Below are 109159 nucleotides of genomic sequence, written 5' to 3' on the forward strand. Positions count from 1 at the left end.
TCTAGAGGGCTAATGCATAACAAATCGCTCAAGTATGTTCCGGCCCTTCGGGCCTCCACCGGACGCGGCTAAAGCCGCGCCGCTTAGCTCAGACGTTAGAAGCTTATTGGAGAACTATGATGAAGTTGAGCAGTTATTTTGGTGCCTCAAGCGTGGTCGGTGCCGCCATTGTCCTGGCCCAGGCCGCTTTTGCTGGTGACGGGTTTCAGCCGAAAGGCTATATTCAGAATGATCGCGGCGATCAGTGCTGGTACACGCAAATCACTGACCCGGAAAGTACCTATTTCCACGGAACGCTCAAAGGAAAGATGGGTGTTATTACGTTTGACGATCCCGGATGCATGTCAGCAGCCGATGTAGGGTTGGACGTAAATAAGATGATGATTAATAACATCATTGCTAGATGGTACTCGCACAGTGATGCGGCGTTTCAGACAAGGGTCTCGGAACTCTTTCCCGGAAGCATGATGCAGAAAAAGGGATTGTGCATTCAATCTAGCACGTACCCGCTCATCGGCATCACCGTAGATTACGAGATAAGAAATAAGTCCATTATTCGGGTTCGGCATGGTAGTAGCGTCCAGGGATGCACAAAGTGACCGAGCGAGTGCCATTGGTATGAATCCAGGGCTTCTAACAAATAGCTCAAGCGGACGCGGGCTAACTTCCGGGCCGGCAAAGCCGGGCTGGTTCCTTGGCCGCGCCGCTTAGCAAATTGGTTAGGCTCCTCTAAGTTCCGCATGCGGTTTTAAAATACCAAGCCAACTTAGAAATTACACGGAGAAAATATCATGAAAAACATTCCCGCGCTTTTTATCCTAGGCTCAGTCGGCGTAGTAGTTACGGCGCTGATACATATCCTTGTGGCCAGCCTAACTGAAAATGCAAGTCTTGCTCTCTGGTTGCCGCTCTACGTCGTCTGGATGGTGTTTATGGCCATAGGGCTGGCGCAAATTAGAAGGGCTGCATATCCCAAGTAGGTAAAGGTCATAACGGTGCCTAACAAGTCGCTCAAGTACGTTCCGGGCGTGTCGGCCCTCCACCGGACGCGCTTACGGGCGCCGCTTAGCTAAACGTTAAATTACAAAAATAGCATGCGAGTAGGGAGCTTCATTTTCGTTGTAGTTGGGCTTTTAGGAGCTTTTTTCAGCTTCCTGGAATTATCTGGAGCCTCCCTTCCTTATCAGGATGCAACGCCAGAAATATTGGAGCAGCAATCCGCTAGCATTCAGTTTTGGAGAGCGTCACTACTGGCAAATCTTTTCCTTCTCATTGTTGGCGGGTGGGGGTTGTGGCGTACACGCCGCAGGAAATAATCGCATGGTCGTAGTCGGCGTGGCGCTGCAAATTACCAAAAACATTAAGTCTGTTCCAGGCCGATGGCCCTCCGCGGAACGCCCTTGTCAGGGCGCCCTTATGGCCGGCGTTAGGCCGATTGAGGACGTGGCGCAGGCACATAAGGACAAGAATGACTGAAGCAATAATCGCGCTGGTTTCGGCGACCGCTCTCTTGCTCGGCTCACCAGGCCCTGCCCCCCTCGCACTTGCTGGTACAAGTGCGGCGTTCGGGGTCCGGCGCGGCCTCCCTTTCCTCCTAGGTATCCTTGCCGGCCTGTCCGTCGCCATCATCGGCGCTACAGCCGGCTTGGCAGCCTTATTTCAAGCGTATCCAGCCGCCCGCCTGGTCGTGCAAGTGCTTGGGGGCGTATACATTTGTTACGTGGCCCTGAAGATCGCCACGGCTCCGGTGGTGCACACGGGTGCCAAAAGCGGGCAATCCGCGCCGCGTTTTCTAGATGGCTTCATCCTCAACCTGCTGAATCCCAAAGCGTACGCTGCGTTCGTGGCCTTGTTCTCGCAGTTTCTGCTGCCGTTCCCGCAGCAGGCCGCGGCTTTCGTTACCACGGCCATTATTTGCCTGCTAGTCGCAGCCGCAGTGGACTTCGCGTGGCTGTGCTTTGGTGGGGTAATCGGGCCTCTCTTTAAGCGGCCTCGCCAAGCGCGAATCATGCGTGTCACGTTCGCAGTCGCTATGGTCGGTGCTGTGCTCTGGGTGTTCATGCAGTGAGGCCGGTAGCATCACGGCCCAGCAATGTGCTGGATCTGACGGCTTCACCGCGGCTCAGCGCTTACGTTATGTTGCAGGAGACAGTTGCCAGTGACTAAGGAAGTCGATGGGACCGAAATTACAAATCCGCACCGGGCTTCCTGCCATTGTGGGGCAGTTGTGCTCGAGCTCGAGCTGCCGAACGGAATAGAGAATCCCCGTCGCTGTGACTGCTCGATCTGTCGGAGAAAAGGAGCTATCGTTGCCTCTGTTCCCTTGTCTGGACTAACAATCGTAGAGGGTGCGGAGTTTCTGCGCGAGTATCAATTCAACACCAAAGTAGCACGTCATTTCTTTTGCTCGGTCTGTGGAATCTACACGCATCATCTGCGACGATCTAATCCGGAGGAGTATGGGTTCAATGTTGGTTGCCTGGAGGGCGTTAACCCGTTCAAAATCCACAATGTCCAAGTACACGATGGAATCAACCATCCTGCCGATGTCACCCATGCAACATAGCAAGCCTCTCAAGTTCGTTCCGGCCTTCGGCCTCCACCAGACGCGCTAAAGTGCGCCGCTCAGCTAAATCGTAGCTCGACCCTGCACGACCGAAGTCGACCCTAAGCCGCCGAGTGCCTTGACAGGATGGCTGAACATCGAAATTTAGAAGTATGAGCGAACTGATCGTCTGGACATATGATTGGGTGCCTGAAGGTCCCCGCGGGTTTGTGCGCGATATACGACTGAGATGGGCGTGTGAGGAAGCGGGGCTTGCCTATTCCGTGCGAACAGTCCCTTTCAACGACCGTGGACCCTGTCATTTAGCGCATCAACCATTCAGGCAGGTCCCGTTTCTAAGCGATGGCGAGCTTGAAATATTCGAGAGTGGTGCAGGGGTGCTGCATCTGGCACGAAAAAGTGAAAGACTGATGCCGCGCGATCCTCTCGGGGAAGCTCAAACGTTGCAATGGACGATCGCCGCGCTCAACTCGATCGAGATGGTTACGGTACCTTGGTGGTTCTTGGAAGTGACCGGAGTAAAAGACAATCATCTTACCGACTGGCTGGAAAGCCGCCTCGATCGCATGGAGAGCATACTAAGAGAGCGGGAATGGCTGGTGGCAGACCGTTTTACGGCCGCAGACCTGCTAATGACCGATGTCCTTCGCGTCGCGAAACTTCGCTCATTCGGAGATCGGCCGGCGACAGAGTCCTATGTGACGCGGATTACAGAGCGTTCCTCATTTAAGAAGGCTCATGCAGACCAACTCGCGCATTTTGCAGCGGCAGACTGACCGCCCATACCCAAGAGTTGCTTTTTCACAGGGTTAATATTGGCGAAACACCACCGCTTCCCTATGCAGCTTTATTCCGGCAGTTAAGTGAAGCGTTATACCGCTTGAGATCACAGGCAAACAATGAGAATTATCACCAAATCTTTCTTTTTCGCACTCATCTTGGGGGTGGTGTGGATCGCTCCGGTATCGCTCACGCGGGCGGAGATCCCCGGTGAATCTGGTACTGAGCCGGTTACCGAGGCCGCCATAGAAATCAACCTGAAAAATGGCACACCGGAGGAAGCCCAGGCTAAAAAGCAGATCCGGCGGCTTCTGACCAAGTACGGCCTTGACGACTGGATCTTCACGCGCGAGATTTTGATCGATGCGACGGAGCTTCCACACAGCCACCCCGTGCTGACACTTAACACCAGCGATCTTAACCGTGACGACTGGCAACTTTCGGACTTTCTGCACGAACAGGCGCACTGGTTCATTGTTACCCGCGATTCGGCGGAGGAGGCGGCTATCGAGGAGCTTCGGCGGATGTACCCGAATCCGCCCCCCCACCGGGAGATCGGGACACGCTCCGAGGAAAGCACGTACCTGCACCTGATCGTAAACTGGCAGGAATTGGACGGACTGGCGGAGTTTCTGGGCGAAGAGCGAGGGCGCGAGTTGCTTGCAAAGAAGGACCATTATGAATGGGTGTACGAACGCATTCTGCAGGAGACCGACCGGATTGGGGCGGTTCTTGCCCGGCATGGCCTCGTTTTGACGCCGGAGAGAGGGCTGATTGTTCAGCCCGACGAGCAATGAGAAGTATAACAAGCCACTCAGGTACGTTCCGGCCCTGTCGGGCCCCCACCGGACGCGCCAGAGGCGCGCCGGGTAGCTAAGACCTTATATCGCATGCTCGGCAAACTGCTAAACAGAATATTGGGAGCTGGTAGCGAATTCAATCCGACTGGTCCCTGGCTAGATGAAATAACTGACCGTGGCTTTATACTGCGATCCAGGTTCACTACGCCTGAGATTCGGGACCCGAAATTGCTTCAAAGAATTACTATCGTGACCAACGATCAGGGACCCCTCAGAGAGGATGTCTTCTGGAAATTCGAACATCCTGATGGGAACTTCTACTTTCCCGCCGCAACGGACCACGGTGAGTCCATGCTCTGTTTTTTCCAAAATCTAAAGGGCTTTGATAATGACAAGGTAATTGAGGCAATGACCTGTGCGGAGAATAAAGCATTCGTTGTGTGGGATCGCAATGACATCTAACAAATCGTTAAAGTAGGTACTGGCCCTGTCGGGCCCTTGTCGGAAGCGCTCAAGGCGCGCTGCCTAGATGAATCGTTATAGGAGACGACAATCAGATATTTCGTCGCTCAAACCATGATGATATGCACCCTCGGACTTACTTGTGCTTCCCTGTCGGCCGGCGAGATTGATCTTGACTACTCCGAGGAGCGGCCCATGCCCAACTACCCGCGCCACGCCGCGATTGAGTGCCTGGAAGGGGAAGTCCTGGCTCAATTTACTGTTTCGGAGTCTCTCGAGGCCGAGAACGTGAAGATCCTACGCGCCACGCCCAGTGGCGTTTTCGAGCAGGTCGTTCTGGATGCCCTTGCTCGTTGGTCGATTGATACAGCGCCGGGAACCAAGCTCGAGAAGCTGTTCAAATTCGATCTTGGCAAAGGTGCATGCTCCGAATAGGTTCTTCCTTTAACAACTCGCTCAAGTCTGTTCCAGCACTGACGGGCCTCCATCGGACGCGCTTACGCGCGCCGCTTGGCTAAATCGTTGGGCGGTCTAGAATACGTAAATGAACCCGATGCCTACTTCGGCTTCGTAGTTGCTGCGAGTGATTGGGCTATCCTTGATGTCTCCAAAATAACGCTCATAGAGCGCTTCACCGAAAATCTGCCAATTCTCGCTGATGTAGTTACGATAACTGTAATTGGCCCCGAGCGAGCGGAATCCGCCACTCAGATCGGTTTGATTCAGTCCCGATGTAGCTGACTGCATTGCATTGATTCCGAAATCCCGATTGGCACGTTCGCTGTCGTGAAAAACCGCAACGACTCCGATTTCAGAACCGCTTCCGTCCCTGCGTTCGCCGAAGCGGCGCCCCACCCCGAAAATACCGAGGTTCCCGTTCTCGCCGGTTATGACTCGGCCATCCAGCCAGTAACGCCAATCAGCACTGAACGCGCGGCGCGCTTGCAGCACGACTTCGATGCCCTCATCCGAATCGCCGAGTCCATCCAGGCGACCGTCATCGGAATCGTTTTCTTCACGGCCCTCGTCGAAGGCCACGGCGGCGTCGAAGAACCACGTATCGGCACGAAGACCGCGCCAGCCCAGCGCCTCACCGGCGAAATAGAAAATGTTATCGCCTGTTCGCCATTGCACCGCACCAGCGGGCTGGACTTCGAAGCCGAATTCGTCCGACCCTTCGTAGGCTGATTCGTATTCAACACCAAGGCCAAGCCCGAAGGCCCAGCCATCCTCGCCCTTCGTGAAATCGTCGATCGAGGGCAAGGGCACCAAAGCTGTCTTTTCGTCCTGTGCTAATGCGGTTTGCAAGACGAACGCAAGCATGAACACTGACGAAAGTAAGCCTGTAAATGTTTTCACTTAGATTCCACACCAGTTTATATTGATCTATTATCATTCAGGATCTGTGAATTCTGAGTGAAGCTTCAATCAAATGATCGGGATACTTCATGTAGTCTTCGCGATAGCAGCCCTGGTCGTCGGTGCTACAGTTTTCTTTCGACGAAAAGGTGATACAAGGCATCGAATTCTCGGCTATTTTTACGCGGCATTCTTGATCGCGATGAATGTAACTGCGCTTTCTGTCTACGAAGACTCCGCCGGTGTCGGGCCGTTTCATATCCTTGCGGTCGTTAGTGTCACCACGCTGATCTGTGGATTCGTTCCAGCCTTCCTGCGCCGGCCAGCGCCCTCGTGGCTTCAACTTCATGCCTATTTCATGAGTTGGTCTTACGTAGGCCTGGTGGCAGCAGGTCTGGCCCAGATTGCAACAATGTCAACTAGCCTCCCAACATGGTTCGCGGTAGGGCTGCCATCAATTTTGATCGTACTGATCGGAGGCGCGCTCATCCACACTCGGGTTCCAAAGATCCTTGCTGCGCTTGTCCCGGGCAGGCGTAACCTTGGCGGGGGCTCGCAGCCCACACACTCCGCTCGCGGTTGAAGCCCAACTTCAAGGGGCCTTTCGAGTGCACTTGGCATTTTCAGGCACAGAATACGAGAGCAGCTTCCGGCAGTATATCCTCGAGCTCGGCGCTGAAAAGCGATACCTTTTTCCCTCTCGACTTTGATGCGTGTGAATTTACCGAGCGACTAGCCAAACTGGACAGATTCAAAAGAGGGATTGATCTTCAAAATCGCAAACACTTCGGTTGTGCGGGAGCGGCCCCCTTTGTGGTCGGCCGCTCTTGCGGTCATTAGCTCAACGTGCGAGCGAGAAATGAAGAAGTGTATGTTCGCCGTCAGCCGCCGATGACCGCTGCATTGGTAAGTGCTCCATCATGAAAACCGCCATTGCCTTAATGCTGTTAGTCGGCCCGCCGTTGTCTCTATTTGGCCTCTACATTCGCGAGTACGGCCTCACGATAAGTAAACCCGGTGGATGGAACGTATTTTCACTACTTGCGGTGCTTTTGCTATTGGCAAGCGTGGCTGTGATCCTGAGCGGGGAAGCGGGCCGGGTTCTGAATGCCCCATTCTTTCCGTTCAGGGGGATTCTGATCTTTTTTGTTTCGGGCGTAGCCTTCTCCGCAGCGATATTTCCGGGGGTTTTCGCACAATACACCGGCACATTGCCTAAGGCTGATGAACTCCGCCTCGAATGGCTGATTGCCGTTCCAGCCTGGATGTGGATCCTGGTTGTAATAGCCTTGGTGGTACTCGAGTATGCTTTCTGATAGTGCACTCGATTGGCGGGGCCCCGTTGAACTTCGGTGGTTAACAATTATCATCTTGAGACTTATCTGGAGGCTTGCCCTATGGATGAAGCAGCCTCCCGACAAGCAGGGATTTCCCAGTGATCAATAAGTATCAGCTTACGGCGTTGTTGCCCATCACGATTCTATGGGGATGGGTGTTGAGCTCAGCCGACAGTGCAGATGCCGGCGCGTGGCCACTCGTCCTGGTCGTGCTGGTTCCGTGGGGTGTGATCGACTGGATTGCTTCCGGTTCGGGTTTGTTGAAGGGAAACAATCGTCTGCCCACCGGCGCTGAGCGCATCCTCTGCTATGTATTCATGGGCGCTGGAGCAATGCCTTTACTTTCGGCCAGCGCCGGCATCATGGCGCTGAAGAGTTTCAAGCCGGAAATTTTGCCGACGCTATTTGGCGATGGAATGGACGTCGGGCTCATCTGTCTGTTTGGCCTGATTTCGACCAGCACGCTGCGCCTTTTGGGCTGGACCGACAACCTGTTCACCAACAGCACGGCGAGTCCGGGACCGGGCGGCGGCGGAGGCGCCTGATCGCCCGCCATTGACCACGGCTAACCATTACTGAAGAGTTCCTGGAGAACGGATGAGCGCATTGAACCTCCGCAAAGAAGCTGAGCATCTGGAAGACTACTGGACGCCGCGAGTCGTGGCCCGGCTCAACAAGCAGTTCGTGAAGGTTGCCAAGGTCAAGGGAGAGCTGGCCTGGCACAAGCATGACGACGAGGACGAGATGTTCCTGGTTCTGGCCGGCAGTCTTCGCATCGAATACGAAGACCGCCCGCACGTCGACCTGGCTGAGGGCGATTGCCATGTCGTTCCCAGGGGCGTGATGCACAACCCGGTGTGCGAGGATGAATGCCTGATCGCGCTGTTCGAGCCGGACAGTACCGAGCACACGGGAGACAGGGTGACCGAGAAGACGGTGCCCATCGAGCAGCAGCTGGACAGTTGTTCCGGTTAGCTGCCCCGCCACAAAATTGCTACAGGCCGGCCATCCGGCCGCCCGAATAGCCGGGTATATTTCCGATATGGTTTCGCTTTCGCCCGGGATGGTTTCCGGGCGAAAGCGATCGGTGAGGTCCACTTCGGAGACACGGCATGGCGCGCGCCACGGCTGCGGCCGCAGTGGCGCAGGGGCTGATCGCCATCGCGGCCATCCCGGGTGGCTGGGGCGGGCCGGCCGGTGGGCCCGCCGAGCTGCTGGGCATCAACGGCTTCTTTGTCGTTCTCTGGATTACGGCCATGCTGCCGTTTCGCCAAGCGGCAGCGCAAACGTCTTCCCGTGAACGCGGGTAGTCACAAAAGACTGGCGCTGGCCCTTGTCCTTCTCGGACTGGTGCTGGCGATCACCAAGATAATCGCCGACAGCGAGCCCGGCGCGATTCCCCTGGCACTGATGATCGCGGGTATTGGCTGGTTGATCTATGCTTCCCGGCTCAAAAAGTGATTCCATGTTGAACGAAACGGGTCTGGGCCATCTTCGTTGCGGCGCTATGTGCTGCCCGACCTCTTGGACGAAGGCAGCCGAAAGGATGCGCGGGCGCGGTCGGTCGTCCTGCGCTATCCTCGACAGGGTCTGACCGGAAATCGGGTAACGGAAAATCGAGTGACCATTCATGAACCCCATCGCGTTCACCGCACAGTGTGGCTGCGCGCCGCCGTCATGGGCGCCAACGACGGTATCGTGTCGACTTCCAGCCTGATCATCGGCGTGGCCGCCGCCAGCGCCTCGCACGAAAACATCCTGATTGCCGGCGTGGCCGGACTGATGGCCGGCGCCATGTCGATGGCGGCGGCGGAGTACGTCTCGGTCAGCTCGCAGTCGGATACGGAGAAAGCCGACCTGGAAGTCGAGCGCCGGTCGATCGAAGAAAACCCCCAGGCCGAACTGGAAGAGCTGGCCGAAATCTACCAATCGAGGGGGCTGGATCCGGACCTGGCCGAGAACGTGGCCCGTCAGCTGATGGATCACGACGCGCTGGGCGCCCACGCCCGCGACGAAATCGGCATCTCGGAAGCCACCAGCGCCCGACCCACACTGGCCGCGTTGTCTTCGGCGGCCACCTTCGCCATCGGGGCGGGATTGCCGCTGGCGGTGGCCTGGCTGTCTCCCCTGTCGCTGGTCATCCCCATGGTCGCCGGTGCCTGCCTGCCGCTGCTCGCGGCACTGGGCGCCCTGGCCGCCCGCACCGGCGGCGCGTCCATGCTGATCGGCGCGGTACGGGTTGCCTTCTGGGGGAGCCTGGCGATGGCGCTGACAGCGGGTGTGGGGCGCCTGTTCGGCGTTGAATCCTGAAAAACCGGTATCCGATCTACGCCCAAGGAGGAATGAAATGCTGACTGCAAGACTCTGGATTTCGCTGGTGACGCTGCTGGCCATCGGCGCGGTAATCGTGCCGGCCCGCGGTGCTGGTTCCGATACGACCGCAACCATCGCCGCTGTTTTCGACGGCGATGCAGGTGAGTGGATCGACCTGACCCACGCTTTCGATGAAAACTCGATCTACTGGCCGACCGATACCCGCGGATTCGAGATGGAGGAGCTGGCCCATGGTCATACCGAAGGGGGCTGGTTTTATTCCTCCTACCGTTTTTCCATGGCCGAGCATGGCGGGACGCACCTCGATGCGCCAATTCACTTTGCCGAAGACCGACAGACGTCCGACGAGATCCCGCTCGACCGCCTGATCGGGCCGGCGGCCGTGCTCGACGTATCTGAACAGGCCCATTCCGACTACCTGATATCGGTGGATGACTTCCAGGCCTGGGAGGCCGAACACGGCCGGCTACCCGAAGGCGCTATCGTGCTGGTGAACACCGGATGGGGTGAGCGTTACGACGACCGTGCCGCTTACCTGGGCACCGACAAGACCGGCCCGGAAGCCGTTGCCGAACTGCATTTTCCCGGCCTCGATCCGGAAGCGGCCCAGTGGCTGGTCGATCATCGCGACATCGCCGCCCTCGGGCTGGACACGCCCAGCATCGACTACGGCCAGTCGAAGGAATTCCGCTCGCACGTGATTCTCTACAAGCAGAACATCCCGGGCTTCGAGAATATTGCCAACCTGGCCGAGTTGCCGCCTGCGGGCAGCTTTGTTGTAGCGCTGCCGATGAAGATCGCCGGCGGCAGTGGCGGGCCGCTGCGCATCGTGGCGTTCATTCCTTCGGCAAGTTCGTGACGGCCTGAGCCTCAACCCAGCAGGAAGTAGGCGCCGTAGCCGACGATCAACGCGGGGATGCCGGTATACAGCGTGGCCACGATGGCGGCTTTTGGCGCCAGGGCGATGGCCGGGAACAGGGCATCGCCGTCGTTGCTGATGGCGTTGGCAAATAGCGCGGCCATCGGAATCGCGCCGGTGAGGTAGAGCGTGGTGACGATGATCTGCGGGCCGCATCCGGGCAGGAAACCGACCAGCGCGGCAATCAGCGGCGTCAGGGGCGCCCAAACGACGAACCAGCTGTTGAGATCCGCGCCGGTGAAATGTACGCCGAGCTCGAACAACAGGAAAGCGGCGATGACCCAGACGGTGACGAAATTGGTGTCGTTGATCACGCGCGAGGTGGGCGTGGGTTGCGGCTCGGCCAGGTCATTGGGGTTGGCCGCGGTGTACTGGTGCCCGGGGTCGGACGACAGATGAGCCGCCCACATCATCAGTGCGAGCACGCCCCCGGCAAATCCCAGCAGCGTGACCGGCTGGTAGACGGCCAGGTTGCCGAACCAGGTGTTCGGATCGATCTGCATGGCGATGGGCACGGCGAAGACCACGCCCGGCAGCATCAGTGCCACCCAGACCGGATGCAGGGCCTTGATCGTGAGCGGCCGATGGCGGCCCGCTGCCGCCCTTCGCTTTGCCTCCTCGGGCGAGGTCAGGGATTGCTGCCGCATGAACTCACGGCCGTGGATGCCTTCCAGCAGGTAGCCGCTGATGGTGCCGACCACCAGGCCGAGGCCGAATACCATCAGCCCGGTCATCGGCTCGCGCGCCAGCAGCAGGAACGCGGCGTCGCCCATGGTGGCGGTGAGCACCGCGATCAGCGCGCCGAAACCGACGTGACCGTTAACGTACTGGGTTACCACCACGATGGCGCCGCCGCAGCCCGGTAGCGCGCCGAGGAAAGCCGCCACGGGCACCTGGGCGCGCGGATGACCGGCCAGGAACCCGGCCATGTCGAAGTTGAACAGGCGTTCGGCGCCGTAGATCAGCGCCAGCGTGAAAGCGACAAAGACACTGACCTGAAGATACGCTTCGCTGATGGTGGCGACCATGATCTGGCCGGACTCCGGGAACAGCAGGCCCAGGCCGAGCAGGGTGAACGGGATCAGCACGCGCCACGACAGCGACTTCCGGCTCCACAGCTGGAGATCGTTGAGCCCGCGTTTGGCGGCCAGGATGAACGCGGTCATGGAATCGGTTCCGTTCAAATCACTAAATTCTAATCGTTTACGATCAAAAATAGGGCAACGGCAGCGCCGATGCAATTGCCTTTTTGCCGATGCGGGACCGAAGGCCCGTCGTCCGGAAACTTGCAGCGGTTGCGTCGGCACCGAACCGTCGATATTGATAAGGAGCAGGAATGATCCGCGACAACCATGAAACGTACGGCACCGTTAGTCGTTTTCTGCACTGGGGCATGGCCCTGCTGCTGGCCTGGCAGTTTCTGTCGGCCACCTCGCATGCCCTGTTCGACGACACGGCCATCGAGGCCTTCTTCTGGCCCTCGCACAAGCCGATCGGCCTGATTCTGCTGCTGCTGATGGTCGTTCGGGCCGTGTGGGCGCTGGCCCACCTGCGCATGCGACCGCCCTCGGTCAACCGCCTGGCCACTGCCGGGCATGTGCTGCTCTACCTGCTGGTGCTGGTGATCCCGTCCCTGGCATTGCTGCGCCAGTATGGATCGGGCCGTGCCTGGGAGCCCCTGGGTATCCCGCTGTTCCCGGGGTTCGAGGGCGAGAAGATCGAGTGGATGATGGCGCCCGCCAACCTGCTACACGGCTGGCTGGGCTGGACGTTGCTGGTTCTGATCGTCGGCCATATCATCGTCGCTGGCTGGCACCGGCGTCGTCCCGCCCAGCCCGACGTGCTCGAACGGATGTGGTAGTCAACGATGCAGAAAATCTACAAGTCGCACATCGATACCTGGTTGTTGGCCGCGCTCCTGGCGGCCATGGGCCTGGCGCTGCTGGCCGCCCTGGAAGTCATCGTGGTGGCGGACCGAAGTGCCTGGTGGATTGCGCCGATTGCCGCGGTGCTTGGTGTCGGACTGCCGTTCTGGTTGCTGGTGGATACGAAGTACCGGCTGGACGAGAAGGAGCTGCGAATCAGCAGCGGTCCGTTTCGGTGGCGTGTCCTGCTGTCGACCATTCAGTCGGTCGAGCCCAGCGCCAATCCCATCGCCAGCCCGGCCTTGTCGCTCAAGCGCATCCGCATCGATTACGGCGCCGGGCAGACCGTCTACATCTCACCCCGTGATCGCGAGGCGTTCATCAAGGAGCTCGACCGGCTGCGTGCCGACGCCGGCCGGCATGAATAAGGCCGGACTGATTGCCGGACTGGTGATCGTCTATATCCTGTTGCTCCTGCCATTGATGATCTGGCCCGACTACATCGATACACCGTTGGGCTTGATCGCGGTGCTGCCCATGTTTGCCGTCCACGTACTCGATCGCGCCGGTGTGCCAGGCCTGTTATCAACCTCTTCATGTAGCTGGGGATGGTGTGAGCCGTCCACGCTGGGTTGGGCCGTCATGCTGCTGGTCGCGGCAGTGATGATCGTGTTTCTGGCGGTGGCTTTAAGCGCCTTACGGCGGAAGCCCTGAAATGGCCGAAGGCGGGGCGTCCAGCGTGCCAGAGCGCCTGGAGTTGCCGCCGTATCTGGATTCCGCGCGTCTGGTTCAAGAGCTGGATGCATCACCAGTTCCGTTCGGGCCGTCGCTGGCCCTGGTGCGTCGTCGGCAAATCGCGGCGGAGCTGAGGCTTCGACAGTACTTTGACGACAGCGCGCGCTGTTCACAAGGCCGGATTCGCCTTCCCGATTCGGTTCAGCTGTTGTGGCGGCAACACAAGTACTCAGCCCTTGCGCGCGACGAACGCGGTTATCGGCAGACCGGTCCGGATGTGGCGCAGGGCCGGATCGGCTTCGAAGCCTTGGCCGCAAAGCTGAATGCCTGGCTATCTGAGCCGCCCGGGCCCGGTGGATTGCGCAACGCCGTCGAGCACATGTGGGGCCACGTCTCCGAGCGGGCCGAACGCATGCGTGCCGATGTCGGGGACGAGCCGCTTGTACTGCTGGCCGAGGTCGGCCACGAGGCCGTTCGCCAGGACAATCGCTACCTGCTCGAGCAGACGGCCCTCACCGAACTGTTCGGGTGGCATGATGAATAGGCAATTGTCTGCAGCAAACGGAGAACCACAATGCCCCACTGGCTGTACCTGTCGATCGCGATCGTCGCCGAAGTGGTCGGCACCTCGTTTTTGAAAAGCGCGGAAGGGTTCACGAAGCTGGCGCCTTCAGTTGTGGTGGTCGTGTCCTATACGATCGCTTTCTTCTTCCTGGGCCTGGCGCTCAAGACCCTGCCGGTCGGCATTGCCTACGCCATCTGGGCCGGGGTCGGCGTCGCATTGATCGCGCTGGTCGGCTACGCTGTATTCGGCCAGCCGCTGGATGCCCCGGCCATCGTCGGAATGGCGCTGATCATTGCCGGGGTGGTGGTGATCAACGTGTTTTCGCGCACGGTGGCAAACGGCTGAGTATTGGCTTGCCTGGCGCGTTTTCCCACAGCAGGATGACATCATGAACAGATACTGCATATTGATGATTGCCACGCTCGCGGCAGGCGCGGCCGTAGCCGATGATATGGCGCTGGTCGGTGCGACCGTCCATGACGGGACGCGCGGTCCGGCGCTGGAAGACGGCGTGATCCTCGTCGCCGACGGGCGAATTACCTGCGTGGGCTCACGGGTCGAGTGCGCGACCACCGAGCAGTTCGAGACGGTCGACCTGTCGGGACGCCACATCACGCCGGGTCTGGTCGACGGTCACGTGCACTACGCGCAGACCGGCTGGCTGGACGGACGACCCGACAGCCGTATCGGAACGGATCACTACGACTACGAGGCGCTGCAGCGATCGCTGCGCGATGATCCCGGCCGCTGGCATCGCGCGTACCTGTGTTCGGGTATCACGGCCGTCTACGACGTCGGGGGATTGCCCTGGACTGTGGAGCTCGCCCAGGCGGATGAAGCGCCCCCGCAGCGCCCGCATTACAAGGCCGCCGGCCCCCTGATCACCCACTACGAGCCGGTCTTCGGCGTAATGAGCGCGATGGGGACGGATACGTTCCTGCCGATGGATTCCGACGAGGCCGCCAGGGAGAGTGTGGAACAGCTGGTCGATATGGGTGCGCAGGCGATCAAGGTCTGGTATCTGGATTCGCCGGCCAATCAGCGCGAGGCGATGGACGAGCGTATCGGCCTGATCGGCGAAGCCGCCAGAGAAGCCGGCCTGCCGCTGATCGTTCACGCCACCGAGCTGCGCAACGCCAAGGCCGCGCTGCGTGCCGGTGCGCAGATGCTGGTGCACAGCGTGGAAGATCAGCCCGTTGACGAAGAGTTCCTGGAACTCATGCGCGCCAACGGCACTTTCTATGCGCCCACGCTGACCGTGTCGGGCAACTGGGCTCGCGCGGTGGCCAGCGTGCGGTTGGGTGTCGAAGCGCCCGAGATCGATGATCCCAATGGTTGCGTGGATGCCGAAACCCGGCGCGTCGTCGCCGAAGCCGATGAGTTTTTCGGCGAGCCGTCCCCTGCCGTGGTGGAAGGCGCCTTTTCCCGCCTGGAAGCAACCGCCGCCGGGGAAGCGCTCATGCAGCGCAATCTGTTGCGCGTGTTCGAGGCGGGCGTGCCGATCGTCACCAGCACCGACGCCGGCAACCCGCTGACGCTGCACGGCCCGTCGATCTACGCCGAAATGGAGGCCATGCAGTCGGCCGGCATTTCGCAGGGCGACATCATCAGGATGTCCACGCGAAACGGTGCGGCGGCCATGGGGCGCCTTGACGACTTCGGCACGCTCGAAGCCGGCAAGCTCGCCGACCTGATCGTGCTCGAAGACGACCCGTCCAAGTCGGCCGAGGCTTTCCGCAGTATCACGCATGTCATGCGCGCCGGAGCGTTGGCACCCATTACGGAGTACGCCGAAGAATGATCTGTGTATTGATTGAATTCATCTTGAAGCCAGGCCGGGAAGACGAGTTCGTCGAGGCCTGGCGCGATCTGACCCGCTACATCCGGCAGCATTTCGACAGTCGCGGCTCCCCGCTTCACCGCGCCGGCGACGGCCGCTATATCGGCTATGCCCAGTGGCCCGATGCAAAGACGCACGCCGTTGCCGGCGATGACAGCGACGAGTACCACCGCCTTCGCCAACGCATGAACGCGACGCTGGAAACGGGCGAGTCCCGCCTGCTCGAAAAGCTGGAAGTGGAAGTCGACCTGCTCGAACCGGTGAAGGCTTGATGCGTCGAGTGACTGCCGCGGCCTGAGGCAGGGTGAGCAGCCGGACGCTGAACGCCACCCGCTATGCCGCGCTGGGTGCGGCACTGATCGCCATGAGCTACGGCCTGGCGCGTTTCGCGTTCGGCCTTTACGTGCCCTCGATTCGCGCCGATCTTGGCCTGTCTCCGGAGATCATCGGCCGCGTCGGCGCCGTGCCCTACCTGAGTTTCTGCTTCGCCAGCGTCTTTGCCGCCGGCGTCGTGGACCGGCTCGGAGCCAGGGGTGCGGCGATGACGGCCTGCCTGTTAGGGGTGATTGGCCTGCTGGTCATGAGCCGGTCGCAAAATGCCTGGACGTTGGCCAGCGGCGTGTTCGCCTGCGGCATCTGCACGGGCCTGATGATGCCGGCGCTGTCGGGCGGCATGCGGGCGGCGGTTCCCCCCGCCGTTCACGGCCGCGTCGGCGCGATCATGAACGCCGGTACCAGCCTGGGCGTGGTCGTGTCGGTGCCGACCGCGCTGTGGCTGGCGAGCCAGTGGCGCGGTAGCTACGTCGGCTTTGCCCTGGTGGCGGTTTTCTGTGCGCTCCTGGCCTGGTGGTTCGTTCCGAGGTCGGCGGGCATCGAGTATGCCGCCGACAGTGGCGGTTCGCTGTCGACCGGGCGCATGGCGCTGCGCCGACTCGCCTTGTTCGCTTTCGGAATGGGCCTGACCAGTTCGGCCTTCTGGGTTTTCGCTCCCGATCTGATCCAGTCCGTCGGCGACCTGCCGGAAAGCACCAGCGCCTGGCTGTGGCTGGGCCTGGGCCTGTCGGGCCTGGCCGGCGGCGCGGCCAGCGACCTGGCCGACCGCATCGGCATCGCCCTGACCCAGGGTCTGGCGCTGGCCGTCATGAGTATGTCCCTGCTGCTCGTCGCCCTTTGGCCCGGGTCCCTGTTCCTCGTGCTGGCCTCGGCGGCATTGTTCGGGGCGATGTACATGATGCTGACCGGAATTCACCTGGTCACGGGCGTGCGCCTGCTGCGCCACCATCCGTCGCTTGGCCCGGTCATTCCCTTCCTGGCCATCGCGCTGGGTCAGGCGGCCGGTTCGCCGCTGCTGGGCATCCTCGAGACTCGCCTGGGCTACGTGGACGCCTTCTGCGTCATCGCGGCGGTCGGCGTGGTGCTGGCGCTGGCATCGCGCTGGTTTCCGACGACGTGTCCAGAGGACAGCGCATGAGGCAGGATTAACGACGGTGTTAAATCCCGGCTAGGGTGTGATCCGCAGCGCGTAGAGCTGCTCGTAGAGCGGTCGGCAGGAGTCGGCGACGGCTCTCGCGCGGCCTTCGAGTTGCGGCGGGTCTTCCGGCGGCGGGCCGAATCCGGTCGATTGCCACACCTTCTGGTACCAGTGCGGTGCCCAGACGCCGTCACTGTCTCTCGGGCCGGCCGGCCAGCTCAGCATTTCGGGAAGGAAGTTGAATCCCAGGCGTTCGCACAGGGCGCGCAGGTGGCCCTTCGGGTCGGTGAGGAATTCGCCGCTGTCGATGATCGGCGGTTCCTGCCCGACGCGGCCGACGATGAAGTCGTGAATCGCCTGCTGCTGCGGTACGCCGATGTCCTGCGGCGAGACCGTGTCGCGTTTGCCGAGATAGGAGGCGACGACGTGGCGCGGGTCGCGGATCAGGAACACGTGGGTCAGTTTCGCCAGCCAGTCGGCTTCCATCATCTCCGGCAGGATGTGGTGGGTCATGTGCTTCTGGTACCAGATGGGGGCACCGTCGGGCACCGGGCCGGTCAGGTTCTTGACGACCGAGCGCCAGTCGGTGTCCATGGCCGCGATGACTTTTTCGCGCATGGGGTGCGGCTCGCCGCTCATTTCCAGCCAGGCGCCGTAGAGTGGCTCGTCACTGACGCTGCAGTCGGGCCGGTTTTCGAAGGCGCGCATCATCGCCGTGGAGATGTTGCGCGGCCCGGACCACATGGCGATGCGCAGCGGCTCAGCCACGGGCCTCGCCGTTGATCAGGTCGGCGTAGAGCCGCTGCAGCCGCTCGGTTACCGGCCCTCGCTTGCCGGTCCCGATTATGCGTCCGTCGACTTCGCCGACCGGTCGAATGCCCGAAAGTGTGCCGGTGGTCAACGCCTCGTCGGCGGCGTAGACGTCGGTGAGGCTGAAGGTCTTCTCGCTGCAGGGGATGCCGTAGTCGCGGCAGAGTTTCAGCACGTGGCCGCGCGTAATGCCGCCCAGGCAGTAGCGTCCGTCAGAGGTCATCACCGTGCCGTCGCGCACGATGAAGAAATGCGTGGAGTTGCAGGTGGCGACGAAGCCGTCGGGGTCGAGCATCAGCGCCTCGTCGGCGCCGGCCACGCTGGCCTGGATACAGGCCATGATGCAGTTGAGCTTGCTGTGGCTGTTCAGGCGCGGGTCCTGGACGTCCGGAGCGCCGCGGTGGACGTGGACGGTGAACAGGCGCTGCGGCTTTTCCAGGATGTCCTCGGTGACTGGGTGGTGGCCGGGGATGATCACCAGGGTCGGCCCGCCTTCGACCAGGCGCGGATCCTGGTAGGGCTCGCGCCGAACGCCGCGGGTGAGCATGATGCGCAGGTGGGCGGCGTCGACCAGTTCGTTGGCCTCGATGACCCGCTCGACCGCGTCGAACAGTGCCTCGCGATCGGGCATGCCGTTGAGCATCAGCGCCTTCGCGCCCTCTTCGAGCCGATCGAGGTGGGCGGCGAGAAAGGCCGGCTTGCCGCCGACGACCCGCACGCCTTCCCACACCCCGTCGCCCAGCACGAAGCCGGAGTCGAAGACCGAAACGCTGGCTTCGGCTTCGGGTACGAGCTGGCCATTGATCCAGATCTGCATGGGCCGGACGACTCCTGTGGTGGACGCAGCGAGTCTAGCAAACCGTCAGCATGTCCTCCCCGGAATCCAATTGACCGCCGAGCGGTATGAGGGCATGCTCAAGTCGTCCGCAAAGCGGAGCGCAGACCGCTCAACGGCTTGGATCGAATCAGGTGATCCGGGGTCGCTGGTAGCGATCGATCACCCAGGGAGTGCGACATGACATCCGAATCTCACACGCATCACGCGATCGATTACATCGAGATTCCCGTCACCGACCTGGACCGGGCCAAGCGTTTCTATGGCGAGGCGTTCGGCTGGTCCTTCAACGATTACGGCGATCAGTACGTCGGTATCCGACGGCCGGGCGGGGGCGACGACGAGGAAATGGGCGGGTTTCTACCGGTGGACTCGGTCACCCCGGGCGGCGCACTGGTTGTGCTGTATTCCGACGATCTCGACGAATCGCTCGAGCGCGTGCGAAACGCCGGCGGACGCATCGTTGAGCCGCCTTTCGAATTCCCCGGTGGGCGACGCTTCGAGTTCGCCGATCCCGACGGCCATGTGCTGGCGGTCTGGGCTGTCGAATGAACACGTGGCGACACAGCCGCCGATCCAACACGCTGCTGTCGGTGGCGATCGGCCTGGTGATGATCGGGTTGCTGGCGGTGGGCGTGTACGCCTTCAACGTGCTCGCCGTCCTGGATCAGGCCGACCAGTCCATGGTCTTCTGGCTGCTGCCTTTCCTGTTGTTCGGCCTGGCTGCGGTCGGCAACGGTGTGGTGCTCGCCGTGCTGTGGCTGCTGCTGGTGAGCACGGAAGGACCAGGCAACAAGGGTGACGGACCCGGAGCGTCCGGGCCGAGAGAGGAGTGAAGCGGTCATGTCACGCCCAATCGATACCATGCATCGTCCGCTGATCCGTCACGGCTTCATCCTGATCCTGCTGGCGCTCGTCGGCGCCTTCTTCATTCCCGCCATGGCATTCCCGCGCCTCGGCCTGTCGGCTCACACCGTCGGCGTGCTCGGCGGCGTGTTGATGATTGCAGTCGGTGGCGTGTTTTCGGCGTTTTCGCTGCCTGCGCGGCTCCGGAGTCTGCTGGCGCTGAGCTGGGCGACCGCGGGCTACCTCAACTGGCTGGGCTGTCTGCTGGGTGCCAGTCTGGGCGCCGGTCGCGCCACGCCGATCTCGGCGCGAGGGGCCGTCGGGCCGGACTGGGCCGAATACCTGTCCGGCGGGATACTCGTGCTTGCCGCCCTCGCTTCCCTGCTGGCCGTCGGTCTGTCGATCTGGGGCCTGCGCAGCGGGTCGGCCGACGAAACTTGATAAGGTCCAGAGAAGCGTTCACCCAGTAAGGTGTTTTCATGCAAATGCTTATCCGCCACGCATTCGTATCCTGTGCGATTGTCGGCGCGCTCAGTGTCATGACGGATGCCAGTGCGGCGCAGCAGGGAGTTTCCTGGTCCCAGATCGAGGGGTTGCCGCAACCGCCGGCGGCGGAAGTGATTTCCTACGGCGATGAGCCTTCGCAGTACGCGGAACTGCGCCTGCCCGAAGGCGAGGGGCCGTTTCCGGTCGCCGTGCTGATCCACGGTGGTTGCTGGCAGTTCCAGTACGGCGTCGATCACATCGCCCCGCTGGCGGCCGACCTCAACGAACACGGCGTGGCGACCTGGGCCATCGAATATCGCCGCCTGGGCGAGACCGGCGGCGGCTGGCCGGGGACCTTCGACGACGTGGTCGCGGGTCTGGCGCGGCTGGAATCCGTGGCGAAGGATCGCCCGATGATCGATGCCGATCGCATGGTGCTGGTCGGCCACTCGGCGGGCGGCCACCTGGCGCTCTGGCTGGCCAGCCGTGAGCGCGTAATCACCGGTCACCGCTGGAATGGCGGCGTGCCCGACGGACTAAAGGGCGTCGTCGGCCTGTCGGCCATCACCGACCTGGCCGAGTACGCGGCCGGCACGGGCGACTGCAACGCCGCGGTACCGATGCTGCTCGGCGACGACGAGTCCCTGTATGCCGAGCGGCTCGCCCTGGCCAGCCCCGATCACCTGATGCCGCCGGCCGTCCCGGTCCACCTGGTGCACGGTCGTGAAGATGCCATCGTGCCGCTGTCGCAGACGGTGGTCTACGTCAACAACGTCAATCGTTCCGGCGGCAGCGCGAGCGAAACCCTGGTGAGCGGCGCCGGGCACTTCGATCCCATTGCGCCGTTTGCCGAAGCCTGGGCCGAAACGCGATCGGTGATCCTCGACATGCTCGAGGAAGAACAAGCGGAGTCGAACGAATGAAGCAGGGGCCGATCGAGACGGTTGCCGCGGTCATTGCCGATCGGGATGGCCGCGTGCTGCTGGTACGAAAGCGAGGCTCGGACACCTTTATCCAGCCCGGCGGGAAACGCGAGCCCGGCGAGGATTCCCTGGCCACGTTGGCGCGCGAACTGCGCGAGGAAATCGGCGTGGACTTCGATCCCGGCTTGGCGGTTCGCCTGGGCGAATTCGAGGAGCGCGCGATTCACGAGGCCGGACGACGCGTTCGCGCCGAGGCCTATTTCGTGCCGGTCGACGGGACACCCCGGGCGGCGGCCGAGATCGAGGAGTTGGTCTGGGTCGACCCGCGGAATCCCGGATCGGTCAATGTCGCGCCCCTGAGCCGGAGCCATATCCTGCAGGCATTCCTGGAACGCGGGGAGGATGTCGCATGAAAACCCTTGGCCTGCTCGGCGGCATGAGCTGGACCTCGACGATCAGCTACTACCGTCGGCTCAATCAGCTGGTCGCCGAGCGCCTGGGCGGGCTCCATTCCGCGCGGGTGCTGCTCTACAGCGTCGATTTTCACGAGGTCGAACAACTCCAGCACGCCGGGCGCTGGGACGAGGCCGGCGCGCTGCTCGCCGATGCCGCACGCTGCCTGGAAGCCGGCGGTGCCGAAGCCATCGTGTTGTGTACCAACACCATGCACAAGGTGGCCGGGCCGATCGCGGCGGCGGTCGAGATGCCCCTGTTGCATATTGCCGACCCCACGGGCGAGGCGATCAAGGCGGCGGGCTGTCGTCGCGTGGGGCTGCTGGGTACGCGCTTTACCATGGAGCAGCCTTTCTATCGGCAGCGCCTTGCCGAGCGCTTCGGGCTGGAGGTGCTGGTGCCCGGGGAGGTCGATCGGGAGATGGTCCATCGCGTGATTTTCGAGGAGCTCTGCGCCGAGCGCATCGAGCCCGGCTCCCGCCGCGCCTATCAGCGCGTCATCGCGGACCTTGCCGAACAGGGCGCCGAAGCCGTCATCCTGGGTTGTACGGAAATCGCCTTGCTGATCGGTGAGGATGACGTGGCCTTGTCCGTGTTCGATACCACTGAGCTGCATGTTCGTGCAGCAGTCGACTTCGCGCTCGGCAAGCATGAATCACCGCAAACATGAACTGGTACCGGCTCGAGCTGGGCGATGCGCTTCTCGCCGAAGCCGAGCTGGATGCCATTCGCCGCCGGTGCGAGCGCGCATTCGAGCATTCTGGCGCCCCGCCGGGTTGGGCCGTTTACCTGGCCCACGTGAGCGGAAACCTTCACTGCAAGGCACAGCTCTTTTTCTCACCGGCTGCCGCGGGACTGGCCCGTCGAATGGGGGCGCGGTGCTGCAGCATGCCGCCGAAGGGGATGCGTCTACTGGCAGGCGATGAGGCCGGCTTGTTTGACTAGAATGACCCCATGATTTCACTCATTGGGAGTATTAAGTGATGCATAAATCCCTGGCCGCTTGTTTCCTGCTGCTTTGCGGTACCGGTGTGGTCGCCCAGTCTCCCTACGCCGACGAGCAAGGTCGGCAGATCAAGGCGCTGTCCACGGAGCGTATCGCGGGTCTGAAGGCCGGTCGCGGTCTGGGCTATGCCAAGGCGGCCGAACTGAACGGCTATCCGGGGCCGAAGCATGTCCTGGAACTGGCCGATGATCTCGACCTGGACGCCGACCAGCTTCGTCGCACCGAGGCGCTGCATGAGACCATGCTTGAGAGCGCTGGTGCGCTTGGCCGGGATCTGGTCGCGGTGGAGGCCGAACTGGAAGAGACCTTCGCTGAAGCGTCGATGTCCCGCGAGCACCTGGTCGAACTGGTCTCGCGGAGTTCGCGCATCGAGGGACGGATTCGCCTGATTCACCTGCAGGCTCACCTGGAGCAGCTCGAACTGCTCGATGACGAACAGGTTACCGAGTACATGCGCCTGCGTGGCTATGGGCAGAAAGCGAGCGACGATCATCATCAGCACCGGCACTGATCCGCAAAGCGACAGGATTCTTCAATGACCTGGTCCGCTCTCAAAAACCGCGTCGCGACTGCCCCCTGGACGCTGATCATTTCGCTGGCGGTCATGTCCGGCTTCGTGATCCTGGGCGTGCGCATGCCCGAACAGCTCGCATCGGGTGCCGCCAGCGTGCTGGAATTCACTACTTCGCACTTCGGCTGGCTGTACCTGTTCGCCACCACCGGGTTTCTGATCTTCTGCATCGGGGTGGGCTTCAGTGCCTATGGCTCGATTCGCCTGGGCGCCGACGGCGAGGCACCGGAGTTTCCCTATCCCACCTGGCTGGGCATGATCTTTTCGGCCGGCATGGGCGTGGGGCTCGTGTTCTGGGGCGTGGCCGAGCCGATGAGCCACTTCGTTGAGTCGCCCCTGGGGCGGGCCGACCCACGTACGGCCGAGGCAGCCGGTCTGGCTATGCAGTACTCGTTCTTTCACTGGGGTTTTCACCAGTGGGCCAATTTCGGCGTCGTCGGCCTGGCCATCGCTTATGCGCGCTTCAGACAGGATCGGCCCGGGCTGATCAGCGAGACCTTTCGCGCCAGCCTGGGTGATCGGGTCGACGGACCGGTCGGCTACGGCATCAACACCCTGGCGGTACTCTCGACCGTGTTCGGCGTGGCCACGACCCTCGGCCTGGGCATCCTCCAGATCAACAGCGGCCTGGACCGGGTTGCGGGCATCTCCTTCGGGCTGGACAACCAGCTGGCCATCCTCGCCGGAATCGCCGTGGTTTTCCTGCTCGCCTCGCTGACCCCGCTGGAATCGGGGATCCGCTGGGTCAGCGACGCCAACATGCTGCTTGCCGGCCTGGTGCTGGTGTTTGTTTTCTTCGCCGGACCCACGGACTTCATCACGGCTGTATTGACCAATGCCTTGGGCGACTACTTTTCAAACCTGATCGGCATGAGCCTGGTGATGGAGCCCTATACGGGCGAGGACTGGGTCGAACGCTGGACCATTTTTTACTGGGCCTGGGGCCTTGCCTGGGCGCCCTTCGTCGGCAGCTTCATCGCTCGCATCTCGCGCGGTCGGACCGTGCGCGAGTTCGTGCTCGGCGTCATCGGCGTGCCGGTGCTGTTGAGCATGGTCTGGTTTGCCACCTTCGGTGGTTCGGCGCTCTACTTCGAGCTGTTCGAAAACGCCGGGCTGGGGGATGCCGTTCTCGACGAAATGAGTTCGGGGCTGTTCGCAATGCTCGAACTGCTGCCCGCCGCCGCCGTGCTCGGGCCGGCGGTGCTGGTGTTGATCGTGCTGTTCGTGATCACCTCGGCCAACTCGGCCACATTCGTGCTGGGCATGTTCACCAGCCGCGGGCGGCTCAACCCGGGGCGGCCGATCCGCCTGATCTGGGGCGTGGTGACGGTCCTGGTCACCGGCACGCTTCTGGTCAGCGGCGGCCTGGGCGCCTTGCAGACCATCTCGATCATTGCCGCCTTTCCCTTCATGCTGCTAATGATCTTCATGGCCACCTCACTGCTGCGCGCCTTCCGCGACGAGCAACGCCAGCAGGAACTGCACGAAGCCCTGCTGCGCGAGCGTATCCAGCGCCTGCTCGAGGAGCATGACACCGCGCGCGATGACGCCGAGTGATTCTTACTGGTCGCCCGTTGCGATCAGCCGGGCGTTTTCGAAATAGCACACCCGGCAATGATCGCCCCGGCTGTTGACGCCGACGAAGGCCAGGCCGGATGTCGGCCAAAGCGCCTCGTTGCGATGCTGCTTGAGGTAGGGATTCTCGATTTCCATGTACAGCCCGAGGCCGCGGGTATCGCGACCGGACGCGAATTGCTCGCGGTGGTAATTCACCGCCCCGATCAGCATTCGAAAGCCGATCTCGTGTCGGCGGAACTCGGGTGCCACGTAGGCCCGCATATGCCACAGGGGCAGGTTCAGGCGGCTGGCCGTCTCGAGGTAGGTGGTCGCCATACCCGCGACCACGCCTTCGTCACCATGCGTGGCGACCAGGAGCAGCTGATCGGCACGTTTCGTCGCTTCCGCGGCGGGAATCACGCCGTCGGCCAGCCAGCGTTCGACCGCCCTTTGCTTCAGTGAATCGTCACCCTCTTCGCGGACGTTGTCGATGCGGAATTCATCGTCCTCGTTCATGGCCGGCCTCCGTGTCGATTCGGGCATCCTCGAAATAGCGAAGGCGCAACGCGGCCCCGTTGCGCGCCACGCCGGCATGCAGGAAGCGCGTTTCCGGCCAGATGGCCTGCGGCCAGGCTTTCAGGATGGCCGGGTCGGCAACAGGAACGAGCACCCCGATGCAGTGAGGCTCTGCGGTGCGCTCGGATGCCTCGCTGAGGATATCCCAGCCGGTGGCCAGCATCTGCATCCATCGTTCGGGCGTGTCGAAGTCCGGCGCGATCAGGCAGCGATAGACCTGGAGCCACTGGTTCCCAATGGCCGGGATTCGGGCAGCGGTTGCCGAGCTGGAACCGACCGTCCGCCCCGCTTCGTCGATCAGTCGTGACAGCACGCGCGGCAGTCTCACTTCCGCCTGCCCCCCCTCGAGGACGTCCTGGGATTTCCAGAATGCCCTCAGGCCGGCTCGGGTGTTCTCATCGAGCCGCCCGCGAACGCGTTCAATCTGTACCGGTCGACCCGTATGGCGTGAAGAATCCATCGTCTACTCGTTGCTCCCTTGATTCGATGCCGCCTGGGGACGAATCACCTCGGCCAGGGCCGCATCGGGAAGTGCGTAGCATACCGGCACATGGGCGTCGTTGACGCCGAGCACATCAGGGTAGCGTTGTCCGGGAAGGACCGAGACGGCGAACACTTCCTGCACGGCGTCTTCAAATTTGAGGAAAGCGACAATCCGGCCCGAGCGCAGATCCACCACCCACACGCCGCAACATCGCTCATCCACGCGCTCGGTCAGGCGGATTCCGGAAAAGACGGCCGACTCTCTGACCTGGGACAGGCCGATGAAGGCGAAAGGACCGTAGAAATCCAGCCCCCGGGTGAATCCGGGCAGCTCCACGACGGTGTCGAGCTGGCCGGTTGCCGGGTCCACTGTCGCCAGTGAACCGTTACCGGATTCGAGAACCCAGAGTTTGCCGTCGTACCAGCGCGGTGAATGCGGCATGGACAGCCCGCGACAGATGAATTCACCGCTTTCGACGTCCATCAGCACGCCGCCGGCGGCCTTGTTGTCGCGCCAGCCGCCGGCCGCATCGGTCGTCCCCAGCGCGGTGACGTATTTCGGCTTGCCGTCCACCATTTCCAGGCCGTTGAGGTGGCAGCGATCCTCCGGCGCGTAGCCGGAGATGAAGGGCGGGCGCCAGCGGGGCACGAAGCTGTGTTCACCATCGAGCGTGCACAGACAGGAAAAACGCGTGTTGACGACCCACAGCCCGTCCTTGCCATAGGCCATCTCGTGGATGTCGATATTGCCAGTGATCTGTACATTGCGCGGCAGGTAGGCGGCATCGTGTCTTTCCGGTGGATCGAGCTTGACCGCAACATCCGCCATGTTGCGGTATTCCTCGACTGTCCAGGCGGTGCCGACGGCGAGCCGGCCATTGTCGGCCGCCAGGCCCATGGGGCGGTTGTAGACGTGGAAATGCGTGTTGATCACGCCCTGGTTCTCGCGCAGGATCGCCAGCTTGCCGGCCTGGTAGGTGGTGACCAGAAGCGAAGCGCCGATCTGGCGCAGCAGATCCGGAAAACTGCGGGTATGCACGCTGCGTAGCGGCGCGTGGGGATCGGGCGGTGGCTGGTCGGGATCCTGCAAAACCTTCGGGTCGGGGCTTTGTTGTCTCAATGATGTGGAAGCATGCTTGTCCGGATGCGGTTTTGCTTGTTCGGCGGCTTCCTTGCCGCTTCCCGCGTTGGCGTTGAGCCAGCCGAAACGCCGAAGTTGCTCGGCCGGGACGATTTCCAGCGGCCTGCCGCTTTCATCCCGTTCGGCATCGGCGAAGATCAGCCGGTAGAAGCGCTCCAAGGCCGGAACCCGGTTGGCCAGTGTCCAGGCTGATGCGAACTGGGCGATCTGCGACCAGGCTTGTTCCAGGGCCTGGCGTCGCGCCTCTCGACCGGCGGCTTGCTCGCCGTGCCGGGCCCGAACGGCCTGCCACTGTCGCTCGAAAGATTCGAGCACGGCCACAAGCCGCGCCAGCGCAGGCTCATCTTCCGTGGTGACTTCCTGGATTTCCTCGACAATGGTCCGAATGCGTTCCTTGAGTTCGGCCGCCGAGATCACCGTGTTGACCGGGACGGTTTCTGTTTCGAGCGTGTCGAGTTGCCCGGTGTCTGCGGAAAGCGCGATGTTGCGAGGCGAAAGTCCGGCGCCTTCACCGGATTCTTCGGGGCGGTCGGACGACTGCACCAGGGACCAGAAGGCGGCCGAACCAACGGTGTCGGCAACGATGAAACGGGCAATTCCGGTTTCGGCGGCGAGTCGCCAGCCCCGCCAACCGTCCAGGAGCCAGACCGACCCCGGTGGTGCTTCCAGCGTTTGCTCGCCCGACTCAAGTTGCAGCCCTTCGTCGATGACGAAAATGAGCCGGGCCCGGTGTTGCCAGTAGGCGTCCAGGTCATGCTTTAGTGGTGTCGCTGTTCCGCCCGACAGGCGCAGCAGCCGGGTCCGGCCAATCACCGCGCCCGTTTCGGCGAGCAGCGCTGACAGTTCCGGTACTTTCCCCAGGGCCGGGGTCGGTTGCATCGTGCCCTCGCGGCACTCGGGAAGGGGCTGGTCGAGGTTGCCGACCAGGACGGCGCAGTCCGGATCCCCCTTTTCCCAGTCCTGGTCAGCCAGGCGGTCAACCAGTTCCGCCGCGGTCGCGGCATCGAATCGGTGGGGCAGTCGTATCAGCGCGGCGTCGAGTCTCATTCCAGCCTGTCTTGGGTTGTCGGGGATTGGCGCTCAATCAAGCGACATTATGCACGGCTCACTAGAGGCGCCTGCACTCACCCAACGCGTTGCCGTCGACCCGGCCGGTTGCAAGATCGCCGTCGATCTCGAATTGCAGGTCAACCTGTTCGAATCGTCCCGGGCCCCGACGATCGAGCACGTGGATGAATGCATCCTTGTGCAGGGCCATGTGCTCCGGGCCGATACGGGCCTCGACCGTGCCGGTTTCGCATTTGAAGCGCTCGACTCGGTAGTCGGGCGCCTTCTCGCCGTTCAAATAGGGCAGAAAAGCGCCCAGTCGACCTTCGTTCTCGGCCGGCTCGAGATCGAGCAGGTGGGCCATGAGCGGATAGACGCTGACGCTGCGAACGGCCGGAGCGCGGCTCCCCGGCGTGAAGTCCGGTCCTCTCGCGACGAAAACGCCGTGCATCTCGGCCAGGGCCGGATCCCAGCCGTGCATGCCCTTTGGCGGATTCGGGTTGGCCATGTAGGGCTTGCTCGAAATCAGCCAGCCGGGATCGGCTTCGACCAGGACGTCGGGCACGCGGTAGTGGCTGCCGAAGTGGTAGCGCTCCGGGATGTCCTTGCGTTGCCAGGCGCTCAGGTGCTCGGCGTCCTCGAGGGCGGCGACGATCTCGTCGGCAGGCATTTCCCCGGCCCAGATCTGTGCGGCCGGCCCCCAGTCGGATACGCGGACCCTGGACAGGTCCAGGTATTCGTCCAGCGCCACGGTACGCTCGCGGCTGACCTCGGACATGCCGTGATCAGAGACGAGGAGGATGTTGACTGCGTCGAGTTGGTCCCTGGCTTCGAGTTCCGAGAACAAGCGGCTCAGTTCGTCGTCGATCCGGGCCGCGGCATCAAAGGCGGCGGCCGACGCGGGTCCGTCGCTGTGGCCGCGCGAGTCCACCCGGCTGAAGTAGAGGGTCAGGAAGTCCGGACGCTCTTCTTCTGGGAGTGCCAGCCACTCCAGCACCTGGTCGATGCGCTCGGCGTGCGGCACCCGGCCGTCGTAGGCCCGGTAGTGTGTCGGGCGGGTGCGCTGGATCATCGCCTCAGAGCCGGGCCAGAAATAGGTGGCCGCGGTCAGGCCCTGTTGTTCGGCAGTCACCCAGATCGGCTCGCCGCCCTGGTACCAGAAACCGTCGTTGACCGCCTCGCGGTCGCCGAGCGAAAAACGGGCGTCGCGCTTCGGATCCCACATGTTGTTGGCCACCACGCCGTGCGTGCCGGGGTGACGACCGGTCACCAGGGTGTAGTGCGTGGCGAAGGTCTTGGTGGGAAAGGCCTGGTGCAGGCTGTCGGCGTAGAAGCCCTCGCGGATCATGCGGTCGATGGCCGGGCTGTCGAACTGATCGATGTAGTCATGGCGGAAACCATCGATCGAAATCAGCAGCAGTGGTGCGGGTTTACCGCCCGCGGGGCCTGAAGGGTCCGCCTGGCAGCCCGAAAGGAGAGCGGTGAAGACCAGTATCGCGGGCAGGCACCAGGTAGTGAATAAACGTTTGAACATCGATAACGGAGCCGTGAAGAACCACACGAAGTCTAATCGCTCGCCAGCTGCGAATTGGTGAAATTTGGCCGGTCGTGACCGAATCCGGAAAGAAAAACCGTTTTTCTGGGCAATCGCAAAAACAGGATGATCGAAAATGCAGAAGTTTCTCGTGGGCTGCCTGATCGTTGTCGTCGTGCTGGTCGGGGCCGGCGGAACAGCCGGTTATTTCTTTGTCATCAAGCCGGCCTGGGAGTTTGCCGGTGGCGTGCAGGAATTCGTCCAGGAATACGCCGAGCTCAACGAGCAGGTGGAGCGCCAGGACGGATTCCAGCCGCCCGAGGATGGCGCTATCTCGACGGACCAGTTCCAGCGTTTTCTCGTTGCCCAGCGCGACATGCGGCAGGCGATGGAGGGCGAGCTCAAAGACCTCAAGCAGCGCTTCGAGTCCATGCAGCAGGAGATCGACGACGAGGAGCGCGACGCCAACATCGGCGAGCTTTTCACTGCCTATGAGGGCCTGGGCGGGCTGCTGATCAAGGCCAAGCGCGTCCAGGTCGAAGCGCTCAACCGCTACAACTTCTCGCTGCAGGAGTACCTCTACGTGCGTAACCAGACCTATCGCGCCCTGGGGCAGGAGGTCGCGGTGGCCTCGTTCGGCGACCAGGCGCCGCAGACGCGCAGCCACCGGGTGCCGGATGAGGTCGTCGAGATGGTCTCCTCGCATCGGGAAGAGTTGATGGAGGGGTATGCGTTCGCGTGGTTCGGGATCTAGAAATTCGAATGTTCTGAACGTCAGGGGTAGCTCGGGGTAGTGAGGCTGAGAGAAGCTGCTTGCGGTTGAAAGTCCGTAGGCGGGGCATTTGGTAAGCTGCCGGGTATTGAATTCGCCCGGAGGCGTTTGCCATGTTGCGCAAGATCATCCTGCTCGTCTTTATCCTGATCGCCTTGCTGGTGGTGGCGGTCGTGACGGCCGCCCTGTTGATCGATCCGGACGACTATCGCGACGAGATTGCCACCCGCGCCAGCGAGCAGTTGGGCCGCGAAGTGAGGCTCGAGGGTCCGATGGAATTGACCTTCTTCCCCTGGCTGGCGCTCGATATTCGCGACGTGACGGTGGATAACCAATCCAGTTTCGAGCAGGCGCCGTCCCTGGCGAGCATCGAGCGCGCGACGGCGGCAGTGCGCGTTTTGCCGCTGCTGCGCGGTGAGATCGAGATCGGAACCGTGACCCTCGAGCGGGCCGACCTCAACGTGGTGACCGGCCGTGACGGCTCGAGCAATCTCGACGGCCTGTTCGCCGGTTCGGATACGGCGCCCGATTCGGATGAACCGACGGATCTTTCGCAGATCCGAACCGGCGGGGTCCAGTTCCGCAATGTGGCGTTGAATCTGATCGACCTCGCTGCCGACTCCCGGACGGAACTGCACCTCGACCGCCTTGATCTCGATTCCTTCGCGGTCGGACAAGACTTGCCGCTTTCGCTCGGCGGCCGCCTGGTCGAGGGGGGCGAGACCCTGGTGACCCTGGCGTTCGACGGCACCATACGGGTTGCGGCGGATCTTGGCGAAGTGGCCCTTTCGGACTGGTCGCTGCGCTACACGTTGCCTGGTGCCGGCGCCGAAGGCGAGGCGAAAGGCAGCCTGGTAGTCGAGCCCATGGCCGATCCACTTCGCATCGAGCTGACATCCTTCGCCAATCGCACCGAAATAGGCGAGTTGAATGTCGAGCTTTCGGCCGAACAGGCCATTGCGGCCACCATCGGCGAGACGGTGCGCGCCACTCTTCCGGCGGCGCGCCTGACGCTGAATGGCCAGGCCCTGAATCTCGACGGAGAGGCCACCATCGGCGAACGCATCGGCGGTCGCCTGGCCGTGACCGGTGAACGGCTCGATCTGACAAGCCTCGTTCCCGAAGGCGCCCAGGACGACGGTGGTGCCGGTGATGGCCAGGGTAGTGAGCCTGACCAGGACTTCAGCGCGCTCGACATGTTCGACCTGGACTTCTCCCTGGAGCTCGGCGAACTGGTGCTGACCGAGGGTGCACGACTGACGGAAGTGACCGCCCGCAGCCGCCTCAGCGGGGGCGAGCTGATCCTCGACCCGCTTTCGGCCCGGCTGTTCGGCGGCCAGTTCAAGGGCAGCGCCCGGGTGGACTTCAACCAGCAGCCTCCCGAGGTCGTGCTCAGCCCCAGGCTCTCCGGCATTCGGGTCGCGGAACTGGCTTCGTTGTTCACCGGCCAGTCGCCGGTCGACGGCCAGGGCGAGTTCACCATGGATCTGCGATTCAGTGGCTTCAGCCCCGAGCAGATGCTGGCTTCGCTCGACGGCAGCGGCGATTTCGCCATTGCCGATGGCGTTCTTCAGGGCGTGGACCTGCAGGCCCTGATCGAGCAGGAGCTGACGACCGACAATCTGGGCAATATCGCCCGGACTTTCGGCGGCGAGACCCGCTTCCGCACGCTTGACGGGGGGCTGACGATCGAAGACGGCGTCGTCGAGCTGCCCAACCTGAACCTGGCCGCGGCCGGCTATGCGGCGACCGGCCAGGGTCGCATCGACCTGGGTGCCAACCGTGTCGACTATGTGCTGGCGTTGGACCTGGGCGAGGAGCTCACGCAGCAGCTTCCCCGAGCCCTGCGCCGCGCTACCAACGGCCGGATCCCGCTGGGCATTTCCGGTGAACTGACCGCACCAACCGTCAGCGTCGACCTGGCCGCGCTGGCCGAGGGCGCCGTTCGCGAAGAGCTCGGCCGACGCCTGCTCGAGGTGTTCGAAGACGATGACGAAGGCGACCCGGAAGAAGAGTCAGCCGAAACGCAGGAAGAAGGCGAATCAACTAAGGAAGACGCCGAACCCGACGAGCGCGAGCGCCGCCGCGAAGCCGGCCGCAACCTCCTGCGCGGCCTGCTCGAAAAGCAGGAAAAAGACGAAGAACCCGAGGAAGACCCCGAGGCTGACGAACCGGAAGAAGAATCCGAAACCGACCCCCCTCCCGCAGGGGCATTCTAGGAAGCCTCTCGGAGTTGAGAGGGTTTTCAGAGTTTTGATTCAGGAAGGATCGCCAGGAGAACGTAGCGAGCGGGTGGCTGAGGGTAGCCGCCGGACCGGAGAAACCGGAGTGTATGTGTGAATACATGAGGATTTTGAGGACCGCCGGATGCCCTCAGCCGCCCGCGCAGTAGTTCTCCTGGCGATCCTTAGCCCGGTGCCATGCCGCCGTCCACCCCAATCACCTGCCCGTTGACGTAACCCGCGGCGTCCGAGCACAGGAAGGCCGCCAGTGCGCCGACATCTTCCGGCCGGCCGAAGCGGCCTGCCGGGATGGCCGACAGAAGGCCTTCGCGATCGAGCTCGCCGAGCATGCCGGTGTCGATCACGCCCGGGGCGATGGCGTTGGCGCTGATACCCCGGCTGGCCATCTCGCGCGCCAGCGAGGCGACCGCGCCGTGCAGCCCGGCCTTGGCCGCCGAATAGTTGACCTGGCCCCGATTGCCGAGGCGTGCGGCCACGCTCGAGACGGCCACCACCCGGCCCCAGCGCTGGCGCGCCATGCCCAGCAGCGCCGGCTGGACCACGTTGTAGAAGCCGTTGAGGTTGATCTCGATGACGCGCTGCCACTGTTCCGGTGACATGCCGGCCATCGGGGCGTCGTCATGGATGCCGGCGTTGTGCACCACCACGCCGAGCGGTGATGCCTCGACCAGCTCTGCCACCGCGGCGCGTGTCGCCGCGCCATCGGCCAGGTCGAACTGCACGGCATCGGCCCGGCCGCCTTCATTGCGGATGGTTTCTGCCACGGCTTCGGCGCGCTCGAGACCGCGTCCGGCGTGGACCAGGACGTGATGCCCGTCGGCCGCCAGCAATCGGCAGATAGCCCCGCCGATATCGCCCGAGCCGCCGGTGACCAGCGCGTGGCAGGGATCGGGCTGGCGACTGCTTCTCGCCCGGCTCATGCGGCCGTGCCCGGGTTCGGGAACATGACGGTTGCCCGGCCGCTGGCGAGCATCCTGTCGTCGCTGAGCACCCTGAACTCGTAGACTTCGCCCACCGGGCTGCCGCCGACGCGGTCGGCGTGGATGATCAGTTCGGCGGGCGTTTCGAGGGCGGCAACGGCGAGTTCGAGTTCGGGCAGGGCCACGAGCCGGCCTTCCCGCGGCGGCATGTCCTCGGCCGCAAGCAGGCTGCCGTGCACGGCCATGGCCTGGGCGCCGTACTCGGCCAGGGCGCTGGCCGGCAGCCGGCCCTTCCGGCCCAGCGGGTGATCCTCGAGCGGGCCGGTCTGCGCGCGGCAGGTGATACGCGAATCGTCGTGGCTGACGACTTCGTCGATCAGCACCATGTCGCCGGCGTGCGGCACGCGGACTGCGATATCCGTGATCCGCTGGGTCATCGGGGCAAGCCTATGCGCGAAAACAGCCAAGATAGCAAAATGCCCAGCGCCACGGTCAAGCCGAGCATCTGCAGCATGCCGATGGTCGATTGCCCCAGGACAAGGAAGACCCCGCCGGTCGACAGGGCACAGGTGTTGATGGCCCGGCGGCTGCGCGCCGCCGCGGGCGGGTCGGTTCGGAAACTGCGCGAGAACAGCGCAAAGTCCAGGCCGATACCGGCGGTCAGCAGCAGTCCGATGAGGTGCACGATGGTCAGCCCGCTGTCGAGGTAGCTCATGGTCGCGGCGGCCACGAGAACGGCCGCGGCCGGCGGCAGCAGCACCGCCAGGGTTTCGATTGGCCGACGCAGGCGCAGCCACAGCAACAGGACGATCAGGGCGGCGGCCAGGCCCAGGCTCAGCGACGCTTCCTGCCGCCAGGCGGCCACCATGGCCTGTGAGCCCTCGGTGAGATCGACAAGCTGTGCCGGCGCCTGGTTGTTTTCCAGAAAACGGGCCAGCGCATCGGCATCCGATAGCCCGACCGGCTGGATCAGCGCGTGCCAGCCCGTGCTCGTCTGAGTGAGTTGGGAATCGAGCCGGGCGGCCAGCGGGGTACCTTGCCAGAATTCGCGCGAAATCGGCCCCCGGGATCGGGCGCGGGTCAGGTCGACGAGAAAAGGCTCGAACGCGCCAGGACGAAAACCCGAGCCCGCGGCATCCAGACGACTGCGCATCTCCTCGGCTGCCGGCCAGGCCGCCAGGCGCTGGCGCTGGGTTGCCTCGGACGGCAGCAGATCGCTGGCGGCCTGCCAGCCTTCGATCAGGCCCTGTGCGCGAGCGGACGCCAGCAACCTTGCTGTCTGTTCGTTTGCCTCGAGCGCGGCATCCAGGGTTTCGCCGCGGGTCGCGATCAGGTGTCGGACCTCGCCGCCGCCGACTGCAGCCCGTAGTTCGCGGTCTGCGGCGATCTGGCTGCGATCGATCGGGCTCATTCGCGAGAGATCGTTGGACCAGCGCGCATCACCCTGCCAGACCAGGAAGCCCAGGGCGGCGAGAGCGAGAATCAGGGGCACGGCCGGCCAGTTGAACGGCGTCACGCGGGTCGGCTGGACCCGACGGGGCAAGGCCGGGTCGAGAACAGGCAGGAACAGTGTGGCCAGGGCCGCGCCAGCCAGGCCGGCGGCCGAAAAGGCGCCGAGCTGGGCCAGGCCCGGGCTGTCCGACAGCCAGATCGCGACATAGGCGATCAGCGTGCTGGTCACACCCAGCAACAGGGGAGCGCGGATGTTGCGGGCGGTGGCCGAAAGCGCGCGCCGGTCAGCGTGCCCGAACAGGTGGACGGGATAGTCTAGTGCGACGCCGAGGAGCGTGAAGCCGAAGGCCAGCGTCAGGCCGTGTACCTGGCCAAAGGCCAGCACGGTTACGGCCAGGCCGCAGACCACGCCGAAAGCCAGCGGTACGGCGCCGGCGATGATGGCGCTCACCGAGCGCCAGGCAAATGCAAGCACCGCCAGCAGGAGTGCGCTGCCCCAGAGACTCAGGCGCAGCGCGTCGGACCTGGAAGCCGTGGCGCTGGCCACGCCGATGACCGGGGCGCCTGCCAGTTCGAGGCCTTGTCCATCGGGGGCGATATCGGCAAAGCTCGAACGCAATGCCTCGAGCAGTCGCTGTTGCTGGTCGATGGCGTAGGGCGCGTGCGACGACTGAACGACCAGCAGGGCGCGTTCGCCGGCGGCATCGAACCACGCGCCGTCGATGCGGTTGGCCTGCCGGCCTTCGGCCAGGCCGGCGGCGAGTTCCTCGACCACGCCGAGCGGGTCGCGGGCGATCAGCGGCTCGACGCGCCGGCCGGCCACGGTCAGGTCGGACAGGCGATCGTCGAGTGCTTCGGCCACGGCGTCGGCCGCCACGCGCTCCGGGATATCGTCCGCCAGTACGAAGCGCGCCTGCATGAGTTGATCGAGGAGGGCCTCTTGCCGAGACCAGTCACCGTTGTCGACGCGCTCCACGCCCTCGATGTCGCGCCAGCGTTCGGCCAGGGCGCGGCTGGTTTCGGCCAGCGCCAGCGGGTCTTCACCGTCGACGGCGGCGAGAATCAGGCGGGCAGCGCTGCCGCCGGAGACCTGGTCGACGACGATCTGTTGCTGGGCCGTTTTCGGCGCGGGCAGGAAGGCGTCCAGGCGGTAGTCCAGCTCCAGGGCGGAAACGGCGAGGGCGCCGACGCCGGCCAGTAGCAACAGGGCCAGCAGTGGGCGCCAGATGTGTCTCACGGCTGGCGGCTCAACTCGGTTTCGATCTTCTCGCCGTCGGACAGCGTCAATACGAAGCGTTCAAGCCGGTCGTCCGTGCCGCTGAGCGAGAGCGACTCGACCTGCGCGGCCAGCGCTTCGTCGCGTGGCTCCAGGATGAGTCGCCAGCAGCTTTCTTCACTGCTATCGTCACTGCATTCTTCATGGGTCAGCTCGTGTTTGAAACGTTCGCGCAGGGCATCGGCGTCGCCGGCGAGCAGCGCGGACAGGCCGTGGTAGAGCACCGCCAGCTCCGGGATGTGGCTGAGGCTGTAGTTGCGGGGCGAGTGCCCGGGGCGCTCGATGATGACCATGTTCGAGCCCAGCGTATGTTTTGCTTCGCGGGGTTCGAGGGTCTGGCGCACGAGCTGGCCCTGGCGGTTGCGCCACAGTCGGCCGGTCACGACCAGGGGTTCGGAGAGCAGCGGCGAATTGCGCCGCTCGACGAAATGCAATTCGGCGCGATCGCCCTCCGGAGCCAGGGACGAGAGCAGTCGGTCGAGATCCTCGGGTGCGCCGGCCTCAGTCGTCGTGGCCGCGGCGATCAGGATCAGTGTCAGCAGTCCAGAAATCATAGAAGTTGAACCAATTGTAGGGGTATTCGCGTGCATAGTGCGCCAGGCGGTCGGCGTAGTGCTGAATACGCTCGTTGAGCAAACGGCGCCGCTCGCTTCGCGACTTCGAGCGCGTGGCCGGTCCCGGCAGCGGCTCGAACACCAGCCGATACCGTCGCCGGCCCTCGTAGAGCCCGAACACCATGACGGCCGGAACCTCGAGTGTATCGGCAATCGCCAGCGGAGAGGCCGGCAGGCGGGTCGGGCGCCCCAGAAAGGAAACCTCTACAGCGGCTTCACTGGCCCAGGTCCGGTCGGCCAGCATGGCAACCATACCGCCTTTCTCCATCACCCCGCCGGCTTCGAGCACGATGGCCGGCCCGGGCTGGCTTGCGTCGATGACGGTGTCGCGAATATCCGGCGAGATTTCCTCCATCATCTGCGTCATCAGCGAGTTCTGGTTGCGATCCATCACCACCTTGAGGTGGCGGTATTGCGGCGGTGCCTGTCGGTTGAAGACGCGAATCGCCTCGAAGCTGCCCAGGTGTGAGCCCAGCAGCATGCAGCCGCGCCCCTGGTCGAGCATCTCGTGCAGGTGTTCCACACCCTCGGGTCGCACGTCGAGTTCGTCACCGCGCCCGGCCAGCAGCAGCACGCGGTCGACAATCGTGATGGCGAAGGTGTAGATGTGGATCATCACGCCCCACCAGCCCTGCTGCGGTGCCTCGACTCGCCGGAGCCATTCCCTAGAAGCGCGCCGTTCGGCCCCGCGCACCAGGAAGAAGTAAAGCGTGGTCGGGAGCATGCAGAACTGGGCGAAGCTTCGCCCGACGTGCAGGATGCACCAGCGAATCAGGACGAGCCAGAAGCGGTTGCCGCCCTCCGGGCGCTCACGCCAATGCGCCATGACGGCACTGCCCACGCGCGACGGCCTGGCCGTCCTCGGATTTGATGACGAAGGAAAACTGGTCGGCGGTGCCCTCGATATGCAGGCGGATCGGTTCTTCGGGCCGGACCGGATGCAGGAACTTGATGCGCTGCCAGCGCGTGGGGCCGTCGCGAAAGCCGGCCAGCACGCGCGCCTGGCGCTGCACAAGCTCGAGCAACACGACCCCCGGCACGACCGGATTGTCGGGAAAGTGCCCGGGCAGGGCCGGATGATCGGCCGGAATGCGGCAGATGACGTCGATCGGATTCATCCCGCCTCCCTGCAGGTTTTGGCAAAGAACTGTAGCAGGGACTGGCGCGGTAGTTTGCCGGTCTCCGCCCGCGGCAGTCGGTCGACCAGTCGCAGTGGCCGCGGCATGAACGCCGCGTCGACCCGGCGACCGAGTGCACGGCGGATATCGGCCGTTTCCAGGTTCGGCGCCACGACCAGGGCGGCAAGGCGGGTGGCCGGGGCATCGTCGGTCTCCGGCGGCTGGAAAATGACGCCGTCGAGTACCCCGGGAATGTCGAGCAGGATGCCGGTCAGTTCCGCCAGCGAAGCACGCTTGCCGGCGATATTGACCAGGTCGCTCTGGCGCCCGAGCAGCCGGAAGCTGTCGCGGGTGCGAAATTCCAGGTGATCCATCAGGCGCACCGGCCCGGGCAGGTGCGGCGCCCGGGCCACGGTGCCGTCGCCGTCGGGTGTGAGTTCGAAGGCCTCGAACAGCTGCCAGTCCTCGACGCGGGCGGTCTGGCGCCGGGCCAGGCAGCCGGTTTCCGAGCAGCCGTAGATCTCGACGACTTTGGCGCCGTTGATTCGCTCGATGCGCCGCGCCAGGGAGCGGCTCAGGGGCGCTGTCGCCGAATAGACTCGTTCGATGGTCGGCAGATCGATGCCCGATTCCACCAGGGCCCGCAGGTGAACCGGCGTGGAGACCAGCACGCGCGGTTGCTCGATCCGTTCGAGCTGCCGACAGATGTCGGCGACGAAGAACGGATGCGCCGAGACGACCGTCACGGGCCCGAACCAGGGCATGAGCACGGACGTCTCCAGGCCCCACATGTGCTGCGGCGGCACCGTGGCCAGCACGCGGGCGCCGGGCGGCGGGTCGAGCTGGGCGAGATTGATCAGGCTGCTGTCGTGCAGCGTGCGCCAGGGCTTTTCGATGCGTGATGCGCGTCCGGTGCTGCCGGAAGTGAACACCGTGGCGGCCGGCTGGTCGGCGGGAATTCGGGGAACGCTGCGGGCGGTGTCCTGGGTTTCCAGGGCCCTGGAGGGATCGATGCAAGTGCCGTTGAAGCCTTCCAGTTCCCAGTCGGCGACGACCACGGCGCCGTCGAAACTGTCGACCAGGTCGTCGACCGTGGCCTTGAGCCGATTGGCCGGCAGCAGGTTGCAGCCGCCGCCCATGATGGCCGCCGCAAAAGTCACGCTGAAAGCGTGGCGGTCCTGACAGAGGTTGATGACCGGCCGGCCTTCGGGGAGTTGCCGGGCCAGCATGGCGGCGCGGGCGATGAAGCGACCGACGGTCACCGGTTCGTCCTCGTGCAGCATGACGAGTTCGTTGAGCGAGCGATTGGTCAGGGGAAGCGTAGTCATCGGGCGAAATGATGCGGTTGAATGCGTATCACGTCCAGCAGGAATCGGATCAGTCCGGGGTGCTCGTCCTCGGGGAAGACGCGCCGCCGCAGGAGCAGCTCCAGCCAGAGCGTGGTCAGCATGATCAGTGGGGCGGCGACCACGACCCAGATCAGCCAGATCTGGACACGATCACCGGCAGCCAGCCACAGCGCCACGCCGCCGATGGCCGCGAGCACGATCGCCCAGGCCAGCGTCCAGCCTTTCAGCCATCGGCGTGCATGGCCGGGCGCCTCGGTGCCATTGCTCGCATGGACCAGGTTGGCAAAGCGCTCGATGAACGGTGTGCGGCCTTCCCGGAGCGTGCCAGCGAACCAGATACCAATGCCGACGAAAATCACGCCCGGCGGCCACAGCGCCAGCGAGGGCGCGAACAGCGCCAGGCCCGCCAGCGCCAGGGCCGAGCCCATCAGCATCGTTCGCCCGACCATGCCCGGCAGAAGCGGCAGGAACAGCAGCGCCAGCAGCGGCAGGCACAGCGAGCGAAGCTCGGGCCGGCCCAGGTACAGCGAGACATAGACCAGCACGGGGTAGAGAGCCAGGGCAATCAGTCGCCAGCGTGGCATAAGGGGTTACCGGGCCGGCCGGCCCGTCATCCCTGCTCGCGCAGGGACTGCACGTGATCGTTGAGTGAGCGCAGGTTGGCGAAGGCGTCACGATTGCGTTCGTCATCGGCCTTGAGCTGAACGCCGTACTGCCTGGATATGGCCACGGCCAGTTCCAGGGCGTCGATGGAGTCGAGTCCATACTCGCCCCCGAACAACCGTTTTTCGGGCTCGATGTCCTCGGGAGAGAGATCCTCGAGGTTGAGCGCGCTGACGATCAGTTCGGCCAGTTCGTGTTCCTGCGGCGACTGTTGTGTGCTCATTTCTGCTCCTCCCGGCTGCGGCGACGACTCGTGCGTCGAACCCGCCCAGGATATGAATATGATCTTGCGGATTGGGGCGCTGGCCGTCGACGACGGCAGACAACTTTGTTAACGACATTATAATACGGAAGATGCCACCGACACCCGCCGCTTCCCGACTCCAGCCTGGCGATTGCCAGCTCGCTTTCCTGCCGTCGCGGGTTGATGTGGCCGTCATCGGCGGTGGTCCGGGCGGGTCGACGATGGCCAGCCTGCTGGCCCGTGACGGTCACTCGGTCGTGTTGCTCGAAAAGGACGAGCACCCGCGCTTTCACATCGGTGAGTCGCTGTTGCCGCACAACATGAAAATCATTCGCGAACTGGGACTCGAAGGTCGGCTGGCCGGTCACGGCGTGTTCAAGCCCGGCGCGGACTTCACCAGCGATGCCGCCGAAGAAAAGCGCCATGTAATTCGCTTCGACGAGGCGCTCGATGTGCCGGATGGCTGCGGTCATGCCTGGCAGGTTCGCCGATCGGAGTTCGACCGGATGCTGTTCGATCACGCCACCGAATGCGGCGCGAAATCTTTCCAGAAGACGCGCGTACTCAGCATCGATTTCGAAGCTGACGACCCCGAACTGACAGTCGCGCACGCCGGTACCGAGCGTCGTTTCCGAGCGCGCTTCGTGGTCGACGCCAGCGGTCGCGATGCGTTGCTGTCGAGGCGGTTCGGCCTGCAGCAGCGCAACCGCGAACACGGCACGGCCGCGCTTTACGGGCATTTTCGCAACGTGCCGCGTCGCAGCGGTGAGGCGGCCGGCAACATCAGCATCTACTGGTTCGAGCACGGCTGGATCTGGATGATTCCGCTCGCCGATGGCGTGATGAGTGTCGGCGCGGTGTGCAATCCCGATTACCTGCGCCGTCGTGGGCGCGACGTCGACGGCTTTTTCTTCGATACGCTGTCGCTCAACCCGCACGCGGCCGAGCGCATGGACGCCGCCGAACTCGTCTCGCCGATCACCGCAACCGGCAACTATTCCTACTTCTCGCGCCAATTGATGGGCGATAAATGGCTGCTCGTCGGCGATGCCGGCATGTTCGTCGACCCGGTGTTTTCCTCCGGGGTCTTCTTCGCCATGTACAGCGCCCGGCTGGGTGCGGACGTCGTGCGTGCCCAGTTGGCGGGGAATCCACGTGCAGCGGCCCGGGCCCGCAAGACCTACCGCCGCAAGGTGCGCCGCGGCGTGCGCGAGCTGTGCTGGTTCATCTACCGTTTTCCGGCGCCGGCCATGCGCCATCTGTTTCTCAATCCGAGCAACGTCTTCGGGCTGCGCCAGTCGGTCATTTCCGTGCTGGCCGGTGACCTGCACGACAATCCCCGCGTGCGGCGGCGCTTGCGCTTGTTCCGCCTGATCTATGCGTTGATGAGCCTGCGCTACCTGCCGGGGGCCGTGCGGGCCCGGCGACAGCGTTTGCGCAATGCCCGAATGGAGTTTGACCATGCTGCATGAGGCCGCATACATCGACCTGCCCGGGGGCCTGGCGGTCGAAGCCGGCGGTCTGCCGACGGAGGCCACCTTGCTGCATTTCGCCCTGGCCTCGCCGCGGGCCGGGACGGCCGGCTGTGGCCTGGATTGGCTGGGTGGCGACCTCGCCGCCGAGAACTGGCGCGTGGACGGGGCGGTGCAAGCCGGCGGCACCGGCGATCTCACGTGGCGCCGCGCCGGCGACCTGCTGTTCCTGGCACTCGAGCAGTCCGACGACCCCGCCGCGGATCCGCGGGAGGCAGTCGAGTCCGCTTACGAGCGTTTGCTGTCGGCGGCTGCCGAAGCCGGCTGCCGCCATTTGCTGCGTGCATGGAATTATCTGCCGGCGATCAACGCCGGTGACGGCGACGCCGAGCGCTATCGCCGGTTCTGCCTGGGGCGGGCCGCTGCGCTGGAAAAGGCCGGCTACGGCCACGGCGAGTTGTGTGCCGGCACCGCCATCGGGGGCGACGAACCGCTTCTGAGAATCTACCTGTTGTGTGCCCCGGCGCCCGGAATCAACATCGAGAACCCGCGACAGGTCAGTGCCTACCGGTATCCACGGCAATACGGGCCGCGCAGCCCGTCTTTCGCCCGTGCCACGGCGGTGGCCGGGCGTGATGATTCGATATTGCTGATGGTCTCCGGCACCGCCAGCGTGGTTGGCCACCGCAGCCAGCACGTCGACGATCTCGACGGCCAGATCGACGAGGTGATCCGCAACCTCGAGACGCTGTTGTCGGAATCGGCGCAAAAGCTGGGCCGGCCGGGGCTCGCCGAATTCGACGACACCGGCCTGCTGCGCGTGTACGTGCGTTACGCCGAAGACTGGCCGGTGATCGAGCGCCGGTTGCGTGAGCGCTGGCCGGAATCGCGCCTGGCCGGATTGCGCGGTGATGTTTGCCGTTCGGACCTGCTGGTCGAGATCGAGGCGGTCAGCCGGAGCTGACGGCGGCCTCGGCGACCCCTCGGGGACATTCGGTCAGGGCCCGCGGCAGTCCGTCGAGCAGGTCTTCTTCGACCTTGCGAGCGGCCTCCGCTGTTTGTAGTTCGGTACGCGCCCTGGTCGGGGCGATCGACTGCAGTCGGAGGGCCAGGGCGTGCAGCATGTCGGCATTATCCCGCAGCCGTTTCGCCAGCATCTCTTCATTATCCGCTGCGACTTCGGTGAGTTCGCGGTTGAGGCGCACCAGCAGCGGCGAGGCCGACTGGTCGACCAGGGCGCCGGGTGCTTCGCGATCGGGCTCCACTTCGGCCCATCGTCGGAACATGGCCTGAATCTCGATGTTGATGCGCCTGAGCCGGTCGAGCTCATCGCCGTGATGCGCGAAAAAGTTCATGTCGGTCAGGCGACGGGCGAAGAAAACCAGCGCCAGCACGCCCCAGTAGTACGCGTAGTCCCAGACGGTCTTGGCGCTCATCGCCCGGAAGTGGCCGAACAGCGGATACTGGCCGCGGTAGAGCGCCAGGGAAGATTCGTAGAAGGAAAAGTAGCAGCGTTCGTAAAGGCGCGCGCGGCGCGTGATGTTCTCGCCGGCCATCTCGCGCAGCACCAGGTCGGTGACGTAGGTGTTCGAGATCGCGATGAAGTCGCTGCCGGGTGAATAGAACGGGTCGAGGAATACGCCTGCTTCGCCGGTCATCGCCCACCGTTGTCCCGAATACACGGCGCGAGCGCCATGCGAGAAATGGCGCAGGAAGCGGAAGTCCTGCAGCTCGCCGCCGGCCTCGCGGACCGCCCGGTGGCAGCGCGGCTGGTGTTCGGCCAGCCAGGCCATGGCGCCGTCGAAGGACTTGAGCGAGTCGAAGTCATGCAGGGCGTTATCGAAGACGATGCCCACGCTGGTCGAGCCTGAAGCCAGCGGAATCAGCCAGACCCAGTAACCGGCCCCCATCAGGTGGTTGGTGGAGAGCCAGCGCGGCAACTCGCTGCAGCGCGCCTGCCATGCGGCGTCTTCGCTCCAGTCGTCGATATCGATGCGTCGGTCGATGCGGAACCACACGGCCGAGCAGTGGTGGCCGTTGTCTTCGACCAGGTCGAGCTTGCGGCGCAGGCGCGAGGCGCGGCTCATGGCGTCGATGACCCAGCGCGATTCGATCACGCGCGTCTCCTCGCCCCGCTCGACGTGCACGCGCTGCGGGGCGTCGCCATCGCCGGCCAGTTCGGTACCGGTCACGCGGGCGCCGTCGACGAAATCGACCCCGAGTTCGCGCGCTCGCTCCCCCAGGTGGTTTTCGAAGATGCCGCGGTCGAGTTGGTAACTGGGCACGGTCAGCAGGTGGGCAGCGCCCAGCTCGGCCGCCTGCGCCAGGTCGTCGTGCCCGCCGGCATGAAAGAAGAAGCGCAGGCCGTACTTGCGCAGCTGGTCGCGCTTGATGTGATCGGCCAGCCCGAGAACGTTGGTGAAGTAGTCGGCGGCGATCTCGACCGTCGACTCGCCGACCTTGTGGGCGGCTTCGGGCACCGGGTGGCGGTTGCGTTCGACGACCGTGACCCGGACGCCGGCATTTGCCTGCTTCAGCTGCAGGGCCAGCGTGAGCCCGGCGAGCCCGCCGCCAAGGATGGCGACGTCGGTTTCGGCGGGAATGGCATCGTGCGTATTCATGCCCGGATTATACGGCGCCGCGCGTTGATCGCCGTGTTCGCACAACGATCGGGGCAAAATTCCCACTGCGCCGGATCCGCCACGCTTGCTAGCTTGTGCCCCGTCCACACATGCTCAGACGGGGGACATATGAACAACCCGATTACCTTGATGTTGCTGCTGGCGACCTGCCTGGTCGCCGACGTCGATGCCCAGAAGGTCTATCGCTGTCAGCTTGCCGATGGCTCCACCACGTTTTCGGACCTGCCCTGCCGCTCCGACATCGGTGAGGCGGATCGTGTCGATGCCACGCCGCACCAGGGCCACCGGGCGTCGACGACTTCGGGGGCACCGGTTTATCGATTGTCCGCGAGTGCCGATGACGGCCAAGGCTCGCAGCGGTCCCGGCCCGGGCGCTCCCGCGATGGTCAAACGCTGTCGCGCAATGAGCGACTGTCGCTGGAGCGTAAGCGCAAGGAGCTGCTGTCGGGACTCAAGCGCAGGCACCTTGACCCGAAACAGCGCAAGGCGATGATCGGCGAACTGCGCGAGGTCGACGGGAGGCTCGGAATCGAGCCGGACGATATTGTCGACATGCCCTTCCATAACCGCGAAGTGTACGAAGACCACCCGGTTTTTGGCCGATAAGGGCCGGCGTGGCCCGGCCTGCTTCAGCCGAAGCGGGCCGGGCGCGTGATCATGCGCCACAGGCCCCGGGGATAGAAGCCGGCGAGGACGATTCGCCAGAACACGAACCAGAAGATTTCCCACACGTCGCGGCCGGGGCGAAAGTAGCTGGGGCGGGCGTCTTCGCGGTAGATGCTGTCGATTTCCACCGCCAGCGCCGGATAGCCGGCCCTGGCACCATCGATGAGCATCGCGGTCTCGAAGACGAAGCCGTGGCGCCTGGCGGTCGACGGCTTGACGCGTTCGAGCAGGCCGCGCGGATAGACGCGGTAGCCGCTCTGGCTATCGGGCAGGCGCTGGCCGCTGGCCCAGGATATCCAGAAATCGGCGAAACGGTTGGCGAAACGGCGGATCCCGGGCTGGCGATGACGCTCGCGCACGCGCGCGCCCACCACCACGTGCTCGGGATGGCGTTGCGCGGCTTGCAGCAGGCGGTCCAGTTCGGCGGGGTCGTGTTGCCCATCGCCGTCGAGGGTCGCGACCCAGGCTGCCTGCGTATCGAGCGCGGCGGCGAATCCGGCAGCCAGGGCAGCGGCCTTGCCGCCGGGAGTTTCGTGGCGCAGCAAGTGAATGTCGAGGTCTCGCACGGCCTCGCCGGTTCCGTCGCTCGAGCCATCGTCGACGACGATGACCGTTTCCACCCGGTCACGCACGGCCGCGACCAGGGGGCGGATCGTGCGCACTTCGTTGTGGGCGGGGATGACCGCGGCGGTATTCATGTCGCCGGCTCGATGCGCAGCCCGGGACCTTGCCGGGCGGCCAGGCGCACGGGCCCGCGATGGTGGCCCTGGGCCAGTGCGAGCAGGTGCAGCGCGCGCGCGGCCGGATTGTCGGTGGCCCGCTCGGCCAGGCCGGCCGGCAGCGACGGGCTGTCGTCCTGGTCCAACCCCGGCTCGGGGCCGAGAACGATGGCGTCGCTGTCGTCGTCCGCCACGCCCAGCAGGAAGGCGCTGGCAAAGGGATGTCGCGCCGACCAGACGGCGCGCATCGGCCCTTCGGCCGCCGAGTCGTACACGACCAGCAGCACCGGGCGGCCGTCGGCCTGGACGCGGCTGGCGGCTTCCACCAGGCCCGCGACCAGGCTGTCGATCGCGCCGCTGAGTGCGGTGACGTCCCCGCGCACGCCCGCGCCGATCGACCAGTAGCCGGCAGCGGCGTTGTGCACCGAGTTGTGGAAACGCATCGGAGAAAGCAGGTCGGGCGTGTCGGCCAGCGTGCGGCACATGTAGTCGCTGATGGCCAGATCGCCCATGCCCGAGGTGAATACGGCGTCGGGCTGGGACGGGTCGATATGGGCTGCACGGCAGGCCTGTTCGGCAGCCGCCATGGACAGGCGCACGGTCTCCGGACAGCGCCGGCGCTCGCGCGGCGACAGCAGGGAAATGCTCGTGGCGTCGGGTTTTTCATCGCCCAGCTCGCCACCGGCGAGCACCTGCGAGAGTGCGTCGATGTCGTGCAGGCCGGGGGCGCTCAGGCCGCAGCCGAGGATGCGGAGTCTCGTGATCATGCCGCCCCCATGACCAGCGTGCAGTTCGAGCCGCCGAAGCCGAAGGAATTGGACATGACTGCATCGACTTTCTCGCGCCGGTTCTCGCGCAGGATGAACGCCGCCGCGTCCGGCTCCGGTTCGGCGCAGTTCAGGCTGGCCGGCAGGAAGCCATCGCCCAGGGCGATCAGGCTGATGACCGTTTCGGTAATGCCGGCCGCACCCAGGGTATGGCCCGTCCAGGCCTTGGTCGAGCTCGCCGGCGGTGGTGTACCGAATACGGTCTTCAGCGCCATGGTTTCGATGCGGTCGTTCATGGGCGTGGCGGTGCCGTGGCAGTTGACGTAGCCGATGCGCTCCGGCGCCAGTCCGCCGCGCTCCAGGGCATGTCGCATGGCTGCGATGGCGCCGGCGCCCTCGGGGTGCGGCGAGGCCATATGGTGCGCGTCGGAGGTCTCGCCCCAGCCCAGCAGGCAGCCCAGTGACGCCTCGGGGTCGCGCTCGACGATGGCGAAACCGGCGGCCTCGCCCAGGTTGAGGCCATTGCGGTCGCGGTCGAATGGCCGGCAGGGCCCGGGGGAGACCAGCTCCAGCGAATGGAAGCCGTAGAGTACCGACAGGCACAGGCTGTCGACGCCGCCGACCACGGCCGCGTCGGCCCAGCCGGACTCGATCAGACGCGCGGCGGTCGCGAAGACCTTGGCCGAGGACGAGCAGGCGGTCGAGACTGTCTGCACCGGCCCGTTCAGGCCCAGTGCCGCGGCGACGAAGGCTGCCGATGTGTGCGGCGTGTGCACCCAGGGCATGACGTGCTCGGGGCGGAAGCGGCCGGCCTCGTCGAGGTCGCGGTAGGCGGCTTCGGTGCTGCTGATGCCTGCCGTCGAGGTGCCGATCACGCAAGCGATGCGTTCAGGCCGGTGGCGCTCGAGGAGGGCGGCGGCGCGTTCCCGGAACCCGTCCTGGTCCAGGGCCAGCGATGCCAGCTGGTTGTTGCGGCACTGAAAGCGCGACAGGTCGCCTTCGAGCGTCACCTCCTCGACGCCGTCAACGCGACCGATCCAGGTATCGAGCGAGCAATTCGGGTAGTCGTTGGCCCGCAGCCCGCTGCGACCGTCGATCAGGGCCGTGCGCAGCGCGTCGAGCCCGGTGCCGGCGGCACAGGTCAGGGTCATTGCAGCGATATGCAGGTTGTTCATGCGGATTCGGGATATTCCAGGCCGCCGCGCGGGCCGTGTCCAAGGGGTGCGCCAGTATAGGCAGGGTGGCGACCGGTCGCAATCACGATACGGCAAGGACTATGATGGCGCCTGTCCGAATCGTCCCTGAAGTTGCGATGAGTACCGTCTCCGGCCTGACACTGCGAGGTGTCCTGACCGACCCGGCCCTGCGCGAATCCCTCCTGGCCAGCACGCTGATGCTGTTGGCCAGCGCCGGCTTGTCGTTTCTCGGCGCCTGGGTCTGGGTTTTGTGCCAGGCCCTTCGTCGACCCGGCCCGTTGCCGGTCGACTGGTTGGTCGTGTGCGGGCACGTGCTGGAACAAGGCCGACCATCGCCCGTGTACCGGCAACGTTTGCGTCAAGCGGCCTGCCTGGCGGATGCGGACCCCGGTCTGCAACTGCTTCTGGCCGGTGGTGGCGAACCCTCTGAAGCAGCGGTGGGCCGTGACTGGCTGGTGTCAGAGGCGGGTATCGACGCCGGTCGCATTCACCTCGAGGAGCTTTCGACCGATACCTTCGCCAACCTGCGTCACGCGCGCGGACTGCTGCCCTCCGAAGCCAGGCTGGGCCTGGTCACGAGCCGTTTTCATCTGGGCCGCGTGCTGGTCTATGCCCGACAGCTCGGTCTCGATGCCGTGCCTTTGCCGGCCGAGCCGCGCTGGCGCTTTACATCCGGCAACCTCGCCGCCAGTTTCCGCGAGGCGGCCTTCCTTTGCTGGTTCGTCTGCGGCCGGGCCTGGGCGCGTCTGGCGCAGCGGGAGCCCCTTCTCGAGCGTCTCCGCTGACGTTTTTCGGTATGCCGCCGACGTAAAGGGACAGGGGGCGTTCGGGGCATCCTTTCGCGAAATGGCCCAGAACGTGAAGCTGTTCACTCTTCGAGTCGGGTGAAACCTTCCTTCGGGTGATGCCTTGCAGCGCTGGCACGCTAGTTGCATATTGATTCCCAGGCAATGTTTTGAACATCAATCCAAGGAAGGAGAACGAGCATGTGGGGATGGCAAAATATCGATAACAACGCGCGTCTCGATGATTATCTGGCCGTCCTGGATGTCGGTATTCGATTCGCCTTCCAGCCGCTGGTCGACGAAGGCAGCGGCGAAACCATCGGTCACGAAGCCCTGGTGCGGGGATGCAGGGGCGAGTCCCCGGCACAGATCATCGCTTCGGTACGGCCGGAAAATCTCTTCTACTTCGATCAGGCCTGCCGGCTGGGTGCCATCCGCGAGGCCAGCCGTCTCGGCCTGACAGGCGATCTCCATATCAATTGCACCGAGGTCGATCCGGAGAACCTGGAGGCCGCGCTGTCATCCACGGCGGACGCCGTCGAGGCCAGCCGCTTCAAACCGCAGCAGATCGTGCTGGAGTTCAACTCACTCGAGCGGCTGGGCAATCCGCGCCAACTCGCGCGCGTCCGGGCTCGGGCCAACGATTTCGGATTTCGCGTGGCCGCCGACAATTTCGGCACGGGCGAGGCCGGCCTCAAGCGCCTGGCCGTGCTGCGTCCGGAGTACGTCAAGCTCGATCGCGAGCTGATTGCCGGCATCGATGGCAGCCTGCGGCGCCAGGCGATGGTCTTGGGTGTGGTGGCCAGCTGCAAGGTGCTCGGCATCGTGCCGATCGCATCCGGCGTCGAGCGTGAGTCCGAACTGGCCTGGCTGCGTCGTGCGGGCGTGGAGCACTTCCAGGGTTATTATTTCGGTCACCCCGAGCTGGTCGAAGAGGACGAAGAGGAACACAACTTCCACCCGGCCGGCGAAGTCGGCCTGGACCTCAGTGCCTGTGCCGCTTGATCAGTTTGTCGATGACTGAATCCAGGTCGCTTCCCGCGGACTGAAGACACACAAGCAGGTGATAGAGAAGGTCCGCGGCTTCCGAATCCAGTTCCTCGCGCTCTCCGGCGGCCGCGGCGAGCGCGACTTCCACGCCCTCCTCCCCGACTTTCTGGGCACAGCGTTTGGTGCCCTCGGCCATTAGCCGCGCGGTGTAGCTCTGTTCCGGATCCGTTCCCGCCCGTGAGCGTATTGTCCGCTCGAGCCCGGCCAGGAAGCCGACGTGCGGGAAATGGATATCGCCGAAGCAGGTGTCGGTGCCGGTATGGCAGGTCGGGCCGTGCGGCCGGGCCAGCACCAGCAGGGTGTCGCCATCGCAATCGCCCAGCACATCGACCAGTTCGAGGTGATTGGCCGAGGTTTCGCCCTTTGTCCACAGGCGCTGTTTGCTGCGCGAGAAGAAGGTGACGCGGCCGCTCGCCCGGGTGGTCTCCAGCGCCTCGGCATTCATATAGCCGAGCATCAATACACGCCCGTCGTCGGCGTCTTGCACGATGGCAGGTAAAAGGCCGTCTCCTTTGCTCCAGTCGAGATCTTCGAGGTCGTGTTGATTGGTCATGTCTTTTGGGATCCGATAAATGTTTCAGGGTTCAGGGTTCAGGGTTCAGGGTTCAGGAGCGGGAGGCGATGGCTGCTGGCGCGCTGCTCATGGAAGTCTCCAGTTCCCGATAATCCATCCAAGCCTGATCGAAGCCTTCCGGAACCCCGAACCCCGAACCCGGAACCCCAATCCGTTCATTCAACTTCGCACCACCACTTGATGCTGGTGGAGCCAGGTCTTGAGCTCGGGGATGGCGATCTGGCCGGAGTGGAAGACGGTCGCGGCCAGGGCGCCGTCGACGTCGGCTTCGGCAAATGCCTGGAGGAAGTGCTCGGGCGCGCCGGCGCCGCCGGAGGCGATCAGTGGTACCCGGCAGATGCTTCGCACGGTCGAGAGTTGTTCGATGTCATAGCCTTCGCGCACGCCGTCGGAATCCATGCAGTTGAGCACGATCTCGCCGGCGCCCAGGCGCTGGACTTCGGTCACCCAGCTGAGCGTGTCGCGTCGGGGATCGACCATGTTGTCGGGGTCGCCGGTGTACTGGCGTACGCGCCAGCGGCCGTCCTCGCGGATGGAATCGATGCCGGCGACGACGCACTGGGAACCGAATGCGTCGGCCAGCTCACCGATCAGCGCCGGCCGCTCCAGGGCCGGCGAGTTGACCGAGATCTTGTCGGCGCCGGCATGCAGCACCGCGCGGGCGGTGTCGACGTCACGAATCCCGCCGGCCACGCAGAAGGGAATGTCGATGGCTCTCGCCACGCGCTCGACCCAGGCGATGTCGACGCTGCGCTTTTCGGGGCTGGCGCTGATGTCATAGAAGACAAGTTCGTCGGCGCCGGCGTCGCGGTAGCGCTCGGCCAGCGCCACGATATCGCCCATGTCGCGGTGGTTGCGGAAGCGCACGCCCTTGACGACCCGCCCGTCGCGCACATCCAGGCAGGGGATGAGCCTTACCGCGACCATTTGGCGATCTCGCTCAACTGCACGCGGCCCTCGAGCAGGGCGCGGCCGACGATGCAGCCGGCCACGCCGGTCTGGGCCACTTCGACCAGGTCCGCATCCGAGCCGATGCCGCCGGACGCCTGGACCGCCAGGGATGAGAATCGGTCACAGACCGACTCATACAGCGTCAGCGAAGGCCCGGCGAACATCCCGTCGCGCTCGATATCCGTGCAAAGCAGGTGCTGAAGTCCGGCATCGACCAGTCGGTCGAGCAGGGTGAACAGATCGATCTTGCCCGACTCGGTCCAGCCGGCCGCACGCGGCATCCAGCCGCCGTCGATTCCCTGGCTCACATCGAGGCCGGCGACGATGCGCTCGCCCTGCGGTCCGGCCAGCCATGCCGCCACGGTTTCGGGCTCGCGTACGCACAGGCTGCCGATGACCACGCGATCGGCACCGGCGTCGAGCCGGCGCTGGAAATCCTCGCGCGAGCGCACGCCGCCGCCGGTCTGCACGGCGACGTCGAGTTCGCTGCACAGGCGCTCGATGGTGGCCAGGTTCGCTTCACCGCCCGTGCGGGCGCTGTCGAGATCGACGACGTGAATCAGCGACGCACCGGCGTCGGCATAACGCTTCGCCAGCGCTAGCGGATCGTCGTCATAACGCGTCTCGCGCTCATAATCGCCCTGCTGCAGACGCACCACACGCCCGCCTCGCAGGTCGATGGCGGGTATCAACTTCATGAAAAGAATTGTTCACAGATGAACACAGATGAACACAGATGAAAAACATCCATGACAGCGCTCGAGCCCCTGGTGCGAGCTTTGGGCAAGCGAAACTCCGTTCGGCGTTCTATGTTTATGCAGTATCTGTGTTTATCTGTGTTCATCTGTGGACCATTATCTTTTTCAGGTTCTAAGGAAATTGCGCAGGATGCGCGCGCCGGCAGTGGCGGACTTCTCCGGATGGAATTGGCAGGCGGCAAAGTTCTTGTGGCGCACCACCGCCGCGAAGCGCTGGCCGTGTTCGCTCACGGCGACCGCGTGTTCGACCGGTGCGGCATAGCCGTGCACGAAGTAATACCACTCGCTGCCGTCGAGGCCTGCGGCCAGCGGGTCGTCGGCCACCCAATCGACCTGGTTCCAGCCCATGTGCGGCAGTCTCAGGCTGTTATCGACCTGGAGCCTGCGTACTCGCCCGGGGATCAGGCCCAGGCAGTCGACGTCGCCTTCCTCGGACGAGTCGAACATCAGCTGCAGGCCCAGGCAGATGCCCAGCACCGGTTGGCTCAACCCCTGGATCACTTCGACCAGCCCGGCCTCGCGCAGGGCGTTCATCGACCAGGCCGCCGCACCCACGCCGGGCAGGATCACCCGCTCGGCCGAGCGGATGACATCCGCATCGCGCGTGAGCACCGACTCGACGCCGAGCCGGCCGAGGGCGTGCTGAACGGAGCCGAGGTTCGCGCCGCCGGAATTGATTACGGCGATGGTCATAACCGGCCCCGAAAAGGAAATTTCTCGCAAAGGCGCAAAGGCGCAAGGGACGCAAAGGAAAATGAATTGAATTGATCAAATGCTTGCCCCGGCAATAGCAATAGGGCATTGATCAAGAAAGCCCTTGTTGAGTTTTTCCTTTCTTTATTACTTTGCGCCTTAGCGCCTTTGCGAGAACAAACCGAGCTTTGAATTGGCATTACAGCACCCCCTTGGTCGACGGGGTGCCCGAGCCGGTGCGGGCCAGGGCCGGCCGCAAGGCTCTCCCCACTCCTTTGAAACAGGCCTCCACCATGTGATGGGTGTTCTCGCCTTCGACCTTGACGTGGATGGCACAGCGCAAAGCCTGGGCCAGGGAGGCGAAGAAGTGTTCGACCATTTCGGTGTGCAGGCCGCCGACCGACTCGCGCGGGAAATCGGCGTCGAAGACGATGGCAGGGCGGCCGGACAGGTCGACGGCGACTTGCGCCAGCGACTCATCCATCGGCAGCAGGAAGCCGTAGCGGCCGATGCCGCTGCGATCGCCGAGCGCCTTGTCGAGTGCGGCGCCCAGCGCCAGCGCGCAGTCCTCGACGGTGTGGTGTTCGTCGACCTCGAGATCCCCTTTGCATTCCAGTGAAAGCGCGAAGCCGCCGTGGGCGGCGACCTGCTCTAGCATGTGGTCGAAGAAGCCGATGCCGGTCCCGATCGAGGACGGTCCCGCCGCGTCGAGGTCCACGCGAACCGCGATATCGGTTTCACGCGTTTTCCGCCGCACCTCGCCGATGCGCGCGGTTTGGAGCAGTGCGCGGGCGACGCCCGGCCAGTCCAGGCCATCGGTACCGATGCGAAAACCGCGCAGTCCCATGTTGCCGGCCAGCTCCAGGTCGGTTTCGCGGTCGCCGATGACGGCCGATTGTTCCCGGTCGAGTTCGGGGTCGCGCAGGTAGTCGAGCAGCATGCCGATACCCGGCTTGCGGGTGGGCGCGTTGTCTTCGGGCAGGGTCGAGTCGATGTGTATGGCGTCGAATGTGATGCCCTGGCTTTCCAGGATCTGCAGCAGCAACGCTTGCGGCCCGCGGAAGTCGGCTTCGGGAAAGGCCTCGGTGCCCAGGCCATCCTGGTTGCTGACCATGACGAAGCGGAAGCCGGCGTCCCTGAGCTTCAGCAGCGCCGGAATCACGCCCGGCATCAGCCGGAACTTGCCGAGGGAATCGACCTGCTCGTCTTCGGGCTCTTCGATCAGGCAACCGTCGCGGTCGATGAAAAGAATCTTTTTCATGGCTTCCAGGCCTGCAGAAATTCGATAAAGGTGGTGTTTTCTTCGGGCGTGCCCAGGGTAATGCGCACGCAGTTGGCCAGACCCGGCTGGCTGGACTGATCGCGCAGGCGAATGCCGCCGGCTGCCGCGTCGCGCACCAGTTTGGCGCCGTCGTCGGCGCGAACGAGTACGAAATTGGCCTCGCCGGGCCACACGCGCCGGATCGATGCGTGTGCCTCGAGCGCCTGGACCAGGCGGCGCTTGTCGTCCATCAACAGGTCAAGCTGTTCGCGCCGGGCGGCGACGGACTCGGGTTCGAGTACGGCCTCGGCGGCCGCTACCGCCGGGGTGGGCAGTGGATAGGGCGGGATGATGCGCCGCAGCAGTTCGATCACCTCTGCTGATGCAATCAGCGCACCGAGGCGGCAGCCGGCCAGTCCGAAGGCCTTCGACAGGGTGCGCAGCACGACCAGATTGGGCTGCTGCTGGACCCGCGTGGCCAGCGACGGGCGCTCGGAAAATTCGATGTAGGCCTCGTCGAGCACGACCAGGCCTTGCTCGGCCCGCTCCCGTGCCAGCGCAAGCACGGTTTCAGCCGCCAGGCCGTTGCCGGTTGGGTTGTTGGGTGAGCACAGGAACAGCAGTTTTGCCGGCGCGGCCGCGGACAGGCCCTCGAGATCGAGCTCGAAGTCTTCCGCGGTCTCGATCAGCGGGACTTCCTGCAATCTCGCGCCCTGGATGCGCGCCGACAGCGCGTACATGCCGAAACACGGCGGGCAGGTGATCACGCCGTCCTGGCCTGGGCGGACGAAAACGCGGTTGAGCAGGTCGATGCCCTCGTCGCTGCCGCGGGTCAACAGCAGGTTTTGTTCGTCGATTCCGTAATACTTTGCCAGCTTGTGCTTGAGCGCGGCCGGTTGCGGTTCGGGATAGCGGTTGAGTGCCAGGCCGGCATCGCCTTCCGGCGGCCAGGGGTTTTCGTTGGCGTTGAGCAGGATGCCGGCGCTGTCGGCCAGGGCCCGCGCCGAGGCATAGGGTTGCAGGGCCCGGATTTCCGCGCGTGCCAGGTCGGCGATGCTCATTCCGATGTCTCCACGAGCCGATCGAGTCGCATCTGGATGGCCAGGCGGTGAGCGTCGAGGCCTTCGTGCGCGGCCAGCCGCGCACCATCCGGCCCCAGCGTGCGCAGGCCCTCGGGCGTGGCTTCCTGCACCGTCATACGGCGCATGAAGTCGGTCAGCGACAGGCCGGCGTATGAGCGCGCCCAGCCGCCGGTCGGCAGCACGTGGTTGGTGCCGGAGATGTAATCGCCCAGGGCCTCGGGCGTGTAGTGGCCGAGGAAGACCGAGCCGGCGCTGGTGATGTCGTTACACAGTTCGCGTGCATTGTCCGTGGCGATGATCAGGTGTTCCGGAGCGTAGTCATTGGCGACCCCGACCGCCTCGGCGAGCCGTTCGACGACGATGACGGCGCCGTGTTCGAGCGCCCGGCCGGCGGTTTCGGCGCGCGGCAGTTTGGCGCTGAGGCGTTCCAGGGAAGAGACGACGTCGCGGGCGAGCACCGCGGAGTCGGTGACCAGGAAGACCTGCGAGTCCGGACCGTGCTCGGCCTGGCTGAGCAGGTCCATGGCGATAAAGTCGGCTTCGGTCGACTCGTCGGCGATCACCATCACTTCCGACGGACCGGCGGGCAGGTCCATGGCCGCGCCGGCGGGATCCTGTGCAGCCTGGCGCTTGGCTTCGGCCACGAAACGGTTACCCGGGCCGAACACGCGCACGACCTTCGGGACCGATTCAGTGCCGTAGGCCATGGCCGCGACAGCCTGCGCCCCGCCGGCGACCAGCACGGTATCGATCTCGAGGCGATGGGCGATATAGCGCACCGCGGCGTCGGCGCGGCCGTCCGCGCCCGGCGGCGTGGCAAGAACGATCTTGCGGCAACCGGCCAGCCGGGCCGGTACGCCCAGCATGACGGCGGTCGAGGGCAGCGGGGCGGTACCAGCGGGCACGTACAGGCCGACCGGATCGAGTGCGCGCCAGCGCGCCTCGCAGGTTACGCCCTTCGCGGTTTCGACGACCAGGTCTTGCGGACGGGCCGCTTCGTGGAAACGCGTGACGGTGCCGATGGCGGTGTCGATAGCGCCGACCAAGGCCGGGTCCAGCTCTTCCCCGGCCGAGTCCAGGTCTGCGTTCGAGGCGAGCAGTCGTTCCGGTGCGCGGCCGTCGAACGTTCGGCCATAGTCCAGGACGGCCCGGTCGCCATCGCGGCGCACCGTCTGCATGATGGCCTCGACGCTGTCGCGCAGTTCGGCGGTGGTTTCCAGGGCCGGACGCGCAAGCAGTCGCTCGCGTTCTGGCTGCTCGAGCTCGTTCCAGGCGACGATTGTCATGACAAACTTCATGCCAGCATCTTCTCCACGGGCAGCACCAGCACGGCCGAAGCGCCGGCGGCCTTGAGCTCCTCGAGGTGTTCCCAGAACACTTGCTCGGTGCAAACGGCGTGCACCGCGACGCGGTCGTCCTGGCCTTCCAGCGGCAGGATGGTGGGCGACTCGGCGCCGGGCAGGATCGACGAGATCTCGGCCAGGCGCGATCGCGGGGCGTGCAGCATCACGTACTTGGTCTCGGCGGCCTGCTGAACGCCCTGGATGCGGGTGAGCAGCTTGGCCAGCAGGGTCTCGCCTTCGTCGTCGATTCTCTGCGGGCAGCGATAGAGCGCGGCCTGGCTGGTCATGACCGGCTCGATCGCTTTCAGGTGGTTTGCCCTGAGCGTGGTGCCGGTGGAGACGAGGTCGACGATGGCGTCGGCGGTGCCGAGGCTGGGTGCGATCTCGACCGCGCCGTTGAGCATCACGATGTCGGCCTCGACGCCGTTGTCTTCGAGAAAACGGCGGGTGAGCTGCGGATAGCTGGTGGCCAGGCGCTTGCCGGCTAGGTCGGCGATGGAAGTCGCCGTCGAGTCTTCGGGCACGGCGAGTTTGAGCTGGCAATGGCCGAAATCGAGCGCCCCCAGGCTTTCGAGCTTCACGCCGGGCCTGCCCTGGCGCGCTTCCAGCAGTTTTTCCTCCGCCACGTTTTCGCCGACGATGCCGAGCTGGCACACGCCCTCGATCAGCAGGCGCGGAATGTCGTCGTCACGCACCAAAAGCAGGTCGACGGGCAGGTTGCGGCCGTACCAGAACAGCTTGTCCTTGCTGCGCGCGAAATGCAGGCCGGAGCGCTCGAGCAGGTTGAGCGACTTGTCGGCCAGGCGGCCGGACTTCTGGATAGCGATCTGTATACGGTTCATTAGAAACTCTTTGTTATCGATTCAATTTCGGTGGTTTCGTCTTTGACCAAAGCACGAAATCCGAAGCACCAAATTCGAAGGAAATCCGAAATTCCAAATCCGAAACAACCACCGTTCAGGCTCGTTTCCATATTTCATGCTTCGAGCTTGTTTCGGATTTGGTGCTTCGGATTTCGAATTTGCGTTGCGCGCCTTCTTTTCATTTCCCGCCGTGCTTTATGCGTTCGAGAGCCATGCGGTACCCACCATTGCCATTCTCCAGGTAGCGCGCAACGCGTCCGATGGTTGTCACACTCACGCCGGTCAGGTCGTGGATCTCGCGGTAGGGCTTGCCCTGGTCGAGATAGCGCACCACGCGCCAGCGGTCGACCAATGCCTCCAGCTCGGCCGGGGTGGTCAGGTCCTTGAGCAGGGCGCGCATTTCTGCGGGCGTGCGCATGGCCATCAGCGCCTCGGCCAGGCTGGAACGGGCGGCGCGGTTGGCCTGCATGTGTTGTGGTTCGTGCTGTTTCATGTCCGATCAATGTAATAACATGCTATTACATTAACATGATCATGTGAACATGCCAACAAGTCTGGCAATCCGGCAGGAAGGTGGAGAGTCTGAAGGCGTTGATGCGTTGCAGGGGTGGGTGACGAAATTCGTCAGCCGCGACCATAGCCGTCGGGATCGCGGCGATAGGGCTCTCGCTGGTAATCGCGCAGCTTGCGGGCTCGGCAGGTGGTCAGGTGACGGTCGCGCTCCTCCACGCGCTGGTAGGCGCGGCGCGGCGCGGCGCGCAGCGCCCAGCGGTAATGAACTTCCCAGTCCAGGGTCCAGCGCTGGCCGGTAAAGCCGCAGACCATCTCGCGGGCCTCCTGGGCCTGGCGCATGGATTCATTGGCGTACCAGTAGGCCAGCCGATGCTGCGGGTGCTCGAGACGAAAATACTCGCTTGACGGCGGCCAGCCGTGCTGGCCGAGCGGCGGGCGCGCCAGGCTTTCGTTGCCGGCCATCAGGGCCATCAGTGCGGCCCCAAGAATCAGGGGCGCGAAACCGGAGATCGAGAGAACACGATTCATGTCAGCATTATCCGCTCGTCCACTGAACCCATTCTGAACTTCTAACTTGCCGGTGGCGTGGGGTCGATCCTGCCGGGCCTGCGCCAGCGAGCACGAAGCGTGATCCACAGTACGCCGCCGAGCACCAGCGCGCCCCCCGTGAGCAGGCGCGGCCCGGGCCGGTCCCCCCAGAACAGAATGCCGAGCAAGACGGCGAGAATCGGCACGAGCAGGAGATAGGGGGTGATCCGGTTGACCTCGTGTCGCTGGATCAGCCAGTAGAAGCCTCCGTGGCCGATGATCGAGGCGGCCACGGCCGAATAAGCGACCGCGAACCAGACCTCCGGACTTTCCGTCGTGAGACGCACTACGTCAGACGGGGTCTCAAGCAATATTGCAAGCAGTCCCAGGGGCGGGAGCGAGAGCAATGCATTCCATGCCTGGAAGCTGAAAACCCCGATCCCCTTGATCCGGCGCATCAGGATGGTGCCGGTCGCCAGCGACAGGGCGGAGCACAATACCAGGGCCATGACGTCGAGCTGTGCGAGGACGAGTGGATCCAGCCCCATGACGAGTACGCCGCCGAAAGCGACCAGAATGCCGCTGGTGGTGCGCCAGCCGATGCGTTCGCCCAGCAGCAGTACCGCCATCAGGGTCGCAAGCGGGACGTAAATCTGCATCAACAAGGCAATCGAGGAAACGTCCTCCGAGCGCCCTAGCGCCAGAAAGACCAGGCCGAAGTGAATCGCCCCCATGCACCAGCAGCAGGCCAGCAGGGTCAACCACTGGTCGCGCTGGGGCACCCGAAGGAATGGGATGAGCAATACCAGAACCAGGGCGAAGCGCACGACCGTGAACGTTACCGGCTCGAGAATGCGGACCGCCCAGGCGGCGGCAAGGAAATTGCCCGCCCAGAGCAGGCAGATAAACAGCAGAAAAGCGAAATGACGGGCGGGCATGGCGGGAATTGCGGCTCAGCGGCGGACTATTGTGCCCACGAATGACGCTGGATGTCAGACGGTGGACGAAAACTGTCACTTGTCGGGTAGAAATTGCCCAAAAAACACTTGTCAGACGCAAAAAAGGCGGTTTATCCCGGTTTGGCACGGCTCCTGCATGTATGTCAGTGAACGCAAATACTGACACAAGGTGCCACCCATGGCAGAACAAATCCGAGCCGCCGAACAGGAACAAGACGTGGAACTGGCCGACCACGGTGACGAAAAAGGATTCGACAACCTGCTTGCCGACGAAGTCGTCGTCGAGTGGCTGATGCAGCTGGAGCAGGAACAGAACCTGCGCGCTGTCGCCGGCTGAAAGCCGGCACCCGACCAGAATTCGGGAAGGGGAACCCGCGGTGCATTTCGATGCACCTGCCTAGCCGGCCAGCCGCATCGGCCGGATGCCGACGCCCGCCTTCACGGTGGGCGTTTGCTTGTCTGCTAGTCTCATAGCCTGAATGCAATCTGCATTGCTGCCAGGGCAATCAATACATGGAATTATGGGTCGCTTTACTGGGCTGTGGCGCCGTCATGCTCGTCCTCTGGCTGTGGCAGATTCGCTCCAAACGCGCCGACTGGGTGGATGCAGCGTGGGCACTGTTGATCGGCCTGCAGGCGATTGCCTTTGCAGTCGTCGGTGATGGGGCCGTCGAAAAACGCTTGCTGGCCGTATTGCTGGCTGCCATTTGGTCCAAGCGGCTCGCCGCTCACCTGATCCGGCGCCTGGCCGCCCAGGATGAGGAGGACGGGCGTTACCAGGCGATGCGAGCGCACTTCGGTCAACGCGCAAACCTGTTCTTTTTCTTCTTCTTTCTGGTGCAGGCGGTCGTCGCCTGGTTGTTCGCACTGCCCGCCTGGGTGGTCGCCAATGATCCGTCTCCCGCGCTCAATGGCTGGGTGATCGCAGGCGTCGCGATCTGGTTTGTCAGCCTGGCCGGAGAATCGCTGGCTGACCGACAGCTTGCCGCCTTCAAGGCCGATGCCGCGAATCGGGGCAAGGTCTGCCGCGCCGGGTTGTGGCGCTATTCTCGCCATCCCAACTACTTCTTCGAATGGCTGCACTGGTTCAGCTACCCGCTGGTCGCCATGGGCGCGCCCCACCAGTGGCTGGCCTGGCTGGGGCCGGTGGTGATGCTGTTGTTCCTGTACCGCGTTTCGGGGATACCCTACACCGAGAAACAGTCGCTGAAATCGCGCGGCGACGCCTACCGGGAGTACCAGCGAACGACGTCACCCTTTGTTCCGTGGCCGCCGAAGGAATAGGTTAGGTTTGAGCGCTTGCGGGCGCTTTGTGTGGCCGGGGCGCCGTTCTTGCTGTTCGTAACTAGTGAATAGTGAATAGTAAATAGTAAATAGAAAAGACAGCTCTCGACCCACTGTCGCTTGGCTCTTTTCCCTATTTTCTTCTCTCTATTCACGAAAGACCAATCGCCCCGCACACGATTGCAAGGGCTGACAACCTCCCGCGTCAGGGCAACTCCGCCCGACCGAGGTAATTGGTATCCGTCCCGAACCAGATGCTGTTCGTCTCGGCGTCGAAGACCATGTGGCGCACGGTGCCGCCGCCGCTGGGGACTTCGCCCATGGCGAAGAAAGACTCCGTTTCCGGATCGAAGCCGACGAAGCGGTTGGGATCCTGCCAGGTTTCCACGAACCAGACTCGGCCCTTGTCGTCGGCGGCCATGGCGTAAGCCCCTGACTTGTCCTCTCCGGGCATGCGCCACTCGGTGATCTCCCGGCTTTCGGGATCAAGGTGGCCCAGATAACCCTTGTTGTAGTCGCCGTAATAAAGTCCCGTGTCTGTCAGAGCCAGGCGTCGTGGGCGCGCATCTTCGCGCGGTAGTTCAATCTCGGTCAGTTCGAACGATTCGGCGTCGACGCGGCCCAGTTTGTTGGTGCCGAACAGGGCGACCCAGGCGTTGTCATTGTCGTCGAGCACGATGCCGTAGGGCCGTGAGCGCTTCTCACTGACGCCCACCAGCTCGATTTCGCCGCTGTCGCGGTCGTAGCGGCCGATGTGATTGCTCCACTGCGAAGTGAACCAGATCCGACCGCTGGAGTCCTCGATCAGGGTGTGTGGATCGGCGGCGCGCTCTTCGGGGGTTGCGACCTGCTCGATATCGCCCGATTCCGGATCGAGCTTCCCCAGGTGTGCCGCGCGATTGCCCGCGTACCAGATCTCCTGGTCTTCGGTCACGATCACGTTGTGCGGTCCGGCGCCCTCGGGCAGATCGTATCGCTTGAAATCTTCCGTATCCGGGTCGAAAACGGCAACGTAGTCGTCGCCCTGCCCGACGAACCAGATGCGGTCGTCCGCGGCGACGTCGGGATCCCGCGGGCGGCTGGACTCCCACGGAACCTGCCATTCGCGGATTTCGACTTCGGCAACGGACTCGTCGTCCTGCGCTACCGCTCCGGTGCTCATGAGGGCGATCAACAAGGGAATCAGGAAGTTGCGCATATCGGGTCTCCTGCCAGTTCCGTCTATCGGTCCATCATACACACGCCCGTGGCTGGACAATCAAGTCGATCGACCTACCCCGACGTGAAGATCAGCTTTGGCCGGTTGTAGAGCGTGCCGGCCACTGCGGCCAGGAGGCCGGCCAGTGCCGAGGTCGTGCCAATGGACAGTCCGAACCAGGCCCAGTTGACCGCTTCGCCGCGGACCAGCTCGAGTATCAGCACGTTCTGGCTCAGAAGCGGGATCAGTGTCATCCAGGTCTCGGCTCGGCTGGGATCGATCAGGATCCAGAAGCTCGGGATCATGGGAATGAGGACGACCATGCCCATGTAGCTCTGCGCCTCGCGGAAGCTCTTGGCGAACGAGGCCAGGATGGTCAGGAGCGCGGCGGCCAGAAGGGCGGCGGGGGCGACCAGCAGGAAGGCCAGTGCGGCAACCCGGAAATCGAGGTTGAGTGCCACGTCCATGGCGGCAACGGGGAGGAAGCCCATGGCGTAGACGAAAGCCACGAGACCCAGTGCCAGGGTGGCAAGCGCAAAGAAAGTCGTCGCGCAGAGCTTGCCGGTCATGATCTGCCAGCGCGGCAGCGGATTGATCAGCAGCGGCTCGAGCGATTTGCGTTCGCGCTCGCCGGCGGTGGTGTCGATGGCCATGTGCATGGAGCCCATGAACACCGTGATCAGGATGAAGTAAGGCAGGAAGGCCAGCACGGCGCCGCCGCGTGATTCGGGCGTGGACAAGTCGGTGACCTTGGCGTTGATCGGCCGGGTGACTTCCGGATGCACACCCCGCAACTGCAGCCGTAACTGGCTGATCTGTTGGCTGTAGCCGTTGAGGTAGGAGCGCACCCGGCTGATTGTGGTGCCGGTGTAGCGCCGTGACTGGTCGGCAATGATCTCCACGGTGGCCGGCCGGCCCGCTTCCCAGTGCTCGGCGAAGTCCGGGCCGATGCGCAGGATGACTTCCTCGTCCTCATTGCGCACGGCGGCCTCGGGCTCTTCCGGCGGCTCCTCGATCTGCACGCCTCGACGCTCAAGAAAGCCAACCAGGTTGGGGGCATTTTCGGCGCCGATGACGGGCAGTTCGAGCTGGGACTCCGCGCGCTCGGCCGCCTGGCTGGCCATGAAGGAAATCATGACTGCGAAGATCACCGGCCCCATCAGCGGGCCGATGACCAGGGTGTTGAGGATGACCCGCCGGTCTCGGAAATTGTCGAGCAGTTCCTTGAAGAAAACGGCGTTCATGCGAGCAGTCCTTCGGCGGATCCGATGAGTTTGACGAAGGCGTCTTCGAGGTTGGCCTCACCCGAGCGGGCCAGCAGTTCGTCGGCCGTGCCTTCGGCGGCTACCTTGCCGTCGGCGATGATGACGATGCGATCGCACAGGGCGGCGACCTCCTGCATGATGTGCGTCGATAAAACCACGCAGCAGCCCTTCGCTTTCAACTGGCGCAGGAATTCGCGCAGCGCGCGAGTGGTCATCACATCGAGTCCGTTGGAGGGCTCATCGAGCAATACGGTGCGCGGGTCGTGAATCAATGCCCGGGCGATGGCGACCTTGACGCGCTGGCCCTGGGAGAAACCGGTGGTGCGACGGTCAATGAACTCGTCCATCCCCAGGATGCCGACCATCTCGTCGATGCGGCGCTCGATGTCGGCCTTTCCCAGCCCGTGCAGCTTGCCGTAGTAGCGGATGTTTTCGCGCGCGGTCAGACGGTCGTAGAGACCGCGCGAATCCGGAACGACCCCGAGCGCGCGCTTGATCGAAAGCGGCTGCTCCTGCGGGTCGATCCCGTCGACGCGCATGTGGCCCGACTCCGGGCTCAGCAGGGTATAGAGCATGCGCAGCGTGGTGGTCTTGCCCGCGCCGTTGGGGCCGAGCAGGCCCGTGATCTCACCGTCGCGAGCGGTAAAGCTGATGTTGTCGACGGCAACGACCTTGCCCTTGTTGAAGGTCTTGCGGAGATTGTTGGCTTCGATCATGGCGCCGGTCCGAGCAGGTCGAGGAAAAAGGGTTCGTGGCCAATGCGGTCCATGCACTCGATGTCGAGCCCGCCCATGCTGGCCTCGCGCACGAACTCCGTAGCGATCGAGCTCATGCAGGGGTTGGTCAGCACGATATGCCCGCGGCCGTCCGCCACCAGGTGGCGGCTGTCGGAATATTGCTCGGCGGCCTCCTCACCGTATTCCGGCGGTGTGACCGGGTCGAGCTCGCCGGACAGCAACAGCACCGGCACGTCGGCGTCGAAGGGCTGGTGGAAATCGGCGGGTGTATCACCGACCGGCCACCAGTCGCAGACCTGCTCGTAGATCTCGGTCATGCTGTCGCCCAGCAGGGTTTCGGACTGATCGACGTCTTTTGGCCAGACCGGCCAATCCTCGCTGCAGCCGACGGCGAAATTCAGCCCGATCGCGATCATGTCGTTCATTTGATCTGAGACGATCATCGCCTGGCTCGCCAGCCGCGCCGGGCTGCCCGTGCTGGCCGCCTCGTGCACCAGGTAGGGAATCATCATTTGAGATTCCGGGTTGTAGGCGAGAAACCGCAGCGCCCCGGCCAGCACATCGCGGGTGAAGCGCAGGTCGATGCCTTCGCCGGTGCGGGGATGCGTGACGACGATATCCGGACCGTCCTCCCGATAGCGCGCCTTGAGCTCGGCAAAGGCTTCACTCAGACGGGGGAACGTGGCGGCGCAGTCATCATCGTTCGAGCAGTCCCCGAACAGTTTTTCGAGCGCGCGGTCGAGCATCACGGCGTGCTCGGATCCAAGGGCCAGTCGCGTGGGCACAACACCGTCGAGTACTACGCTGCGAACGCGCTCCGGGTAGTTGCGCAGGTAGACCTGGGCCATGCGGGTGCCGTAGGAGCCCCCAACGAGGTTGAGCGACTCGAAACCGTAGGCTTTACGCAGGGCCTCCAGGTCGGCCGCACCCTGGGGGGTCGTGTAGAGGCGAACGTCCGCATCCCATTCATCGAGGCAGTTGCGCAACTGCTGGTTGACCTCGTCCCAGTCGGGTTCCAGCCAAAGCTCGCCCTGGTCGTCGAAGCTGCATTCCAGCGCGTTCGAACCGCCGGTGCCGCGCTGGTCGAGGAAGATCAGATCGCGCTCGCGATTGAGCTCGCGCAGTGCCGATTGCACGATCGGCAACGCGTCGCGCGCCGACTGTCCCGGACCGCCGGCCAGGAATACGACCGGGTCGGCCAGCGCGTTACTGGCCCGGGCCTGCTTGACGGCAAACGCAAGTTCCAGCTGCCGGCCTTCCGGCTGTTCGGGGTTTTCCGGCACGCTGAGCGTGCCGCAAAGCGCGCTGGCGGTCAGCCGCCCGCCGGCCGCCGAGAGCTCACACTTGTTCAGGTTGCCCCAGCGATCCTTGGCCTGATCAGCCTCGGCTGCTGCGGGCGCTGAGGCCAGCATGCACAGAATGGCGCAAACAACCGATTGAAATCCGAATTTGATTCCCACGTGATTGGACCCAAAATGTGAATAGCCCGGCACGACAGGCCGGGATCAGCCTGCTATTCTGCCCTGTTGATCGCTCGAAACCAATAGATTGTCATGAATGCGCTGGAAGTTCGCGACCTCAGGAAGGTCTACCGAAACGACGTTGTCGCCCTGAGGGGCGTGAACCTGACGGTAAAGGAAGGGGATTTCTTTGCCCTGCTCGGCCCCAACGGAGCCGGCAAGTCGACCCTGATCGGCATCGTCAGCTCGCTGGTCAATGCCACCTCCGGCGAGGCGAAGGTGTTCGACATCAGCGTTCGCAAGAATCGCTCCCGTGCCATGGCACAGATCGGCCTGGTGCCGCAGGAAGTCAACTTCAACCAGTTCGAAAAGCCCTTCGATATCGTCGTCAACCAGGGCGGATACTACGGGGTGCCACGCCGGCTGGCGCGCGAGCGCGCGGAGTACTATCTCAAGAAGCTCAGCCTCTGGGACAAGGCCTTCGGTCCGTCGCGCCAGCTCTCCGGCGGCATGAAGCGGCGCCTGATGATCGCCCGGGCGATGGTGCATGAGCCGAAGCTGCTGATTCTCGACGAGCCTACCGCCGGGGTCGATATCGAGATTCGGCGTTCCATGTGGAAATTCATCTCCGAGATCAACGCGGCCGGCACAACCGTCATTCTCACGACCCACTACCTGGAAGAAGCCGAAAACCTTTGCCACAACGTGGCGATCATCGACCACGGCGACATCATCGAGAACACCTCGATCAAGCATCTGCTGGGCAAGCTCCAGGTCGAGACCTTCGTGCTCGATTTGCGTGAACCGATCGAGACCGCTCCCGAGGTCGACGGTATCGAAATCATCAAGCGCGATGCCAGCACACTCGAGGCCAGTATTCCGAAGTCGCGCAGCCTCAACCGGCTATTCCGCGTGCTCGAAGAACAGGGCGTGGAAGTCATTTCCATGCGCAACAAGGCCAACCGCCTCGAGGAGTTGTTCATGCGCCTGGTGGGCATCGACGAGGATGCGGCATGAGTATCGAAGTTTCCGCGCAAAGCTACTGGATCGGCTACAAGACCATCCTGATCAAGGAGGTCACGCGCATCCTGCGCATCTGGCCCCAGACCCTGATTCCGCCCGTGATCACCATGACGTTGTACTTCGTCATCTTCGGTTCGATCATCGGCCGCCGCGTGGGCGAGATGGGGGGCATCGACTACATGGAGTTCATCGTGCCGGGCCTGATCATGCTGTCGGTGATCACCAACAGCTACGGCAACATCACCAGCTCGTTTTTCGGCGCCAAGTTCGGCAAGCACATCGAGGAGTTGCTGATCAGCCCGCTACCCCCGTGGATCATCCTGACCGGCTATGTCTCGGGTGCCATTTTCCGTGCCCTGGTGGTCGGCTTCCTGGTCTGGCTGGTGGCCGGTTTCTTTTCCGGCTTTTACATGCACAACATGGCAGTGACGCTGTCGATCCTGCTGCTGACGGCGATCGTCTTTGCGCTCGGTGGCTTCATCAACGCCATCTACGCGCAGAAATTCGACGATATCGCCATCATCCCGACCTTCGTGCTGCAGCCGATGACCTACCTCGGCGGCGTGTTCTTCTCCGTCGGCCTGCTACCCGGCGTCTGGGAGCAGGTGGCCTTGGGCAATCCCATCCTCTACATGGTGAATGCGCTTCGCTACGGGATGCTCGGCATTACCGACGTGTCGCTCGGGCTGGCCTACTTCATGATCCTTCTCTTCGGCGCAATCCTGGGTTCGGTCAGCCTGCTGCTCCTGTCCAGGGGTACGGGGCTTCGGACGTAGGCTCCCTCGCTAAATCTGGATGCCGCCGCCGGGGCTTCCCTGGCCGCCCATGCCGCCCATGCCGCCGAACTGACCGCCGCCTTCCTGGCCCGGGACCGTGATGGACGATTGCGCCTCGCGCTGCAGGCGCTTGAGTTCCTCGATCGTCTCCTCAACAGCCTTCTCCGCCGCTTCGGGGAACCCGGCCACGGCCTCGGATAGCGAGCCCACTTCCAGCTCGAAGGTAATCGGCAGCGCCCCGGCCGGGCTCATGACCTGCGTCTGGCCGATGTAGCGCACTGATCGTGATGAATCATCATCGCCGTCTGCAGTCACCGGCGTCAGGCGCTGGATGGTGCCCACGCTACGGTCGCTGAAAGTCTCTTCTCGATAAAGCGCGTCGCCGTCCATGCTCAACTGTTCTCGCATGCTGCTCTCGTTCATGCTGTTCTCCTGATCGGATTGATCGATTGGCTGGGTATCACTGGTAGTCGATGGTTGGGGCGCTGACGCGCCGATTCAAAGTGCGCACGTTGCGATCACGCCTTTAAGGGTCTAATGTAATTCGTGATGAATAACAAAACCTGCTCATTGCATCGCGAATCGCGTATCGGCCGGTGGCTGACGATGACCGCCGTGTTCATGCTCACCCTGGCGGCCTGGGCCCAGGATTCCGCTGACTCGGAATCGTCCGTCGTTCATGTCCTCGACGTTGAAGGGGCTATCGGACCGGCAACTCGCGATTATGTCGTTCGCGGCATCGAGGAGGCCGAATCGTCCGGCGCGGCCCTGGTGGTGTTGCGCATGGACACGCCCGGCGGCCTGGATGCGTCGATGCGCGACATGATCAAGAAGATGCTCAATGCCCGGGTGCCGGTGGCGACCTGGGTCGGACCGCCCGGTGCGCGTGCGGCCAGCGCGGGAACCTACATGCTCTACGCCAGTCACATCGCGGCGATGGCGCCGTCGACCAACCTGGGGGCGGCCACGCCCGTGCAAATCGGCGGTGGTGGCGGCGGAGGCGACCAGGAAGAGCCAGCCTCGCCCATGGAGCGGGCGCGTGATGCGCTCGAAGAGGAAGAGCAGTCTTCCGACGAGAATGGAGAAGACTCGGCAGAGGATTCGTCCGAAGCCGACGAACAGACCGACTCCGGGGAAGCGTCCGGTGGATCACAACCCGACGACGCGATGAGCAGAAAAGCCGTGGAGGACGCCGTCGCCTACATCCGTGGCCTGGCCGAGCGACACGGCCGCAATGCCGACTGGGCCGAACGGGCGGTGCGCGAAGCGGTCAGCCTCACCTCATCGCAGGCCGCCGAGATGAACGTCATCGACCTGGTCAGTCCGGATATTCCTTCGCTGCTCGAGACCATCGATGGTCGCGAGGTACGGATGGCCTCCGGCCCCCTCATCTTGAGCACCGCCGGAGCGGAGATCGTCGAGAAGGAGCCAGACTGGCGCAACCGATTCCTGAGCGTGCTGACCAACCCCACTCTGGCCTACCTCCTGCTGATGATCGGCATCTACGGCCTGATCCTGGAAGGCTACAACCCGGGTGCGCTGGTGCCGGGCGTCATCGGCGGCATCTGCCTGTTGCTGGCGCTCTATGCCTTCCAGATTCTGCCGGTGAACTATGTCGGGCTGGCCTTGATGCTGCTCGGCTTCGCGTTGATCGCCGTGGAGTTGTTCGTGCCCTCGCTGGGCATCCTCGGAATTGGCGGCGTGGCCGCCGTGGTCGTCGGCTCGATCATCCTCATGGACAGCGACATCCCCGGCATGGGCATCAACACCGGGATCATCGCTGCCATGGGCCTGGCCTCGGCGCTGGTGTTTCTGGCCATCATCTACTTCGCCGCGAAGGCCTTCCGGCGGCCGCAAACCGCCGGGCGCGAGGCGCTGCCCGGCCACCTTGCCGAGGCAATCAGTGATTTTCGCGACGGTGAGGGACGCGTCCACCTCGAGGGGGAGGACTGGAGCGCTCGATCCGAACACGCGATTGCGAAGGGCCAGACGGTCGAAGTCATCGCCATTGAAGGCCTGGTCCTGAAAGTACGACCCACCGAATCTTCCTAGAGGAGCGACGCCATGAGTCTCGACTATATTTCTTTTCTCGGCACCGGCCTGGTCCTGCTGGTCCTGCTGGTTGCCAACACGATCAAGATCCTGCGCGAGTACGAACGCGGCGTGATCTTCACGCTCGGTCGCTTCTACATGGTCAAGGGGCCGGGCCTGATCATCGTCATTCCCTTCGTCCAGCAGATGGTGCGCGTCGACCTGCGCACCGTCGTCATGGACGTGCCGACCCAGGACGTGATCTCGCAGGACAACGTCTCGGTCAAGGTCAACGCGGTGGTCTACTACCGCGTGATCGATCCGGAAAAGGCGGTCATCAACGTCGAGCGATTCATGGACGCGACCAGCCAACTGGCCCAGACGACCCTTCGCTCGGTGCTGGGCAAGCACGAACTCGACGAAATGCTGGCCGAGCGCGACAAGCTCAACGCGGATATCCAGGAGATTCTCGATCGTCAGACGGACGGTTGGGGCGTGAAAGTGAGCAACGTCGAGATCAAGCACGTCGACCTCGACGAGTCGATGATTCGCGCTATCGCCAAGCAGGCCGAGGCCGAACGCCAGCGTCGCGCCAAGGTGATCCACGCCGATGGTGAACAGCAGGCGTCAGAAAAGCTGGTCGAGGCTGCCGCCAAGCTTGCCGAGGCCCCGGGCGCGCTGCAGCTGCGCTACATGCAGACCCTGACCGAGATTGGCGGCGAGCAGAACTCGACCATCATCTTCCCGATGCCGCTCGACTTCGTGAAGCCCTTCCTGGGCGTGATGGATGCTCTCGGCGGCGAGAAGAAGAAGGACTGAAAGGGCGATGCCCGCGGGGTTGTTCGGGTTCCCGATTTAGGGGACCCGTTAACGCTTCGGCAATGGCCCGGCCTGGAAATTCTCAATTTCCAAGCACCAATTCACAAACAAATCTCAATGACCGAATTTTCAATGACCAAAACGAATCGGGGCGCTTCGAATGCCTGAGGTCATGTTTCGATCATTCGGACATTGAAACATTGGTCCTTGTTTGAGAATTGGTGCTTGGTACTTGGACATTTAGTAGCCCTGAAGCCATCGGCCGCATGGCCAATCGATCCAGCTTCAAGGCGCAGTTGAAAAGTCAGCGCCGTCGGCGGGTCGCCGTTGGCTGGCCTCAGTCATCCCACTCGGGTGACAGTGCATCCGGCTTGCAGATACGACGCTTTTTCTCCAGACCGGCGATACGCTCCTGGTCGGCCTCGCTGAGCTGGAAGTCGAAGATGTCGAAGTTGGTTGCCGCGTGGTGCGGATTGGAAGTGGCCGGAATGGCGGCAACCCGATCCTGCTCGACCAACCAGCGCAGCGCGACCTGCGCGGCCGTCTTGCCGTACTGCTCGCCGATGTCCCACAAAACCGGGTCATTGACCGTGCGCGCCTTGGCCAGCGGCATGTAGGCGGTCAGGATGAGGTTGTGGCGAGCCAGTACCCGGCGCAGCCTGTCCTGGCCCAGGTAAACGTGGTATTCGACCTGGTTGGTGGCCAGCTGGCCCTCGCCGCAAAAAGCCACGGCCTGTTCGGTCTGATCGATGGTGAAATTGCTGATCCCGATCTGGCGGGTCAGGCCGTCGCGCCGGGCGCGCATCAGCGCTTCGAGCGTGGGATTCATCCCGTGACCGCCGAACACCGGCCAGTGCAGCAACAGCAGGTCCACGTAATCGGTCTGAAGCCGCTTGAGGCTGCCCTGAACCGAGCGGATCAGCGCCGACGGTTCGTACTGGTCGACCCACACCTTGGTGGTAATGAACAGGTCCTCGCGGCGCAACCCCACGCGCTTGATGGCGCGACCGACCGCCGATTCGTTGCGGTAAATCTGGGCCGTGTCGATGTGGCGGTAGCCCAGCTCGAGGGCGTGCGGCAGGATTTCCTCCACCGTCGCTTCGTCGAGCTCGAAAGTGCCGAAGCCCAGGGCGGGCATGTTGACGCCGTTTGCCGCGATTGTCGGCACATCGTTCATGAGTTTTCCCCTTCTTCCAGATAGCGGTCTTTCAGGCGCACGTAGTGGTGTGCCGAATAGCGCAGCATTTCCAGCTCGCGCTCGGACAGCTCGCGAGCCGCTTCGGCCGGGCGCCCCCGATACAGCCAGCCCGAGGACAACTCCTTGCCGGGGCTGACCAGGCTGCCGGCGGCAAGCATCACATCCGGAGCGATCCTGGCGCCGTCGAGCACCAGCGCACCCATGCCGATCAGGCAGCGATCACCGATACTGCAGGCGTGCAGGATGGCACCGTGACCGACCGTGATGTCGGCTCCCAGCTCCAGCGGCAGGCCGCCCGGCGTGTAGGGGCCGTCGTGGGTGACGTGGCAGATCGCACCGTCCTGGATATTGGTGCGCGTGCCGACCCGGATGACGTTCACGTCGCCGCGAAGGACTGCGCCGGGCCAGATCGAGACGTCATCGGCCAGTTCGACCTGGCCGATGACGCTTGCGGCCGGGTCGATCCAGACGCGTTCTCCGAGAGTGGGTTTCGAGCCCTGCCAGGCCCGTAGGTTGCGATTCACGGCGTGATTCCCTCGCGATCTTATGCACATCGTCATCCCGCTGTAAAAGAAACAGTGGTTTAACGCGCTTTAACTGCTCCTGAGTCTATGATCTTGTTTTAAGGCATTGATTAACAACGTTTTATTTGAGTGCCGAAAAACTGCCCAATCTGCTCCCTTTCCGGCGATGACAGGCCTTCGGCGCCTTCTTCCCGGACTTGTTCACATACTTTTCCACAGGCTCTGTGGATAACCTTGCGGTCACAATGCCCCCGGGCCTCGTTACAATACCTGCTGTTTCCGCAGTTTGGCAAAACATGCGCGCCCACATCGAGGAATTGATCAGCCAGGCCCTGGGCTATCTCAAACGCGAGGGCCAGCTGCCCGCGGATATCGCCCCCGCCATCGAGATCGAACACACCCGCGATCGCAGCCACGGCGACTACGCGAGCAATATCGCAATGGTACTGGCCAAACCGGCCTCCATGCCACCACGTGAACTGGCCGAGAAGCTCCGGGAGCGTCTGCCCTCTTCCAAGCGCGTAGCGCGGGTGGAAGTGGCCGGCCCCGGTTTTCTCAACTTCTTCGCCAGCAGCCACTATCTCAAGGTGGTGCTGCGCGACATCCTGGCCCAGGGCGACCGCTACGGCCGCGCGCCCGAGGGCAGCCGCGAGGACATCCTGATCGAATTCGTCAGTGCCAACCCGACCGGCCCGCTCCACGTCGGGCACGGGCGTGGAGCCGCATATGGCGCCAGCCTGGCCGGCATTCTCGGGGCCGCCGGCCATCGTGTGCACCGGGAGTATTACGTCAATGACCACGGTCGCCAGATGGATATCCTGGCCGTCTCGGTCTGGCTTCGCTATCTTGAACTCAGCGGCGAAAAAGTCGGCTTTCCGGACAACGGTTATCGCGGCGATTACATCTACGATATCGCGCGCGAAGTGCGTGAGCGCCACGGCGACGATCTTCGTCATCCGGGCATGAGGGTCGCCGAGGGCCTTCCCGAAGACGCCCCGGATGGTGACTCGGAAAAGCACGTCGACGCGCTGATTGCCCGCGCCCGGGAATTGCTCGGCGAGCAAGGTTACGAGGCCTGCTTCAAGGCCGCCCTCGAGACCATGGTCGAAGACATTCGTGGCGACCTGGCCGCATTCGGCGTCAAGTTCGAGCGCTGGTTTTCCGAGCGTGAACTGGAATCGAGCGGGGCGCTGGCGCGTGCCCTGGAAAAGCTCGATCGGCAAGGCTGGCTCTATGAAAAGGATGGCGCGACCTGGTTCAAGGCCACCGAGCTCGGCGACGACAAGGATCGCGTGGTGGTGCGCGAAAACGGCCGCACCACCTATTTCGCCTCCGATGTGGCCTACCTGCTCGACAAGCTGGACCGCTGCAGTGGTACCTCCCTGTATGTCTTCGGCGCCGACCATCACGGTTACGTGCCGCGCCTGAAGGCGGCCGCGGCCGGATTCGACGAAGATCCCGATCGCCTGGAGTTCCAGCTCGTCCAGTTCGCCGTGCTCTACCGCGGCGGCAAGAAGGTGCAGATGTCGACCCGTTCGGGCAGCTTCGTGACCCTTCGGGAGCTGCGCGAGGAGGTGGGCAACGACGCGGCGCGCTACTTCTACGTCATGCGTTCGCACGAACAGCACCTCGACTTCGATCTCGACCTGGCCAAGTCCCGGGCCAACGAAAACCCCGTCTACTACATCCAGTATGCGCACGCGCGCATCATGAGCGTCTTCCGCGAACTCGACAGCCGCGGCCTTCGCCACAACCAGGCCATCGGGGAGGTCGCCGTCGAGCGCCTCGAGGCCGAGCACGAGCAGGAACTGCTGCGCATGGTCGGTCGCTTCCCGGAGCTGATCGAGTCCGCCGCGCGCCAGCGGGCGCCGCACGTGCTCGCCCACTACCTGCACGACCTCGCCGGGGCTTTCCACTCCTGGTACAACGCGACCCCCTTCCTGGTCGACGACGAGGACCTGCGCAACGCCCGCCTCAACCTGGTGGCCGCGGTCGGTCAGGTTCTGCGAAACGGTCTCGACCTGATCGGCGTGTCCGCGCCGAAGGAAATGTAGGGTGGCCCGGCGTCAGGCAAAACGGAGCGGTTCCGCAGCTGCCGGCGGGCTGCTTACCTTCGGCGCCGGCCTGGTTAGCGGGCTGGTCCTCGCCACGCTGGCCTGGCTGGGCGGTTATCTGCCCGGGCGCGACGATGGCCAGGAAACGGCACAGCCATCCGGCCGCGATGAACCACCGATTGCCGAGGAAGTGGCCGGCGAGCGTAGCCGCCAGTACGACTTCTTTACCGTCCTGCCCGAGCGGGAAGTGGTCGTGCCCCAGGAAGAAATCGCCGAGCGCGCGCGTGAGCGAGACAGCGAGGCGGCCAGCCAGGGACCCTACGTCCTGCAGGTCGGCTCATTCCGCTCCGGCGAGGATGCCGAGAGCCAGCGCGCCAAGGTGACCCTGCTGGGGCTGGAGGCCAGGGTGCAGTCGGTCACCGTCGACGACGTGACCTGGCACCGTGTGCGCGTGGGGCCCTTCGACAGTGCGCGTGAGGCCGACGGTGCCCGGCGGCGGCTCGTCGACAACGGCTTCGAGGCCATGGTGCTCAAGGGCGGATGACGGCCGACTCGCATGCGGCCCTGGTCCTGCCCGGCGGTGGCGCGCGCGGCGCCTACCAGGTGGGCGTACTCAAGGCCGTGGCCGAACTGCTCCCAGACCGCAGAACGCCTTTTCCGATCATTACCGGCACGTCCGCGGGTGCGATCAACGCCGCGGTCATGGCCAGCCATGCCGAGGACTTTGCCGACGGTGCGATGCGGCTGGAACACTTCTGGGGAAATTTCCGCTGCCACCACATCTATCGCACCGGCTGGCTGCACAACCTGGGTTGCGGCCTGCAATGGCTTGCCTCGATGACACTCGGCGGCCTCGGTGTGGGCAATCCGAGATCGCTGCTCGACAATCAACCGCTGGGACAGCTGCTCGCGCGCGAACTGGATGTGGCAGGTATCGAGCGGGCCGTGGAAAGCGGATTGCTGAAGGCCCTGATGGTGACCGCCTCCGGCTACACGTCCGGGCGCGCCGTGACGTTTTTCCAGGCGGGGGAATCGATCGAGGGATGGCAGAAGGGCAAGCGCATCGGCCGCCGTGCGGCCATTCACCCCGATCACCTGCTGGCGAGTTCGGCTCTGCCGCTGCTGTTTCCGGCCACGCGTATCGGACATGAGTACTTCGGCGACGGCGGCATGCGCCACACCACCCCGCTGAGCCCGCCGATCCGCATGGGCGCCGAGCGCATGTTGATCATCGGCACACGCGATGAGCGCCCCGACCCGGAACCCGCCGAGGACGTGCGTTATCCCTCGCTCGGCGATATCGGCGCCTACCTGCTCGACGTCATCTTCATGGACTATCTCAACAACGACCTGGCACGGCTCGAGCGAATCAACCGCACCCTCGAACAGGTGCCCGACGAGGGTCGTGACCTGACTGGCCTGCGGCCGATCGAGACGCTGCTGATCCAGCCTTCGAGAGACGTCCGGGAAATCGCGATGCGTCACCGTCACCGCGTTCCGGCCAGCGTGCGCACCCTGCTCAAGGGCGTGGGCGCCTGGGGCGGCAGCCGGCTGGCGAGCTACCTGCTGTTCGAGGCGGAGTACTGCCGCGAACTCATCGACCTGGGCTACCGCGACGGCCTGGCCGAGGAAGAGCGCATACGGGTGCTATTGGGCGCGGACTGATTTGGCACTTGACCCGAAAGTCCCGGGCCTTACCGTTGTTTCACTCTTGCTCGAATCGATCGGCGAAGATTTGGCTGTCGAACACCAGTACGCTGCCGTCGCTTCGAGTGAGATAGAGGTTGCCGACTTCGTCCTCGCCAAATCCGACCAGGCCGAAGCCCAGAGTGTCGAATTCAAGCACTTCCCAATCGCCGGCACCCACCTCTTCGGCAAACCACACCCGGCCGCTACAGTAGTCGCCGAAAACGTAGCGGCCTTCCAGCGAAGGGATCGGGCCGCGGTAGCGATAGCCGCCGGTGACTGAACAGTTGTCGCCGGCGTTGGGATATTCGTGGACCGGCGCATGATGTGGCGTCAACGTGCATTCCTGCGTGGTCGAGCCGCGCTCGTAGCTGGCCTCGCAGAGCTTCCAGCCGTAATTGTCGCCGCCGGAGTTGCCGGCCCGTTCCAGGTCGATTTCCTCCCAGGTGTTCTGGCCGACGTCGCCGATCCAGACATCTCCGGTGGCGCGATCGAAACTGAAACGGTAGGGGTTACGAAAACCGTAAGCCCATATTTCACCGCAGTGGTTAGCTTGGCCGGCGTAAGGATTGTTTCCGGGCACGGCATAGGCGGCCGAACCATCGCCGGAAGCCGCGCATAGGTTGTTGGGGCCGGCAGCGGTGGTGGAGTCGACGTCGATGCGCAGCATCTTGCCCAGCAACGCTTTTTCCGCGGTGGTCTCGTGGCTGCCGCACTCGGTCACCAGGTCAGCCGGATCGAGGGTCTGTGCCCGGTTGCAGGGATCATTGCCGCTGCCGCCGTCGCCCAGGCCGATCCACAAGTAGCCGTCGGGGCCGAAGTGCAGGTCGCCACCATTGTGGTTGCTGAAGTCCTGGGGGATTTCCAGGATCACGCGCTCGCTGGCCGGATCGGCCACGTTGTTATTGCCATCGCTGACGGTGAACTCGGCGATGCGGCTGATCATTCCGGTGCCGTTGTCCCAGGTGTAGTAGACGTAGAACCGGCCGTTACTCGCGTGGTCCGGATGGAATGCCAGGCCCAGCAGGCCACCTTCACCGGACAGGTCCACGGCGTGTTCGAAACTGTTCAGGAATGGCGTTGGCAGCTTGTTACCGGAAGCGTCGACGACGTGAATCGTGCCGCCGCGTTCGACCACGAACTTGCGCCCGCTTCCGTCACCGGCATGGCGCAATGCGACGGGTGTTGCAAAGGATTCGCCGTTGAAAGCCGACTCCAGGGTCACGTCGGGGGGGATCTGGGCGGCGGCCCCGGCGGCGAGAAAGGTCAGGCAGAGAAGCAGGTAGCGTTGAATAGGCATGGGTTCACCCGGGCGATCGGTTAACCCCTTGTCATTTGGTTCGAGTATAAGCCCAATGAAGCATCCGGCTCTATGTCTGCCGGTGCTTGATTCGGTACAGGGCCGAAATGTCGCGGCCGGTTTCGCCGCCGTCGACGAGCCGCTGGTAATCGCCCAGGGCCTGGGCCAGAACGGCCGAATCGAAGCCGGCCTCGCGGCACAGGTGATCGCAGATCTTGAGATCCTTGAGCAGCAGCTTCGGATCGAAGCCGGTTTCGAAGGAGTCGGCCAGCATGGTGCGGCCGCGCTTGTCCAGGAACCAGTTGCCGGCCGCCCCGCCACCGAGCAGTTCCAGCATCGACTCGCGCGGCAGGTCCAGGCGTTCCATCAGCGCCAGCGATTCGCATACCGCCTCGGCGATCCCGGCGACCATCAGCTGGTTGACGGCCTTGGCCGACTGGCCGGCGCCGGAGGGGCCGAGGTGACGAATCACCCGGGCATAGCTGTCCATGACGGTCCGGACCCGCTCGACATCCTTTTTCTCACCGCCGGCCATGATGGCCAGCTGACCGTTCTTCGCGCCCTCAACGCCGCCGGTGACGGGCGCATCGATGAAGGCCACGCCGAGCTCGGCCAGATCGCAAGCGAGTTCACGGGCCGTAACCGGGGCGACGGTGGAATGGTCGATCACGACCTGACCGCCGCGCAGTGAATCGCGCATGGCCGACACGACTTCGCGCAGGTCGTCGTCGGCCGATACGCACAAGCAGATCACCTCGACGCCGGCAGCCAGTTGGCCCGGCGATTCAGGCACCTCGACACCGTCGTGTTCGGCGGCAAAGGCCCGAGCCTTGTCGCCGGTGCGATTCCATACGGCCGCAAGATGGCCGTGGTCGTGGAGATGCCCCGCCATGGGTTCGCCCATGGCGCCGAGTCCGATCCAGCCAGTTTTCATTTCGTCTCCAGATAGGTATAGGCCGAAAGGCCCTCGGCCAGCAGGCGCTCGAGGGCGTCGGCCTCTTCGCGCGGCAGGCCGGCGGTGGCCACGCGCGCGCGGCAGGCCGTCATCAGCTCGCGCGAATTGTAGCCGACCAGTTCCAGCAGCCTGTCGGCACTGTCGCCGGCGCGGGCATTGTCGAGGCGGAAGCCGCCGTTCTCGACGTGGACATCAATGCTGTCGGTGTCGCCGAAGAGGTTGTGTATATCCCCCAGGGTTTCCTGGTAGGCGCCGGCCATGAAGATGCCCAGCAGGTAGGTCTCGTCGGCGCCGATGCGGTGAACCGGAAGGGTCGGTTCGAGCAGGCCGCGTTCGACGTAACGATCGATTCGGCCGTCCGAATCGCAGGTCAGGTCTTCCAGCACGGCACGCTCGGTGGGCTCCTCGTCGAGCCGGCTCAGCGGCAGGATGGGAAAGACCTGATCGATGGCCCAGATATCGGGCAGCGACTGGAAGATCGACAGGTTGATGAAGTACTTGGCCGAGAGCTGGTAGCGGATGCGTTCGCCGAGCTCACGATGACGGCGATGCTCGGGATCGAGATGGGCGGCGACGCGATCGAGGATGGCGTTGTACATCGGCTCGAGCCGCGCACGCTCGGCCAGCGGCAGGTCGCCGTAGAGAAACAGGTTGCGGCCTTCCTCGAGCAGGTGCTCGGCTTCCAGAAAACTCTCTTCGGGCTCGCGCTCTTCAGCCTGGGCCAGGACTTCCGCCAGGCCGCGGATGACGGCCGTCTCGTCCCGACTGCTTCCAGCGGCGTCGCGCGGCAGGGTCTCCGTGGCGGTAACGTTGGTCACCAGCACGGCATGGTGGGCCGTCAGCGCCCGGCCGGATTCGGAAATCAGGTGCGGCATGGCCAGTTCGTGCTCGCGGCACAAATCGGCGATACCGCCGACGATCGCCTGGGCGTACTGGCCCACGGAGTAATTCATCGAGCAGAAGCTGCGCGTGCCCCCGCCCTCGTAGTCAACGCCAAGTCCGCCGCCGATGTCGAGCCGCTGGATGTCGACGCCGGCTGCCACCATCTCCGTGAAATAGCGTCCGGCCTCGCGCACCCCGCGCTGGATATCGCGCAGGTTGGAAATCTGCGAGCCCATGTGGAAATGCAGCAGCGTCAGCCAGTGCAGACAGCCGGCTTCGCGCATCGATTCGGCCAGGCCCAGGAGCTGGCTGGCGGCCAGGCCGAACTTGGCGCGTTCGCCGCCGGTGTTCTGCCAGTTGCCGGTGCCGAGCGAGGACAGGCGAAGCCGCACGCCGACTTCCGGGGTGACGCCCAGGCGCTCGGCTTCGCGACGAATCAGCGGCCATTCCCCGGGCTTTTCGATCACGATTACCGGTTTGAGGCCAATCTTGATTCCGCTCAGTGCCAGGCGGATATAGGCGGCGTCCTTGTAGCCGTTGCATATAATCACCGTCCCGGGCCTTCCAACGGCCAGAGCCGTGATCAGTTCGGGCTTGCTGCCGACCTCCAGGCCCAGCCCCTCGACCTCGGCGAGCGTTCGGACCACGCTGGCCTGCTGATTGACCTTGATCGGGTAGACCGGCGTGTAGCCGCCGCCGTAGTCGTGCTCGGCGATGGCGGTCTCGAAGGCCTTGCGCAGTTGCGCGGCGCGGGTACGCAGGATATCGGGAAAGCGCAGCAGCATGGGCAGGCGCAGCCCGCCGCGCTGCGCACGCTCGACGATCTCGTTCAGGACGAGCCGGTGCTCCCGGTCGGGAAGGGCGAGCAAGCGGCCCTGGTCGTCCAGATCGAAGTAGCCCTCCGACCAGCGGTCAACGGCATAGCGGCGGCGGGCGCGGGCAATCGCGTCATCATTCATGAGGGCGATTGTAACGGGCGAACGTGGGCGGTATACGGGTTAACATCTTGGCTGGTTCAATCACCGCGACCGAAACATGACGCTTCCGACCGACCGCAAATGGTTTACCGAGACGAACTCCGAGGCCGGCAGTGCCGAGTCCTGGTCCATCGAGGCGCACCTGGCGCGGGAAATCACCGACTACCAGACCATCGATGTTTATCGCACGACGCACTGGGGCAACCTGATGGTCATCGACGGTTTCGTCATGCTGACCACGCGCGACAATTTTCTCTACCACGAGATGATGAGTCATCCGGCCCTGTTCTCGCACCCGGACCCGAAGCGCGTGCTGATCATCGGTGGCGGTGATTGCGGCACGCTCAGGGAGGTGCTGGCCCACGAAAACGTAGAGCGCTGTACCCAGGTGGATATCGACGAGCAGGTCACGCGCCTGTCCGAAAAGCACTTTCCCGAACTGTGCGAGCGCAATGACGACCCGCGCGCAGAGCTGCTGTTCGACGACGGTCTGGCGCACGTCAAGCATCTCGAACCGGGCAGTGTGGATGTGATCATCGTCGACTCCACCGATCCCATCGGACCGGCCGAGGGCCTGTTCGGGCCGGAGTTCGTGGCCGACTGTTATTCAGCCCTGGCCGATGGCGGCCTGTTCCTGCAGCAGAGCGAATCGCCCCTGCTGCACCAGAAGCTGATCGCCGGCATCCGCGACAACATGGAAAAAGCGGGCTTCAGTACCATCCGTACCCTGGGCTTTCCCCAGCCCTGCTATCCCTCGGGCTGGTGGTCGGTTACCCAGGCGCGCAAGGGCGGCGAGATCGAAGCGGTCAGCGCCGAGCGATTCGAAGCGGCCGGCATCGCCACCCGCTACTTCAACCCCGGTGTGCACGTGGGGGGATTAGCGACGCAGTTGCCTTGAGCTCTAAAAACCTTAAATTGTCCACAGATGAACACAGATGAACACAGATAAAAAACAAGGGTCATCGGTAGGCGGTCGGGGGCGATCGTCGGCCGGATAACCATTCCCGGATTGGTGGTTCTCAGGTCCGCAGATTGCGCAATTCTGCAAAGAGGCAACGATAAATATTCCGTGGAAACGGTATTGCCTGTTGATCACTGAGCAGCAGCGTTTCGGGATGCCGTTGTGCCCGGCGGATCCACCGATGGCCTGTTACTTAATTTTCTTCATCTGTGTTTATCTGTGTTCATCTGTGGACAATTCAGGGTTTTCAGGGGTCTGCCGACGAACTCGTTTCCTCGCACTCCCCCGACTCGGCTAATTGTTGCGACCACTGCGCCATCAGGGCTGCCAATGACTCGGGAAGGTTGTCGCGCTTGCTCTCCGCGTCGATCCAGGCCAGGGCTTCGCGGCAGTGGCCGGAGCGCTTGAGCAGCGTGTTGATGTGCAGGGCGGCGAAGCGTTCTTCGTGATTGCGCTGGTAGAGGTGTTCGCTCAGGCGCGCGGCCAGGGCCATGGCTTCCGGCACCGATTCCGCCGCTTGGACCAGTTCGGTGACCCAGGCAGCCAGCATCGGGTCGCTGTCGCCTGAAAGATCCTCGTGGGTGGCCAGCGCTTGGGCTTCTTCAAGTCTCTCGGCCTTGACCAGGGCGGTCAGCGCCTCGATCCAGATGTCGAGCTCGCGCTTCTCGTCGAGGGCCAGTAGCAGCCGGTCGGCTGCGGTGCTCGTCTCTCCCAGGTCGAACAGGATGCGGGCGCTCTCGATCAGCCGCCAGCGTGTCGATCCGATCTCACCCGGCGCGTCTTCGATGATGTCTAGCGCCCGTTGAGGTTGATCGAGCCGGCGCAACACCGTGACCAGGTTCTGCCGGGCGCGGTCTGCTGCCGGGTCGAGCTCGATCGCCTTCGACAGGCTCTCCTGCGCCGGCTCCAGCTGGTCGAGTTCGGCCTGGGCGGTGCCCAGGTTGGTCCACGCGACCACGCTTTGGGGATCGGCCTCGGCGGCCCGGTCGAAGGCATCCGCGGCGCCGACCGCATCGCCCGCGTTCCAGGCCTTGCGTCCGCGAATGATGTGGATGCGCGAGCCGGCCGCGTGCGAAGCCAGGTATTCGGCGACCGGATCATCGGGGGTGATCCCGACCTGCCCGGTCTTTTCCAGGTGCGCCTGCATGGCTTCATCGTCGCCGAGCGCGCGCATGGCCATCGCCAGCGGGTAGTGCAGGCGGTTGGCGCGGGGTTCGATCTCGAGCGCTCGTTCGAGAAAATCTCGTGCTTGCTCCGGTTGCTCCAGGGCCAGGTGGGCCTCGCCCATGCCGGCCAGGGCTGCCGGTGCCTGTTCGTTGATTTCAAAGGCTCGATCGAAAGCGCGCAGCGCCAATCCGGCCTGGCCGGTGTCGAGGAACAAGCGGCCGACTCGTGTCCAGCCGGGCCCTGCCAGGCCCGGGTTGAGCGCAATGGCGTTGAAGAAACGTTCGCGGGCACCGTCGGCTTCGCCTTGCTCGCCGAGGATGATGCCCTGCAGGTAGGGCCAGCGACCGTCAAGTGGATCGATGGCAGAGGCCTGCTCGTAGGCCGACAGGCCGGCCTGCTCGAAGCCGGTCGCCTGGTAGAGCATGCCCAGCTCGCCCCAGGCTTCAGCCTGTTCCGATGGACCAAGCCCGGCCGATTCCTGCACCAGGGCGCGCGCCGCCTCGACCTGTTCGGCAAGCGCGGGGTCCATGCCCGCGGTGTCCGGATGATCGATCTCTGCGCGCGGCGACGTGAAGGCCGCCAGCAGCGTCAGGGCCAGCAAGGTGCCCGGCAATCCGCGAATCATTGCGCTGGCTCCTGGCCATCGCCCTGCTCAAGCGTGTGGTAGCGATCGGGGGAAAGTCGTTCAAAACGCTCGCGCGTCCCGTCGGCCCAGGTGATGACGACCGCCGCGGTTTCGCCGTCGGCCGGCAGTGCAAACAACAGGCGCGGGTCACGCGCGGAGAGGTAACTGCCGTCGGTGGCGGCGCGCTGACGCTGGACCTTGCCTTCGGCCAGTGCACCCACGGCACCGAGGGCATCGCGCGGTGGCGTTCCCGTCACGAGCCGCAGCCCCAGCCAGTTTTCGCGCACCGGCGTTTGGTTGTGCAGCAGCCGGGGCGAGTCGTGATTGTTGCAGACAAGCGCATCGATCCGCCCGTCGTTGTCGATATCGCCGGTGGCGAGCCCGCGACCGACCGCCGGCGCCATGGTCGAATCGTCGACGAGCCGTGGTTCGAATCGTTCGCCGTCGACGTTGCGAAAGAACTGGTCGCGCTGGGCCAGCGGAAAATCGCTACCTGCCTGGCGGCGGGCCTCGATGACGCGCACGGCGCCGTTGGCAACCATCAGGTCGGGGTGTGTATCCCGGTCGAAATCCGAGAGCGCCACGCCGAAGCCGGTGAAAGCCAATGTTGTCGCATGCAGCCCCCAGGCGGCCGTATCGTCGACGAAATCGCTGCTGCCGAGGTTGCGGTAGAGCGTGTTGCTCTCGCCGGTCAGATGGGTCAGCAGCAGGTCCCAGTCGGCATCGCCGTCGACATCGGCAATGCCGATCCCCATGCCGGCTTCCATCTGGCCGTGACGGTTGACCGCCGTACCCGTCGTCAGTGCCTGTTCGGCAAAGCGCTTGCCGTCGTTGCGCCAGAACTGGTTCATGTCGCCGTCGTTGGCCACGAACACATCGGGCCGGCCATCGGCATTGAAATCGGCCACGGCGACGCCCAATCCGCGCAGCGGATCGTGTTTGCCGAGCCATTCGTCGGTGGCGTCGCGGAAACGTCCGTCGCCGAGGTTGAGGTAGAGGGTGTCCGGGGCCGGCTCGAACACGCCCGGGCCACAGTAGTCCCGGCGGGTGGACTCGGCCAGGCAGGTTGGATTGTTTTCCGGGTCGTAGTCCACGTAGTTGGTGACGAACAGGTCGAGCAGGCCGTCGCCGTTGATGTCGGCAATCGCGGCGCTGGCGCTGAATGCAGGGTCAGCCGTCCCCGAGGATTCGCTGACGTCGGTAAAGCTGCCGTCACCGTTGTTTTGCCACAGCGTGTTGGGGCCGTAGTTGGTGATGTAGAGGTCGGGATGACCGTTGCCGGTCAGGTCGCCTGTCGCCACACCCATGCCGTAGCCCCGGGCGTTGAAGCCGGAAGCGTCGGTTACGTCTTCGAAGCGAATGCGGACGTCTTGGGAAATGTTGCGATAGAGGCGGCTGGCCTTGCGCTCGGGCGGGCCGGCGTCGTTGTGCTTGCGTGGAACGGCGCCGCTTTGGGCGAACACGATATCCAGGCGGCCGTCGCCATCGTAGTCCACCAGCCCGCAGCCGCCGCCGACGATCTCGGGATAATGCCAGTCGCCGCTGAGCCCATTGTCGTGCCGAAACTCAATGCCGCTGTCGCTCGTGATATCGGCAAACTGAACGGCCCCGGAAAATGCCGAGGCCGAAATCACGGTGCAGACCGTCAAGAGCACCAGGGCTGGTGCTCTACGGGCTGCGAGCATTCTCGTCAGCGACCGATGCCTCGTCACTCGGCCGGGCAGTCGCCGATACGCTGACCGGATACGTTGATGGTCATCTGCATGGCGCCCATCGGCGTTTCCATTTTGCCGTCGATGGTGCCGCTGGCGGAATCGCCGTTGAACTGCATTTCGGCGTCCATCGTCATTTGCGTGCCGTCGGGCTGCGTGCAGTCCATCGAGTAGTCCATGCCGTCGCGCCGCAGGTCCTTGTGTGTGATCTCGCACTCGTCGACGTCGTCGAGAAAGGCGTCACCCTCGGCGATGTCCTCTGCTGTGACGCATTCTTCGCTGGTCTGGTTCTGATCCGGGATCGGTACATCGCCGGAGAAGGTCATGTTGTTTTCATATTTCCAAAGGCCGGGCTCGATGTTGGGTGTTTCGGCCATGGCGACGGTGGCCAGGCCAAGTGCCAGGGCCGCGGCAAGCGTGCGTACAATCATGTGTAACTCCTCGGTTTGGGGGAACCGGGCTGGGCCCGGCATGTTCAGTCGATATGCGTTCACGTATCAAACGCAATCGGGCACGCAGACATGCCAGTCTGCATGACGAGATTTTTCATTGTACCCCGGCCCGGGATTTCAGCCGGCGTGGTTTGGGCCTGCTTCAATAGCAGCGGGGGATGCGTGAGCCCAAAACGCTGCGGCATTCTTGTTGCTGCCGCTGGCCGAGATCGAAGGCCATTTCCAGGCGCACGCGCCGCTGGATGGGTTCATCGCCCCTGCGGAAGGGCTCGAAGCGCCAGTCGATGATGGCCTCGCGTGCCGCTTCGGCAAAAGCCAGGCCGCGGGGCGTTTCATCGACGATCTCGATATCGCGCACTTCGCCGTTTCGGGTGACCATGAACTCGACTTCCACGCTGCCGTTGATGCCGCGCTTGCGGGCGGAGTCGGGGTAGTCGGGTTCGATGCGTTCGACGAGATCGCCGCCGGTTACCAGTTCGGTCTCGGTGGGTTGCGAGGGCCGGGGTGTTGGTTGCGGCAGTTCGGGTTTGGTCAGTGCCGGCGCTTCGATCATGGCCACCTGGCGATCGGACGAACGCTCGATCAACTCGGAGACGGGCGGCAGGCGGTCGGTTTCCAGGGCCGGTGTTACCGGGGGCTGGGACTCGTTATCAGTCGCCTCGGCGGCGGCTTGCTGCGCGTTGTCATCGGAATCCGGCGACGTCGTGGGCTCGGCCGAATCGGCGGTGCTTGCCTCAGCCGGGGCCGCCGTGTTGTCGGGATCAGGAGCGGGATCCACCGGAGCGGGATCCACGACTTCGGCGATTTCATCGAGCGGTTCGTACGCCGGGTCCGGGCGAGGTTCAGGGATCGTCTCGATGACTGGTTCGGGTTCCGGTGGCCCGGGCTCCTCGTCGAGCCAATGCAGGCTGGCGGCGGCCGCCAGGATCAGCCCGGAGAGCAAGGCCGGTCCGGTCAGTCCCTGCTGGCGATCCGGCCGGCCGCGTTCGACCAGGCGCCGGATGCGGCTGAGCATCTGCCCGTCGTGCATGGCCAGGGCCAGCTTCGGCCCCCGATAGCGCAGCTGCTCGAGCGAGGCCAGCATTTCGACGTAGGCGAGGCGGTTGTCCGTGACGGCCACCGCCAGGTCGTCACAGGCGTTTTCTCGTTCGATGCGGATGCGATGCGAAACCCAGCGGACCACCGGATGGTAGAAGAGGACGGTTTCGGTGACGGTCTGGCAAAGATTGACCAGGTGATCGAGCCGGCGGACATGGGCCAGCTCGTGAGCCAGAACCATTTCAAGTTGGCGCGTCGGGAGCCCGGTAAGAATGGCCGGCGGAAGCAGAACCAGCGGCTTGAGCCAGCCGATGACCACGGGTGACTGGATGCGCGCGGAAACTGCGAGTGCGACGGGTCGACTGATCCCGAGCCGTCTCACCAGGGTTCGGAGTTGCGGTTGGAGAGAAGACGCGGCCGAGAAATCGGCTGTTCGACGCAGGCGCCGCAGAAAGTGCCAGCCCAAAGCCAGGCGCGCGCTGAGCAGTAGAACGCCGGCCAGCCAGGCCGCGACAACCCAGTGCATGACCGAAATGCCGCCGACATCGGTGCCGCCGGCTGCGGCCTGAAGGCCCAGAATCGTGCTTGCCGTGTCCGTGGCGACACTTGCTGTCGTCGCGCCCATGTTCGCCGACTGCAGCAGCAGCGCCAGCGTGAGGCCCGGTGCGGCGGCCAGTGCGGCCAGCGTCAGCACAGCGATGATATAGCGTGTGCGTGCCGTCGCCCCTCGGGTAGCCGGCAGCGTGGCGGCATAGAGCAGCCCGATCAGCGCACCCTGCCAGAGGAAATGCAGCAGGGAGAGACCGATCTGCTCGACCACCGGGGCATTCAACCAGGTCATGCGTCGGCGCCTCCACCGGTGTCACTGCGCAGGCTCTGAACCAGGCGTTCGATTTCCTCGAGCTCTTCCGAACTGGCTGGCCGGGAGGTCCCGAGCGCCTGCAGTACGAGCTGCGATGCCGACCCCTCGTAAACACGTTCCATGAAGTCGTCCAGCATCGCGCGCTGGGTCGGCTCCTCTTCGACGGTCGCCTGGAAGACGTGAGCACGTTGGGAGTCATCGCGCAATACGAGACCCTTGCTGTGCATGATCTGCATCTGCTTGAGCGTCGTCGTGTAGCTGTGACCGACGTTCACGCCAATGCCCTCGTGCACTTCCCGTACCGTGGACGGCCCATGCTGCCACAGGTGTTTGAGAATCTTCAATTCGGAGGGTGTGGGTTTCGGTGTATCGGTCATGCCAGGCCCTCGTTGCAATGGCTACGTCAGTGGGGACGAAATGGTTCGTATGTGAGGCTCCAATCTAGCGTTGCCCCGCTCGAGTGTCAATCATGCCGCCTCGGTATATTCGCCGAGCACGGGCCGCTTGGGCTAGACTGAGCGGGTCTTCCGGCCGAGGAGAGAAGACATCCCAGCCCCGGTTCCACCTGTAGAGCGTATCGCCGTCGCCCGCTTGCTGCTTGCGGGCCTGGTCCTTGTCTGCGGCCTGACGATGACGGCTTGCACGGCACCCGAGGAGCCGCTGCGGGTGGGGGTGCTGGCGTGGCCGCCTTATGATCTCGCCTACCTGGCCCTCGAGGAAGACCTGCTCGATCCCGAGCAATTCAACCTGGTCAGTTTCCAGACGCCCTCGGAGCTGGTGCGCAGTTTCCGCTACGGCCTGATCGACGTCATGTTCACCACCAGTCACTTCGCGGTGAGCATGCTGCACGAAGTCGGCGACACTCGGGTCATCTACCTCATCGATACCAGTCTCGGCGGTGATGCCCTGCTCGCGCGCCCCGGTGTGGATGCCGATGATTTGAAGGGCGCCCGCATCGGCGTCGAAGTCGCACCGCTGGGCATGTACACCCTGATGCGCGCACTCGATGTCCTCGGCCTCGATCGCGATGAGGTTGAGATCGTCAATATCGATACCGCGGATCAATTCGACGCCTGGAGCGACCGGGAGATCGACGCACTCGTGACCTACGAGCCCACCCGCAGCCGATTGCTGGACCAGGGGGCGGTGGAGGTGTTCAGCAGCAAGTCCATTCCGAATGAGATCCTGGACGTCATCGTGGTCAAGGAGCGCACCATCAACGCTTACCGGGGCGCGCTCGTAGCGCTCGTTGGTGGTCTCGACCGCGCCACTTCGGCTTACCGGAGGGACCCCGAAGCCACTACGCAGATCATGGCACGGCGCCAGGCCATGTCGGTGGAGCGGTTCAGTCGGGCGATGGCCGGCGTGGAACTGTTCGACCTGTCCGCCAATCTCGACATGATGACCGGCGAAAATCGCCAGCTGCTCGATGCCCTGGAGAAGCAGTGCCGCGCCATGACAAAAGCGGGCATGCTGGTCGGCACCCCAGATCTGAAACGCCTGATCGATTCGTCGATCGTTGAGGAGGCGGCTCGGCGATGAAACCGCGCTGGCCGCTGCGATACGTCGTCCCCCTGCTCATTCTGGCAGCAGGGTTGCTGATTGTCGGCTCCGGTTGGTTTTTCGAGTACCGGCAACTGCAGGGCAATATCATGCGCCTGGCTGAAATCCAGCTGCGATCGACCGCCAATTTCGCAGCCGCTGAGATCGAAGCTGCATTGAGAGACCGCAGTAGCAGCGAAGTCGGGGTCGCCATCGAGCGGGCCGCGTCCAGTCCCGTAGTCTCCGGCGTTTACGTCGTGGCCCCCGACGGAACCATCCGCCATGCTTCCGATGCCCCGGCCGTCGGACAAGTCTTCGGTGACTGGGGGCGCACGCAGGATTTTCGGCAAACCCTGCCGGAGCCTGATGGATCGGGTGAGATTCTGATACGGCCGGTCGGCAATAGCCGACTGATTGGACGGTTCCCGTTGCTCATGCGCATGTCGGCCGAAGAGCTCATGCCCAATCGCGTTGGAAGCCTTTTCGTCGTCACCGACCTTTCCCATGAACTTGCGCGCGGCCGCAGCGACCTGGCCACGAGGGTGCTCGCCTGGAGTGCCATTGTTTCAATGATTGCCGTCGGCTTCTGGGCACTGTTGCGCTCGCTGTTGCTGCGGAGAATTGATGTCCTGATCGGTTCTGTCCGGGAAGTCGGCAAGGGCAACTTTGAACAAACCATGCAAATCCGGGGCCGGGACGAACTGGCCGAACTGGGTCGGGAAATGGATGCAATGACCCAACGCCTGCGCGAACATTCCGAACGCCTTGCGTTTCTGTCCGATCATGATGCTCTTACGGGGCTGTTGAACCGTCACGGTTTCGAGGTGGAGCTTGAACGGGCGCTGCGCAGCATGCGTCGACGCGGGAAACGTTTTGCGGTCGCATTGCTGGATATCGACAGCCTGCGCGTGATCAATGATACGCAAGGCCATCGCGCCGGGGACGAGCTTCTGTCGGTTGTTGCCGACCGCGTGGGCGAGGCGATGCCGGAGATTGTCTGCACGGCCCGGGTCGGTGGTGACGAGTTCGCCGTCCTCTTCGAGCTGACAGAGGATGAAGGCCTCGAGTCGATCGCCGCGCGACTGCAGGGCGAGATGACGACGGTGCGCTTCGATTACGGCGACGAACGCTACGGCGTTCAGGTCAGCATGGGTCTCGTAGAGCTCTCCCCGGACCTGCAAACTGCCTCGGATGCGCTCGGAATCGCGGATGCCGCCTGCTATCGGGCCAAGGAGAAAGGCAGGGGTAGTTTCTATATCGGCAGCGTGGGTCGATTCTCCGGTGAGCATGTACGTGGCGACATGAAGTGGGTGAGCCGCATCCAGGCAGCGCTCGACGAGGATCGACTGCGGCTTTACGCCCAGCCAATCGTGCCGTTGACTGCGGGCGAAAAGCGCGGCCTTCATTTCGAGGTCCTTGTCCGAATGCTCGATGAACGCGGCCGCATCCTTCCGCCGGGCGAGTTCCTGGAGGCGGCCGAGCGATACAATCTGGTCCACCGCATCGATCGCTGGGTCGTGGAACATACGCTGAACTGGCTCGAGGCCGATCCCGGCCTGGCTGATACGGTGTCGTCGTGTTCGATCAACCTGTCGGGCCTGAGTCTCGGCGATGAGGCGCTGATCACGCAGGTCTCCGCCTGGCTTGATCGCGAGCACTCCATCCCGGCGTCCGCCCTGTGCTTTGAAGTGACCGAGACCGCGGCGGTGCAGAATCTTGCGCAGGCCCGTGTCTTCATCGATCGCCTTCGAGCGTTGGGGTGCCGCTTTGCGCTGGATGATTTCGGCACGGGCCTTTCATCCTTTGGTTATCTCAAACGCTTGCCCGTCGACCTGGTCAAGATCGACGGCATCTTCGTGCGCGACATGGTCAGGGATTCGGCCGATCGCGCCATGGTGAACGCCATCAACGATATCGCCCACCAGATAGGAATGAAGACCGTGGCCGAATTCGTGGAAGATGACGAGACGCTCGAGCTGTTGCGCAAAATCGGCGTTGATTTTGCACAGGGCTACGGAATCGGACGGCCACTTCCGCTACCTGATCTCGTCTCGACTTACTCAAGGCACAAATCGGTGGCGTCGTCGGCCGAGCGCCAATAGGCGTTTGTCCGGGAGCGTCAGCAGGCTGGGATCGCCCGCGCCGAGGTGTCTGACCGGTGGTTACCGGGATCCGCGGGGATTCTCGGGCCAGTCGTGCTTTGGGTAGCGGCCGCGCATGTCCTTGCGCACCTCCGGGTAGACGTTGTCCCAGAAGCTCGCCAGGTCCGCGGTGACCGCCAGCGGGCGATCCGCCGGGGAGAGCAGCTGCAGTTGCACCGGTAGGCGGCCTCCAGCCACCGTCGGTGTGTCCCGGCAGCCAAGCATGGCCTGCAGCCTGACGCGTAGCGCAGGCGGGTTTTCCGAGCAGTAGTCCAGCTTTGCCCGGCGGCCGCCGGGCAGCGTCAGATGCTTCGGCGCCAGTTCGTCGAGTTGCCGGAGCCGATCGTGTCCGATCAGGCTGGACAGAACGGACACGAGGTCGAGGGCCTGGATATCCTGCCAGCGGCTCATTCCGCCCAGCCAGGGCGCGAGCCACTGCTCGAGTGTTTCGGCCAGGGCTTCGTCGTCCAGGTCGGGCCAGTCGCCGGGCCACAATGAGCGTAGCAACCTGACCCGGGCCTGGAACTGGCGGGCCGCTGCCGACCACGGCAGAGTCTCCAGGCCCTTTCGCCTGACGGCCGCCAACAGGCCCGCCTGGAGGGTTTCGGCGTCGGGTCGTTGCAGTTCGGTCGACTCGAGCACCAGGGCGCCCAGCCGGCGTTCGCGCCTTGCCACCACCGTGCCGCGTTGCTCGTTCCAGTCAGCCGACTCGACGGTTTGAATATGGTTTCCGAGGACGTCTTCGAGCTCGTCGCGTGTGACGCCGGCAGCCAGGTAGACCCGCGCCTCGCGCGCCCGGCCGTCGAGATCGCAGGCGACCAGGAATTCACTGCCGGCCAGCGGGTCGGCGGCGCCGATGAAAGCGCCGCGGCCGTTGCTCAGCAGAAAGCGGCCACGTTGCCCTCTGCGCGCCTGACCGGTGCGGTCCGGCCAGGCGCAGGCGAGCAGGGCGCCGATGCCGTGCTGCGACCCGGCTTCGTCACGGTGCTTGCCGGCGAGCCGATCGGCGCCCTGCCTGATCCGCGCCAGCATGCCACGCGCACGCCGTCCGGCGTTTCGCAGGCGTGAGAGACGCAAGGCAATATCCACTTCATCAAAACCTCCGATGTCGCGTTCACTGAGCAGAGCCGCCAGTTCGGCCGCGGTACGCGCCAGGCCGAGCCGGCGCCCCGCCAGAACCATGTGCGCCAGCCGCGGGTGCAGGCCCAGCTCCAGCATGGCGCGCCCCTCCGCGGTGATGCGGGCTTCGTCGTCGAGCGCATCCAATGCCTGCAGCAGTTCCACCGCCTGGTTCCAGGACGCCGTCGGCGGCGGGTCCAGCCAGTCCATCCCGGCCGGGTCGGTCACGCCCCACTGGGCCAGCTCGAGCACCAGCGGTGCCAGGTCGGCGGAGACGATCTCGGGGGCGGTGTGCGGCTGCAGTCGATCCTGCTCCGATTCACTCCAGAGCCGGAAGCAGCGTCCCGGCTCCAGCCGACCGGCGCGGCCCCGGCGCTGCTCGGCCGACGCTTTTGAAACACGCTCGGTGACCAGTCTTGTCATGCCGCTGTTGGGGTCGAATTGCGCCCGGCGCTGCCAGCCGGCGTCGACCACGACTCGGATGCCCTCGATGGTCAGGCTGGACTCGGCGATGGCGCTGGCCAGAACGATCTTGCGTGCGCCCGGCGCCGCCGGTCGGATGGCTTCGTCCTGTTCCCCCGAACCCAGCTGTCCGTGCAACAGGTGAAGCTGCGTGTTTTCGGGCAGATCCTTCTCAAGACGACCGGCCACGCGTCGAATTTCGCGCATCCCCGGAAGAAACACGAGAATCGATCCGGATTCATTGTCGAGCGCCTCGCGCACGACGGCAGCCGTATGCGCTTCCATCGTTTTCTGTCGCGTCGGCGGGCGGTAGCTGACGTCGACCGGGTAGCTGCGACCCTCGGCGGTGACCATCGGGCAATCGCCGAGGAGGGCGGACAGGTGCTGGCCGGCCAGGGTGGCCGACATCACCAGCAATCGCAGGTCTTCGCGCAGCGCCTGCTGCGTCTCGCGCACCAGCGCCAGGCCCAGGTCGGCCTGCAGCGAGCGCTCGTGAAACTCGTCGAAGATAACCGCGGCGTAGTCCGACAGAGCCGGGTCGGATTGGATCAGGCGCGTCAGGATGCCCTCGGTGACCACCTCGACGCGCGTCGCCGCCGATACCTGCGTATCGAGGCGCGTGCGATACCCGACGGTTTGGCCGGCCTTCTCGCCCAGCTGGCCGGCCATGAAACGCGCGGCCGAACGCGCGGCCAGGCGTCGGGGTTCGAGCATCAGGATGCGGCGTTCAGACCGCCAGTCGGCTTTCAGCAGGGCGATCGGCACCCGGGTGGTCTTGCCGCTGCCGGTCGGGGCTTGCAGCAACGCGGTGGGATTCTCCTCGAGCGTCTCGAGCAGTTTAGGCAGGACGGCGTCGATGGGCAGCAAATCATTCCCGCCACTTGATATTGCAACCGATCGAGGGCTTCTGCTCTTCTGCTACCGGCTGGCCGGCCAGCAGCGCGTCGAGTGCCGCGCGTACGTCGCGGCCGGTCACGGGCTTTTCGTTGCCGGGTCGTGAATCATCGAGCTGGCCCCGGTAAGCGAGGCGACGGTCGGCATCGAAGATGTAGAAGTCCGGCGTGCACGCGGCGCTGAAGGCGCGCGCAACATTTTGCGACTCGTCGTAGAGATACGGAAAGGGAAAGCCCCTGGACTTGGCCAGCTCGGCCATGCGCTCGGGTCGGTCCTGCGGGTAGCCGGTGACGTCGTTGCTGCTGATGGCCACCATGCCGACCCGGTTCAGATCGTAATCCTTGCCCAGCCGGACCAACTCGTCGAGGACATGCTTGACGAAGGGGCAGTGGTTGCAGAGGAACATCACCAGGGTGGCGTGCGACCCGGCGATATCGTCGAAGCTCAGCGTCTGGCCGCTGACGGTGTCGGGCAGGTTGAAGTCGGGCGCCGGCGTTCCCAGCGGCAGCATGGAGGATTCGGTTCTTGCCATGGCGTTCTCGCTTTGCAGCCGATTCGAATGGGCTCTTTCCTGGAGACCACAGTTTACATTTTCCCGCCCATCACCGGCTGCCGATCGCTTTTTCCAGCAACCGGGCCAGGCGACGGGTTCCGGGACCGGCACCGTCGGCGTCCGCGAAGACCAGGTAAAGGGTGGCAAAACGCTCGCGCCCCTTCTCCAGCGGCAGCGGCTTGAGCTGCCCGCTGTCGAGCTCGCGCCGGATGATGTCCTCGGCGTACCAGGCAAAGCCCAGGCCCATGCAGGCGGCGCGAATGGATGTCGCCTTGCTGGTTACCGTCCAGCGACGCTCGCTGACCCGGTAGGCCTCGCTGGCGGCCGGCTGGCTGCCACTGTCGCGCACGACCAGGTGGCGATGGGCCCGCAGGTCGTCGAGGGTGAGGTTGCGCTCGAGCTGCTGGAGCGGGTGGTGTGGCGCCGCGGCGGCGATGAAGCGCACGCGCATCAGCGGATCGCCGACGAAACCCGGGGGGATCGACGAGGCGATGGCCAGGTCCACGGCGCCGCGGGTGAGCAGCTCGGTGGTGCCGCCGAGCACAGACTCGTGCAGCTGCACGCGCATGTCGGGAAAGTCGCCCGACAGTTCATCCAGGCATTCCAGCAGCAGCCAGGTGGGAAAGATGATCTCGGCGGCCAGCCGCAGTTCGGCCTCTTCGCCGGCGGCCAGACGCCCGGCCAGGCGCTCGATCTGGCCGGATTCGTCCAGCAGGGCCTTCGCCCGTCGGTACAGCGTCTGGCCCGTGGCCGTCAGCACCGCGCGCCGGCCCTCGATTCTGAACAGGTCCACGCCCAGCAGGCTTTCGATGCGGCCGACGGCATGGTTCAGGGTTGACTGCGACTTGTTGACGGCTTCCGACGCTGCGGCGTAGCTGCCGGCCTCGACCACCGCCACCAGGGCGCGCCACTGTTCCAGGGAAATCCGGGAATGCATTTATATTCGATTTAATCGAATGGTTAGGCCGATATTTTCCGCTTTTTATTCGAATTTACCAAGCCTATTGTAGAGGCCAACACGCAAACCAAGGAGTTCGCCCCATGAAAACCCTGCTGGTCATCAAATCAAGCCTGTTCAACGGTCAAGGCCAGTCCAGCCGTCTGGCCGACGCTTTCGCCGAGCGCTGGCGCGAGAACAATCCCGACGGCCGGATCATCTGCCGCGACCTGGCGCTGGAGCCCATCGCGCACCTGAGCGCCGAAGCCTTCAAGGGCTTTCAGGCCGATACGGCCGAGCGCACGCCCGAACAGCACGCCGCCACGGCGGTATCCGATTCGCTGATCGCCGAGCTCAGGGCCGCCGACGAAGTCGCGCTGGGCCTGCCCATGTACAACTTCTCGGTACCGTCGACGCTCAAGGCCTGGATGGATCACGTGGCACGCGCCGGGGTGACCTTCCGCTACACGGAAAACGGGCCCGAGGGCCTGATCGACGACAAGCCACTCTACGTTTTCGCCGCGCGCGGCGGCCAGTACCAGGGCACGGAGATGGATACCCAGACCCCGCTGGTGCGGATGTTCTTCAACATGCTGGGTATTCGCGATATCCGCTTTACCTATGCCGAGGGCCTGGCGATGGGCCCCGAACAGGCCGAACAGTCCCGCACGAAAGCGGTCGAAGCCATCGAACGACTGGCGGCCTGAACGGCCGTCGAGGAGAAATCACCATGACGACCACCCGCACTCTCGAGCGCATCATCGAATCGCTGCCCACCTCCGACGGCGCCGGCGTCAAGCTGCGGCGAAGCCTCGGCCAGCAGGCCAGCGATGCCGTCCGCCTCGATCCTTTCCTGATGCTCGACGAGTTCTATTCCGACAACCCGGATGACTACATCGCCGGCTTCCCGCCGCACCCGCATCGCGGCTTCGAGACCGTCACCTACATGCTCGAAGGACGCATGCAGCACAGCGATCACCTGGGCAATACCGGCGATCTCGGACCCGGCGGCGTGCAGTGGATGACGGCCGGACGCGGCGTGATCCACTCCGAGATGCCGCAGCAGTCCGAAGGCGGCATGCGCGGGTTCCAGCTGTGGATCAACCTGCCGGCGGCCGAGAAAATGAAGCCGGCCGCCTATCGCGACATTCCAACCGATGAAATTCCGACAATCGAGCTGTCGGCCGGGGCGGTTCGCGTTATCGCCGGGCGCCTGGCACTGGACGGACGAACCATCGCCGGGCCGGTCAACGGCGAGAACGGCCGCATGGCGACCGATCCGCTCTATCTCGACGTGCACCTCGAACCCTCGGTCGAGATCGAGCTGCCGGTGACGCCGGGTCACAGCGCCTTTGCCTATCTCTACGACGGATCGGCCGAGATCGCCGGCCGGGCACTGCCGCATCGGGCCGCAGGCATCCTGGGCGACGGCGAGCGCGTGCGGATTGCCGCGGGGGAAGAGGGTGCGCGCCTGCTTCTTCTGGCAGCCCGGCCCCTGGGCGAGCCGGTGGCCCAGTACGGGCCCTTCGTGATGAACACGCGCGAAGAGATCGAGCGCGCCGTGGAGGACTACCGTTCAGGTCGGCTGACGGAAGCCTGAGAGCCTCTCCGTGGCTTACTCGTCAAGGCTGCGGATGTAAGCGACCAGGTTGTCGATGTCTCCATCGCTCAGATGACCGAATGCGGTCATCATCGGCGACAGGCCGACGGCCGGGCCGCCCTTGGTGATGACAGTGCGGATGTGCTCGTCGTCGACCGATTCCTGCCACTCACTGTCGCTGAGGTCGCGCGGCTTTGGGTTGAGGCTGGCCGAGGCCGGGCCGTCACCCTTGCCCGATGGGCCGTGGCAAGTGGCACAAAGTTGCTTGAACTGGGTCTCACCAGCACTCGCGTCGGCCGCGAGTGCGGAATGGGCCAGCAGGCTACCGGCGGACAGTAACAGGACGGTTATCGGAATGCGCATTTCGGCTCTCCTCTCAATATACTTTAGCGGGCTCTCATGTATTGTACGCCCGGGAACGGGCGTCTGGCAGCAGCGGCTACCATCTCGGATAAAACATTTATTGAATATACATGATATACCCCGGCGTCCGGAAGCGATTGCTCGCGACGCGAAACATGCGTGGCGTGGACATGCCCCGACTTATAATTCGTCTTGCGCGAGTTGGCGCGATTTTGCAGTTTCGACCATCGGCGACAAGGCGCTTATGCAATGAACCTGATCGAACGACATCATCAGCAACGCATCGGCATCTGGCTGATGGTCTGCTGCTTCGTGCTGTTTTTGCTGGTCATGCTCGGTGGGGCCACGCGCCTCACCGGCTCGGGCCTTTCCATGGTCGAGTGGCAGCCGGTCACCGGCGTGATTCCGCCGACAAGCGAAGAGCGCTGGATGCAAGAGTTCGACGCCTATCGCGCCAGCCCCGAGTACCAGAAGGTCAATCGCGGCATGTCGCTCGACGAGTTCAAGACGATCTACTGGTTCGAGTTCGGCCATCGATTGCTGGCGCGCTCGCTCGGCCTGGTCTTCGCCCTGCCGTTGGCGTGGTTCTGGTGGCGTGGCTGGGTGCCGAAGAGGCTGCGCTGGCCGCTTCTGGGTATCTTCGGACTAGGCGCGCTGCAGGGCTGGATGGGCTGGTACATGGTCCAGAGCGGGCTGGTCGACATCCCGCGCGTGAGTCCCTACCGCCTGGCCGCGCATCTGAGCCTGGCCTTGATTATCTTCGCGTTCATGTTCCGGCTGGCACTGGGGCTGCTGATGCCGGCCGAGCAGCGCCCGCATCCCCTTCGGCGCTGGACCATCCCCCTGCTGGTGATGACCGCGCTGACCATCTTCGTGGGCGCGTTCGTTGCCGGATTGCGCGCGGGCTTCGTCTACAACGATTTCCCGCTCATGGCCGGACAGTGGCTTCCGGACGGGCTCCTGGGCCTGGAACCGCTATGGCGTAACTTCTTCGAGAACACCGCTACGGTGCAGTTCATGCACCGGATACTGGCCCTGTCCACCCTGGCCGTGGCGCTTGCCGCCTGGTGGCGCCAGCGCAGGTATTCACTGGATGCCGGCGCCCGTCGCGCCTTCCACATCCTGGTTTGTATTGTCGGTATCCAGGTGGCGCTGGGCATCGCCACGCTGATGCTCTATGTGCCGGTGGTGCTGGGCACCCTGCACCAGGGCATCGCCGTGCTGGTGTTGGGAGCGGTGATCGCGGTCGACTATCGCGTCAGTCACCTGCGTGCTCATGCGACCGCCCACTCCGGACGCCTGACGGCCGACTGATTCCTGCATTCGCTCAGTGCGGGGCCGTAAGGGTCCCGCGCGCGATGCTTTCGAGTTTCACGGCGTCGTGGATGGTGATGTAGCGCGCGTCCATCTCGATCGCCCCCTCGCGCTGCAGCGCGGTCAGGCTGCGCGAGAGGGTTTCCGGCTGAACGGCCAGCAGCCCGGCGATATGCTTCTTGCTTGCCTCCAGGCGGAAGGTCTTCGGTTCGTTCCGGCGCCGGTATTCCTCCAGCAGGTAATGGGCCACGCGCAGATGCGCGTTCTGAAGCGAGAGAGAATCGATCTGATTGATCTTCTCGTGCATGCGCCGGCTCAGCGTGCCGAGCAATCGGAAACAGGCTTTCGGATCGTTATGAAGAGTCTCGACCAGGTCGTCGGCGTCGAAGCCGACCAGTTCGCTGGGCTTGAGCGCGGCGCAATGCACCGGGTACACGCGCCTGGGCATGAACAGCGTGGCTTCGGCAAAGCTGCGTCCCGGATTGATGATGGCCATGATCTTCTCCTGGCCCGAACCCGACAGCCGGAAGAGCTTGAGCTGTCCCTTCCGGCACAACCAGGTGCGCCGGGCCGGATTCCCGTGATGGAAAAGGTGCTCGCCGCGGTCGACGGTCACGATGCGCGCCTTGCCCAGCACGCGCTTCGCTTCGGTTTCGTCCAGCCCCGAAAGCAGCGGAAACTGTGCCAGCTCTTCGAGGCTGGGATGACGGACGTTGTTCATGGCAGGATTCCCTAGGGAACCTCTGAACAACTCTGCGCGGGCGCGACGGGTCTTTGCGGGAGGCTCCGGTCCGGCTTCGGCGATCGTGGTTTGGTTGTTCCAAATGAGTGAGCCGAAACGGGGCGGAGACCCCGCAAAGGCCCGTCCCGAAGGGTTTTGCCGGAGAAGCCGCATCTCGCGCGTTGCGCCCCTCGGCCGTAGCTACGGCTACTGTCACTCGCGTCGCACCACACGATCTGCGGCTTCTCCGACAAAACGCGCTCCGCGCAGAGTTGTTCAGAGGTTCCCTAGTCCGGCCCGCCCGGCGGGCCGATATTGGCGTATAGTGAGTAAACCAGTATTCGCGATACCTCTTTTTGACCAGAATCAATATTTGCCTCACCCCATGAACGACAACCGGCACGACGAAGACCAACTGATCGACTGGCTCAGCCCGCTTTTTCTCGGCTCGTATGCCGAAAATAACGAGCTGTTCGAGCAGACCCTGGTGGAACTCTTGCGCGACCACGTCTACTGGCGCCGCAACATCCATCCCGAGGACCGGCCGCAGATTCCGGTGCTGGCCGATACCGGCCCCGAGTACCGGCGCTTCGTCGGCCGCATGAAAACCGAGCTGCACGGCCTGACGGCGCGGCTGAAGAATTCGGCGCCCTTCTTCAACCCGCGCTACATCGGGCACATGGCTTCCGACCTGCTGCTGCCGGGCCTGATCGCCCAGCTGGTGACCACGCTCTACAACCCCAACCACGTCACCGACGAGGCCTCGCCGGTGACCCTGCCGCTCGAACTCGACCTGGGCCGGCAGCTGGCCGCGATGTTCGGCTTCAATACCGACCCACAGCGCGAGCCCTGCGCCTGGGGTCACGCCACCTCCGGCGGCACCATCGCCAATGACGAGGCGCTGTGGTATTTCCGCGCCGTGCGCTATTGGCCGCTGGCGGCCGCCCGCGCATTGCGTGAGGCGGCGTTCGATCCGGGCGCGCTCGAGCACGGTCCGGAGAATTTTCTCAACGCGCAAGCCCACCAGCTGTTCAATCTATCGACCGACACGGTGATTCGCCTGCGGCGCGAGCTGCTGGCCAGCATGGACCGGCAGCTCGATCGCCGGCAGGCGCGCGACCTCGCGCGCCGGATCGAGTACGAACGCGTCGAGCAGCTGGGCATGGCCGAGTTCCACCTTCGCCACCGGGCCCTGGGAACGCCCGTGGTGGTGGTTCCCGACACGGCCCATTATTCCTGGGAAAAGGCGCTCAAGCTGCTGGGCCTGGGCGCGTCCAATCTCGAGACGGTGGCGGTCAGCGAGCGCATGCGCCTGGACGCCGACGCCCTGGAACGAAAACTGGCCGAACTCCACGAGCGCGGCCGGCCGGTACTGGCGGTTATCGGCGTGCTGGGCACCACCGAGTTTGGCTCGATCGACCCGATCCACGAGATCGTGAGCGCGCGCCAGCGCTGGCGGCGGGCGGGCCTGGATTTCGGAATCCACATCGATGCCGCCTGGGGCGGGTATCTCGCCAGCATGTTTCGCCGGTCCGACGGCACGCTGGTCGACCACGAGGCAATGCGCCGACAATTCCATTTCTTCCCCTCGCCGCCGGTTTACAAGGCATTTGCCGCCCTGCGGCACGCGGACTCGATCACCGTCGATCCGCACAAGCTCGGCTACGTGCCTTTCGGCTGCGGCGCCTATGTTGCGCGCAACCGCGGCATGACCGACTTCATCAGCCAGAAGGCGGCCTACGTCTTCGATGAGGCCGAGTCGGTCGCCGATTCCGAGTACGAACGCCGCTTCCGCAACCTGGGCCAGTACATCCTGGAAGGCTCCAAGCCCGGGGCGGCCGCCGCCGGCGCCTGGCTGAGCCACCGCGTGCTTCCGCTGGATGCCGATCACATGGGCAGGCTCTGCGCCGAGACCATCCGCAACTGCGAGTACTTCTTCGAGCACGTGGACCAGTTGCGCGACGAGCTGGCCGGTATCGCCCGCGTGGTCCTGCCCTTCGAGCCGGATACCAACCTGGTCTGCCTCGCCATCAACCCCGCCGGCAATCGCTCGCTGGCCAGGATGAACGAGTTCGGCCGCCGGCTATACGCCCACCTGGACGTGGGCGAGGAAGTCGATATTCGCTCGCGCGAGTTCTTCGGCTCGCGCACCCTGGTGCACCGCGACAAGCTGGGGCAAGAAGCGGCCGAACGCCTCATGGCCGAGCTGGACCTGGACCCGGCGACCTTCGTCGAGGAACCGGACGATTCCGGCGAGCAGGCCGACAGCATCTTCCTGCTGCGCCATACCCTGATGAACCCCTGGCTGAGCGGTCGCGAAGAAGGACTGAACTATCTCGACCGCTATTGCCGCTACCTGGCCGCACTGGTGCGACGTGAACTTTCCGATTGATGAACCTGCACACGCAGGATAGACATAAGGAGTACCGCAATGAGGATCACACTTTTTCGTCTCGCAACCCTCGGCTTTCTGGTGCTACTGGTTGCTCCGATCGCCGTCCAGTCCCAGGACCATGAGCATGACCACGAGGCCATGCACAGCAGTGGTGAACTGGATCCTCAGCGGTCCGATGAGGGCAAGTGGGCCAGCGATGCCTCGCTCCGGCAGGGGATGAACAAGCTCAAGGAGGCGTTCGAGCCGGCCCATGGGGCGTACCGCAACGACCGGTTCGACTCCGAACAGGCTACGGACCTTGCCGATGACGTCGAGGAAGCCGTCAATTTCATGTTCGCCAACTGCCAACTGCCGGGCGACGCCGATGCCGAACTGCACAAGCTGCTGGCCGCGGCACTGGGTGCGGCGGAGTCACTGCGGGGATCGGACGCCCCGCACGAGGGCCTGCACCAGCTTCACCGGGTTCTCGAGGCCTACCCCGAGTTCTTCGATCATCCGGGCTGGACCCGCTGACGAAAGCGCAGCAGCAGGGCGAACAGAACCAGCAGCGCTGAAGACCAGGCGCCGGCCGCCAGCAACAGGCCACTGTGGCTCGCTCCTCCGAGCAGGCGCCCTGAACGGTGTCAGAATGACCGAAGCTCCTTACACAGGAATCCGCCCATGGCCATGGAACTCGAGCTTGAAGACCTGATCGCAGCGCGGGAACGCATTCGCGATCGCATCTCACAGACACCGCTCGAACACAGTGAGACATTGTCTTCGCGCGTAGGCGCCGAGCTGCGGCTCAAGCACGAGAACCTGCAGCTCACCGGATCGTTCAAGTTCCGCGGCGCCAGCCACAAGCTTGCCCGGCTGGTCGCTGACGGTGAGCGCCCGGCCGGCGTTGTGGCGGCGTCGGCGGGCAATCATGCCCAGGCCGTGGCGCACGCAGCGCGCAGCCGCGACATTCCGGCCACCGTGGTCATGCCCGAGACTGCGCCGATGACCAAGGTGGCGGCCTGCCGCTCGCTGGGTGCAAACATCGAACAGATCGGCACCACGCTGGAAGAGGCCACCGAGCGCGCATACGAGCTGGCCAAAGCGCGGGGGCTGGCCTTCATATCACCCTACGACGACTGGGACATCATCGCCGGTCAGGCGAGTTGCGGCCTGGAAATGCTCGACGCCATGCCGGAGATGACGACGGCGGTCGTGTGCCTCGGCGGCGGTGGACTGCTGTCGGGCATTGCCCTGGCGCTCAAGCTGCAGCGCCCGGACATTCGCGTTGTCGGTGTCCAGGCGGATGCGGTTGCACCCTGGCGGCACTATCTCGACGACGGCGAGTTCGATGCGATCGAGCCGGGCTCGCGCACCATCGCCGACGGCATCAGCGTCAAGGCGCCGGGCAAGCTCACCCGCCAGGTGATCGGCGAGTACGTCGATGAAATCGTGACCGTCGACGACAACGCCATCGCAAGGGCCATCGTCACCCTTCTGGAGACGACCCGCACCATTGGCGAAGGCGCTGGCGTGGTCGGCCTTGCCGCGCTGCTCGAAGGGCGCATCGAACTGGATGCCGACGAACGCGTCGCTTGCGTGATTTCCGGCGGCAATATCGACATGTCCCTGGTCGGGCGCTCGATCGATTTCGGGCTGAGCGCCAGCGGCCGGCTGTTGAGCATCGCCGTGACCCTCCCTGATCGTCCGGGCAGTCTCTCCGGCCTCATCGCTGAGGTGGCCGACCTGGGCATGAATGTCCGCGAAGTGCGCCACCGCCGCGGCGAAACGCATGTGCCGGTCGGCTTGACCGAGATCACCCTCGAACTGGAAACCCGCGACGCGGACCATCAGCGGTCACTGTTCGAGCGATTGCAGGAGCAGGGACTGAGCGTGCGCGTCCTGGCTGCATGAGCGAATTCACCGACAGGAGGCCGGGATGACCCGTTCGAAGATCCGCCTGCAACGAATTTACGACGAACCTGACGCACCCGGGGGTACACGCGTGCTGGTCGACCGCGTGTGGCCGCGCGGGATTTCGAAGGATCAGGCCGGTCTCGACCACTGGTTCAAGGAACTGGCGCCCTCGACCGAATTGCGAAAGTGGTTCGGCCACGACCCGAAACTTTGGGCCGCGTTCAAGCAGAAATACCGCAAGGAGCTCGAGGACGACGACAAGCGGGAAAAGCTCGAGGCGCTCGCCGAACTGGCTGCCTCAGGGCCGGTCACGCTGCTGTTCGGCGCGAAGAACACGGAGCACAACCAGGCGGTCGTGCTGCGTGAAGTACTCGAGGAAACGCTCTAACCGCGCTCGTCGCGCACGCGCTGCTGGGCGTGCCGGAAGGCGTCCTCGATCTCGGAGTTATCGAACATCGGCATCGGCTGGTCCGGCTCCGGATCGCGCAGAACGTAGACGGCGCCGCAGTATTCGCAGGCCTCACGGCCGGAGCGGTGGACCGGTACGTAAACACGCGGGTGAGCGTTCCAGACCTTCATTTCCGAAGTCGGGCACGACAGCGGCAGGTCTTCCCAGCCGACCTCGTACTCTTCCTGCCGGCAGGCGGGCTTGAGTTCACCTTCCTTGCGCTTGGCTACCATCTTGTCCTCTCGACGACGCAAACAGATCCAAAACGATATGGTACCCGCTCGAGCCGTCTCAGGGGATGGCACGGCCGCGATACGGCGCCTGATCGATATCAATTCCGGCCTTCGCGGCTGGTGCTAGTTTAGAGCGATGTCTGAAAAGAGCGATACGAAGATGAAAATCGACGTGGCGATCGTCGGCGCCGGACCCGCCGGCCTGTGTCTTGCCCGAGCCCTCGAGGGACTGGGCCTCGAAATCCGCTTGTTCGACGGCAACCCGCGCGAGCAGCTGGCCAACCCGATCGAGGATGGGCGCGAAATCGCCCTGACCCATGCCTCCCAGGCCGTACTCGAGCGACTCGGAATCTGGCAGCGGCTGGAACCGGAAGCTCTCAGCGCGCTGCGCGACGCGGCCGTGTTCGACGGCGAATCGGCTCGTCCCATGCGCATCACCCATGCCGACGGCGGGCATGAGCGACTCGGCACCCTGGTCGCCAATCACCACATTCGCCGAGCGGCCTGGGAGGCGGTGGCCGACCAGGACGGCGTGGAAGTCGAGGCCGGCGTCACCGTGGACGCCACCGAACTCACGGCAACGGGGCGGTATTTGGATCTCTCTGACGGGCGCTCGGTCGAAGCCGACCTGGTGATCGCCGCCGACTCGCGTTTCTCGGCCCTGCGGCGGGCCGCCGGGATCGGGGCGCACATGCGCGATTTCGGCCGCAGCATGCTACTGGCGCATGTCACGCTGGAACAGGAGCACGACCACGTCGCCTGGGAGTGGTTCGGCTACGATCGTACCCTGGCCCTGCTGCCGCTCAACGGACGGCGCGCCTCGGCGGTGATCACGCTGCCCCACGAACAGGCCCGGAGACTGGCCGAAGTCGACGAGGCCGATTTCAACCGTGAAGTGACCGGCATGTATCGGCACCGTCTCGGTGAGATGCATCTCGACGGCCAGCGTCACCTCTATCCGCTGGTCGGCGTGTGGCCCGACCGGCTGGTGGCCGAGCGACTGGCAACCGTCGGCGATGCCGCCGTGGGCATGCACCCGGTGACCGCCCACGGGTTCAACCTCGGACTGACCGGTATCGAGATTCTCTCCGGCGAAATGCAGCGCGCTGCCGAACACGGAATGCCGGTTTCCGATCGCAGCGTGCTGGCCGCCTACGGGCGGCGTCACCGTCGCGCCAGCCTGCCGCTCTACCTGGCCACGGCGACGGTCGTCGGGCTCTACACCGACGATCGCATGCCGGCCCGCTTCCTGCGCCGCTCGGCCTTGCGCGTTGCCAACCGGGTTGGCCCCTTCCGCCAGGCCTTGGCTCGCCAACTCACCGGAAAGGGCGGTCTCCCGGGGCCGCTGGCATTACTGCGCGGGTCTGCTCGATGAGCCGGCGCATCCTGATCATCCAGGGTCATCCCGACCCGGCCGGCGAGCATTTCGGCCATGCCCTGGCCGACGCCTACCGCCAGGGGGCGGAGGCCGCGGGGCATCGCGTCGAGCAAGTGCGCCTGGCCGATCTCGACTACCCCATGCTCTCCAGCGAAAAGGAGTGGACCGATGGCGAGGTACCCGAGTCCCTGAAGCCGGTCCAGGCGAAGATACGGGACGCAGACCACCTGGTGTTCTTCTTCCCCCTCTGGCTGGGTACCCTGCCGGCCCGGGTCAAGGCCTTCCTCGAGCAGGTCATGCGGCCGGGTTTCGCCTTTGCCGCCGATGCACGCGACGGTATCGGTGCGCGCCATCTCAAGGGCAAGTCGGCACGGGTGGTGATCACCATGGGCATGCCCGGCCCGGTCTATCGCTGGTTTTTCGGCGCCCACGGTTACCGCAACCTCAAGCGCAACATCCTGCATTTCTGCAGTATCAGGCCGGTGCGGCGCTGCTTCGTCGGTGGCGTGGCCGGCAAGAACGATCGTGGCCGTAAACGCTGGCTCGAGCGGATCGAATCGCTGGGGCGAAAGGGCGCCTGAAACGGCGGGTGGGCGAGTCGTCCTAATCCTGTGCAACCGCGGTGATCCTGCCGCCGGTTGTGATCAGGACAAGTTCGCCGTCTGCGCCGATGTTGAAGCGACGAACACTGCCGAGCAGGTCCAGAAAGCGGGATTCGAGCTGCATGCGCGGTTCGCGGCAGGCCATGCGGGTCGACGCCGCAGGGCTGATCGACAGGCCCTCGCCGCCAAGCTCGTAGTCGGCGGTGAAGCGGTTGCAGGCCGCGCGACCGCTTACGCGGTCTTCGGCGTCGAACGCAATCGTGATCATGACTTCCTCATCGTCTGCTCCCGTCTCGGGAACCGCTTCTCCATCGAGCCGGGTGACGCGCCAGTCCGTGCCAAGCAGTAAGTCCCGGGGCCGCCCCCCGCAGCCGTCCAGCCGGCCGCCGTCGAACTGCACCTCGACGGAATAGGGGTGCGGCATGCCGGTTGCCGAGTCGCGGCAGACGCTTTGCCCGAACGCCGCCAGGATGGGGCCGTTGTCGCCGATGCCGCGAAAGCGTGTCGTCAGCCCGCTCGAGCCGCTCCCGATCAGGCTCGCCTCCGTAGAGGTCTGCCCATAGTCGCTGGTCAGTTCGATGTGGTCATCGTCGATCGTGACCTGCCAGCCGGGTTCATTGCCGCCGCCGGACAACGGGGGCTCGAGTGCGGTGACCCGGCGGCACTCGGGTCCGGGTTCCTCATCGCGTATGAACTGAATATCGCCGGACTTTTCGTGGATGCCGATTCCCGAATCCCCCACCGATTGGTAGCGCAGCCCGGAATCGGCCGGTACCGGTTCGAGGGCATGGAGCTGGCGGTCGACCGCCAGAAAAACCTGCTCGCCGACTGCACCGAACATCAACCCTGTCGAGTCGCACTGCCAGCTCTGTCCGAAACCCGCCTCGAGCGGATGGCGCAGGTGAATTCTTTCCATCCGCGCCCGGCCGTCCCGCGGCAGGACGAGTGTCGGTCCGGTCAGTCGCAGCAGGCGATCGCCGGAGAGGATGGCCGCACTCAACTCGTACAGCACGGGATCGCTATTTTCGGGTTCGACGGTGAACCCCAGGGGAATGGGCACCTGGTGACCTTCCAGGCGCGTGCTGAAGCGCGTCAGCGTGGTGCGGCCTTCGCGACCGACGGCATCGACGGCCACCAGCAATTCGGCATCCCCCGGCAGGGCGACGCGCTCGGGATAGAAGAGTTCGGCCTCGATGAAGAAGGGCTCGGACGCGTCGACGCCGGGTTCCCCGTCATCCGACCGCATGTCGACCGTCCAGGTGCACCCGGCCAGCCAGAGTGTTGCTGCCGCCAACATCGTCCCACGCATCATCTCGGAGTGCTCCTCGCTGGTTCTGCCTACTGAAGACCATCATTCCTGCCCCGGGTTCTACGGTCAATCTTCGTGGGTCTCTGCGATAATGCGTTCATGGACGAACTTGACGGTACCCGGCTTCTGCAAGCGCTCTCGCGCGTGCTTGGAAGCGCCGGCCTCATCAGCGCCGGGGAGGATCTGGCCCGCTACGCCGGAGAGCCGCGCGGACGCTATCGAGAGACGCCGCTTGCCGTGGTTCGCCCGGGCAGCGCGCAGGAAGTAGCCGCAGTCGTGTCGCTCTGTCGCGAGCACGGCACGGCAATCGTGCCCCAGGGCGGCAACACCGGTCTGGTTGGCGGTCAAAGCGTTAGATGGGCCGACCGGGAAGTCATTCTGAGCCTGGAGCGGATGCGTGAGGTTCGCCGAGTCGATGCCGAAGGCGCCTTCATGATCTTGGAGGCGGGCTGTACGTTGGCGAGTGCGCAGGCCGCTGCCGAGAGCGCCGGGTTGCTGTTTCCGATGAGCCTGGCTTCGGAGGGCACGGCGACCATCGGCGGCAATATCGCCACCAACGCCGGCGGCCATCTCACCATCCGTTACGGCAACATGCGCCAGCAGGTGCTGGGGCTGGAAGTCGTGCTCGCCGACGGTCGGATCCTCGACGGGCTCAAGGGGTTGAGAAAGGACAACAGCGGCTACGATCTCAATCAGTTGTTCATCGGCTCGGAGGGTACGCTGGGCATCATCACCGCCGCCTCGCTCAATCTCGTTTCCGCCCCACGCCAGAGCATGACCGCCTTTATGGGCGTACCCGATCTGCCGGCCGCGCTCACCCTGCTGCGATTGCTGCGGCGGCATCTGGGAGAGACCGTCTCGGCGCTGGAGTTGATGCCGCGCCTGGCCATGGATTATGTGCTCGACTACCTGCCCGATGCGCATGATCCCCTGGTACGCGAGCATCCCTGGTACCTGCTGCTGCAGGCCGATACGGCCGTGGCCGGGGACTGGCTGCAGGACGCTTGTGTCCAGGCGCTGGAACGAGCCGCCGACGAGGGCGTGGCGGCCGATGCCGTTGTCGCCGGAAACGATACCCAGGCCGAGCAGCTCTGGCGGCTGCGCGAAGCCATCTCCCCGGCGCAGAAAGTCGGCGGGGTCAGCCTCAAGCACGACATCTCGGTGCCGGTGGCCGCCATCCCGGAATTCGTCGACGAGACCTGCAGCGCCCTGGCCGAGCGCGTGCCCGGCATCCGGCCCTGCGTGTTCGGTCACGTCGGCGACGGCAATCTGCATTTCAATCTCAGCCAGCCCGAAGGCATGAATGCGGAGGCGTTCAGGGCCCTGGAAGCCGACTGCAACCGCATCGTGTTCGACGCCGTGATGCGACATCGCGGATCGATCGCCGCCGAGCACGGTATTGGCCAGCTGCGTGCCGAAGAATTAGTCCTGCGTACCGACGCCGTGCGGCTTGACCTGATGCGGCGGCTCAAGTCCGCCCTCGATCCCGAGGGGCTGCTCAATCCCGGCAAGATTCTCACCGAAGGCAGCCACGGAAGCTCGTCATGCGGGTAACCGTTATCGGCGCCGGCGTAGTCGGCGCCTGCACCGCGCTGGCGCTGGTCGAGCGCGGATTCGAGGTGACGCTGATCGAGCAGCGCGATCGGGTAGCCGAGGTGAACAGCCACGCCAACGGCGGCGGTGTCACACCACTGCATTCCGAGCCCTGGAACGGCCCCGGCCTGGCCGGCAGCCTGTTGAAATACATGGGCCGGGCCGACGCGCCCTGGCGGCTGCCGCCGCAGAGACTGCCGGGGCTGGGCCGCTGGGGCGTCCGCTTCCTGGCGCAATCGCGCCGCTCGCCCTTCATGGCGAACGCACGCGCCAATATCCGCCTGGGCCTGTACTCGCAGGATCGACTTCGCGACTGGCGGGATCGCTATGCCATCGACTACGCGCAGACCACGGCCGGGTCCATGCAGCTCTACTTCAACCGGGCAGCCTTCGACCGCGCCCTGGCGATGCGGCGCGAGTTGATCGATGGCCTGGGCGAGGTCGAACCGCTCGATGTCGAAGCCGTCGTCGCACGCGAACCGGCACTGGCGCCCGTGGCCGATCGGCTGGCCGGCGGGCTGTTCTACCCGACGCACGAGTCGGGCGACGCGGCACGCTTCGCCCAGGGTGTCGCCGAAGCAGCCGGGCGGCAGGGCGCGCAAGTACATCTTGGAGAATCGATCCGCCGGATCGTTTGCGACAAACAGAAATTGACCGCGGTCGAGACCGATCGAGCGACGATCAAGGCGGACGCCTGCGTGATCGCCGCCGGGCCGGCAACGACGGAACTGCTGCGCCCGCTCGGCATACGGGTACCCATCCAGCCCGTACGCGGCTACTCGGCGACCTTCGAACTGGAAGATACCCATGCCTTGCCGGCGCTGCCCCTGCTCGACACCGCGCGTCGTTTCGTGACCCTGCGCCTGGGCGAGCGCGGCTTGAGGATTGCCGGCTTGGCCGATTTCGCCGGCCATCGCCGCGCCATTCCGCCGGCGAGAATGGACGTCCTGTTGAACAATGCGCGCGAGCTGCTGCCGGCCCTGGCCGAACAACTCACGCCGGCTGCCGGAAGGCTATGGTCCGGGTTGCGTCCGGTCACGCCCGATGGGCGCCCCTTGTTGGGGGAGACCAATATCCGGGGTCTCTATCTCAATGCCGGGCACGGGCCCATGGGTTGGACCATGGCCTGCGGTTCGGCACAGATCCTCGCCGACCTCGTCGACGGACGCGAACCGGCGCTCGATATCAGCGACTACCGCGCCGACTGCTTCGGCCGGCGTGCCGCCTGACCCGCGCAATCTTCAAAACAACGCAGAGATTCAGGATTCGGGATAGGCCACCAGGCCGAAGCCGCCTTTGTTGCCGAGGTGATCATCGCCGACAAGCACAAGTTCAAGGCCATTGGGACCGTCAGCCATGTATCCGCGGCCGTGGTAAGTGCCCGCCTCGAAATCCACCAGGCCCGCATCGCCGTCGGGCAGACGAACTTGGCCGGTGAAGTGACACGCCTTGTCCGTGTTGCCGTAGGAGACCGGCATTTCGATGCACAGACTGCCGTCGGCGCCGATTTCAAGCCAGCCCGTGGCGCCGCCCGGGGTCTGGTCGCTCATCGGCACCTCGTAGCGACCGGCCAGTGCCGAAAGCGTCAGAGGCGCGACCAGCGACTTGTCGGTTTCGGTGGCCGGCGACCAGGTCAGCGTCCATTCACGGCTGTCGCCGTCCAGCCACCGCAGCTCGCCACCACCAGTCGGGCCGAACCACTCTCCGCTTGCGGCGAAGTGGTCGCGGACTTCGGACCAGGGAAAGGTCCAGTACATCTTGCTGGCCCGGCCTTCGTATTCGAATGACGAGTTCGCATCGACCGGCCGGCCCAGCACCACCCAGGGCAGGCGGGCGCCGACCCACATCGGGCTGGGGATGGGATACCTGCCGCGGTCCATGCCCCAGAGCCGACCCTCGAGA

At 64.3% G+C, this 109159-nt stretch carries 118 protein-coding genes (1 of these 118 cut by a window edge); 63 read left to right on the forward strand and 55 right to left on the reverse strand.

All coding sequences use genetic code 11. The features are described from left to right. Positions 1 to 116 precede the first annotated feature (116 nt). The 8 genes from ACDC66_RS04625 to ACDC66_RS04660 all read left to right on the forward strand — a co-directional run bounded on the left by ACDC66_RS04625 (position 117) and on the right by ACDC66_RS04660 (position 5043). Positions 117 to 599, forward strand: a complete 483-nt coding sequence (locus ACDC66_RS04625; protein WP_376695511.1) for a hypothetical protein — start codon at positions 117 to 119, stop codon at positions 597 to 599. 192 nt (positions 600 to 791) lie between these two features. Beyond that, positions 792 to 980 carry a hypothetical protein gene (locus ACDC66_RS04630; protein ID WP_376695512.1) on the forward strand — a complete coding sequence of 63 codons (189 nt, stop codon included), beginning with the start codon at positions 792 to 794 and terminating at the stop codon, positions 978 to 980. A gap of 488 nt (positions 981 to 1468) precedes the next feature. Beyond that, positions 1469 to 2068 carry a LysE family translocator gene (locus ACDC66_RS04635; RefSeq protein WP_376695513.1) on the forward strand — a complete coding sequence of 200 codons (600 nt, stop codon included), beginning with the start codon at positions 1469 to 1471 and terminating at the stop codon, positions 2066 to 2068. 90 nt (positions 2069 to 2158) lie between these two features. Next, positions 2159 to 2566 (forward strand): GFA family protein, encoded by a 408-nt coding sequence (locus ACDC66_RS04640; RefSeq protein WP_459117382.1) that lies wholly within the window; start codon positions 2159 to 2161, stop codon positions 2564 to 2566. A 152-nt stretch (positions 2567 to 2718) separates the two neighbouring features. Next, complete coding sequence (locus ACDC66_RS04645) at positions 2719 to 3342, forward strand: glutathione S-transferase family protein (protein WP_376695514.1); 624 nt, start codon at positions 2719 to 2721, stop codon at positions 3340 to 3342. A 123-nt stretch (positions 3343 to 3465) separates the two neighbouring features. Further along, the gene (locus tag ACDC66_RS04650) at positions 3466 to 4143 is read left to right on the forward strand and encodes a hypothetical protein (RefSeq protein ID WP_376695515.1); all 678 of its coding nucleotides are present in this window, start codon (positions 3466 to 3468) and stop codon (positions 4141 to 4143) included. A gap of 252 nt (positions 4144 to 4395) precedes the next feature. Further along, positions 4396 to 4608 carry a hypothetical protein gene (locus ACDC66_RS04655; protein WP_376695516.1) on the forward strand — a complete coding sequence of 71 codons (213 nt, stop codon included), beginning with the start codon at positions 4396 to 4398 and terminating at the stop codon, positions 4606 to 4608. Positions 4609 to 4803: 195 nt separating this feature from the next. Next, positions 4804 to 5043 (forward strand): TonB family protein, encoded by a 240-nt coding sequence (locus tag ACDC66_RS04660; protein ID WP_376695517.1) that lies wholly within the window; start codon positions 4804 to 4806, stop codon positions 5041 to 5043. 96 nt (positions 5044 to 5139) lie between these two features. Here the strand turns inward: ACDC66_RS04660 and ACDC66_RS04665 are convergent, their stop codons facing one another. Continuing rightward, the gene (locus ACDC66_RS04665; RefSeq protein WP_376695518.1) at positions 5140 to 5967 is read right to left on the reverse strand and encodes a MipA/OmpV family protein; all 828 of its coding nucleotides are present in this window, start codon (positions 5965 to 5967) and stop codon (positions 5140 to 5142) included. 73 nt (positions 5968 to 6040) lie between these two features. On the opposite strand from ACDC66_RS04665, the gene ACDC66_RS04670 reads away from it, so the two are divergent. The 8 genes from ACDC66_RS04670 to ACDC66_RS04705 all read left to right on the forward strand — a co-directional run bounded on the left by ACDC66_RS04670 (position 6041) and on the right by ACDC66_RS04705 (position 10497). Further along, entirely contained in the window at positions 6041 to 6550 is a 510-nt protein-coding gene (locus tag ACDC66_RS04670; RefSeq protein ID WP_376695519.1) for a DUF2306 domain-containing protein, read from the forward strand. Between the two features lie 337 nt (positions 6551 to 6887). Then, positions 6888 to 7283, forward strand: coding sequence for a hypothetical protein (locus ACDC66_RS04675; RefSeq protein ID WP_376695520.1), 396 nt, complete (start codon positions 6888 to 6890; stop codon positions 7281 to 7283). A 119-nt stretch (positions 7284 to 7402) separates the two neighbouring features. Next, a complete protein-coding gene (locus ACDC66_RS04680; protein WP_376695521.1) occupies positions 7403 to 7849 on the forward strand; it encodes a hypothetical protein in 447 nt (148 codons plus the stop codon). Between the two features lie 52 nt (positions 7850 to 7901). Beyond that, positions 7902 to 8279, forward strand: coding sequence for a cupin domain-containing protein (locus tag ACDC66_RS04685; RefSeq protein ID WP_376695522.1), 378 nt, complete (start codon positions 7902 to 7904; stop codon positions 8277 to 8279). A 137-nt stretch (positions 8280 to 8416) separates the two neighbouring features. Beyond that, positions 8417 to 8614 carry a hypothetical protein gene (locus ACDC66_RS04690; RefSeq protein ID WP_376695523.1) on the forward strand — a complete coding sequence of 66 codons (198 nt, stop codon included), beginning with the start codon at positions 8417 to 8419 and terminating at the stop codon, positions 8612 to 8614. Continuing rightward, positions 8601 to 8765, forward strand: a complete 165-nt coding sequence (locus ACDC66_RS04695) for a hypothetical protein (protein WP_376695524.1) — start codon at positions 8601 to 8603, stop codon at positions 8763 to 8765. Before ACDC66_RS04690 ends, ACDC66_RS04695 begins: the two co-directional genes overlap by 14 nt. Positions 8766 to 8924: 159 nt before the next feature. Further along, entirely contained in the window at positions 8925 to 9614 is a 690-nt protein-coding gene (locus ACDC66_RS04700) for a VIT1/CCC1 transporter family protein (RefSeq protein WP_376695525.1), read from the forward strand. 37 nt (positions 9615 to 9651) lie between these two features. Next, a complete protein-coding gene (locus ACDC66_RS04705; RefSeq protein ID WP_376695526.1) occupies positions 9652 to 10497 on the forward strand; it encodes a cyclase family protein in 846 nt (281 codons plus the stop codon). Between the two features lie 11 nt (positions 10498 to 10508). Here ACDC66_RS04705 and ACDC66_RS04710 read toward each other — a convergent pair whose 3' ends face one another. Continuing rightward, a complete protein-coding gene (locus ACDC66_RS04710; RefSeq protein WP_376695527.1) occupies positions 10509 to 11723 on the reverse strand; it encodes a putative manganese transporter in 1215 nt (404 codons plus the stop codon). 170 nt (positions 11724 to 11893) lie between these two features. On the opposite strand from ACDC66_RS04710, the gene ACDC66_RS04715 reads away from it, so the two are divergent. From ACDC66_RS04715 to ACDC66_RS04750, 8 genes are read left to right on the forward strand one after another with little or no spacing between them, the layout of a single operon-like run. Further along, positions 11894 to 12418 (forward strand): cytochrome b, encoded by a 525-nt coding sequence (locus ACDC66_RS04715; protein WP_376695528.1) that lies wholly within the window; start codon positions 11894 to 11896, stop codon positions 12416 to 12418. A gap of 6 nt (positions 12419 to 12424) precedes the next feature. Then, positions 12425 to 12850, forward strand: a complete 426-nt coding sequence (locus tag ACDC66_RS04720; protein WP_376695529.1) for a PH domain-containing protein — start codon at positions 12425 to 12427, stop codon at positions 12848 to 12850. Further along, positions 12843 to 13136 carry a hypothetical protein gene (locus ACDC66_RS04725; protein ID WP_376695530.1) on the forward strand — a complete coding sequence of 98 codons (294 nt, stop codon included), beginning with the start codon at positions 12843 to 12845 and terminating at the stop codon, positions 13134 to 13136. The genes ACDC66_RS04720 and ACDC66_RS04725 overlap by 8 nt, the downstream gene beginning before the upstream one ends. Position 13137: 1 nt before the next feature. Beyond that, a complete protein-coding gene (locus ACDC66_RS04730; RefSeq protein ID WP_376695531.1) occupies positions 13138 to 13701 on the forward strand; it encodes a YbgA family protein in 564 nt (187 codons plus the stop codon). Between the two features lie 30 nt (positions 13702 to 13731). Further along, the gene (locus ACDC66_RS04735; protein ID WP_376695532.1) at positions 13732 to 14067 is read left to right on the forward strand and encodes a DMT family transporter; all 336 of its coding nucleotides are present in this window, start codon (positions 13732 to 13734) and stop codon (positions 14065 to 14067) included. Positions 14068 to 14110: 43 nt separating this feature from the next. Beyond that, a complete protein-coding gene (locus ACDC66_RS04740) occupies positions 14111 to 15523 on the forward strand; it encodes an amidohydrolase family protein (RefSeq protein WP_376695533.1) in 1413 nt (470 codons plus the stop codon). Between the two features lie 8 nt (positions 15524 to 15531). Then, complete coding sequence (locus ACDC66_RS04745) at positions 15532 to 15834, forward strand: hypothetical protein (protein WP_376695534.1); 303 nt, start codon at positions 15532 to 15534, stop codon at positions 15832 to 15834. A 32-nt stretch (positions 15835 to 15866) separates the two neighbouring features. After that, positions 15867 to 17033, forward strand: a complete 1167-nt coding sequence (locus tag ACDC66_RS04750; protein WP_376695535.1) for an MFS transporter — start codon at positions 15867 to 15869, stop codon at positions 17031 to 17033. Positions 17034 to 17063: 30 nt separating this feature from the next. Here the strand turns inward: ACDC66_RS04750 and ACDC66_RS04755 are convergent, their stop codons facing one another. Both ACDC66_RS04755 and ACDC66_RS04760 read right to left on the reverse strand, forming a co-directional pair. Beyond that, complete coding sequence (locus ACDC66_RS04755) at positions 17064 to 17801, reverse strand: sulfotransferase-like domain-containing protein (protein WP_376695536.1); 738 nt, start codon at positions 17799 to 17801, stop codon at positions 17064 to 17066. After that, positions 17794 to 18660, reverse strand: coding sequence for an aminotransferase class IV (locus ACDC66_RS04760; RefSeq protein WP_376695537.1), 867 nt, complete (start codon positions 18658 to 18660; stop codon positions 17794 to 17796). The genes ACDC66_RS04755 and ACDC66_RS04760 overlap by 8 nt, the downstream gene beginning before the upstream one ends. Before the next feature lie 198 nt (positions 18661 to 18858). Between ACDC66_RS04760 and ACDC66_RS04765 the strand changes: the two genes are divergently transcribed. Genes ACDC66_RS04765 through ACDC66_RS04805 form a run of 9 tightly spaced genes read left to right on the forward strand, consistent with a single transcriptional unit; the run spans position 18859 to position 24520 of the window. After that, the gene (locus ACDC66_RS04765) at positions 18859 to 19230 is read left to right on the forward strand and encodes a VOC family protein (protein WP_376695538.1); all 372 of its coding nucleotides are present in this window, start codon (positions 18859 to 18861) and stop codon (positions 19228 to 19230) included. Further along, on the forward strand, positions 19227 to 19514 hold the full coding sequence (locus ACDC66_RS04770) for a hypothetical protein (RefSeq protein ID WP_376695539.1): 288 nt from the start codon (positions 19227 to 19229) through the stop codon (positions 19512 to 19514). Before ACDC66_RS04765 ends, ACDC66_RS04770 begins: the two co-directional genes overlap by 4 nt. Before the next feature lie 7 nt (positions 19515 to 19521). Next, complete coding sequence (locus ACDC66_RS04775) at positions 19522 to 19965, forward strand: hypothetical protein (RefSeq protein WP_376695540.1); 444 nt, start codon at positions 19522 to 19524, stop codon at positions 19963 to 19965. Between the two features lie 38 nt (positions 19966 to 20003). Further along, a complete protein-coding gene (locus tag ACDC66_RS04780; protein WP_376695542.1) occupies positions 20004 to 20933 on the forward strand; it encodes an alpha/beta hydrolase family protein in 930 nt (309 codons plus the stop codon). Next, positions 20930 to 21346, forward strand: a complete 417-nt coding sequence (locus ACDC66_RS04785; RefSeq protein ID WP_376695543.1) for an NUDIX hydrolase — start codon at positions 20930 to 20932, stop codon at positions 21344 to 21346. Before ACDC66_RS04780 ends, ACDC66_RS04785 begins: the two co-directional genes overlap by 4 nt. Then, positions 21343 to 22056, forward strand: coding sequence for an aspartate/glutamate racemase family protein (locus ACDC66_RS04790; RefSeq protein WP_376695544.1), 714 nt, complete (start codon positions 21343 to 21345; stop codon positions 22054 to 22056). Before ACDC66_RS04785 ends, ACDC66_RS04790 begins: the two co-directional genes overlap by 4 nt. Then, positions 22053 to 22331: a hypothetical protein gene (locus tag ACDC66_RS04795; protein WP_376695545.1), complete on the forward strand. Its 279-nt coding sequence runs from the start codon at positions 22053 to 22055 to the stop codon at positions 22329 to 22331. Before ACDC66_RS04790 ends, ACDC66_RS04795 begins: the two co-directional genes overlap by 4 nt. Positions 22332 to 22366: 35 nt before the next feature. Continuing rightward, positions 22367 to 22903 carry a hypothetical protein gene (locus ACDC66_RS04800; RefSeq protein WP_376695546.1) on the forward strand — a complete coding sequence of 179 codons (537 nt, stop codon included), beginning with the start codon at positions 22367 to 22369 and terminating at the stop codon, positions 22901 to 22903. 24 nt (positions 22904 to 22927) lie between these two features. After that, entirely contained in the window at positions 22928 to 24520 is a 1593-nt protein-coding gene (locus ACDC66_RS04805; protein WP_376695547.1) for a BCCT family transporter, read from the forward strand. Positions 24521 to 24523: 3 nt separating this feature from the next. Here ACDC66_RS04805 and ACDC66_RS04810 read toward each other — a convergent pair whose 3' ends face one another. The 4 genes from ACDC66_RS04810 to ACDC66_RS04825 all read right to left on the reverse strand — a co-directional run bounded on the left by ACDC66_RS04810 (position 24524) and on the right by ACDC66_RS04825 (position 29301). Further along, positions 24524 to 25036 (reverse strand): hypothetical protein, encoded by a 513-nt coding sequence (locus tag ACDC66_RS04810; RefSeq protein WP_376695548.1) that lies wholly within the window; start codon positions 25034 to 25036, stop codon positions 24524 to 24526. Continuing rightward, positions 25020 to 25556 (reverse strand): hypothetical protein, encoded by a 537-nt coding sequence (locus ACDC66_RS04815; protein WP_376695549.1) that lies wholly within the window; start codon positions 25554 to 25556, stop codon positions 25020 to 25022. The genes ACDC66_RS04810 and ACDC66_RS04815 overlap by 17 nt, the downstream gene beginning before the upstream one ends. A 3-nt stretch (positions 25557 to 25559) precedes the next feature. After that, positions 25560 to 27767: a TIGR03032 family protein gene (locus tag ACDC66_RS04820; RefSeq protein WP_376695550.1), complete on the reverse strand. Its 2208-nt coding sequence runs from the start codon at positions 27765 to 27767 to the stop codon at positions 25560 to 25562. 61 nt (positions 27768 to 27828) lie between these two features. Continuing rightward, positions 27829 to 29301 carry an alkaline phosphatase family protein gene (locus ACDC66_RS04825; RefSeq protein ID WP_376695551.1) on the reverse strand — a complete coding sequence of 491 codons (1473 nt, stop codon included), beginning with the start codon at positions 29299 to 29301 and terminating at the stop codon, positions 27829 to 27831. Between the two features lie 136 nt (positions 29302 to 29437). On the opposite strand from ACDC66_RS04825, the gene ACDC66_RS04830 reads away from it, so the two are divergent. Then, complete coding sequence (locus ACDC66_RS04830; protein WP_376695552.1) at positions 29438 to 30055, forward strand: hypothetical protein; 618 nt, start codon at positions 29438 to 29440, stop codon at positions 30053 to 30055. Between the two features lie 131 nt (positions 30056 to 30186). Further along, positions 30187 to 32292, forward strand: coding sequence for an AsmA family protein (locus ACDC66_RS04835; RefSeq protein WP_376695553.1), 2106 nt, complete (start codon positions 30187 to 30189; stop codon positions 32290 to 32292). 188 nt (positions 32293 to 32480) lie between these two features. Here the strand turns inward: ACDC66_RS04835 and fabG are convergent, their stop codons facing one another. From fabG to ACDC66_RS04880, 9 genes are read right to left on the reverse strand one after another with little or no spacing between them, the layout of a single operon-like run. Beyond that, positions 32481 to 33236: a 3-oxoacyl-ACP reductase FabG gene (fabG, locus tag ACDC66_RS04840; protein WP_376695554.1), complete on the reverse strand. Its 756-nt coding sequence runs from the start codon at positions 33234 to 33236 to the stop codon at positions 32481 to 32483. Beyond that, complete coding sequence (locus tag ACDC66_RS04845) at positions 33233 to 33673, reverse strand: hypothetical protein (RefSeq protein ID WP_376695555.1); 441 nt, start codon at positions 33671 to 33673, stop codon at positions 33233 to 33235. Before ACDC66_RS04845 ends, fabG begins: the two co-directional genes overlap by 4 nt. Continuing rightward, complete coding sequence (locus ACDC66_RS04850) at positions 33670 to 35925, reverse strand: MMPL family transporter (RefSeq protein ID WP_376695556.1); 2256 nt, start codon at positions 35923 to 35925, stop codon at positions 33670 to 33672. Before ACDC66_RS04850 ends, ACDC66_RS04845 begins: the two co-directional genes overlap by 4 nt. Then, entirely contained in the window at positions 35922 to 36518 is a 597-nt protein-coding gene (locus ACDC66_RS04855; protein WP_376695557.1) for a LolA-related protein, read from the reverse strand. Before ACDC66_RS04855 ends, ACDC66_RS04850 begins: the two co-directional genes overlap by 4 nt. Continuing rightward, complete coding sequence (locus ACDC66_RS04860) at positions 36466 to 37404, reverse strand: LpxL/LpxP family acyltransferase (RefSeq protein WP_376695558.1); 939 nt, start codon at positions 37402 to 37404, stop codon at positions 36466 to 36468. Before ACDC66_RS04860 ends, ACDC66_RS04855 begins: the two co-directional genes overlap by 53 nt. After that, positions 37388 to 37696: a hotdog family protein gene (locus tag ACDC66_RS04865; RefSeq protein ID WP_376695559.1), complete on the reverse strand. Its 309-nt coding sequence runs from the start codon at positions 37694 to 37696 to the stop codon at positions 37388 to 37390. Before ACDC66_RS04865 ends, ACDC66_RS04860 begins: the two co-directional genes overlap by 17 nt. After that, positions 37693 to 39024, reverse strand: a complete 1332-nt coding sequence (locus ACDC66_RS04870) for an AMP-binding protein (RefSeq protein WP_376695560.1) — start codon at positions 39022 to 39024, stop codon at positions 37693 to 37695. The genes ACDC66_RS04865 and ACDC66_RS04870 overlap by 4 nt, the downstream gene beginning before the upstream one ends. Continuing rightward, positions 39021 to 39629, reverse strand: a complete 609-nt coding sequence (locus ACDC66_RS04875) for a hypothetical protein (RefSeq protein ID WP_376695561.1) — start codon at positions 39627 to 39629, stop codon at positions 39021 to 39023. The genes ACDC66_RS04870 and ACDC66_RS04875 overlap by 4 nt, the downstream gene beginning before the upstream one ends. Before the next feature lie 26 nt (positions 39630 to 39655). Then, positions 39656 to 39931, reverse strand: a complete 276-nt coding sequence (locus ACDC66_RS04880; protein WP_376695562.1) for a phosphopantetheine-binding protein — start codon at positions 39929 to 39931, stop codon at positions 39656 to 39658. 206 nt (positions 39932 to 40137) lie between these two features. Between ACDC66_RS04880 and ACDC66_RS04885 the strand changes: the two genes are divergently transcribed. Then, positions 40138 to 41424 (forward strand): NAD(P)/FAD-dependent oxidoreductase, encoded by a 1287-nt coding sequence (locus ACDC66_RS04885; protein ID WP_376695897.1) that lies wholly within the window; start codon positions 40138 to 40140, stop codon positions 41422 to 41424. Next, on the forward strand, positions 41414 to 42388 hold the full coding sequence (locus ACDC66_RS04890; RefSeq protein WP_376695563.1) for a chorismate transformation enzyme, FkbO/Hyg5 family: 975 nt from the start codon (positions 41414 to 41416) through the stop codon (positions 42386 to 42388). The genes ACDC66_RS04885 and ACDC66_RS04890 overlap by 11 nt, the downstream gene beginning before the upstream one ends. On the opposite strand, the gene ACDC66_RS04895 is transcribed toward ACDC66_RS04890, so the two are convergent. After that, entirely contained in the window at positions 42375 to 44045 is a 1671-nt protein-coding gene (locus ACDC66_RS04895; protein ID WP_376695564.1) for an NAD(P)/FAD-dependent oxidoreductase, read from the reverse strand. The genes ACDC66_RS04890 and ACDC66_RS04895 overlap by 14 nt on opposite strands. Positions 44046 to 44174: 129 nt before the next feature. On the opposite strand from ACDC66_RS04895, the gene ACDC66_RS04900 reads away from it, so the two are divergent. Next, a complete protein-coding gene (locus ACDC66_RS04900; RefSeq protein ID WP_376695565.1) occupies positions 44175 to 44672 on the forward strand; it encodes a DUF4124 domain-containing protein in 498 nt (165 codons plus the stop codon). Between the two features lie 23 nt (positions 44673 to 44695). Here ACDC66_RS04900 and ACDC66_RS04905 read toward each other — a convergent pair whose 3' ends face one another. Genes ACDC66_RS04905 through ACDC66_RS04915 form a run of 3 tightly spaced genes read right to left on the reverse strand, consistent with a single transcriptional unit; the run spans position 44696 to position 47393 of the window. Then, positions 44696 to 45430, reverse strand: a complete 735-nt coding sequence (locus ACDC66_RS04905) for a glycosyltransferase family 2 protein (protein WP_376695566.1) — start codon at positions 45428 to 45430, stop codon at positions 44696 to 44698. Continuing rightward, positions 45427 to 46218 carry a beta-ketoacyl synthase chain length factor gene (locus ACDC66_RS04910; RefSeq protein WP_376695567.1) on the reverse strand — a complete coding sequence of 264 codons (792 nt, stop codon included), beginning with the start codon at positions 46216 to 46218 and terminating at the stop codon, positions 45427 to 45429. Before ACDC66_RS04910 ends, ACDC66_RS04905 begins: the two co-directional genes overlap by 4 nt. Then, a complete protein-coding gene (locus ACDC66_RS04915) occupies positions 46215 to 47393 on the reverse strand; it encodes a beta-ketoacyl-[acyl-carrier-protein] synthase family protein (protein WP_376695569.1) in 1179 nt (392 codons plus the stop codon). Before ACDC66_RS04915 ends, ACDC66_RS04910 begins: the two co-directional genes overlap by 4 nt. A gap of 137 nt (positions 47394 to 47530) precedes the next feature. On the opposite strand from ACDC66_RS04915, the gene ACDC66_RS04920 reads away from it, so the two are divergent. Together ACDC66_RS04920 and ACDC66_RS04925 are read left to right on the forward strand one after the other, a co-directional pair. Beyond that, positions 47531 to 48199: a YdcF family protein gene (locus tag ACDC66_RS04920; RefSeq protein ID WP_376695570.1), complete on the forward strand. Its 669-nt coding sequence runs from the start codon at positions 47531 to 47533 to the stop codon at positions 48197 to 48199. A 201-nt stretch (positions 48200 to 48400) separates the two neighbouring features. After that, on the forward strand, positions 48401 to 49204 hold the full coding sequence (locus ACDC66_RS04925) for an EAL domain-containing protein (RefSeq protein WP_376695571.1): 804 nt from the start codon (positions 48401 to 48403) through the stop codon (positions 49202 to 49204). On the opposite strand, the gene hisIE is transcribed toward ACDC66_RS04925, so the two are convergent. From hisIE to ACDC66_RS04980, 11 genes are all read right to left on the reverse strand, one after another. Further along, on the reverse strand, positions 49185 to 49802 hold the full coding sequence (gene hisIE, locus ACDC66_RS04930; protein ID WP_376695572.1) for a bifunctional phosphoribosyl-AMP cyclohydrolase/phosphoribosyl-ATP diphosphatase HisIE: 618 nt from the start codon (positions 49800 to 49802) through the stop codon (positions 49185 to 49187). The genes ACDC66_RS04925 and hisIE overlap by 20 nt on opposite strands. A 180-nt stretch (positions 49803 to 49982) precedes the next feature. Beyond that, positions 49983 to 50750, reverse strand: coding sequence for an imidazole glycerol phosphate synthase subunit HisF (gene hisF / locus ACDC66_RS04935; RefSeq protein ID WP_376695573.1), 768 nt, complete (start codon positions 50748 to 50750; stop codon positions 49983 to 49985). Then, positions 50738 to 51472, reverse strand: coding sequence for a 1-(5-phosphoribosyl)-5-[(5-phosphoribosylamino)methylideneamino]imidazole-4-carboxamide isomerase (hisA, locus tag ACDC66_RS04940; protein ID WP_376695574.1), 735 nt, complete (start codon positions 51470 to 51472; stop codon positions 50738 to 50740). Before hisA ends, hisF begins: the two co-directional genes overlap by 13 nt. Positions 51473 to 51637: 165 nt before the next feature. Then, a complete protein-coding gene (gene hisH, locus ACDC66_RS04945; RefSeq protein ID WP_376695575.1) occupies positions 51638 to 52225 on the reverse strand; it encodes an imidazole glycerol phosphate synthase subunit HisH in 588 nt (195 codons plus the stop codon). A 199-nt stretch (positions 52226 to 52424) separates the two neighbouring features. Further along, positions 52425 to 53486, reverse strand: a complete 1062-nt coding sequence (hisB, locus tag ACDC66_RS04950; protein WP_376695576.1) for a bifunctional histidinol-phosphatase/imidazoleglycerol-phosphate dehydratase HisB — start codon at positions 53484 to 53486, stop codon at positions 52425 to 52427. After that, positions 53483 to 54547 (reverse strand): histidinol-phosphate transaminase, encoded by a 1065-nt coding sequence (hisC, locus tag ACDC66_RS04955; RefSeq protein ID WP_376695577.1) that lies wholly within the window; start codon positions 54545 to 54547, stop codon positions 53483 to 53485. The genes hisB and hisC overlap by 4 nt, the downstream gene beginning before the upstream one ends. Then, on the reverse strand, positions 54544 to 55866 hold the full coding sequence (hisD, locus tag ACDC66_RS04960) for a histidinol dehydrogenase (protein WP_376695578.1): 1323 nt from the start codon (positions 55864 to 55866) through the stop codon (positions 54544 to 54546). The genes hisC and hisD overlap by 4 nt, the downstream gene beginning before the upstream one ends. Then, positions 55863 to 56753 (reverse strand): ATP phosphoribosyltransferase, encoded by an 891-nt coding sequence (hisG, locus tag ACDC66_RS04965; protein WP_376695579.1) that lies wholly within the window; start codon positions 56751 to 56753, stop codon positions 55863 to 55865. The genes hisD and hisG overlap by 4 nt, the downstream gene beginning before the upstream one ends. Positions 56754 to 56952: 199 nt before the next feature. After that, entirely contained in the window at positions 56953 to 57267 is a 315-nt protein-coding gene (locus ACDC66_RS04970) for a YerC/YecD family TrpR-related protein (protein WP_376695580.1), read from the reverse strand. Between the two features lie 131 nt (positions 57268 to 57398). Next, positions 57399 to 57815: a hypothetical protein gene (locus tag ACDC66_RS04975; RefSeq protein ID WP_376695581.1), complete on the reverse strand. Its 417-nt coding sequence runs from the start codon at positions 57813 to 57815 to the stop codon at positions 57399 to 57401. A 41-nt stretch (positions 57816 to 57856) separates the two neighbouring features. Beyond that, positions 57857 to 58753, reverse strand: coding sequence for a DMT family transporter (locus ACDC66_RS04980; protein WP_376695582.1), 897 nt, complete (start codon positions 58751 to 58753; stop codon positions 57857 to 57859). A gap of 199 nt (positions 58754 to 58952) precedes the next feature. Here ACDC66_RS04980 and ACDC66_RS04985 point away from each other — a divergent pair, with 199 nt between their 5' ends. Continuing rightward, on the forward strand, positions 58953 to 59111 hold the full coding sequence (locus ACDC66_RS04985) for a hypothetical protein (protein ID WP_376695583.1): 159 nt from the start codon (positions 58953 to 58955) through the stop codon (positions 59109 to 59111). 176 nt (positions 59112 to 59287) lie between these two features. Beyond that, positions 59288 to 60058, forward strand: a complete 771-nt coding sequence (locus ACDC66_RS04990; protein ID WP_376695584.1) for a DUF1295 domain-containing protein — start codon at positions 59288 to 59290, stop codon at positions 60056 to 60058. 205 nt (positions 60059 to 60263) lie between these two features. Here ACDC66_RS04990 and ACDC66_RS04995 read toward each other — a convergent pair whose 3' ends face one another. The 4 genes from ACDC66_RS04995 to ACDC66_RS05010 all read right to left on the reverse strand — a co-directional run bounded on the left by ACDC66_RS04995 (position 60264) and on the right by ACDC66_RS05010 (position 64670). Further along, positions 60264 to 61256: a Vgb family protein gene (locus ACDC66_RS04995; RefSeq protein WP_376695585.1), complete on the reverse strand. Its 993-nt coding sequence runs from the start codon at positions 61254 to 61256 to the stop codon at positions 60264 to 60266. 74 nt (positions 61257 to 61330) lie between these two features. Continuing rightward, positions 61331 to 62500, reverse strand: coding sequence for an ABC transporter permease (locus ACDC66_RS05000; protein WP_376695586.1), 1170 nt, complete (start codon positions 62498 to 62500; stop codon positions 61331 to 61333). After that, on the reverse strand, positions 62497 to 63237 hold the full coding sequence (locus ACDC66_RS05005; RefSeq protein WP_376695587.1) for an ABC transporter ATP-binding protein: 741 nt from the start codon (positions 63235 to 63237) through the stop codon (positions 62497 to 62499). The genes ACDC66_RS05000 and ACDC66_RS05005 overlap by 4 nt, the downstream gene beginning before the upstream one ends. Continuing rightward, positions 63234 to 64670 (reverse strand): alpha/beta hydrolase, encoded by a 1437-nt coding sequence (locus ACDC66_RS05010; protein WP_376695588.1) that lies wholly within the window; start codon positions 64668 to 64670, stop codon positions 63234 to 63236. Before ACDC66_RS05010 ends, ACDC66_RS05005 begins: the two co-directional genes overlap by 4 nt. A 141-nt stretch (positions 64671 to 64811) precedes the next feature. Here ACDC66_RS05010 and ACDC66_RS05015 point away from each other — a divergent pair, with 141 nt between their 5' ends. Next, positions 64812 to 65735, forward strand: a complete 924-nt coding sequence (locus ACDC66_RS05015) for an ABC transporter ATP-binding protein (protein WP_376695589.1) — start codon at positions 64812 to 64814, stop codon at positions 65733 to 65735. Further along, entirely contained in the window at positions 65732 to 66517 is a 786-nt protein-coding gene (locus tag ACDC66_RS05020) for an ABC transporter permease (protein ID WP_376695590.1), read from the forward strand. Before ACDC66_RS05015 ends, ACDC66_RS05020 begins: the two co-directional genes overlap by 4 nt. A gap of 9 nt (positions 66518 to 66526) precedes the next feature. Here ACDC66_RS05020 and ACDC66_RS05025 read toward each other — a convergent pair whose 3' ends face one another. Continuing rightward, complete coding sequence (locus tag ACDC66_RS05025) at positions 66527 to 66940, reverse strand: hypothetical protein (RefSeq protein ID WP_376695591.1); 414 nt, start codon at positions 66938 to 66940, stop codon at positions 66527 to 66529. 126 nt (positions 66941 to 67066) lie between these two features. Here ACDC66_RS05025 and ACDC66_RS05030 point away from each other — a divergent pair, with 126 nt between their 5' ends. Together ACDC66_RS05030 and ACDC66_RS05035 are read left to right on the forward strand one after the other, a co-directional pair. Further along, entirely contained in the window at positions 67067 to 68569 is a 1503-nt protein-coding gene (locus tag ACDC66_RS05030) for an NfeD family protein (protein WP_376695592.1), read from the forward strand. Positions 68570 to 68581: 12 nt separating this feature from the next. Beyond that, positions 68582 to 69367 carry a slipin family protein gene (locus ACDC66_RS05035; protein ID WP_376695593.1) on the forward strand — a complete coding sequence of 262 codons (786 nt, stop codon included), beginning with the start codon at positions 68582 to 68584 and terminating at the stop codon, positions 69365 to 69367. A 337-nt stretch (positions 69368 to 69704) separates the two neighbouring features. Here the strand turns inward: ACDC66_RS05035 and ACDC66_RS05040 are convergent, their stop codons facing one another. Both ACDC66_RS05040 and ACDC66_RS05045 read right to left on the reverse strand, forming a co-directional pair. Next, positions 69705 to 70544, reverse strand: a complete 840-nt coding sequence (locus ACDC66_RS05040) for an aldo/keto reductase (protein WP_376695594.1) — start codon at positions 70542 to 70544, stop codon at positions 69705 to 69707. Then, entirely contained in the window at positions 70541 to 71089 is a 549-nt protein-coding gene (locus ACDC66_RS05045; RefSeq protein WP_376695595.1) for a gamma carbonic anhydrase family protein, read from the reverse strand. The genes ACDC66_RS05040 and ACDC66_RS05045 overlap by 4 nt, the downstream gene beginning before the upstream one ends. A gap of 296 nt (positions 71090 to 71385) precedes the next feature. On the opposite strand from ACDC66_RS05045, the gene argS reads away from it, so the two are divergent. Genes argS through ACDC66_RS05060 form a run of 3 tightly spaced genes read left to right on the forward strand, consistent with a single transcriptional unit; the run spans position 71386 to position 74808 of the window. After that, positions 71386 to 73143, forward strand: coding sequence for an arginine--tRNA ligase (gene argS, locus ACDC66_RS05050; protein WP_376695596.1), 1758 nt, complete (start codon positions 71386 to 71388; stop codon positions 73141 to 73143). Position 73144: 1 nt separating this feature from the next. Next, the gene (locus tag ACDC66_RS05055) at positions 73145 to 73687 is read left to right on the forward strand and encodes an SPOR domain-containing protein (protein ID WP_376695597.1); all 543 of its coding nucleotides are present in this window, start codon (positions 73145 to 73147) and stop codon (positions 73685 to 73687) included. Continuing rightward, positions 73684 to 74808: a patatin-like phospholipase family protein gene (locus ACDC66_RS05060; protein WP_376695598.1), complete on the forward strand. Its 1125-nt coding sequence runs from the start codon at positions 73684 to 73686 to the stop codon at positions 74806 to 74808. The genes ACDC66_RS05055 and ACDC66_RS05060 overlap by 4 nt, the downstream gene beginning before the upstream one ends. A 40-nt stretch (positions 74809 to 74848) precedes the next feature. On the opposite strand, the gene ACDC66_RS05065 is transcribed toward ACDC66_RS05060, so the two are convergent. The 3 genes from ACDC66_RS05065 to speA all read right to left on the reverse strand — a co-directional run bounded on the left by ACDC66_RS05065 (position 74849) and on the right by speA (position 78925). Continuing rightward, the gene (locus tag ACDC66_RS05065) at positions 74849 to 76129 is read right to left on the reverse strand and encodes a PQQ-dependent sugar dehydrogenase (protein ID WP_376695599.1); all 1281 of its coding nucleotides are present in this window, start codon (positions 76127 to 76129) and stop codon (positions 74849 to 74851) included. Between the two features lie 70 nt (positions 76130 to 76199). Further along, entirely contained in the window at positions 76200 to 77063 is an 864-nt protein-coding gene (locus ACDC66_RS05070) for an NAD(P)-dependent oxidoreductase (RefSeq protein WP_376695600.1), read from the reverse strand. Beyond that, positions 77060 to 78925: a biosynthetic arginine decarboxylase gene (gene speA / locus ACDC66_RS05075; RefSeq protein WP_376695601.1), complete on the reverse strand. Its 1866-nt coding sequence runs from the start codon at positions 78923 to 78925 to the stop codon at positions 77060 to 77062. The genes ACDC66_RS05070 and speA overlap by 4 nt, the downstream gene beginning before the upstream one ends. Before the next feature lie 76 nt (positions 78926 to 79001). On the opposite strand from speA, the gene speE reads away from it, so the two are divergent. Further along, positions 79002 to 79841: a polyamine aminopropyltransferase gene (gene speE / locus ACDC66_RS05080; RefSeq protein ID WP_376695602.1), complete on the forward strand. Its 840-nt coding sequence runs from the start codon at positions 79002 to 79004 to the stop codon at positions 79839 to 79841. A gap of 310 nt (positions 79842 to 80151) precedes the next feature. Here the strand turns inward: speE and ACDC66_RS05085 are convergent, their stop codons facing one another. From ACDC66_RS05085 to ACDC66_RS05105, 5 genes are all read right to left on the reverse strand, one after another. Then, entirely contained in the window at positions 80152 to 81696 is a 1545-nt protein-coding gene (locus ACDC66_RS05085; RefSeq protein ID WP_376695603.1) for a tetratricopeptide repeat protein, read from the reverse strand. After that, complete coding sequence (locus ACDC66_RS05090) at positions 81693 to 83381, reverse strand: CRTAC1 family protein (protein ID WP_376695604.1); 1689 nt, start codon at positions 83379 to 83381, stop codon at positions 81693 to 81695. Before ACDC66_RS05090 ends, ACDC66_RS05085 begins: the two co-directional genes overlap by 4 nt. 23 nt (positions 83382 to 83404) lie before the next feature. Continuing rightward, positions 83405 to 83839 (reverse strand): DUF3617 domain-containing protein, encoded by a 435-nt coding sequence (locus ACDC66_RS05095; protein ID WP_376695605.1) that lies wholly within the window; start codon positions 83837 to 83839, stop codon positions 83405 to 83407. 163 nt (positions 83840 to 84002) lie between these two features. Beyond that, positions 84003 to 85739, reverse strand: coding sequence for a TonB family protein (locus ACDC66_RS05100; protein WP_376695606.1), 1737 nt, complete (start codon positions 85737 to 85739; stop codon positions 84003 to 84005). Further along, a complete protein-coding gene (locus tag ACDC66_RS05105; protein WP_376695607.1) occupies positions 85736 to 86137 on the reverse strand; it encodes a BlaI/MecI/CopY family transcriptional regulator in 402 nt (133 codons plus the stop codon). The genes ACDC66_RS05100 and ACDC66_RS05105 overlap by 4 nt, the downstream gene beginning before the upstream one ends. A gap of 253 nt (positions 86138 to 86390) precedes the next feature. On the opposite strand from ACDC66_RS05105, the gene ACDC66_RS05110 reads away from it, so the two are divergent. Further along, entirely contained in the window at positions 86391 to 87302 is a 912-nt protein-coding gene (locus ACDC66_RS05110) for an ABC transporter substrate-binding protein (RefSeq protein WP_376695608.1), read from the forward strand. Then, a complete protein-coding gene (locus ACDC66_RS05115) occupies positions 87299 to 89404 on the forward strand; it encodes a putative bifunctional diguanylate cyclase/phosphodiesterase (RefSeq protein WP_376695609.1) in 2106 nt (701 codons plus the stop codon). Before ACDC66_RS05110 ends, ACDC66_RS05115 begins: the two co-directional genes overlap by 4 nt. 60 nt (positions 89405 to 89464) lie before the next feature. On the opposite strand, the gene hrpB is transcribed toward ACDC66_RS05115, so the two are convergent. The 3 genes from hrpB to ACDC66_RS05130 form a co-directional block, all read right to left on the reverse strand. Beyond that, the gene (gene hrpB / locus ACDC66_RS05120; RefSeq protein WP_376695610.1) at positions 89465 to 91891 is read right to left on the reverse strand and encodes an ATP-dependent helicase HrpB; all 2427 of its coding nucleotides are present in this window, start codon (positions 91889 to 91891) and stop codon (positions 89465 to 89467) included. A 1-nt stretch (position 91892) separates the two neighbouring features. Then, positions 91893 to 92450 carry a thioredoxin family protein gene (locus tag ACDC66_RS05125; RefSeq protein ID WP_376695611.1) on the reverse strand — a complete coding sequence of 186 codons (558 nt, stop codon included), beginning with the start codon at positions 92448 to 92450 and terminating at the stop codon, positions 91893 to 91895. A 70-nt stretch (positions 92451 to 92520) separates the two neighbouring features. After that, positions 92521 to 93408 (reverse strand): LysR family transcriptional regulator, encoded by an 888-nt coding sequence (locus ACDC66_RS05130; RefSeq protein WP_376695612.1) that lies wholly within the window; start codon positions 93406 to 93408, stop codon positions 92521 to 92523. A gap of 104 nt (positions 93409 to 93512) precedes the next feature. On the opposite strand from ACDC66_RS05130, the gene ACDC66_RS05135 reads away from it, so the two are divergent. Next, positions 93513 to 94115: an FMN-dependent NADH-azoreductase gene (locus tag ACDC66_RS05135; RefSeq protein ID WP_376695613.1), complete on the forward strand. Its 603-nt coding sequence runs from the start codon at positions 93513 to 93515 to the stop codon at positions 94113 to 94115. A 23-nt stretch (positions 94116 to 94138) separates the two neighbouring features. After that, entirely contained in the window at positions 94139 to 95008 is an 870-nt protein-coding gene (locus ACDC66_RS05140) for a pirin family protein (RefSeq protein ID WP_376695614.1), read from the forward strand. A gap of 15 nt (positions 95009 to 95023) precedes the next feature. Here the strand turns inward: ACDC66_RS05140 and ACDC66_RS05145 are convergent, their stop codons facing one another. Further along, on the reverse strand, positions 95024 to 95371 hold the full coding sequence (locus ACDC66_RS05145) for a c-type cytochrome (RefSeq protein ID WP_376695615.1): 348 nt from the start codon (positions 95369 to 95371) through the stop codon (positions 95024 to 95026). A gap of 249 nt (positions 95372 to 95620) precedes the next feature. Here ACDC66_RS05145 and ACDC66_RS05150 point away from each other — a divergent pair, with 249 nt between their 5' ends. Next, positions 95621 to 96685 carry a COX15/CtaA family protein gene (locus ACDC66_RS05150; protein WP_376695616.1) on the forward strand — a complete coding sequence of 355 codons (1065 nt, stop codon included), beginning with the start codon at positions 95621 to 95623 and terminating at the stop codon, positions 96683 to 96685. Between the two features lie 13 nt (positions 96686 to 96698). Here ACDC66_RS05150 and ACDC66_RS05155 read toward each other — a convergent pair whose 3' ends face one another. Next, the gene (locus ACDC66_RS05155) at positions 96699 to 97406 is read right to left on the reverse strand and encodes a Crp/Fnr family transcriptional regulator (RefSeq protein ID WP_376695617.1); all 708 of its coding nucleotides are present in this window, start codon (positions 97404 to 97406) and stop codon (positions 96699 to 96701) included. Between the two features lie 385 nt (positions 97407 to 97791). Here ACDC66_RS05155 and ACDC66_RS05160 point away from each other — a divergent pair, with 385 nt between their 5' ends. From ACDC66_RS05160 to ACDC66_RS05175, 4 genes are all read left to right on the forward strand, one after another. After that, complete coding sequence (locus tag ACDC66_RS05160) at positions 97792 to 99798, forward strand: pyridoxal phosphate-dependent decarboxylase family protein (RefSeq protein ID WP_376695618.1); 2007 nt, start codon at positions 97792 to 97794, stop codon at positions 99796 to 99798. 39 nt (positions 99799 to 99837) lie between these two features. Next, positions 99838 to 100314 carry a hypothetical protein gene (locus ACDC66_RS05165; RefSeq protein WP_376695619.1) on the forward strand — a complete coding sequence of 159 codons (477 nt, stop codon included), beginning with the start codon at positions 99838 to 99840 and terminating at the stop codon, positions 100312 to 100314. A gap of 147 nt (positions 100315 to 100461) precedes the next feature. Further along, positions 100462 to 101691 carry a threonine ammonia-lyase gene (gene ilvA, locus ACDC66_RS05170; RefSeq protein WP_376695620.1) on the forward strand — a complete coding sequence of 410 codons (1230 nt, stop codon included), beginning with the start codon at positions 100462 to 100464 and terminating at the stop codon, positions 101689 to 101691. 25 nt (positions 101692 to 101716) lie between these two features. Next, positions 101717 to 102082, forward strand: coding sequence for a DUF488 domain-containing protein (locus ACDC66_RS05175; protein ID WP_376695621.1), 366 nt, complete (start codon positions 101717 to 101719; stop codon positions 102080 to 102082). Here ACDC66_RS05175 and ACDC66_RS05180 read toward each other — a convergent pair. Continuing rightward, a complete protein-coding gene (locus ACDC66_RS05180; RefSeq protein WP_376695622.1) occupies positions 102079 to 102375 on the reverse strand; it encodes a zinc-finger domain-containing protein in 297 nt (98 codons plus the stop codon). The genes ACDC66_RS05175 and ACDC66_RS05180 overlap by 4 nt on opposite strands. Before the next feature lie 160 nt (positions 102376 to 102535). Here ACDC66_RS05180 and ubiM point away from each other — a divergent pair, with 160 nt between their 5' ends. Next, a complete protein-coding gene (ubiM, locus tag ACDC66_RS05185) occupies positions 102536 to 103750 on the forward strand; it encodes a 5-demethoxyubiquinol-8 5-hydroxylase UbiM (protein ID WP_376695623.1) in 1215 nt (404 codons plus the stop codon). Next, on the forward strand, positions 103747 to 104334 hold the full coding sequence (locus tag ACDC66_RS05190) for an NAD(P)H-dependent oxidoreductase (RefSeq protein WP_376695624.1): 588 nt from the start codon (positions 103747 to 103749) through the stop codon (positions 104332 to 104334). Before ubiM ends, ACDC66_RS05190 begins: the two co-directional genes overlap by 4 nt. 22 nt (positions 104335 to 104356) lie before the next feature. On the opposite strand, the gene ACDC66_RS05195 is transcribed toward ACDC66_RS05190, so the two are convergent. Continuing rightward, positions 104357 to 105667, reverse strand: coding sequence for an META domain-containing protein (locus ACDC66_RS05195; protein WP_376695625.1), 1311 nt, complete (start codon positions 105665 to 105667; stop codon positions 104357 to 104359). Between the two features lie 96 nt (positions 105668 to 105763). Here ACDC66_RS05195 and ACDC66_RS05200 point away from each other — a divergent pair, with 96 nt between their 5' ends. Together ACDC66_RS05200 and ACDC66_RS05205 are read left to right on the forward strand one after the other, a co-directional pair. Continuing rightward, complete coding sequence (locus ACDC66_RS05200) at positions 105764 to 107218, forward strand: FAD-binding oxidoreductase (RefSeq protein ID WP_376695626.1); 1455 nt, start codon at positions 105764 to 105766, stop codon at positions 107216 to 107218. Next, complete coding sequence (locus ACDC66_RS05205) at positions 107209 to 108486, forward strand: FAD-dependent oxidoreductase (protein WP_376695627.1); 1278 nt, start codon at positions 107209 to 107211, stop codon at positions 108484 to 108486. The genes ACDC66_RS05200 and ACDC66_RS05205 overlap by 10 nt, the downstream gene beginning before the upstream one ends. A 30-nt stretch (positions 108487 to 108516) precedes the next feature. Here ACDC66_RS05205 and ACDC66_RS05210 read toward each other — a convergent pair whose 3' ends face one another. Next, a protein-coding gene (locus tag ACDC66_RS05210; protein WP_376695628.1) for a hypothetical protein crosses the window boundary here: on the reverse strand, positions 108517 to 109159 show its 3' portion. The gene runs 533 nt beyond the window's last position; only the last 643 of its 1176 coding nucleotides appear in the window; the start codon falls outside the window, past its right edge; it ends in the stop codon at positions 108517 to 108519.

Origin of the sequence: Wenzhouxiangella psychrophila (assembly GCF_042310375.1) — a bacterium.
Taxonomy (GTDB): Bacteria; Pseudomonadota; Gammaproteobacteria; order Xanthomonadales; family Wenzhouxiangellaceae; genus Wenzhouxiangella.

Excerpts from the sequence above, each read along its gene's own strand:
- ACDC66_RS04625 (WP_376695511.1), top strand. The coding sequence starts at position 117 with ATGATGAAGTTGAGCAGTTATTTTGGTGCCTCAAGCGTGGTCGGTGCC.
- ACDC66_RS04630 (WP_376695512.1), top strand. The coding sequence starts at position 792 with ATGAAAAACATTCCCGCGCTTTTTATCCTAGGCTCAGTCGGCGTAGTA.
- ACDC66_RS04635 (WP_376695513.1), top strand. The coding sequence starts at position 1,469 with ATGACTGAAGCAATAATCGCGCTGGTTTCGGCGACCGCTCTCTTGCTC.
- ACDC66_RS04645 (WP_376695514.1), top strand. The coding sequence starts at position 2,719 with ATGAGCGAACTGATCGTCTGGACATATGATTGGGTGCCTGAAGGTCCC.
- ACDC66_RS04650 (WP_376695515.1), top strand. The coding sequence starts at position 3,466 with ATGAGAATTATCACCAAATCTTTCTTTTTCGCACTCATCTTGGGGGTG.
- ACDC66_RS04660 (WP_376695517.1), top strand. The coding sequence starts at position 4,804 with ATGCCCAACTACCCGCGCCACGCCGCGATTGAGTGCCTGGAAGGGGAA.
- ACDC66_RS04670 (WP_376695519.1), top strand. The coding sequence starts at position 6,041 with ATGATCGGGATACTTCATGTAGTCTTCGCGATAGCAGCCCTGGTCGTC.
- ACDC66_RS04675 (WP_376695520.1), top strand. The coding sequence starts at position 6,888 with ATGAAAACCGCCATTGCCTTAATGCTGTTAGTCGGCCCGCCGTTGTCT.
- ACDC66_RS04685 (WP_376695522.1), top strand. The coding sequence starts at position 7,902 with ATGAGCGCATTGAACCTCCGCAAAGAAGCTGAGCATCTGGAAGACTAC.
- ACDC66_RS04690 (WP_376695523.1), top strand. The coding sequence starts at position 8,417 with ATGGCGCGCGCCACGGCTGCGGCCGCAGTGGCGCAGGGGCTGATCGCC.
- ACDC66_RS04705 (WP_376695526.1), top strand. The coding sequence starts at position 9,652 with ATGCTGACTGCAAGACTCTGGATTTCGCTGGTGACGCTGCTGGCCATC.
- ACDC66_RS04710 (WP_376695527.1), bottom strand. The coding sequence starts at position 11,723 with ATGACCGCGTTCATCCTGGCCGCCAAACGCGGGCTCAACGATCTCCAG.
- ACDC66_RS04715 (WP_376695528.1), top strand. The coding sequence starts at position 11,894 with ATGATCCGCGACAACCATGAAACGTACGGCACCGTTAGTCGTTTTCTG.
- ACDC66_RS04720 (WP_376695529.1), top strand. The coding sequence starts at position 12,425 with ATGCAGAAAATCTACAAGTCGCACATCGATACCTGGTTGTTGGCCGCG.
- ACDC66_RS04725 (WP_376695530.1), top strand. The coding sequence starts at position 12,843 with ATGAATAAGGCCGGACTGATTGCCGGACTGGTGATCGTCTATATCCTG.
- ACDC66_RS04730 (WP_376695531.1), top strand. The coding sequence starts at position 13,138 with ATGGCCGAAGGCGGGGCGTCCAGCGTGCCAGAGCGCCTGGAGTTGCCG.
- ACDC66_RS04735 (WP_376695532.1), top strand. The coding sequence starts at position 13,732 with ATGCCCCACTGGCTGTACCTGTCGATCGCGATCGTCGCCGAAGTGGTC.
- ACDC66_RS04740 (WP_376695533.1), top strand. The coding sequence starts at position 14,111 with ATGAACAGATACTGCATATTGATGATTGCCACGCTCGCGGCAGGCGCG.
- ACDC66_RS04760 (WP_376695537.1), bottom strand. The coding sequence starts at position 18,660 with ATGCAGATCTGGATCAATGGCCAGCTCGTACCCGAAGCCGAAGCCAGC.
- ACDC66_RS04765 (WP_376695538.1), top strand. The coding sequence starts at position 18,859 with ATGACATCCGAATCTCACACGCATCACGCGATCGATTACATCGAGATT.
- ACDC66_RS04770 (WP_376695539.1), top strand. The coding sequence starts at position 19,227 with ATGAACACGTGGCGACACAGCCGCCGATCCAACACGCTGCTGTCGGTG.
- ACDC66_RS04775 (WP_376695540.1), top strand. The coding sequence starts at position 19,522 with ATGTCACGCCCAATCGATACCATGCATCGTCCGCTGATCCGTCACGGC.
- ACDC66_RS04780 (WP_376695542.1), top strand. The coding sequence starts at position 20,004 with ATGCAAATGCTTATCCGCCACGCATTCGTATCCTGTGCGATTGTCGGC.
- ACDC66_RS04785 (WP_376695543.1), top strand. The coding sequence starts at position 20,930 with ATGAAGCAGGGGCCGATCGAGACGGTTGCCGCGGTCATTGCCGATCGG.
- ACDC66_RS04790 (WP_376695544.1), top strand. The coding sequence starts at position 21,343 with ATGAAAACCCTTGGCCTGCTCGGCGGCATGAGCTGGACCTCGACGATC.
- ACDC66_RS04795 (WP_376695545.1), top strand. The coding sequence starts at position 22,053 with ATGAACTGGTACCGGCTCGAGCTGGGCGATGCGCTTCTCGCCGAAGCC.
- ACDC66_RS04805 (WP_376695547.1), top strand. The coding sequence starts at position 22,928 with ATGACCTGGTCCGCTCTCAAAAACCGCGTCGCGACTGCCCCCTGGACG.
- ACDC66_RS04810 (WP_376695548.1), bottom strand. The coding sequence starts at position 25,036 with ATGAACGAGGACGATGAATTCCGCATCGACAACGTCCGCGAAGAGGGT.
- ACDC66_RS04815 (WP_376695549.1), bottom strand. The coding sequence starts at position 25,556 with ATGGATTCTTCACGCCATACGGGTCGACCGGTACAGATTGAACGCGTT.
- ACDC66_RS04820 (WP_376695550.1), bottom strand. The coding sequence starts at position 27,767 with ATGAGACTCGACGCCGCGCTGATACGACTGCCCCACCGATTCGATGCC.
- ACDC66_RS04825 (WP_376695551.1), bottom strand. The coding sequence starts at position 29,301 with ATGTTCAAACGTTTATTCACTACCTGGTGCCTGCCCGCGATACTGGTC.
- ACDC66_RS04830 (WP_376695552.1), top strand. The coding sequence starts at position 29,438 with ATGCAGAAGTTTCTCGTGGGCTGCCTGATCGTTGTCGTCGTGCTGGTC.
- ACDC66_RS04835 (WP_376695553.1), top strand. The coding sequence starts at position 30,187 with ATGTTGCGCAAGATCATCCTGCTCGTCTTTATCCTGATCGCCTTGCTG.
- fabG (WP_376695554.1), bottom strand. The coding sequence starts at position 33,236 with ATGAGCCGGGCGAGAAGCAGTCGCCAGCCCGATCCCTGCCACGCGCTG.
- ACDC66_RS04845 (WP_376695555.1), bottom strand. The coding sequence starts at position 33,673 with ATGACCCAGCGGATCACGGATATCGCAGTCCGCGTGCCGCACGCCGGC.
- ACDC66_RS04855 (WP_376695557.1), bottom strand. The coding sequence starts at position 36,518 with ATGATTTCTGGACTGCTGACACTGATCCTGATCGCCGCGGCCACGACG.
- ACDC66_RS04860 (WP_376695558.1), bottom strand. The coding sequence starts at position 37,404 with ATGGCGCATTGGCGTGAGCGCCCGGAGGGCGGCAACCGCTTCTGGCTC.
- ACDC66_RS04865 (WP_376695559.1), bottom strand. The coding sequence starts at position 37,696 with ATGAATCCGATCGACGTCATCTGCCGCATTCCGGCCGATCATCCGGCC.
- ACDC66_RS04870 (WP_376695560.1), bottom strand. The coding sequence starts at position 39,024 with ATGACTACGCTTCCCCTGACCAATCGCTCGCTCAACGAACTCGTCATG.
- ACDC66_RS04875 (WP_376695561.1), bottom strand. The coding sequence starts at position 39,629 with ATGCCACGCTGGCGACTGATTGCCCTGGCTCTCTACCCCGTGCTGGTC.
- ACDC66_RS04880 (WP_376695562.1), bottom strand. The coding sequence starts at position 39,931 with ATGAGCACACAACAGTCGCCGCAGGAACACGAACTGGCCGAACTGATC.
- ACDC66_RS04890 (WP_376695563.1), top strand. The coding sequence starts at position 41,414 with ATGCTGCATGAGGCCGCATACATCGACCTGCCCGGGGGCCTGGCGGTC.
- ACDC66_RS04895 (WP_376695564.1), bottom strand. The coding sequence starts at position 44,045 with ATGAATACGCACGATGCCATTCCCGCCGAAACCGACGTCGCCATCCTT.
- ACDC66_RS04900 (WP_376695565.1), top strand. The coding sequence starts at position 44,175 with ATGAACAACCCGATTACCTTGATGTTGCTGCTGGCGACCTGCCTGGTC.
- ACDC66_RS04905 (WP_376695566.1), bottom strand. The coding sequence starts at position 45,430 with ATGAATACCGCCGCGGTCATCCCCGCCCACAACGAAGTGCGCACGATC.
- ACDC66_RS04910 (WP_376695567.1), bottom strand. The coding sequence starts at position 46,218 with ATGATCACGAGACTCCGCATCCTCGGCTGCGGCCTGAGCGCCCCCGGC.
- ACDC66_RS04915 (WP_376695569.1), bottom strand. The coding sequence starts at position 47,393 with ATGAACAACCTGCATATCGCTGCAATGACCCTGACCTGTGCCGCCGGC.
- ACDC66_RS04920 (WP_376695570.1), top strand. The coding sequence starts at position 47,531 with ATGAGTACCGTCTCCGGCCTGACACTGCGAGGTGTCCTGACCGACCCG.
- ACDC66_RS04925 (WP_376695571.1), top strand. The coding sequence starts at position 48,401 with ATGTGGGGATGGCAAAATATCGATAACAACGCGCGTCTCGATGATTAT.
- hisIE (WP_376695572.1), bottom strand. The coding sequence starts at position 49,802 with ATGACCAATCAACACGACCTCGAAGATCTCGACTGGAGCAAAGGAGAC.
- hisF (WP_376695573.1), bottom strand. The coding sequence starts at position 50,750 with ATGGTCGCGGTAAGGCTCATCCCCTGCCTGGATGTGCGCGACGGGCGG.
- hisA (WP_376695574.1), bottom strand. The coding sequence starts at position 51,472 with ATGAAGTTGATACCCGCCATCGACCTGCGAGGCGGGCGTGTGGTGCGT.
- hisH (WP_376695575.1), bottom strand. The coding sequence starts at position 52,225 with ATGACCATCGCCGTAATCAATTCCGGCGGCGCGAACCTCGGCTCCGTT.
- hisB (WP_376695576.1), bottom strand. The coding sequence starts at position 53,486 with ATGAAAAAGATTCTTTTCATCGACCGCGACGGTTGCCTGATCGAAGAG.
- hisC (WP_376695577.1), bottom strand. The coding sequence starts at position 54,547 with ATGAGCATCGCCGACCTGGCACGCGCGGAAATCCGGGCCCTGCAACCC.
- hisD (WP_376695578.1), bottom strand. The coding sequence starts at position 55,866 with ATGAAGTTTGTCATGACAATCGTCGCCTGGAACGAGCTCGAGCAGCCA.
- hisG (WP_376695579.1), bottom strand. The coding sequence starts at position 56,753 with ATGAACCGTATACAGATCGCTATCCAGAAGTCCGGCCGCCTGGCCGAC.
- ACDC66_RS04970 (WP_376695580.1), bottom strand. The coding sequence starts at position 57,267 with ATGAAACAGCACGAACCACAACACATGCAGGCCAACCGCGCCGCCCGT.
- ACDC66_RS04975 (WP_376695581.1), bottom strand. The coding sequence starts at position 57,815 with ATGAATCGTGTTCTCTCGATCTCCGGTTTCGCGCCCCTGATTCTTGGG.
- ACDC66_RS04980 (WP_376695582.1), bottom strand. The coding sequence starts at position 58,753 with ATGCCCGCCCGTCATTTCGCTTTTCTGCTGTTTATCTGCCTGCTCTGG.
- ACDC66_RS04985 (WP_376695583.1), top strand. The coding sequence starts at position 58,953 with ATGGCAGAACAAATCCGAGCCGCCGAACAGGAACAAGACGTGGAACTG.
- ACDC66_RS04990 (WP_376695584.1), top strand. The coding sequence starts at position 59,288 with ATGGAATTATGGGTCGCTTTACTGGGCTGTGGCGCCGTCATGCTCGTC.
- ACDC66_RS04995 (WP_376695585.1), bottom strand. The coding sequence starts at position 61,256 with ATGCGCAACTTCCTGATTCCCTTGTTGATCGCCCTCATGAGCACCGGA.
- ACDC66_RS05000 (WP_376695586.1), bottom strand. The coding sequence starts at position 62,500 with ATGAACGCCGTTTTCTTCAAGGAACTGCTCGACAATTTCCGAGACCGG.
- ACDC66_RS05005 (WP_376695587.1), bottom strand. The coding sequence starts at position 63,237 with ATGATCGAAGCCAACAATCTCCGCAAGACCTTCAACAAGGGCAAGGTC.
- ACDC66_RS05010 (WP_376695588.1), bottom strand. The coding sequence starts at position 64,670 with ATGCTGGCCTCAGCGCCCGCAGCAGCCGAGGCTGATCAGGCCAAGGAT.
- ACDC66_RS05015 (WP_376695589.1), top strand. The coding sequence starts at position 64,812 with ATGAATGCGCTGGAAGTTCGCGACCTCAGGAAGGTCTACCGAAACGAC.
- ACDC66_RS05020 (WP_376695590.1), top strand. The coding sequence starts at position 65,732 with ATGAGTATCGAAGTTTCCGCGCAAAGCTACTGGATCGGCTACAAGACC.
- ACDC66_RS05025 (WP_376695591.1), bottom strand. The coding sequence starts at position 66,940 with ATGAACGAGAGCAGCATGCGAGAACAGTTGAGCATGGACGGCGACGCG.
- ACDC66_RS05030 (WP_376695592.1), top strand. The coding sequence starts at position 67,067 with ATGAATAACAAAACCTGCTCATTGCATCGCGAATCGCGTATCGGCCGG.
- ACDC66_RS05035 (WP_376695593.1), top strand. The coding sequence starts at position 68,582 with ATGAGTCTCGACTATATTTCTTTTCTCGGCACCGGCCTGGTCCTGCTG.
- ACDC66_RS05040 (WP_376695594.1), bottom strand. The coding sequence starts at position 70,544 with ATGAACGATGTGCCGACAATCGCGGCAAACGGCGTCAACATGCCCGCC.
- argS (WP_376695596.1), top strand. The coding sequence starts at position 71,386 with ATGCGCGCCCACATCGAGGAATTGATCAGCCAGGCCCTGGGCTATCTC.
- ACDC66_RS05060 (WP_376695598.1), top strand. The coding sequence starts at position 73,684 with ATGACGGCCGACTCGCATGCGGCCCTGGTCCTGCCCGGCGGTGGCGCG.
- ACDC66_RS05065 (WP_376695599.1), bottom strand. The coding sequence starts at position 76,129 with ATGCCTATTCAACGCTACCTGCTTCTCTGCCTGACCTTTCTCGCCGCC.
- ACDC66_RS05070 (WP_376695600.1), bottom strand. The coding sequence starts at position 77,063 with ATGAAAACTGGCTGGATCGGACTCGGCGCCATGGGCGAACCCATGGCG.
- speA (WP_376695601.1), bottom strand. The coding sequence starts at position 78,925 with ATGAATGATGACGCGATTGCCCGCGCCCGCCGCCGCTATGCCGTTGAC.
- speE (WP_376695602.1), top strand. The coding sequence starts at position 79,002 with ATGACGCTTCCGACCGACCGCAAATGGTTTACCGAGACGAACTCCGAG.
- ACDC66_RS05085 (WP_376695603.1), bottom strand. The coding sequence starts at position 81,696 with ATGATTCGCGGATTGCCGGGCACCTTGCTGGCCCTGACGCTGCTGGCG.
- ACDC66_RS05090 (WP_376695604.1), bottom strand. The coding sequence starts at position 83,381 with ATGCTCGCAGCCCGTAGAGCACCAGCCCTGGTGCTCTTGACGGTCTGC.
- ACDC66_RS05095 (WP_376695605.1), bottom strand. The coding sequence starts at position 83,839 with ATGATTGTACGCACGCTTGCCGCGGCCCTGGCACTTGGCCTGGCCACC.
- ACDC66_RS05100 (WP_376695606.1), bottom strand. The coding sequence starts at position 85,739 with ATGACCTGGTTGAATGCCCCGGTGGTCGAGCAGATCGGTCTCTCCCTG.
- ACDC66_RS05105 (WP_376695607.1), bottom strand. The coding sequence starts at position 86,137 with ATGACCGATACACCGAAACCCACACCCTCCGAATTGAAGATTCTCAAA.
- ACDC66_RS05110 (WP_376695608.1), top strand. The coding sequence starts at position 86,391 with ATGACGGCTTGCACGGCACCCGAGGAGCCGCTGCGGGTGGGGGTGCTG.
- ACDC66_RS05115 (WP_376695609.1), top strand. The coding sequence starts at position 87,299 with ATGAAACCGCGCTGGCCGCTGCGATACGTCGTCCCCCTGCTCATTCTG.
- ACDC66_RS05125 (WP_376695611.1), bottom strand. The coding sequence starts at position 92,450 with ATGGCAAGAACCGAATCCTCCATGCTGCCGCTGGGAACGCCGGCGCCC.
- ACDC66_RS05130 (WP_376695612.1), bottom strand. The coding sequence starts at position 93,408 with ATGCATTCCCGGATTTCCCTGGAACAGTGGCGCGCCCTGGTGGCGGTG.
- ACDC66_RS05135 (WP_376695613.1), top strand. The coding sequence starts at position 93,513 with ATGAAAACCCTGCTGGTCATCAAATCAAGCCTGTTCAACGGTCAAGGC.
- ACDC66_RS05140 (WP_376695614.1), top strand. The coding sequence starts at position 94,139 with ATGACGACCACCCGCACTCTCGAGCGCATCATCGAATCGCTGCCCACC.
- ACDC66_RS05145 (WP_376695615.1), bottom strand. The coding sequence starts at position 95,371 with ATGCGCATTCCGATAACCGTCCTGTTACTGTCCGCCGGTAGCCTGCTG.
- ACDC66_RS05150 (WP_376695616.1), top strand. The coding sequence starts at position 95,621 with ATGAACCTGATCGAACGACATCATCAGCAACGCATCGGCATCTGGCTG.
- ACDC66_RS05155 (WP_376695617.1), bottom strand. The coding sequence starts at position 97,406 with ATGAACAACGTCCGTCATCCCAGCCTCGAAGAGCTGGCACAGTTTCCG.
- ACDC66_RS05160 (WP_376695618.1), top strand. The coding sequence starts at position 97,792 with ATGAACGACAACCGGCACGACGAAGACCAACTGATCGACTGGCTCAGC.
- ACDC66_RS05165 (WP_376695619.1), top strand. The coding sequence starts at position 99,838 with ATGAGGATCACACTTTTTCGTCTCGCAACCCTCGGCTTTCTGGTGCTA.
- ilvA (WP_376695620.1), top strand. The coding sequence starts at position 100,462 with ATGGCCATGGAACTCGAGCTTGAAGACCTGATCGCAGCGCGGGAACGC.
- ACDC66_RS05175 (WP_376695621.1), top strand. The coding sequence starts at position 101,717 with ATGACCCGTTCGAAGATCCGCCTGCAACGAATTTACGACGAACCTGAC.
- ACDC66_RS05180 (WP_376695622.1), bottom strand. The coding sequence starts at position 102,375 with ATGGTAGCCAAGCGCAAGGAAGGTGAACTCAAGCCCGCCTGCCGGCAG.
- ubiM (WP_376695623.1), top strand. The coding sequence starts at position 102,536 with ATGAAAATCGACGTGGCGATCGTCGGCGCCGGACCCGCCGGCCTGTGT.
- ACDC66_RS05190 (WP_376695624.1), top strand. The coding sequence starts at position 103,747 with ATGAGCCGGCGCATCCTGATCATCCAGGGTCATCCCGACCCGGCCGGC.
- ACDC66_RS05195 (WP_376695625.1), bottom strand. The coding sequence starts at position 105,667 with ATGATGCGTGGGACGATGTTGGCGGCAGCAACACTCTGGCTGGCCGGG.
- ACDC66_RS05200 (WP_376695626.1), top strand. The coding sequence starts at position 105,764 with ATGGACGAACTTGACGGTACCCGGCTTCTGCAAGCGCTCTCGCGCGTG.
- ACDC66_RS05205 (WP_376695627.1), top strand. The coding sequence starts at position 107,209 with ATGCGGGTAACCGTTATCGGCGCCGGCGTAGTCGGCGCCTGCACCGCG.